We start from the raw sequence: 112242 nt of genomic DNA, 5'->3' as shown, positions 1-112242 counted from the left end.
CCGAAAGAAGCTGGGAGATCCCGATGCGACGGAGCATCCTTATCGCGTCCGCCCTGGTCACCACTCTCGCCCTGTCGGCCTGCGGGTCGGCCGACGACGCCGGTGACGCCGCCGAGGACACCACCGACGAGAGCACGGCCGAGGCCACCGACGCCGGCGAGGACATGGCGACCGGCTCGCTGACCGTGTGGGTCGACGAGACGCGCGAGAGCGCCGTCGAGTCCGCCGCCGAGGCGTTCGAGACCGAGACCGGGGCCGAGGTCGAGATCGTCCTGAAGAACTTCGAGGACATCCGCTCCGACTTCATCGCCCAGGTCCCCACCGGCGAGGGCCCCGACGTCACCGTCGGCGCGCACGACTGGCTGGGCGAGCTCATCACCAACGGCGTCGTCGCCCCGGTCGAGCTCGGTGCCACCGCCGAGGAGTTCGAGGACGTCGCGGTCGAGGCCTTCACCGCCGACGGCGCCGTCTACGGCCTGCCGTACGCGATCGAGAACATCGCCCTGATCCGGAACACCGAGCTGGCCGACACCGCGCCCGCCACGTGGGACGACGCGATCTCGATGGGCGAGGACGCCGACACCAAGTACCCGTTCCTCATCCAGACCGGGACCGAGGGCGACCCGTACACGTACTACCCGTTCCAGACGTCGTTCGGCGCCCCGGTGTTCGAGCAGAACGAGGACGGCTCGTACTCCCCGGAGCTCGCCATGGGCGGCGAGGCCGGTGACGCCTACGCCCAGTGGCTCGCCGAGCAGGGCGAGGCCGGCACGCTGACCACCGACATCACCTACGACATCGCCGTCGAGGCGTTCGCCAAGGGCCAGTCGCCGTTCATCGTGGGCGGTCCGTGGATGCTCGAGCAGTTCGCCGACCTGGACCTCGCGATCGACCCGATCCCCGCCGCCGGTGACCAGGCCGCCCAGCCGTTCGTGGGCGTCCAGGGCTTCTACGTCAGCGCCCAGAGCGAGAACGCCCTGCTGGCCAACGACTTCCTCGTGAACTTCCTGTCCACGCAGGACGCCCAGACCGCGCTGTTCGAGGCCGGCGGCCGCCCGCCGGCGCTCACCGCCGCCGCCGACGCCGCGTCGTCGGACCCGATCGTGGCGGGCTTCCGCGAGGTCGGCGCCGAGGCCGTGCCGATGCCGTCCATCCCCGAGATGGGTTCGGTGTGGGCCTTCTGGGGCGTCACCGAGGCCAACATCATCTCCGGCTCGGCCGACCCGGCCGAGGCCTGGAGCAAGATGATCTCGGACATCGAGGGCGCGCTCGACTCCTGACGTCCTGACCTCTCGCGACGGGCCGTGGTGCGACCACGGCCCGTCGCGCGATCCCGGAAGGCTCCTCGATGACAGACCTGCAGCAGACCCGCACCGCCTCGGGCCAGGCGCCGGGTGACGCTCCCGCCCCGCCCGACTCCACCCGTCGACGACGCCTCGGGCGCCGCGACGAGTCACCCGCGAGCCGGTACGGCGCGGGGTTCCTCGCCAAGCTCGCCCTCATGGCCGTCGCGAACGCGTTCGGCATCTACGTCGTCTGGTCGGCGTGGCTGGCCGAGTCGTGGATCATCCTCGGCGCCATGGTCGCCATGCTCGCCGTGGCGAACTGGGTGTACTTCTCGCGCCGCACGGTGCCGCTGAAGTACGTGCTGCCCGGTCTGATCTTCCTGTTCACGTTCCAGATCTTCACCATCGGCTACACCGGCTGGGTGGCGTTCACGAACTACGGCGACGGCCACAACTCCACCAAGGACGACGCCGTCGCCGCCCTGCTCATCCAGAACGAGCGGCGCGTCGAGGGGTCGCCCGCGCTGCCCCTGACCGTCGTCGCGGACGGCGAGGAGCTCGGGTTCGCCGTCGTGCAGCCCGACGGCACGGCCACCGTCGGCGACGCCGAGGCGCCGCTGTCCGCCGTCGACGCCACCGTCGCCGAGGGCCGGATCACCGCCGTCGACGGCTGGGAGGTCCTCGACCGGGCCGAGGTGCTCGCCCGTCAGGGCGAGGTCACCGACCTGCGGGTCCCGGTCTCGGACGACCCGGGTGCCGGGTCGGTGCGCACCCAGGACGCCCGTACCGGCTACGTCTACGAGTCCACGCTCGTGTACGACGAGGCCGCGGACACGATGACGGACACCACCACCGGCACCGTCTACACGCCCAACGACGAGGGACAGTTCGAGGCCGCGGACGGCTCCACGCTCAACGTCGGCTGGCGCGTGTTCGTCGGGTTCGACAACTTCACCACCGCGTTCTCCGACTCGCGCTACTCCGGGCCGTTCCTCCAGGTCGTGGTGTGGACGTTCGTCTTCGCCTTCGCCTCGGTGGCCACGACGTTCCTGCTCGGGATGTTCCTGGCCACGGTCTTCAACACTCCGATGCGCGGGCGCAAGATCTACCGCACGCTGCTGATCCTGCCGTACGCCATCCCCGGGTTCGTCGCCCCGCTGCTGTGGTCCGGCCTGCTCAACCGCAGCTTCGGGTTCGTCAACCAGGTGCTGCTCGGAGGCGCCGCCGTCCCGTGGCTGACCGACCCGTGGCTGGCCAAGCTGTCGATCATCGGGGTCAACCTGTGGCTCGGGTTCCCCTACATGTTCCTCATCTGCACCGGTGCGCTGCAGTCGCTGCCCACCGACGTGCTCGAGGCCGCGAAGATCGACGGCGCCGGCCGGCTGCGCACCTGGCGCTCGGTCGTCATGCCGCTGCTGCTGGTCTCCACGACCCCGCTGCTCATCTCGAGCTTCGCGTTCAACTTCAACAACTTCGCCCTGATCTACATGCTCACCGGCGGCGGACCACGGTTCGAGGACGCCTCGGTGCCGCTGGGGCACACCGACATCATGATCACGATGGTCTACTCCGTGGCCGGCCTGGACGGGAACGCCCCGAAGGACTTCGGCCTGGCCAGTGCGCTGTCCATCGTCATCTTCGTGATCATCGCGACGATCTCGGCCATCGCCTTCAAGCGGACCCGCTCGCTCGAGGAGATCAACTGACATGACTGCCACCTCGACCGCCCCCGCGGTCCGCACCCCGTCGACGCCGACCCGTCGCAGGACGGCGGGCCGCTGGTTCTCCGAGCTCGGCTGGCGGCACGTCGTCGGCGTCCTGTTCGTCGTCTACGCCGCCTTCCCGATCGTGTACGTCCTGTCGGCCTCCGTGGCCGAGAGCGGCACCCTGACCGGGTCCAACCAGCTCTTCGACTCGTTCAGCACGGAGAACTACGCCCGGCTGGCCGACACGGTGTACTGGTCGTGGTTCGCCAACTCGGTGCTGATCGCCGTCGCCACCTCGATCGGCACCGTGCTCATGGGCGCCGCCGCGGCGTACGCCTTCAGCCGCTTCCGCTTCACGGGGCGTCGCGTGGGCCTGACGACGCTGCTGATCCTCCAGATGTTCCCGCAGATGCTCGCGTTCGTGGCGATCTTCCTGCTGCTCATCAGCCTCGGCGAGGTGGTTCCGGCGCTCGGCCTGAACTCCCGGGTCGCGCTCATCTGCGTGTACCTCGGCGGCGCGCTGGGCGTGAACACGTTCCTCATGTACGGGTTCTTCAACACGATCCCGCGCGAGCTGGACGAGGCGGCCAAGATCGACGGCGCCACGCACGCCCAGACGTACTGGACGATCATCCTGCGACTGGTGACCCCGATCCTCGCGGTCGTGGCGCTGCTGTCGATCATCGCCACCTTCGGCGAGTTCGTCATCGCCCGCGTGCTCCTGCAGTCGGAGGCCAACTGGACGCTCGCCGTGGGTCTCTACTCGTGGGTCTCCAGCCTGCTCGAGGCCAACTGGGGACTGTTCGCCGCCGGCGCGGTGATCTCCACGATCCCGATCCTCGTGCTGTTCCTGTTCCTGCAGAAGTACATCGTCGGCGGACTGACGGCCGGCTCCGTGAAGGGATGATGAACAGGCCCGTCGCCTGTGGCGGGCCTCACACCTGCGCCCTAGCCTGGTCGGCATGACCGAGACGCGCAGCTACAGCCCGGACCTGGGGCGGCTCACCGCCGCCGCCGACGACTCGTTCACCGTGCGCCGCGCGTACGGCGAACCGTACGAGCACGACGGCCAGCTCATCATCCCGGTGGCCCGGGTGTGGGGCGGCATCGGCACCGGCTCGGGCGGGGGAGCGGGCGCCACCTCGGGCAACGGGTCCGGGGAGGGGACCGGCTCGGGCAAGGGGTCCGGCCACCTGGCCGGATGGTCGAAGTCCTTCCACCGCGGCGCCGAGGCCACCGAGGCTGCCGACGGCGAGGGCGACGGTGACGGGTCCGACGCCGGGGACGCGTCCGGGGAGACCCGGGGCGAGGCCCACGGCGAGCTGCACGGCGAGGGCTCGGGCGAGGGCGGTGGCGGCGGTGGCGGCTACGGCCTCCACGTCAAGCCGCTCGGCGTCTACGTCGTCGGCTCCGCGGGCACACGCTGGCAGCCCGTGCTCGACCTGAACAAGGCGATCCTCGGCGGACAGGTCGTCGGGATCGCGATCGCGCTCGCCGCCGGGTGGGCGATCGGTCGCCGCCGCTGAACGAGCCGTGCGCCGGCTCCTCGGCGGCGGGCGGCCGCCGACCGAGAGGACCGCATGACGCACGCACCGCACCTGCTCGACCTGCCCCACCACGACGGCTCGGCCGTGCACGTGCCCCCGGGCACGCCGGCGCTCGGCGACGCCGTGCCCGTGCGCGTCCGCGTGCCCCGGGCCGCCGGCGTCGAGCGGGTCTGGGTGCGGTCCGTGCGCGACGGCGAGCCGCGTCTCGCCGAGGCCGTGCCCGACGGCGGCACGGACGCCGAGCAGTGGTTCACCGGCGAGGTCGTGGTCCACAACCCCGTCACCCCGTACCGGTTCCTGCTCGACGGACCCGGCGGCTACCGGTGGCTCGACGGCCGCGGCGTGCACGACCGGGACGTGTCCGACGACGGCGACTTCCGGCTGACCACGCACGCCCCGGCCCCGTCGTGGCTGGGCGACGGGCTCGTGTACCAGATCTTCCCCGACCGGTTCGCCCGGTCCGGCGCCGCGGACGGACGGCCGACGCCCGACTGGGCCGTGCCCGCCGCCTGGGACGACGAGCCGGCCGGGACCGGCGTGCTCGCCGGCACCCAGTACTACGGCGGCGACCTGGACGGCGTCGTCGAGCACCTCGACCACCTCGCCGCGCTCGGCGTCGGCACCGTCTACCTCACGCCCGTGTTCCCGGGCCGCTCCAACCACCGCTACGACGCCTCGACGTTCGCCGCGGTGGACCCGCTGCTCGGTGGCGACGACGCCTACGCCCGGCTCTCCGAGGCCGTGCACGCCCGCGGGATGCGGCTGATGGGCGACATCACCACCAACCACACCGGCGAGGGGCACGAGTGGTTCGCCGCCGCGCTCGCCGACCCCGGCTCGCCCGAGCACGGCATGTACGTGTGGGCCGACCCGGCGTCGGACAACACCGACGTGGCCACCACCGCCTCCGGGGAGGGGTACGCGAGCTGGCTCGGGTTCGGCTCCCTGCCCAAGCTCGACTGGGCCGCCCCCGAGACCTGGCACCGGATGGTGACCGGCCCCGACGCCCCGATCGGCCGGTACCTGCGCCCGCCGTTCGCGCTCGACGGGTGGCGGGTCGACGTCGCCAACATGACCGGCCGGTGGGGGAGCGAGGACCGCACGCACGCCGTCTCGCGCGAGCTGCGGGCCGCCGTCGAGCGCGAGCGCCCCGACGGCGCGTTGATCGCCGAGCACTTCCACGACGCCGGGGCCGACCTGCGCGCCGGGGGCTGGCACGCCAACATGAACTACACCGGGTTCACCCGGCCCGCCTGGTCCTGGCTGGCGACCGAGGGGTCCCCGGCCGCGGCGCACGGTCTGCCCGTGGCGGGCACCCGTCGGCCCGGCGGCGCCATGGTGGACGCGATGCGCGAGTTCGACGCCGCGGTGCCGTGGTCTGTCACGGCGGCGCAGTGGAACATGCTCGGCTCCCACGACACGCCGCGGCTGCGCACGGCCGTCGGCTCGGACGAGCTCGCCGAGGTCGCCGCCACGCTGCTGTTCACCTACCCGGGCACGCCCGTGGTCTTCGCCGGGGACGAGGTCGGCGCCACCGGCGACAACGGTGAGCACGCCCGGACCACCATGGCCTGGGACGAGGGTGCTCGCGGCGGTGGTCCCCGCTGGGACGCCGGGACGCTGGAGCGGTACCGCCGCCTGTCGGCGGTGCGGCGCGGGTCGGACGCCCTGCGCGACGGCGGCCTGCGCTGGGCGGTCGTGGCGGACGACGCGGTGGTGTTCCTGCGCGAGTCGCCGTCGGAACGCGTGCTGGTCGTGCTGGCGAGGGCGCCGTGGGCGGGTGCGGTGCTGCCGGGGCACCTGCTGGACCCGGGGACTCAGCCGGAGCGGCTGTACGGCGAGGTGGGTCTCGACGTCAGGCCGGACGGTCTGACGATCTCCGGCGACGGCCCGGCCGTCGGCGTCTTCCGCCTGCTCTGAGCCCCGTGACGGCGCCGTCGGTCAGGCATCGGGTGGCCGATGCCTGACCGGGAGGTCCGTCACGGGCCCGGTCGCGCCGGGCGGCGGTCCGGGGCACGGTGGGCAGCGGGACCACCGACCCCGACCGACGGAGGAACGATGCACGGCGTCGCGGTGCTGCAGGACCTGTACTCCCGGATCGCGCCCACGGTGCACCGCGCGGTCGACGGGCTCGGCGACGCCGCGCTCGTCGAGCGGCTCGACCCGGCGGCGAACACGATCGCGTGGCTCACGTGGCACATCGGGCGCGACCAGGACGTCCAGGTCGCCGACGTCGTCGGCCGCGACCAGGTGTACTCGCGTGGCTGGGCGGACCGGTTCGACCTGCCGTTCGGCCTGCACGACACCGGCTACGGTCACACCTCCGACGACGTCGCGAGGGTTCGCGCGCCGGGCGAGCTGCTGCTCGGTTACGTGGACGCGGTCGCCGCGGAGTCGCTCGACGTGCTCGCCGGGCTGACCGACGACGACCTGGACGAGGTGGTCGACGAGGCCTGGGACCCGCCGGTCACCCGCGGGGCGCGGCTCGTGAGCGTCGCGAACGACTCCCTGGAGCACGCGGCGCAGATCGCGTACGTCCGCGGCGTCCTCGAGCGCACCGGGCGCGCGTAGCATCGACGCGTGGCCACCGAGCAGATCGCGATCCTGTCCGACGTCCACGGCAACCTCACCGCCCTGGAGGCGGTCCTGGCGGACGTCGAGCGCCGCGGGATCACCCGGATCCTGAACCTGGGCGACGACGTGGGCAAGGGGCCGCGCGGGCGCGCCGTCGTGGACCGCACGGAGCAGGTCTGCGAGGTCAACGTCCGCGGCAACTGGGACGACTTCCTGCCGGAGATCGCCGACGACGGGCCCGACGAGATGGTCTGGTGGCGCGACGAGCTGCGCGCCGACCAGCGCGAGCTGATCCGCCGCCGGCCGCTGTGCCACGACCTGCAGCTCTCCGGGCGGCAGATCCGCCTCTTCCACGCCTCGGCGACGAGCGTGCACACGCGGGTCCACGTCGACCACACCCGCGAGGAGTTCGCCGGGATGTTCGCCACCACGGACCTCACGGGTCCGGGGCCGGAGCCCGACCTGGTCGGCTACGGCGACGTCCACGCCGCCTACCAGCGCACCCGGCGCGGGCGCACCCTCTTCAACGCCGGCAGCGTCGGCAACGCGCTCGACGAACCCTCGGCGGCCTACGTGGTCCTCGAGGGCACCCCCGGGCCGGACCGCGCCCCCTTCGGCCTGCAGGTCGTCCGCCTGTCCTACGACGTGGAGGCCGAGCTCGCCGTCGCCCGTGAGGTGGACATGCCGCAGTACGCCGCCTGGGCGCAGGAGCTGCGGACCGCCCGCTACCGAGGTCTGTCCCCAGCGGTCACGACATAGTTGTGGCTGCAACCAAGTCGTGTGTAGGGTCATCAGTTGTCGCAACAACTACCGTGCCTCGCACGACTCGAGAGGAAGCCATGACCCTCCCCACCTCCGTCCGTGACGCCCTCGTCCTCGTCGCCCGCGTGGCGTTCGGCGCCGTGTTCGTCGCCCACGGCTGGCAGAAGCTGTTCACCTACGGCATCGACGGCACCGCCGCCTCGTTCGAGCAGATGGGCGTGCCCGCCGCGGGCGCCGCCGCCTGGTTCGCCGCGCTCGTCGAGCTCCTCGGGGGTGCGGCGCTCGTCCTCGGCGCGGCCGTCCCGGTCGCCGGCGTGCTGCTGATCCTCGACATGCTCGGGGCGTTCGTCCTCGTCCACGCCGGCGCGGGGATCTTCGTGGACCAGGGCGGTTACGAGCTCGTGCTGGCGCTCGCCGCGGGCACCCTGCTGTTCGTCGCCACGGGCGCCGGGCGCCTCAGCGTCGACCACGCCCTCGCCGGCCGCCGCGCGCGGGTGGGTCAGACCGTCTGACTACGCTAGGGCCGTGCAGACGTTCTCGCAGGAGGCCTTCGACCCGGACGTGGTCGGCACCGGACCCCGTCCTGCCCCCGGCGAGGAAGGGCCGGCGTCGTACACCGACGCCGACACCGAGCGGTGGGCCGCCGAACCGCCCAAGTCCAAGGACCGCACCCCGTTCGAGCGCGACCGCGCGCGGGTGGTGCACTCCTCGGGTCTGCGGCGCCTCGGTGCCAAGACCCAGGTGCTCACCCCGGGCAGCGACGACTTCGTGCGGACCCGGCTGACGCACTCGCTCGAGGTGGCCCAGGTCGGGCGGGAGATGGGCCGGGCGCTGGGCTGCGACCCGGACCTGGTCGACACCGCCTGCCTCACGCACGACCTGGGCCACCCGCCGTTCGGGCACAACGGCGAGCGGGTGCTGGCCGAGCTCGCGGCGGAGATCGGCGGGTTCGAGGGCAACGCCCAGACCCTGCGCCTGCTGACCCGGCTCGAGCCCAAGATCCTCGACGCCGACGGCGCCCCGCGCGGCCTGAACCTCACGCGGGCCTCGCTGGACGCCTCGGTGAAGTACCCGTGGCGGCTCCACGAGGGCCCGCCCCGGCCGGACGGGTCCCGTACCGGCAAGTTCGGCGTCTACCCCGACGACGCCCCCGTCTTCGCGTGGCTGCGCCGCGGCGCACCGCAGTCCATGGTGCGCTGCATGGAGGCGCAGGTCATGGATCTCGCCGACGACATCAGCTACTCCGTGCACGACGTCGAGGACGCCGTGGTGGGCAGCCGCCTGGACCTGCAGGTGCTCGACGACGAGGCCGAGCGGGCCCGCATCGTCGAGCACGTGCGGTCCTGGTACGGCGCCTGGCACGACGCGGACGCCCTCGACGCGGCCCTGTGCCGGCTGCGCGACACCGGCTACCTCGTGACCGACTTCGACGGGTCGCGCGGTGCCCTGGCCGGGCTCAAGGACGCCACCAGCCAGCTCATCGGCCGGTTCAGCGGCGCGGCCCAGCGGGCCACCCGCGAGGTGTACGGCGAGGGGCCGCTGACCCGGTACTCGGCGCAGCTCGTCGTCCCGCCCGAGACGGCCGACGAGATCCTGGCGCTCAAGGGCGTCGCCGTCACCTACGTCATGGCGCCGCGGGAGTCCGAGCCGCTGTACGCGGCCCAGCGCGAGATCGTCGCCGACCTGGTCAAGGTGCTCGCGGACCGCGCCCCGGTGGCGCTCGAGCCCCAGTTCGCCGCGGACTGGCGGGCGGCGTCCGACGACGCCGCCCGGCTGCGCGTCGTCGTCGACCAGGTGGCCTCGCTGACCGACGTCTCGGCGATGCAGCTGCACGGCCGGCTGGTGCGCGGCGACGGCTAGCACCACACGGGCGGCCGGTGCCTCCGGCCCGCGTCGAGGCTCTACACTGCGACCGTGGCAGGCCTGATCAAGCGCGACGACGTGGACGCCGTCCGCGACCGCGCGCGCATCGACGAGATCGTCGGCCAGCACGTCACCCTCAAGTCCGCCGGCGTCGGCTCGATGAAGGGGCTGTGCCCGTTCCACGACGAGCGCACCCCCTCCTTCCACGTCCGGCCGGGCGTGGGCCGCTGGCACTGCTTCGGCTGCGGCGAGGGCGGCGACGTCATCTCGTTCGTGCAGAAGATCGACGGGATGGGGTTCACCGACGCCGTCGAGTACCTCGCCGACAAGGTCGGCGTCGAGCTGCACTACGAGGACTCCCGCACCGGCGCCGCCGCCCAGCGGGGGCCGCGCGAGGAGCCCGGGCGTCGCCAGCGCCTGCTCGAGGCCCACCGCGTCGCCGCCGCGTTCTACGCCGAGCAGCTCTTCGCCCCCGGTGCGCAGGCGGCCCGGGCGTTCCTCGCTGAGCGCAGCTTCGAGCGGGCCGACGCCGAGACGTTCGGTCTCGGGTACGCCCCGACCGGGTGGGACGCGCTGCTGCGGCACCTGCAGAGCCGCGGGTTCACCCAGCCCGAGCTCGTCGCCTCGGGGCTGGTCAGCCAGGGTCAGCGCGGGATCTACGACCGGTTCCGCGGACGGCTCGTGTGGCCGATCCGGGACGTGACCGGCGCGGTCATCGGGTTCGGGGCGCGCAAGCTCTTCGACGACGACCCCGGCCCCAAGTACCTCAACACCCCCGAGACGACGCTGTACAAGAAGGCGCAGGTCCTCTACGGGATCGACCTGGCCAAGCGCGCGATCGCCCAGAACAAGCGGGTCGTCATCGTCGAGGGGTACACCGACGTCATGGCCGCGCACCTGTCCGGCGTGGACACGGCGGTGGCGACCTGCGGCACCGCGTTCGGCCCCGAGCACGCCAAGGTCGTGCGCCGCCTGCTCGGCGACACCACCGCGGGCGGCGGTCTGCAGCTGGCCTCCGGAGCGTCGCTCGGCGGAGAGATCATCTTCACCTTCGACGGCGACGCGGCCGGCCAGAAGGCCGCCATGCGGGCCTTCGGCGAGGACCAGCGCTTCCACGCCCAGACGTTCGTCGCCGTCGAGCCCAGCGGCATGGACCCGTGCGACCTGCGCATGGAGCGCGGCCCCGACGCGGTGCGCACGCTGGTGGACACCCGCGTGCCGCTGTTCGAGTTCGTCATCCGCACCACCCTCGACGGCTTCGACCTCGACACGGTCGAGGGCCGCGTCAACGCGCTGCGGGCGGCGGCACCGATGGTCGCCGGCATCCGCGACCGCTCCATGCAGCTCGGCTACGCCCGCCTGCTGGCCCGCTGGATCGGGATCGACACCGACGAGGTCCGCCGCGAGGTGGGACGGGCGCACAGCACCCCCGGGCCGGCCCGACGCCGGGACGAGCGCACCGCACGGCCGGAGCGCGCTGTCGAGTCGCCGTCGGACGGGCCCGTGGCCGGTCCCGTCCTCAGCGCCCCCGACCCGGCCGACCCCGTGGCGCGCATCGAGCGGCTCGCCCTGGTCGTCGTGCTGCAGTACCCGCAGCACGTGCCGGTCACGTTCGACGACCTCGGTCCGGACGCGTTCGCCACGCCGGCCTGGCGGGCCGTGCACGCGGCGATCCGGGCGGCCGGGGGAGTGCGCACCGGGGCCGGCCTGGGCGGCAACCGCTGGGTGGAGACCGTCGTCGAGGAGGCCGGCGACGCCGTCTCGCCGCTGGTGACCGAACTGGCCGTGGCGCCGGTGCCCGAGGACCGCGAGAGCGCGATCGCGGCGTTCGTGGCCGACGTCGTGCGCAAGGTCGCCGACCTGGGCCTGACCCGTCGCATCGCCGACGCCAAGAGCCGCGTGCAGCGCCTCGACGCCCAGGTCGACCCGGACGCCTACCGGGCGGCGTTCGAGGAGCTCGTCGCGATCGAGAAGGAACGGCGCGAGCTGCGCGAGAGCGCCTGATTCACCCGCGGGCCCCGTATCGGGTCGTCCGCGCGCCGGCTCCCTCCTGTCAGGGGTGCCGGAGCGGTGTCGCGGCCCGCCCGGACCGGCGTTCCGGTCTCCCCGTGGGGGAGGAACCATGCACGACGACGAGCTGTTCGACGTCGAGGCCGACGTACCGGAGGCGTTCTCCGCCGTCGCCCCGACGCGCGACGCGGCCGAGGACGACCTGCTGGCCACCGAGAACGTGGTGGGGGTCGGCCTCGGCTACAAGATCACCGGCGGGGTGCAGACGGACAAGCCCAGCGTCATGGTGCTGGTCGAGCAGAAGCTGCCGCCCGAGCTGCTGTCCGGCAAGCCGGTGCCCAAGACCATCGGCGGCAAGCCGACCGACCTGATGGAGGTCGGCGTCCTGCAGGCAGGTGGGGACGCCGAGCCCGCCGCCGAGGTGGGCGTCCAGAAGCTGGGCACGCGGGTGCGCCCGGCACGGCCCGGCTACAGCGTCGGGCACCTGAAGGTCACGGCCGGCACGCTCGGTGCCGGGGCCTACGACCTGCGCAGCACGGTGCCCGGCAAGCCGCCGCGCTACTACGCGCTGAGCAACAACCACGTGCTGGCGAACTCGAACGACGCCACGATCGGCGACCCCATCATCCAGCCCGGGGCGTTCGACGGCGGCACCTTCCCGGCGGACGTGATCGGGCGCCTCACCCGGTACGTGCCGATCAGGTTCGACGGGACGACGAACCTGGTCGACGCGGCGATCGCCGAGATACCCTTCGACACCATCGACCGGGACATCTACTGGACCGGCTACCCGCAGTCGCTGGTCACGGCGGCGCAGGTCGGGATGGTGCTGAAGAAGACCGGCCGGACCACGCACTTCACCACGGGACGGGTGACCGCGCTCAACGCCACGGTGAACGTCAACTACGGCGGGGGCAAGGTGGCCAAGTTCGGTCGCCAGATCGTCACCACGGACATGTCCGCGGGCGGCGACTCCGGGTCGCTCGTGCTGGACCTGCAGAACAACCCGGTGGGGCTGCTGTTCGCGGGGTCGAGCGCGGCGACGATCCTCAACCCGATCGCCTACGTGCAGCGGCTGCTCGGGGTGCGCGTCTGGCCGTGACCGTCGTGCGCGGCGTCGAGGCCGCCGGCTCGCGCGGGGCTACTCCGCGGCGAACGGGCCGGCGGCCTCGACGCGCACCGGGACGTCGCCGACGGCGGGCGGCAGCTCGCGCACGGCCGGCGACTCCGGGTCGGGCGCGTACACGACCAGGCAGGGGTCGCCCTGGGCGGTCTCGCCGACGGCGACCCCCTGGATCTCCGGCCCGATCCAGCCCTCGGCCGTGGTCAGCGCGTCACGGACCGCCGGGTCGACCTGCGGGACACCGGCGTCCAGGTCTTCCTCGCTCATGGGATCACCGTACGCCGGACGCTCTCGGGTCGCGGTCGGTGGGGCTGGGCGTGAGCATGGAAGGACGACCGACTCAAGGAGATCCGATGGCTGACGGCACGCACCAACCCACCTACACGGTCCCGTCGATGACCGCCGAGGACGGCGCCCGGGTCGCCGAGATCCTGCAGGACCGCCTCAACTCGCTGACCGACCTCCACCTGACGCTCAAGCACGTCCACTGGAACGTCGTCGGGCCGCACTTCATCGCCGTCCACGAGATGCTCGACCCGCAGGTCGACGCCGTGCGGCTCATGGCCGACGACGTCGCCGAACGCATCGCCACGCTCGGCGGGGTGCCGCAGGGCACGCCCGGTGCGCTCGTCGCCCACCGCACCTGGGAGGACTACCACCTGGGCCGGGCCACGACCATCGAGCACCTCGGGGCGCTGGACGAGGTGTACCAGGGCGTCATCGCCGCGCACCGCCAGGCGGCCGAGACAACGGCCGAGCTCGACGACGTGACCAACGACCTGCTGATCGGCAACCTGCGCGACCTGGAGCAGTTCCACTGGTTCGTCCGGGCCCACCTGGAGACCGCCGGGGGAGAGCTGTCGACCGCCGGGGCGACCTCGGAGATCGCCGCCGCCCGGCAGGCGCGGGAGGCCGAGCGCGACGCCGGCTGACCCCCACCGTCCACCGACACGAGAAAGGCCCCTGACCGCGAGGTCAGGGGCCTTTCTCGGTGGGCTCCCGCGACTGGACTTGAACCAGTGACCGTCCGATTAACAGTCGGATGCTCTGCCAGCTGAGCTACGCGGGATCGTGTCCGTCTGCTCCGTGGAGCGGCGAACCGGTGAAAACCATACCAGGTTCAACCGGGTAGTCCGCACGCCGCCCGCACCCTCGACTCCGTGGCGTCCACCACGTTCGCGACGTCCGCCCGTGACAGGTCGACCCCGTCGCCCGCGACGGCCTGGGAGAAGAGGGTGCCGTCCAGCCGGCGCCGCACCGCGACCCGGACCGTCCCGCCGGGGACGTCGACCGTCTCGGCCAGGACGACGGACCACAGCACGCGCTCGCGCACGACCGCCGGCAGGTTGGTACCGGCCGCGTCGGAGAGCATCGGTCGCAGGTCCGGTGCCGCGTCCACCCACTCGACGGTGAGGATCGACCGCTCGGGGTCGAAGGCCGCGCGGTCGACGTCGCACCAGGGACGCCGCGTCGCGACCCGGGGGTCGTCGTCGGTCCCGGAGACCAGGACGAGGTCGGCGGTGGTGGCGACGACCCAGCCGCCGTCGGCCGTCTCGGCGCCGGCGAGCAACCGCTCGGGGCCGACCAGCGGCACCACCTCACGGACGGACGGGGGCTGCTGGCGACGCCTGCGCGTGAACATGCGCCCACCGTACTGGCCGGGGCCCGGGATGCGGTCCGCGCCGTCGGCTCGTAGCGTCGAGATCCCGACGAAGGAGGTTTCCATGAGCATCGGAGACAAGGCCAAGCACGCCGCCGAGGAAGCCCTGGGCAAGGCCAAGGAGGGTCTGGGCAAGGCGTCGGAGGACGAGGAGATGCAGGCCGAGGGCGAGGCCGAGCAGTCGCAGGCCAACCTCAAGCAGGCCGGTGACGACGTCAAGGACGCCTTCAAGAAGTAGCTCACGGCTCCGGCCCTTCCGCCGTGCCCCGTGCCGGACTTGAACCGGCGACCGATCGATTATGAGTCGACTGCTCTGACCGACTGAGCTAACGGGGCGCGGCGGTGAGCCTACCGGAAGCGCGGTGTGGAGCGGTTGTGACGTCTGCCCGCAGGTGCGGCGCCGAGGCGCTGGTCAGGGCGGCGTCGTGGAAGAATGCCAGCCATGGCGATGCGAGAGATCCGGGTGGTGCCCGACCCCGTGCTGCGCACGGCGTGCGACGAGATCACGACGATCGACGACCGTGTGCGCGGCCTCGTCGCGGACCTGCTCGAGACCGTCGACGCGGAGGGTCGTGCCGGGCTGGCCGCGAACCAGATCGGCGTGAACCTGCGGGCGTTCTCCTGGAACGTCGACGACGAGATCGGCTACGTGCTCAACCCGCGGCTGGTCGACGTCTCGGAGGAGCAGCAGGACGGCGACGAGGGCTGCCTGTCGGTGCCCGGGCTGTTCTACCCGACGACCCGCGCCTGGTACGCCCGCGTGGAGGGGACCGACCTGGACGGCAACGAGGTCGTCGTCGAGGGCACGGACCTCATGGCGCGTGCGCTGCAGCACGAGTGCGACCACCTGGACGGCAAGCTCTACCTGGACCGTCTGGAGCGCAGCGTGCGCAAGAAGGCGATGCGGGAGCTGCGCGAGCGCCTCTGAGGCGCCTCAAATGTCCGGATCACTCTCGCGCGTGCCGCGGGGGTGCGGCAAGATGTGACCCAGTACGCAAGAGGACACGCCGCAACAGATGGCCTGACCAGGAACTTCGTGGCTACCGAGGACGTAGGGGAAGACGGGTCTCGGAACCAGGGAGGACAACATGGCTGGCGTCATCACCCGCGGTGTACTTTTCGTGCACTCCGCGCCGCGCGCGTTGTGCCCCCACCTCGAGTGGGCGGCGGGCAACGTGCTGAGCGCTGACGTGTCGTTGGACTGGACGCCCCAGCCCGCGGCACGAGGTCTGTACCGCGCCGAGTACGCGTGGCAGGGCGCCCAGGGCACGGGTGCGCGCCTGGCCTCTGCGCTGCGCGGCTGGGACCACCTGCGCTACGAGGTCACGGAGGACGCCAGCCACGGCAGCGACGCCGCGCGGTGGTCGCACACTCCCGACCTCGGCATCTTCCACGCCATGACCGACATCCACGGCAACGTCGTCGTGCCCGAGGACCGCGTGCGCACCGCCATGGAGAGCTCGCACGACCCGCGTGCCCTGCGCGAGGCGATGGACCTCGCCCTCGGCAGCGCCTGGGACGACGAGCTCGAACCCTTCCGGTACGCGGGAGCCGGCGCCCCCGTGCGCTGGCTGCACCGCGTCGGGTAGCGCACCCCCGCCCGCGACCGGGCGGTCCCGAGGTTCCGCAGACGACGGCGCCCCGCCGGTTCGACCGAACCGGCAGGGCGCCGTCGTGCGTGCGGGGGGCTCAGGCGTTGGTGACGGTGAGCGCCACGTTGTGGCCGCCGAAGCCGAAGGAGTTGTTGACCGCGGCGATGTCGCCGTCGGGCAGCGTCGCCGGCTCGTCGCGGACCAGCGGCACCTGCAGCTCCGGGTCGGGCGTGACGACGTTGATCGTCGGCGGGGCGAGGCGCTCGTGCACCGCCTTGATCGTGAACAGGGCCTCCAGCGCGCCCGCGCCACCGAGCAGGTGGCCCGTCATCGACTTCGTCGCGGACAGGCGCACGTGGTCGGTGTCCTCGCCCAGCACGGTGCGGATCGAGCGGGTCTCGGTGAGGTCGCCCACCTTGGTGGAGGTCGCGTGGGCGTTGACGTGCACGACGTCGGCGCCCGTGACCCCGGCGTCGGCCAGGGAGCGGCGCATCGCCGCGACCTGCCCCTTGCCCTCCGGGTCGGGGGAGGTGATGTGGTAGGCGTCGGCGGACAGCCCCACACCCGCGATCTTCGCGTAGACGCGCGCGCCGCGGGCGGCGGCGTGCTCGGCGCTCTCCAGCACGACGACGGCCGCGCCCTCGCCGATGACGAAGCCGTCGCGGTCGACGTCGTAGGGACGCGAGGCGCCCTGCGGGTCGTCGTTGCGCAACGAGAGCGTGCGCGAGGCGGCGAACGCCGCGATCGGCATCGGGTGGATCGTGGCCTCGGTCCCGCCGCAGACGACGACGTCGGCGCGGCCGGCGCGGATCATGTCCAGGCCGTAGCCGATCGCCTCGGCGCCGGAGGCGCAGGCCGAGACCAGCGCGTGCGCGCCGGCCTGGGCGCCGAGCTCGAGGGAGACGTAGGCCGCCGGCGAGTTCGGCATGAGCATGGGGACGGTCATCGGCAGCACGCGGCGGGCGCCCCGCTCGCGGAGCGTGTCCCAGCCGTCCAGCGTGGTCCAGATGCCGCCGATGCCGGACGAGACCACCGCACCGAGCCGCTCGCCGTCGACCTCGGGGGCGCCGGCGTCCTGCCAGGCCTCCCGTGCGGCGATCATCGCGTACTGGGTCGAGGGGTCCATCCGCTTGGTCTCGGGGCGCGACAGCTTCTCGGAGGGGTCCTCCTTGATCGTCGCGGCGAAGGTGACGGGGATGCCGTACTTCTCCGACCAGTCGTTGTCCATCGTGCGCGCACCGGACTCACCGGCGAGCGCGGCCGCCCACGTCGAGGGGGCGTCCCCGCCGAGCGGGGTGGTGGCACCGAGGCCGGTGACGACGACGTCGCGCGTGGCTGGGGCGGTCATGACGGGGCTCCTGAGAACGAGGGACGACGGTGGACGGGCGACGCGGGCAGACCGGCCGGGCCGGTCTGCCCGCGTGGGCGGACGAGCCCGATCAGCTCTGGGCGCCCTCGATGTACTTCACCGCGTCGCCGACGGTGGTGAGGTTCTTCACCTCGTCGTCCGGGATGCGGACGCCGAACTTGTCCTCGGCGTGGGTCACGATCGTCATCATCGACAGCGAGTCGATGTCGAGGTCGTCCGTGAACGACTTCTCGGGCACGACGGCGTCGGTCGGCAGACCGGTCTCCTCGGCGACGATCTCGGCGAGGCCCTCGAGGATCTCGGAAGAAGTGTGAGCCATGGGGTGCTTCTCTCCTTGAACGGGGTACCGGTCCTCCGGCACCGGGTCGTGATGGGGCGGTGCGATTCTTCCGCACCACCAGGGTCGGACTCTACGGGTCTGGTGTTACGGGAGCACGACCACCTGGGCCGCGTAGACCAGGCCGGCACCGAAGCCGATCTGGAGGGCCAGGTCGCCGGGGCGGGCCCGTCCCTCGGTCAGCAGCCGGTCGACGGCCAGGGGGATCGAGGCCGCCGAGGTGTTGCCGGTGTCGGCGATGTCCCGGGCGACCACGACGGACTCGGGCAGCCCGAGCTGCTTGACCATCTGGTCGATGATGCGCATGTTCGCCTGGTGCGGCACGAAGACCTGGATGTCCTCGGGCTGCACCCCGGCCTCGGCCATCGCCTTGGCGGCGACCGGGGCCATCTGGAAGCTCGCCCACTTGAAGACGGTCTGGCCGTCCTGGCGCAGCGTGGGCCAGCCGAGGTCGGTGTCCCGGCGCAGCTCCGACCAGGAGTGGGTCTGGCGGATGGCCTGCGACTTCGCGCCGTCGGACCCCCACACCGTCGGGCCGATGCCCGGGGTGTCCGAGGGGCCGACGACGGCGGCCCCGGCGCCGTCGCCCAGCAGGAACGAGATCGACCGGTCGGTGGGGTCGATGATGTCGCTGAGCTTCTCCGCGCCGATGACGAGCACGTGGCGCGCCGTCCCGGCGCGGACCATCGCGTCGGCCTGCCCGATGCCGTACGCGTACCCGGCGCAGGCGGCCGAGATGTCGTAGGCGGCGGCCGGCGTGGCGCCGAGCCGGTCGGCCAGCACGGCGGCGGCCGACGGCGTCTGGTGGAAGTACGTGATGGTCGACAGCACGATCGCGTCGATCTCCGCGCCCGTCACCCCGGCGGCGTCCATCGCCCGGCGGGCGGCGGCCTCGGCGAGGTCCAGCACGTCGACGTCGTCGGTCGCGCGCCGCCGGGTCACGATGCCGGTGCGCTGGCGGATCCACTCGTCCGAGGAGTCGATCGGGCCGGCGATCTCGTCGTTCGTGACCGACCGGCTGCCGCGCTCGCCGCCGATGCCCAGGATGCGCGAGTGGCGCACCGGTTCGGCCTGGCGCAGCACGGCGCGCGCGGTCATGCCGCGCCGCCGACGGCGGAGTGCCGGGTGATGAGGTCGCGCGCCGCCTCGACGTCGTCGGGCGACTTCACGGCGACGGACTCGACGCCCTTGAGCGAGCGCTTGGCCAGGCCGGCCAGGACGCCGCCGGGGGCGAGCTCGAGGAGCCCGGTGACGCCGCGCTCGGCCAGCGACGCCTGGCACAGGTCCCAGCGCACCGGCGCGGTGATCTGGGCGGTCAGGCGGGACAGGACGTCGGCGGAGGTGCCGTGGCCGCGCGAGCCCTCGGCCAGCGAGCCGTAGTCGGCGCCGTCGGCGTTGCTCAGCAGCGGCAGCCGCGGGTCGGTGGCCAGCCACGTGGTGGCCACCTGCTCGAAGCGGCTGCGCGCGGGCTCCATGTACGGGGTGTGGAAGGCACCGGCCACGGGCAGCGGGACGACGCGGGTGCGCGCCGGGGGCTGCTCGGCCAGGGCATCGAGGGCCTCGCGGGACCCGGCGGCCACGATCTGGCCGCCGCCGTTGACGTTGGCGGGGTACAGGCCGGCAGCCTCGATGGCGGCCATGACCTCGTCGGTGTCGCCGCCGACGACGGCGCTCATGCCCGACGGCGCGGCGGCCGCGGCGTCGGCCATCGCCCGTCCGCGGTGGGAGACGAGACCGACGGCGCCGGCGTCGTCGAGCGCTCCGGCGACGGCGGCGGCGGACAGCTCGCCCACCGAGTGCCCGGCGGTGACGTCGACGACCTCGGTGGCCTCACGCCCGTCGAGGATCGTGCGCAGCGCGACCAGGGAGGCCGAGACGATCAGCGGCTGGGCCACGGCGGTGTCCCGGATCGTCTCCGCGTCCGACGTGGTCCCGTGCTGGGTCAGGTCGGTCCCGGCAGCGGCCGAGAAGGAGTCGAGCAGGTCGGCGGTGCCGGGCAGCTCCAGCCAGGGGCTGAGCATCCCGGGGTTCTGAGAGCCCTGTCCAGGGCAGACGACGGCGAGCACGACACCACGGTGCCACCTGGGCGGATACCCCGAGCGTCGCGACGTGCACCAACCTGGACACCCCCGGTTGTGGGAATCCGCAATTCGTGACGCGGCGCTCAGGCGTCGTCGAGCTGCCCCAGCGCGAGGGCGATCTGCAGCACGAACGACTCGCGGGCGTCCAGCGGGTCCCAGCCGGTGATCTCGGAGACCTTGCGCAGCCGGTAGCGCACGGTGTTGGGGTGGACGTACAGCCGTCGGGCCGCCGCCTCCAGGGAGCGCCCGGTGCCGAGGTAGGCCGACAGCGTCTCCAGGACGGCACCGGTGGCCTGCTGCAGCGGCAGGTAGGCCTGCGCGACGAGCGTGCGGCGTGCCGCGCGGTCGCCGGTGAGCACCCGTTCGGGCAGCAGGTCGTCGGCCAGGACCGGGCGCGGCGCCTGCGGCCACGCCGACGCGGCGGCCAGCCCGGCCAGGGCGGAGCGCGCCGACGACGTCGCCTCGGCGATCGTGGGCACGACCGGCCCGAACACGACCGGCCCCGGCCCGAACCGGCCGATCAGGCTCGTGGCGGCCGCGACCAGGTCGGTCTCGCCGCCCAGGACCAGCACGAGGCGGTCGCCGTGGATGCCCACGAGGGTGTCCCCGGCCGCGCGGCGGGCGGCGCGCCGCAGCTCGGCGGTGCCGACGTCGTCCAGCCCGTCCAGGGCCTCGCCGACGACGACCAGCACCTGTCCGCGCCCGCTCCAGCCCAGGGCGGAGATGCGCGAGCGCAGCGCGTCGTCGGTGTCGCCGCGCACCAGGGCGTCCACCGCCAGCGCCTCGAGGCGGGCGTCCCACGCGCCACGGACCTCGGCCGCCCGGGCGTAGACCTCGGCGGCGGAGAACGCGACCTCGCGGGAGTACCGCAGCACGGCCTCGCGCAGCTCGCGCTCGTAGCCCGGGGCGGCGATCTGGTCGGAGTAGGACTCGACGACGTCGACCATGAGCCGCACCAGCTGCAGCGTGTGCTGCAGGGAGATCGACCGGGTCAGCTCCGGGGGAGCGGCGGCGAACATCTCGCCCACGCCGTGCGGGTTCTGGGTCGGGTCGGCGAACCAGGTCGCGAAGGAGTTGATGCCGCTCTGGGCGACCAGGGCGACGTAGGAGCGGTCCTCGGCAGGCAGCTGGCGGTACCAGGAGACCTCTTCGTCGAGGCGGCGCATGGCGGCGTTGGTGAGGAGCCCGAGCCCTTCACGGACGCGCTGGACGTTCTCGTCGCGCGAGACGGTCGTGGTCGACATGCTCCTGAGGATAGGGCCATCATTGTGGGGAGTGCACAAATGTATCTGTTCGCGGGCGCGTGGCATGTTCGTCCGACCCCGACGAACACCAGGCGATAGGGTCGGGTCATGGCCATGATGTCTCGGCTCCGCCAGCTCATCCGCCGGCCACGGTCCACCTCGATGGTGGGTGTCCGGCGCCCGTCCGAGACCCGACGGCGAGGTGACACCGTGCACGAAGACGCGTTGCGGGCGATGCTCCACGACGACCCGAACGACGAGCGCGCCTTCAGCGCGCTCGCCGAGCTGGTGCGTCGTCACGCGACCGAGCCCGACAACCCCGAGGACCCGCTGACGGCGGAGCCGGAGGAGGAGCCGGTCGGTGCCGCCGACCTCGCGCTCTGGTCGCTCGCCGAGGAGCTCGCCGGCCACCCCAAGGCCTGGCGCCCCCTGGTCGAGCTCGGCCGCCTGTCGGTCGGTGACGACCCCGAGGGTGCGGTGCGCCGCTTCACCACGGCCGCCGAGCGCGACCCGTCCGGGGTGGCGCTGGCCACGAGCCTGGAGATCCTGCGCGAGGCCGACATGCCCGTCGAGGCCCTCGGCCTGGGCGTCGGCCACTGGCGCACGCGGGAGCAGGTGCCCGAGGTGGGCCGCCAGCTCGTGCTGGCCGCCGTGGAGGCGGACCGCCTGTTCGAGGCGCGGCAGCACCTGGAGGCCCTGGACACCCACCCCGAGTCCGGGCAGGTCGAGGCGATGCGGCGCGACCTCGTGGTCGCGATCGAGGCCGCCGAGGCCCGGCAGTCCTCCACCTGACCCGTCGGCACCACCCGAGCACGGCCCGGCGGTCCGTCGACCGCTGCCGACACGCCGAAGGCCCCGTCACCGCGAGGGTGACGGGGCCTTCGGCGTGCGGGCAGGCGCCTCGCGGGTCAGGCGTCCCCGCCCGCGACACCGGAGGTGCCGGCGTTGACGTCGGTGAGGCGGTACTTCTCGACGGCCTTGGCCACGACGTCCTGCGGGACCTCGCCACGGCGGGCGAGCTGCTGCAGCGTCTTGACCACCATCGACGGGCCGTCGATGAGGAAGAACCGGCGTGCGGCGGCGCGGGTGTCGGAGAACCCGAAGCCGTCGGCACCCAGCACGGCGTAGTCGCCCGGCACCCACGCGCGGATCTGGTCGGGGACCAGGTGGTCGTAGTCGCTGGTGGCGACGAACGGCCCCGCGGCGTCGGACAGCTTCTGGGTCAGGTACGGCACGCGGGGCTCCGCGGCCGGGTCGACCAGCGCCGCCTGCTCGGCGGCGAGCGCGTCGCGACGCAGCTCGTTCCAGCTCGTCACCGACCACACGTCGGCCGACACGCCCCAGTCCTCGCGCAGCAGCTCCTGGGCCTCCAGGGCCCACGGCACGCCCACGCCGGAGGCGAGCAGCTGGGCCTTGGGGCCCTCGCCGTCGTCGGTGGCGATGCGGTGGATGCCGTGCAGGATGCCGTCGACGTCCACGTCCTCCGGCTCGGCCGGCTGGACCATCGGCTCGTTGTAGACCGTCAGGTAGTACATGACGTTCTGGTCGCGACCGTCGGAGCCGTCGCCGTACATGCGCTCGATGCCGTCGCGCACGATGTGGCGGATCTCGTAGCCGAAGGCCGGGTCGTACTGCACCATCGCGGTGTTGGTGCCCGCGATGAGCGGGGAGTGGCCGTCGGCGTGCTGCAGACCCTCACCGGTCAGCGTGGTGCGGCCGGCCGTGGCGCCGATGATGAACCCGCGGGTCATCTGGTCACCGGCGGCCCAGAACTGGTCGCCGGTGCGCTGGAACCCGAACATCGAGTAGAAGATGTAGACGGGCACCATGTGCTCGCCGTGGGTGGCGTACGCCGTGCCGACCGACTGGAACGCGGCGGCGGAACCGGCCTCGTTGATGCCGGTGTGCATGATCTGCCCGGCCTCGGACTCCTTGTAGCTCAGCATGAGCTCGCGGTCCACGGCCAGGTAGTTCTGCCCGACGGTGTTGAAGATCTTGGCGCTCGGGAAGATCGAGTCCAGACCGAAGGTGCGCGCCTCGTCGGGGATGATCGGCACGATGCGCTTGCCGAACTCCTTGTCCTTGATGAGGTCCTTGAGCAGCCGCACGAAGGCCATCGTCGAGGCGACCTGCTGGCTGCCCGAGCCCTTCTTGAGGATCTCGTAGGACTTGTCCTTCGGCAGGGACAGCGCCTTGGGCGACGACCGGCGCTCCGGCACGAACCCGCCGAGGTGACGGCGACGGTCCAGCATGTACTGGATCGACTCGTCCTCCATGCCCGGGTGGTAGTACGGGGGCAGGCCCGGCTCGGCGTCGATCTGCTCGTCGGTCAGCGGGATGCGCAGGTTGTCGCGCAGCGCCTTGAGGTCCTCGTTCTTGACCTTCTTCATCTGGTGCGTGGCGTTGCGGCCGGCGAAGCTCGACCCGAGCGCGTAGCCCTTGACCGTCTGGGCCAGGATCACCGTGGGCTGTCCGGTGTGCGCCCGCGCGGCCGAGTAGGCGGCGAAGATCTTGCGGTAGTCGTGGCCGCCGCGGCGCAGGTTCCAGATGTCCTCGTCGGTCATGTTCTCCACGAGCGCCTTCGTGCGCGGGTCGCGCCCGAAGAAGTGCTCGCGGATGAACGCGCCCGACTCGGCGCGGTAGGTCTGGTAGTCGCCGTCCGGCGTGGCGTTCATGAGGTTGACCAGGGCGCGGTCCTTGTCCGCGTTGAGCAGGGCGTCCCACTCGCGGCCCCAGACGACCTTGATGACGTTCCAGCCGGCGCCGCGGAACTGGGCCTCCAGCTCCTGCATGATCTTGCCGTTGCCGCGGACCGGACCGTCCAGGCGCTGCAGGTTGCAGTTGACCACGAAGGTCAGGTTGTCCAGCCCCTGGTGGGCGGCGTGCTGGAGCATGCCGCGCGACTCGGGCTCGTCCATCTCGCCGTCGCCGAGGAAGGCCCACACGTCCTGCTGGCTGGTGTCCTTGATCCCGCGGTTGTGCAGGTACTTGTTGGTCCAGGCCTGGTAGATCGCCGAGGCCGGGCCGAGGCCCATCGAGACCGTCGGGTACTCCCAGAACTCCGGCATGAGGCGCGGGTGCGGGTAGGACGGCAGGCCGCCGCCCTCGTGGGACTTCTCCTGGCGGAACCCGTCGAGCCGGTCCGCGGACAGGCGACCCTCGAGGTAGGCGCGGGCGTACTGGCCGGGGGAGGAGTGCCCCTGGAAGTAGACCTGATCGCCGCCGCCCGGGTGGTCCTTGCCGCGGAAGAAGTGGTTGAGGCCGACCTCGGTCAGCGTCGCCACGGAGGCGTAGGAGGAGATGTGGCCACCCACCGAGATCTCCGGGCGCTGGGCGCGGGTCACCATCACCGCGGCGTTCCAGCGGATCCAGGAGCGGTAGCGCCGCTCCATCGTCTCGTCGCCGGGGAAGTACGGCTCCTCGTGCACACCGATGGTGTTGACGTACGGCGTGGCCACCGACGTCGGGATCTGCACGTTGCGCTCGCGGGCACGCCGCAGCAGGTTGAGCATGACGTAGCGGGCGCGCGGACCGCCCTTGTCGTCGATCAGCCCGTCGAGGGACTCCACCCACTCCGAGGTCTCGGACGGGTCGATGTCCGGCACAGCGCTGAGCAGACCGTCGATCAGCGGTCCGGTCTCGTCGTACGAAGCCACCAGCAACCTCTCTCTTCTGCGGGCCGTCGCCGGGGTCCGGCGAGCGCCCGTGTCAGGCGTCCCGTGCGCGTCGCCCACGTCGTCGGGATCGCGACGGCGCGGTGCACCCACAGGGGGTCACTACACATTGTGTCCCGAGTTCCTCCGCACGGACACCAGGAAGCGGTCAAGAATCCGTGATCTACGTCATGTCACCCCGTGCGCAAGTGGTCAGGAGGCCCGATGTCGTGGACTGGGCGGGCATCCGGGGGCCGAGTGCATTACCTTGACGCACAGCAGAATGCAGACAGGGCGCCGGTGACGGCGTCGCAGGTATGACGGAAGGAACCAAGGTCCTCGTGGGACAGCAGGCGGACACCCTGGCGGCGCGCTTCGGGTTCACCACCGGTCAGGTCGTGCAGGAGTTCGGGTGGGACGACGACGTCGACGAGCCCCTGCGCGGGGCGATCGAGGCGGTGGTCGGCGACGAGCTCGTGGACGAGGACTTCGACGACGTGGTCGACGGCGTCATCATCTGGTGGCGCGAGGAGGACGGGGACCTGACGGACATGCTGGTCGACGTCCAGACGGCGCTCGACGACGGCGGGCAGATCTGGCTGCTCACCCGCAAGCCCGGCCGGGACGGCCACGTGGGCCACAGCGAGATCCAGGAGGCGTCGACCACCGCCGGCCTGCACGCGACGAGCACGTTCTCCGCGGGCGACGACTGGTCGGCCACGCGCCTCGCCTCGCGCGGTCGGTAGACCCGTGGCCGACGGCGTCGTGCCGGCTGCCGACGCACCGGCACCCGACTTCACGCTGCCCGACACGCACGGCACCCCCACGCACCTGGCCGACCTGCGCGGCGAGCCGGTGCTCGTGGTGTTCTTCCCGTTCGCCTTCTCGGGGACCTGCACCGCGGAGCTCGGCGAGCTGCGCGACCACGCCGGCGAGTTCGAGTCCGCGGGCGTCCGGGTGCTGGCCGTGTCCACGGACCCGGTCTTCACGCTGAAGGCCTGGCAGGAGATCGAGGGCTTCGGCTTCGACCTGCTCAGCGACTTCTGGCCGCACGGCCGGGCCGCGCAGGCGTTCGGCGTCTTCGACGACTCCACCGGGCACGCGCTGCGAGGGTCGTTCCTCGTCGACGCCGACGGCATCGTGCGCTGGTCCGTGGTGCAGCCGCGCGGCGGCCGGCGCGACCTCGACGACTATCTCGCGGCGCTCGCGGAGGTCTGAGCCGCGCGGCCGTGTCCGCGGGCGGGGCGCGGGCGGGTATCCTGTCCTGCGCTGCCGGGGCCTGTAGCTCAGTTGGTCAGAGCGCCACGTTTACACCGTGGATGTCGGGGGTTCGAGTCCCTCCGGGCCCACCGAGACCTCCGTCGAGGTCGCCGCGTACGCCGCCGGGCGACCTCGACCCGGGCGGGCCCCGCGGGCCGTCCAGCGCCCGTCGACCTGCACCGGTAGCGTCGGGGCGATGTTCAGCATGCCGTGGGACCTCGTGCCCAGCCTCGTCGCGCTGGCGGCCATGTCCGGGGTGATCGTCCTCGCGGGCGTGCGGCTGACCCGGGTCGCCGACACGCTGTCCGAGCGGACCGGCCTGGGCGACGCGGTCGGCGGTGCGCTGCTCCTCGGGGCGGTCACCTCCCTGCCCGGCCTGGTCACGGTGCTCACGGGGTCCCTCGGCGGCGACGCCGGCTTCGCGCTCGCCAACCCGGTCGGCGGGGTGGCGGTGCAGACCGTCTGGCTCGCGATCGCCGACCTGGTCTACCGTCGGGTCAACCTCGAGCACGCGGCGGCCTCCCTGCAGAACGTCCTGCAGTCGTTGATCCTCGTCGCCCTGCTGGCCGTCCCCGTGGTCGCCGCCGCCACGCCGGACCTGACGATCGGCTGGGTGCACTGGCTCACGCTGCTCATCCCCGTGCTCTACGGCTACGGGCTCGTGCTGCTGCGCCAGATGCACAAGGCGCCGATGTGGCAGCCCATCCGGACCGCGCAGACGGCGGACGACGACGAGGGCGACGGGGACGACGGCGAGGAGGACTCCCGCTCGACCCGGCGGCTGTGGGGGCTGCTGGCCGGGCTCGGGCTCGTCGTCGGCGTCGCGGGCTGGATCGTCGGCCGGGCAGGACTGTCCGTGGTCGAGGCGACCGGGCTCGACGGCGGGGTCGTCGGCTTCACCCTCACCACGGGGATCAGCTCCCTGCCCGAGCTCGTGGTGCTGGTGACCGCGGTCAAGATGGGCCAGCTCACCCTCGGTATCGGCAACGTCATCGGCGGCAACGTCTACGACATGCTCATGGTCTCCGTCGCCGACGCGGCGTACCTGCCCGGGTCCGTCTACACCGACGCGGGGTCGACCGGCCTGGTGCTGGTCGGCGGGACCCTGCTGATGACCGCCACGCTGGCCGCCGGGCTCATCGTGCGCGACCGGCGGGGGATCGGCTTCGAGGGCATCGCGATCCCGGCGATCTACGTCGGGACCGTGGCGCTCGCGGTCTGGGGCTGATCACCGGCGCCGGCGGAGGTCGGCGGCGACGATCACCACCGCGGCCACCATGACAACGGTGGAGCTGACGGCGGCGACGGTGCCCGCGGTGCCCGGGGTGCCGGACGTCAGGTTGAACGCGACGTGCCACACCGCCACCAGCAGGATGCTCGCCGACGCCCCGCGGTACAGCCACGTGAGCACGACGGACCCCGCGGTCAGACCGATCACCCACCCGACGGTCTCGACCGGGGTGAAGCCCGCGAACGAGCCCATGAGGACGAACAGGGGTGCGTGCCACGGCGCCCACGCCGCCGCGACCAGCAGCGCGGTCGCGGTCAGGCCGTGCCGACGCAGCAGACGGTCCGCGAGGAAGCCGCGCCACCCGGTCTCCTCCCCGAGCCCGTTGACCACGAGGGCCAGGGCGACGGTCCCCACCGGGCCCGCCGCGGCGTCGATCCCGCTGTACCGGGTCAGGTCCCCGGCATCGGTCGTGCCGCCGACGACGGCGAGCCCGACCGCACCGACCCCCAGGACGGCGACCACGGACAGCCACCACCGGCCCACCCGCCAGCGGACCAGCCGGCGGCCCAGGTCCGCGAGCCCTGCCCGCCCCCCGACGACCGCCGTGACGACCACGGCGGCCAGCGCGGGGCCCAGCAGACCCGGCAGCTGGCTCGGTCGACCCACCCCGGCCTCGACGGTCTGCTCGCCGAGCGCGAGCGGGACCCAGTACGCCCACGAGAGGGCGTACGCGAGGACGACGTAGGCGGCCAGCGGGTGCGCGGCCACCCGCCCCCGCACGTCCGGACCGTGCCGGACGGCGGGCCGCTCGGCGTCCGCGGTGCCCATGGCCTGCTCCTCGGGTGGCTCCTCCCATCGTCCGTCCGGCCGCGGCGGCTCGCCGCTCGACGACGTCCGACGCCGGGACCTCCGGCCGACCGTCTCGGGACCATCGGCCCTGCTGACCGAGCCGCGAGGGGCGGACGATGGGGAGGGTGGGGACAGCATCGGTCGCGCTGACGTTCCTCGGTGGCGCCGGGACCGTGACGGGGAGCCGTTTCCTGCTCGAGTCCGACGAGCGGCGGCTCCTGGTCGACTGCGGTCTCTACCAGGGCGAGCGGCGGTGGAGGCGGAGGAACTGGGACGCCTTCCCGGTCCCGCCGGAGACGATCGGCGACGTGGTCCTGACGCACTGCCACCTGGACCACTGCGGATTCCTCCCCGTCCTCGTGCGCGACGGCTACGCGGGGTCGATCCGGATGACCGAGGGGACGGCCGCGCTCACCGCGATCGTCCTGCGCGACAGCGCGAACCTGCAGGAGCGGGACGCGGACCTCGCGCGACGCGGCGGGTGGTCACGTCACGACCCGCCGCTGCCGCTCTACACGGTCGAGGACGCCGAGCGCGCGATCGAGAGGTTCGAGACCGTGCCCTTCGACGTCGACGTCGACCTCGGGGGCGAGTCGAGCCTGCGACTCGTCCGGGCCGGTCACGTCCTGGGCTCGGCCAGCGTGCTGGCTCGGGTCGGGTCCGCCCGGGTCCTCGTCTCCGGCGACCTCGGCCGCACCGAGCACCCGGTGCTGCGACCACGCGCCGACCCGCCCGCGGCGCGCACGGTGGTGATCGAGTCCACCTACGGCGACCGCGAGCACCGCGAGCCGCCCCGGGCGCACGCGGCGTTTGCGGACGCCGTACGCCGCACGATCCGTCGGGGCGGCGTGGTCCTCGTGCCGGCGTTCGCCGTCGACCGCACGGAGCTGGTCCTGCACGCCCTGTCCACGATGGTCCGCGAGGGCCAGATCCCTCCGGTCCCGGTCTTCGTCGACAGCCCGATGGCGCTGGCCGCCCTCGACGTCTACCGCCGCGCCGGGGTCGCCGGAGAGCTGCGTCCGGGCATGTCGGACCTCGTCGACCTCCCGTCGCTGCACGCGGCGCGGACCCCGGAGGAGTCGATGAGGCTCAACTCGCCGCGGCAGCCGTGCATCGTCGTCTCCGCCTCGGGGATGGCGTCCGGTGGCCGCGTGGTCCACCACCTGCGCCATCTGCTCCCGGACCGGCGCAACTGCGTGGTCCTGACCGGCTACCAGGCGATCGGCACCCGGGGCAGCATGCTCCGCGACGGCGCCCGCGAGGTGAAGATGATGGGCCGGTACGTCCCGGTGAACGCCGAGATCGTCGAGGACCAGGAGTTCTCCGTCCACGCCGACGCGAGCGAGCTGGTCGACTGGCTGCGTCAGATGCCCGAGCCTCCGGAGGCCGTCTACGTCGTCCACGGCGAGGAACGCGCGTCGACCGCTCTGGCCGGCCGCATCCGTGACGAGGTCGGCTGTCCCGCCGTCGTCCCGCGCGCCGGCGAGAAGGTGCTCGTGGACTGACGGCTCCCGGCCCCGGGGTCCGGGACCTCCGGCGGGTCGACTCGGGACCTAGGGCCCTGTCCGGACGCCGGGCGCCCGGTCGATCGTGGGAACCAGCGGTCGACGCTGACGCGCCGCAGTCCGGCAGGGAGGTCGAGCAGCGATGGACGAGACGCACGAGATCCGACTGATCGAGTCCGTGGAGCAGCCCACCTTCGGGCTGCGGCAGATGGTGAGCCAGGAGGACGTGCCCGCGCTGTTCGCCCGGGTCCTGCCCCGGGTGGTCGCCGCCCTGGAGAACGGCGGCGTGCAGCCCGCCGGTCCGCCCTACGCCCGCTACCGCGGGCCCATGGCCGGGGGCTTCGACATCGAGATCGGGTTCCCGCTGGCCGAACCGGCCGACCTCACCGTGGCCGACCCCGGCCCCGGGAGGCCGGTCTCCGGCGTCCTGCCCGAGGCGCGCGTCGTGGAGACCCTCCACGACGGGGCCTACGACGGGCTGGCGGCGACCTACGCACGGCTGGAGACCTGGATGACCGAGCACGACGTGCATCCCCTGGACCAGTCGTGGGAGTTCTACGAGGCCGGACCCGAGTCGGACCCCGACCCGGCGACCTGGCGCACCCGGATCGTCATGCCGGTCAGCGGTCCGGCCGTCGAGGCCGGCTGAGGGCGCTCGGGCGCCGAGGAGTTGATCGTCATGTCCGCACTCGTGATCTACGAGACCAGCTTCGGCAACACCGCCCTGGTGGCGCGTGCCGTCGGGGACGGGATCGCCACCCGCATGCCGGTGCGCGTCCGCTCCGTCAGCAGCCTGGGCGACGACGAGGCCGACGGGGAGGACCTCGTCGTCGTCGGTGGCCCGACCCACGCCTTCGGCATGAGCCGGCCCCAGACACGGCACGAGGCGCAGGAACGGCTGGGCGACCGCCCCTCCGACTACCCGGGCATCCGGGAGTGGATCGACCGTCTCTCACCGGACCGCGACCTGCGGCTGTACGCCACGTTCGACACGCGCGTCGAGAAGGTCCGCCACCTGCCCGGGTCGGCCGCGCACGCCGCGGCACGCGCGCTGCGGCACGACGGGCACCGCGTGGTGGACCGGGGGGCGTCGTTCTACGTCGCCGACACCGAGGGGCCGCTCCTGCCGCACGAGCGCGACCGGGCCCGCGAGTGGGGCGAACGGCTGGCCGTCCGCTCCCTGGAGATGCTGCAGCGCGCCTGAGGTTCACGCCGGCGCGAGCACCAGGGAGCCGGAGGCACGTCCTGCTCGCAGGTCGTCCAGGGCCGCGTCGGCGGCGGTGAACGGGTACCGCGTGACGGCCGGCGTCAGACGCATCGTGGTGGCCAGCCGCAGCAGCGCGGCACCGTCTGCCCGCGTGTTGGCGGTCACCGTGCGCAGGTCGCGCTCGTCGAACAGGTCGCGGGTGTAGTCCATCGCGGGGATCCCGCTCATGTGGATGCCGGCCAGCGCGACCGTGCCGCCACGCTCGGTGGCCTGCAGCGCGAGGGGGACCAGCTCGCCTGCCGGGGCGAACACGATCGCGGCGTCGACCCGCACCGGGGGCACGTCGGTGGCGCCACCGACGAAGGCCGCCCCGGCGCGTCGCGCCAGCTCGCGGTTCTGCTCGCCGCGGGTCATGACGAACAGCTCGGCCCCGCGGGCGGTCGCCACCTGGGCGGTGAGGTGCGCGCTCGAGCCGAACCCGTAGATGCCGAGACGCCCGCCGGGGGGCAGGTTCGCCCGGCTCAGGGCGCGGTAGCCGATGATGCCGGCGCACAGCAGCGGTGCCGTCGTGACGGGGTCGTGGTCGGCGGTCAGCGGGTAGGCGAAGGCCTCGGGCACGGTGGTGTGCTCCGCGAAGCCGCCGTCGGCGTCCCACCCGGTGTAGGCCGAGTCGGGACAGAGGTTCTCGCGGCCCTCGCGGCACCAGCGGCAGGCCCCGCAGGTGCGGCGCAGCCAGGCGACGCCGACGCGCTCGCCCGGGCGCAGCCGACGGACGGCGGACCCGGTGGCCTCGACCGTCCCCACGACCTGGTGGCCGGGGACGACGTGCGGCCGGTGCACGGCGAGCTCGCGGTCGACCACGTGCAGGTCGGTGCGGCATACCCCGCAGGCCTCGACCCGCACGAGCACCTCGTCCGCCGCCGGCTCCGGGACGGGCAGCTCGGACAGGGTGAGGCTCCCGGCCCGGTCACCGGTCGTCCAGGCCCGCACGAGGGTCCTCAGTCCTCGTGGGGGTGCGGCCGGTCGGTGTGCACCACGGTGACGACGCAGGGGGCCTCGCCCAGCAGCGCGTCCGGGACCGAACCGAGCAGCCGCCCGAGGAAGCGCCGGTGCCGGTGCCCACCGAGGACGAGCAGGTCCGACGCCGTCACCTCGTCCAGGAGCGCCTCCGCGGCGTCCCCGGGCCGCGTCCGCAGGAGGCACTCGACCTCGGGGTAGGTGGTCGTCCAGCGGCTGGCCAGCCCGCGCAGCGCGGCCTCGACGTCCTCGTCCTGCACGGGTCCCGCCTCGTGCGCGACCTGCGTCGCCGGCTGCACGGCGTGCACAAGCACGACGGGGCAGCCGCTGCGGTCCGCCTCGGAGAACGCGAGGTCGAGCGCCGCCGTGGGGTCGTCGTCGAACCCGATGCCGACCACGACCCGCTCCGGGGTGGGCCCCTGGGCGCCGGTGGGGACGATCGCGACCGGACCCCGGGCGTGCGCGGCGGTCGCCGCGGACACCGACCCCAGGGCGTGCCGCGAGCCGGCCGCGCCGCGGCGCCCGACGACGACCAGGTCGACGTCGCGCGAGTACGCGGTCAGCACGGAGTCGGGCGCACCGATGCTGGCCGCGGACCGCACCTCCGGCATGTCCTGCGGGTCGTGCCGGATCCTGCCGAGCGCGTCGGCCACGACCTGCTGGGCCTCGGCACGCAGCTGCTCGGGGTCGTAGGCCGGCACGGGGCTGACGGGCCCGGCCGGCACCGTCCGGGCGTGCGTCACGGTCAGCGTCGCGTGGTGGCGCGCCGCGGCGGCCAGGGCCCAGTCGAACGCGTGGTAGCTCTCGGGGGACCCGTCCACGCCGACGACGACGCCGCGCGACCAGATCTCGCTCTTCTCGATCACCGCGATCAGCTCCTCAGGGTGCGATGTTCTGGTGCAGCCGGAAGAGGTTCTGCGGGTCCATGCGCTGCTTGAGCGCACGCAGCCGGGCGTAGTTCGCCTCGCCGTGGGCCGCCCGCAGGGTCTCCTGGCCGCCCTCCTGGAAACCGGGGAAGTTGAGGTACTCGCGTCCCGTGGACAGCGCGTCGAGGTCGGCGGCGCAGCCCCGGGCCCAGCGCATGTTCGCCTCGTCGTCGTCCGGCTCGGTCCAGTTCGCCTCGATGCCCACGAGATAGGGCGCGCTGCGGTCGCCGAACGCGGTGTCCTCGGCACCGACCCGCGACATCGCGCCACCCAGGTGCCACAGGTCGATGGTGGACAGCGCCGAGGGACGGCGGTGCATCTGGTCCACGCTGCGCAGCAGCGCCTCCTCGGAGAGCTCGGGCAGGTGCACCGAGCGCCAGTAGTACCGCATCCCCTCGGGGTAGTCGGCGTCGAAGAGCTGCTGCAGCTCGACGTACGGCACCGGGCCGCTGAGGTCCGCGGCCGGGTCGGGCAGGTCGCGGATCGGCGCCAGCAGCTCCTCCCCGTGGTCGGGGTCGGCCACGCAGGCCAGCACGATCACGCACGGCTGCCCCGTCAGCTCGGCGGGGACGGCCTCGTCCTCGGGGGCGGCCCCGAGGACGGCCATGGACGAGACCTCGTCGGGCAGGTCGGCGGACCAGTCCCGGTAGGCGTGCAGGACCTCCAGGGCCCGGTCGGCGCGGTGGAGGACGAACCCGGCGTAGACCTCCGGTCCGACCGGGTGCAGCCGCACGACGAGCTCGGTGACGACCCCCAGGTTGCCGCCCCCGCCGCGCAGGCCCCACAGCAGCTCGGGGTCGTTCTCCTCGTCGACCTCGTGGACGGTCCCGTCCGCGGCGACCACCGTCGCCCCGACGATGTTGTCGCACGTCAGCCCGAGCAGGCGCCGCAGCCACCCGATGCCGCCGGTCAGCCCCAGCCCGCCGATCCCCGTGTCGGAGAAGACCCCGGCCGGGGCCGCGAGGGCGTGCTCCTGGGTGGCGGCGTCCAGGTCGCCGAGCCGCGCCCCGCCGGCGACCCGGGCGAGCCGGGTCCCGGGGTCGACCGACACGTCGCGCATCTGCCCGAGGTCGATGACGAGCCCGTCGTCGACGCCCGCGGTGCCGGCGACGTTGTGCCCGCCGGCGCGCACCGCGACGAGCAGGCGGTGCTCGGCGGCCAGCAGCACGGCTCGTCGCACGTCCTCGGTGGTGGCGCACCGCACGATCGCGGCCGGGTGCCGGTCGGTCACGGCGTTCCACAGCGCGCGGGACGTGTCGTAGTCGGGGTCCCCGGCCCGGACCAGGGTGCCGGTCAGGTCGGCGGCCAGCGCGTCCAGCTCGGCGTCGAGCCGCGTGGTGCCGCCGTCGATCGTGGTGAGCTCGGTCATCACCCGCTCCTTCGATGGTGTGTGGACGACCTCGTCGCGCCGGGGCGCGCCGCGCGACGCCTCCTGGGATCGAGCCTAGTGAGGGCGCGGTGACTCGCTCGCCGGACCGCGCAGAGAACCGGGGCCCACCGGGCGAGCGCGTGCGGATGCCGTACGGTCGACGCAGGAGGCCGGGGCGACGGCGCCCGGCGCTGACACGGCGGAGGTGCCGGGATGCGGGTGACAGAGACGTTGCGGCACAAGGGTGACGAGGTCGTCACCGTCACGCCGGGGGCGAGCGTGCGGGACCTGCTGGCGCTGCTGGCCGAGCACCGCATCGGTGCGGTCGTCGTGTCCGGCGACGGCACCCACGTCGACGGCATCGTCAGCGAGCGCGACGTGGTCCGTCGGCTGCACCACGACGGCGACGGGGTGCTCGACGCCTCCGTGGCGCAGCTCATGACGGTCGACGTGCACACCTGCAGGCCCGAGACGCCGTTGGACGACCTGATGGCCGTGATGACCGAGCGCCGGGTCCGCCACGTGCCGGTCCTGGACGACGGCCGGCTGGTCGGGATCGTCAGCATCGGCGACGTCGTCAAGCGCCGCATGGCCGAGGTGCAGGCCGAGCGCGACCAGCTCACCGACTACATCACCGGCGGCCGGGCGCACTGACCGGCGTCGGTCGGGTCACGGCGCGGGGGTGCTCCCGCCCGGCGCCGGTGACGCCTCGGCGTCCGACGGCGCCGTGGGCGCGTCGTCGGTCGGCTCGGGCGCCGGCGCCGGCGCCGTGGTGGTGTCGTCCGTGGGGTCCGGGTCGGGCGTCGGCGGCGGTGCCGTCGTGGTGTCGTCCGTGGGGTCCGGCTCCGGTGCCGTGGGCGACGCTGTCGTCGGCTCCGGCGACGGCTCGTCCGACGGCGTGGGGCTCGGCGACGGACTGGGCGACGGCTCCTGAGTGGGTTCGGGCTCGGGCGCCGGTGCGGCGGGCGGTGCCGTCGTCGGGTCGTCCGGGCGAGGTGGCGTCGTGCGGTCCGTGGTCGGGGAGGGGCTGACCGTGACGACGGGCACGGGGTCTCCTCGGTCCGCGTCGCCCAGGGGCCAGGACACGACGGCGCCGGCGGCGACGGCCAGCACGAGGGCCACCAGCGCGACCGGGACCCACCGGCGGGCGGACGACGGCGGGGCGTCCGGCGCCGCGGCACCCGGGTCGGCGGGCGTCGCCCCGGTGACCGCCGCGGCCGCTCCGGCAGCGCCGGTCGCCTCGCCGGCGTCGCCGGGGGCACCGGCGCCGACCGCGCCGAGCTGCCGGGTCCGCTGCAGCTCGGCGTCGCTCGCGGCCGCCGCTGCTGCCGCGGCGAGCGCCGCCGTCGTGCCGGCGGCTCCCAGCGCGGCGGTCCGGTCCGGGTCCTGCGCGTCGACCTCGGCGAGGCTCATCGTCTGGTCGGGGTCCGCCCCCGCGCCCGCGGCGGCGCTCGCGGCGAGGCCCAGGACGGACGCGGCGGCGGCCGCCATGGTGCCGGCGGCGGTGAACCGGCGGTCGGGGTCCTTGGCCATCGCCTGCGCGACGAACCGGTCGACGGAGGTCGGCACGCCGGCCCGGCGGGCCGACGGCGCGGGCACGGGCGCCCCGACGTGGGCGCGCAGCACGTCGGCGGGCTCGGCGCGCTCGTACGGAGCGTGCCCGGTGAGGGCGAAGTAGGTCAGCGCCCCGACGGAGTACAGGTCGCTGCGTGCGTCGAGCGGCCTGCCCTGGGCCTGCTCGGGCGACATGAACGCCGCCGAGCCCACGACGGTCCCGCCGTCGCCGCCCCGGCCGCCGGGGGCGGTGAGACCCAGGTCGATCAGCCCGACCTGGACGGTGCCGTCCGGGTGCCGCTCGACGACCACGTTGCGTGGGCTCACGTCGCGGTGCACCAGCCCGGCGGCGTGCACGGCCGCGAGCGCCGCGAGCAGCCCGCCGGCGACCCCGAGCGCCTCGGGCCACGGCAGGCCCGTCGAGGGCGTCTGCTCGGCGAGGGTGGTCCCGGGCAGCCGCCGGGTCAGCAGCCAGGGGACGGTCGCGCCCGCGATCTCGTCCTCACCGGTGTCGAGGACCTTGGCGACGCCCGGGTGGTCGACCTGGTCGGAGGCGGCGATCTCGCGGGCCAGGGCCGCACGGGTGGGTTCGTCGTCGACCAGGTGCGGGTGCAGGACCTTGATGACCAGCGGCTCGGTGTCCTCCGCGGTCCCGTCCGTGCCGGTCCCGTCCGTGCCGGTCGCCCCGACCCGGGAGGCCTCGTAGACCGTGTAGGTGCCACCGGTGCCGAGGATGTCGCCCAGCACGTACGCCCCGCCGAGCACGACGTGGCCGCCGGACGACTCCTCGGCCGGTCCCGGGGGCGTCACGCCGCGCACCGTCGTCGAGGTGCGGATCCGCGCGGGGCGTCCACGTTCCTCGGCACCGGCGGGGCGCTGGTCTCGATCGTCTCAGTCATGGGCCATCACAGAGTAAGTGGTGGGTGCCGCCGCTGCACGGCCGTGGACGGCCGGACGGCCCGTCTGTCGCGCACCTCACGGTGCCGGTCGGGACCCGCTGTCGGGGGCGTGCGGGAGGATCGCCCGGTGCACGTCCTCCTCACGCGACTCCCCGCCGGCCGGGTCCGGGTCCATCCGTCCGACGACGGCGTACCGGCCGACGCCGGTGCCGCGGCCCCGCAGGACGCCGACGCCGACGCCGTCCCCGCCGTCGTGCACCGGCTCGAGGAGACCGGCCACCCGCGGTGGACCTGGGACGACACCAACCGGTGGTACCCGGCGCTGCTGACCGCCGGCGTCCGGCTCGACCGCGCCCACGACCTGCGGCTCGCCCACCGCGTGCTGCGCACCTCGGAGCTCTCGCGCACCTCGGAGCTGGCCGGGGCCACGCCCGGCCCGTGGGACGCCCTCGAGCCGACCGCGGCCGGGGGAGAGGACAGCACCTCCGTCCTGCGCGCACGGCAGCACGAGTCCCTGTTCGACCTCGACGACGTCGCGCCGGCCGCCCCGCCCGCGGACGGGGCGGACCCGCAGCGCGAGCTCGAGGTCCAGCGGGCCGCGGTCGCCGGCTCCTCCGACCCCGGCCGGCTGCGGCTGCTGCTGGCCGCCGAGTCCGCCGGGGCGCTCGCGGCCGCCGAGATGCACCACGCAGGCCTGCCGTGGCGCGCCGACGTCCACGACGCGATCCTCAGCGAGGCCCTCGGACCCCGGCCGGCCCCCGGGCAGCGTCCGGCCCGCCTGGAGGCGCTCGTGGCCGACGTCCGTGCCGCGCTGGACGCCCCGCCGACGCTCAACCCCGACTCCCACCCGGACCTGCTGCGGGCCCTGGAGTACGCGGGCGTCGGTGCCCGCAGCCTGCGCAAGGGGGAGCTCGAACGGATCGACCACCCGGTGGTCGCGCCGCTGCTGGAGTACAAGAGCCTGTACCGGCTGTGGACGGCCAACGGCTGGCAGTGGCTCGACCAGTGGGTCCGCGGCGACCGGTTCCGCACCGACTACGTCGTGGCGGGCGTGGTCACCGGGCGCTGGTCCTCCACCGGCGGCGGCGCCCTGCAGCTGCCGAAGGGCGTGCGCGGGGCCGTGCGGGCCGACCCCGGCTGGGTGCTCGTCGTGGCCGACGCCGCCCAGCTCGAGCCACGGGTGCTGGCCGCGATGGCGCACGACGAGGCGATGGCGGCTGCCGGGCGGGACGGCGACCTGTACGCGGGCATCGTGGCCTCCGGTGCCGTCGCCACCCGCGAGCACGCCAAGGTGGGCATGCTCGGCGCGCTGTACGGCGGGACCACCGGCGTCAGCGGGCAGGTGCTGCCGCGGCTGCGGCGCGCCTTCCCGCACGCGATGGGGCTGGTGGAGGACGCCGCGGCCACCGGTGAGGGCGGGGGCGTGGTGACCACCTGGCTGGGACGGTCCTCCCCACCGCCCGGCCAGGCCTGGGACGAGGCGCAGTCCGGGGCGCTCGGGGAGGGCGCCGCGGAGGACGCGGCGACCCTCGCGCGGTCCTCGGCCCGTGCGTGGGGCCGGTTCACGCGCAACTTCGTGGTCCAGGGCACCGCCGCGGAGTGGGCGGAGTGCTGGCTCGCCTCGATCCGGCGCCGGCTGTGGGCGCTCGGTACCGCCGGGCCCGCCGGTCGGGCGCCCGCGCCGTTCGCCGACCGTCCGCACCTGGTGTTCTTCGTCCACGACGAGGTCGTGGTGCACGCCCCGGCGGGGCTCGCCGACGCGGTGGCGCACGAGGTGCGCGAGGCCGCGGCCGAGGCCGGCCGGCTGCTGTTCGGCGACTTCCCGGTCGCCTTCCCGCTGACGGTCGCCGCCGTGGCGGCGTACGACGAGGCGAAGTAGCGACGTCGCGCCGTCAGCGGGCGGTGACGGCCGCAGGGGCCTAACCTGGCCGCACCTGGCGACGGCGGCGGGAGGGCGACGATGTCCGGCACGACTCAGACCCATGAACAGGGTTTCCACGCAGCACGCGTGATCCAGCTCGCGGTCACCGCGGCGCTGGGCGGTTTCCTCTTCGGATTCGACACGGCGGTCATCAACGGTGCCGTCACCCCCATGCAGGAGGACTTCGGCATGGGTGCCGGGGTGACCGGTTTCGTCGTCTCCTCCGCCCTGCTCGGCTGCATGGTCGGGGCCTACTTCGCCGGTCGGCTGTCCGACAAGATCGGCCGCGTGCGCGTGATGGTGATCGCCTCGGCGCTGTTCACCCTCTCCGCGGTCGGTTCGACGTTCGCGTTCGGGCCCGTGGACATGATCGTCTGGCGGGTCATCGGCGGTCTCGGCGTCGGCGCGGCGTCGGTGATCGCGCCGGCGTACATCGCCGAGATCTCGCCCGCTCACATCCGCGGCCGGCTCGGCTCGCTGCAGCAGATGGCGATCGTCACGGGCATCTTCGTGGCGCTGCTCAGCGACTACGCGATCGCGGCCGCCGCTGGCGGCGCCGAGAACGAGCTGTGGTTCGGCCTGGCGGCGTGGCGGTGGATGTTCTTCACCGAGGTGGTCCCCGCCGTCGTCTACGGTGCCCTCGCGCTGAGCATCCCCGAGTCGCCACGCTTCCTCGTCCACCAGGGACGAGACAAGGAGGCGCGCGAGGTCCTCTCCAGCGTGCTGACCGAGGGTGTCGACGAGCGCATCAGCGAGATCCGTCGCACGATCATCCGCGACCGGGCGACCTCGCTGCGCGACCTGGTCAAGCCCACCGGCGGCCTGCTGCCGATCGTGTGGATCGGCATCGCCCTGAGCGTGTTCCAGCAGTTCGTCGGGATCAACGTCATCTTCTACTACTCCTCGACGCTGTGGCAGGCGGTCGGGTTCACCGAGGACGACGCGCTGCAGCAGACCGTCATCACGTCGGTGACCAACATCGTGGTGACCGTCGTGGCGATCCTGCTCATCGACCGGATCGGTCGACGGCGGCTGCTCACCATCGGGTCGGCCGGGATGTTCGTCGCGCTCGGGACGATGACGATCGTGTTCAGCCAGGCGCCCCTGGTCGCGAACGACGCCGGCGAGCTGGAGCCGGTGCTCAGCGACACCGGCGGGATCGTCGCCCTCGTCGCCGCCAACCTGTTCGTCGTCTTCTTCGGGATGTCGTGGGGGCCGGCGGTGTGGGTGCTGCTGGGCGAGATGTTCAACAACAAGATCCGCGGCACGGCGCTCGGCATCGCGGCCGCGGCGCAGTGGCTGGCGAACTTCGCCATCTCCAGCTCGTTCCCGTCCATGGCGGAGATCGGCCTGTGGTTCGCGTACGGCTTCTACACGATCGCGGCGCTCGCCTCGTTGTTCTTCGTCCTGCGCTTCGTGCCCGAGACGCGCGACAAGGAGCTCGAGGACATGGAGTGAGACCGGCGCCGCAGGTCCTAGGCTCGAGGGCATGAACGCTGCACCGCCCACGCTGGCCGACGTCGTCTCCGTCCTGGAGGACCTGTACCCGCCGTCCACGGCCGAGGGGTGGGACGCGGTCGGGCTGGTCGCGGGCGACCCGTCCCGGCCCGTGCGCAAGGTGCTGTTCGCCGTGGACCCGGTGGCCGACGTCGTCGCCGAGGCCGTCGACTGGGGAGCGGACCTCGTGGTCACCCACCACCCGCTGTTCCTGCGGGGCGTGCACTCGGTGGCGGCCACCACGTTCAAGGGTGCCGTGGTGCACCGGCTCCTCACCGCCGGGTGCGGGCTCTACGTGGCGCACACCAACGCCGACTCCGCCCCGCGCGGGGTCGCGGACGCCCTGGCCGACCTGGTCGGGCTGACCGACCGGCGTCCGCTCGTGGCGCACGTCGAGGACGTCGACCGCGGCCTGGGCCGGGTCGGCCGGCTGGACCACCCGACGACGTTGCGCGAGTTCGCCGAGCGGGTCGCCCAGGTGCTGCCCGCCACCGCCCAGGGCGTGCGCGTGGCCGGGGACCTGGACGCGCCGGTGTCGACGGCGGCCGTCGTCGGTGGGTCCGGGGACTCCCTGTTCGACGCCGTGCGGGCCACGGCCGCCGACGTGTACGTCACCGCCGACCTGCGCCACCACCCGGCCTCCGAGCTGCGCGAGCGCGCCGCCTTCGAGTCGCCCGACCCCGAGCGGCCGCAGGCGGGCACCCCCTCCCTGGTCGACGTGGCCCACTTCGCCTCGGAGTGGCCCTGGCTGGCCTACGCCGCCGCGGATCTCGCGACCGGACTGGGAGACGGTACGGTGACCACCAAGGTGAGCACTCTGGTCACCGACCCGTGGACGCACCGTCTCGGGAGCCCGGAGCGCTGACCGGCACCTGAAGAGCAGACCGAGAGGACCCCGTCCATGGCTACCGCACCCGTCGAGGACCAGCGTCGTCTGCTCCAGGTCCAGGCGCTGGACACCAAGCTCCAGCAGCTCGCGCACCAGCGCCGCAAGCACCCCTCGCTGACCACCCTCGCCGAGCTCGACGACCGGCTCGCGGACCTGCACTCCTCGCTCGTCGACTCGCGGACCGCCGTGGCGGACCTCGAGCGCGAGGTCACCAAGGCCGAGGTCGACGTCGAGCAGGTGCGCACGCGTGCCACCAGGGACCAGCAGCGGCTCGACTCGGGTGCGCTCGGTGCCAAGGACGCCCAGGCCGTGGTCAGCGAGCTCGAGTCGCTCGCCCGCCGCCAGAACGTCCTGGAGGAGGCCGAGCTGGAGATCATGGAGCGGCTCGAGGCCCACCAGGAGTCGCTGGCCCAGGTGGAGGCCGCCCACGGCGAGCTGGTCGCGGCCCAGGAGAAGGCGGCCGGGGAGCGCGACGCCGCGTTCGCCGAGATCGACGCCGAGGCGCGCGAGGTCAAGGCCGAGCGGGCCCGTCTCGCGGACGGCCTCGACGCCGGTCTGGTGACCCTGTACGACCGCCTGCGCAGCCAGCTCGGCGGGCTGGGCGCGGCCGCCCTGCGGGGCAACCGCTGCGAGGGCTGCCGCCTCGAGCTCAACCCCGGCGACCTGGCCGCGGCACGCGGCGCGGCCCCCGAGCAGGTGGTGCGCTGCGAGGAGTGCGGCCGGATCCTCGTGCGCGAACCCGACGGCGCCTGATGCGCAGACCCGCCTCCGGAGCCCTGGCCCGCTACGACGGCGCGGTGCCGGCGACCCTGGTCCTGGTCCGGCACGGCGTGACGCCGTTGACCGAGGTCGGCGCGCTGTCCGGCGGTGACGTGCCCGGTCCGTCCCTGACCACGGTCGGACGGCGTCAGGCGGCCCAGGCGGCGGACGCCGTCTTCCGGCTGGGCACCGAGCGGTGGGCCGACCTCGCACGCCCCGAGCTGCTGGTGGCCTCGCCGATGGTGCGCACCCAGGAGACGGCCGCGGCCATCGGCCGCCGGCTGGGCGTGCACGTGGCGACGGACGACCGCTTCGCCGAGGTGCGGTTCGGAGCCTGGGAGTCGTTGACCCCGCAGCAGGTCGAGCAGTCCTGGCCGGGCGACCTGGCCAAGTGGGTCACGAGCGGATCCTTCGCCCCGCCGGACGGGGAGTCGTACGCGGACCTGGGCGAGCGGGTCGGTCCGGCCGTCGACGAGCTGGCCGCCGGGACGGTCGGTCGCACCACGGTCGTCGTCGCGCACGCCGCGGTGATCCGCTCCGTGGTCGGACGGGCGCTGGACGCGCCGCCGGCCGGGTGGGGACGGCTCCGGGTGCCCCCGTGCTCGCTGTCGATCGTGCGCCTCTGGGCCGACGGCGACCGCGAGGTCACCGCCGTCGGGCACCCTGCCGCGGACTGACCGGCGCGAGCAGGCTCACTTCGGCGGCAGTGCGGCGGCGTGGTCGGCGCCCCGGGCGACCCAGGCGTCCAGCGTCGCGGGGTCGGCGACCTGGTCGGCGCCCACCGTCACGAAGCCGCCCATCGTCCGCTCGCCCATCGTCATCGGGGCGGCCCCGTCGGCCAGCGCCGCGTCGTACCCGTCGGGGCCCACACGCACCATCAGCTCGTCCCGCAGGACCCCGGCCGCCATGTTCCCCGACAGCATGAAGGCGATGCCGCCGAACATCTTCCGCTCGGTCAGGCCGTCCCGGGGCGACAGGGACTCCCGGACCCGGTCGGCCAGCTCCTCGTCGTACGCCATGGCGCCAGTCTGCGTCGATCGGGGGCGTCCCGCTCGGGCGGGGGGCGGGCGCTCAGGAGATGACGAGCTCCAGCGTGTGCGGGCGGCGCGGGCCGGTGGCCTCGTGCAGCTCGGCCGCCAGCATGCGGTAGCTCAGGCCGGTGCCGGCCTCGGTGCCGATCACCGTGCCGTCGAGCTCGCGGGCGGCCGCCAGCAGCTCGGCCGCCGACGTCGGGGGCGGCCCCGGGCGGCGCAGCAGGTGGCCGGTCAGCACCCCGCGCGTGTGCTTGGCGTGGTGCGAGACGACCGTGCGCACGCCGTCGGTCTCGCGCACCACGCGGATCGTGACCCAGTCCGCCGCGCCGTGGCCGGTGGTGGCGGGCTTCCAGGCGGAGACGTAGGCCGCCGAGCGGCAGTCGACGACGACGTCCCCGGCGGCCCGCTCGGCCAGGGCAGCCTCCAGGTGGGGCCGCCACGCGGCGGCCAGCCCGCCGACGCCGGGCAGGGAGACGCCCATGGAGAGCCGGTAGGCGGGGATCCGGTCGGTCGGGGCGACGACGCCCCACAGCCCGGAGAAGACCAGGACATCGGCGGCCGCCCGGGCCGCCGCCTCTCCCGACAGGTCCCCGAGACCGGCCGCGGCGTACAGGACGCCGGTGTAGACCTCGGTCGCCGGGGCCGCGGGGGCGGAGCGCAGCCGGGTGTTCCGGGCGACCTCGTCGGCCAGGCTCGCGCCGACCTTGAGCACGGCGGTGGCGTCCTCGCGGGCGCTGGCGTCGACGAGGGCGTCCAGGACGGTCTCGCGCTGCGCGGTGAGGCCCGGGGCCGTGAGCGCGGCCAGGTCGACGGGGGCGCCGCCGTCGGGCGCGGAGGTCTTGCCCTCGGAGGGCGGCAGGCAGATCAGCACTCGGACACCCTAGGTCGTCGTCCGGCGATCGTTCGTGCACGCTTCCGGCCGACCGCCTGCTGACGGACCGTCGCCGGGGCGGTACGGTCCCGTCATGGCGCAGGTGAAGATCTACGGGAACCGGACCGTCTGGGGCGATCGCCGCGGGGAGGTGTCCGACGCCGTGCACCAGGCGCTGGTGGGGGCCTGGCGGATCCCCGAGGACAAGAGGTTCCACCGGTTCCTGCTGCTCGAGGACGGCGACCTGGTCGCGCCGCGGTCGGCGGCGTACCTCGTGATCGAGGTCGTGTGCTTCTCCGGGCGGTCCACCACCGCCAAGAGGGCGCTGGTGCGGGCGATGTACGACGACGTCGCCCCGGCCCTGGGGATCGCGGACGACGACCTGGAGGTCGTCATCCTCGAGAGCCGGCCGGAGAACTGGGGGATCCGGGGGCGGTCGGCCGACGAGCTGGTCCTGACGTACCCGGTGGAGGTCTGAGTCCGGGTATCCTGGCCACGCGGACGAGTCGGTCGGACGGTCGCGTCACCGCTGCGGCGGTGCCGAGGAACGTCCGGGCTCCGCAGGGCATGGTGGTGGCTAACGGCCACCCGGGGTGACCCGCGGGACAGTGCCACAGAAAACAGACCGCCCGTGCGCCTCGGCGCGCGGGTGAGGGTGAAACGGTGGTGTAAGAGACCACCAGCGTGCCCGGTGACGGGCACGGCTCGGTAAACCCCACCAGGAGCAAGGTCGGACAGACTGTGTTCGAGGGCGGCCCGCCCGATCCTCTCCGGAGGAGCGCAGTCGGGTAGACCGCTGGAGGCCTGCGGCGACGCAGGTCCTAGATGGATGACCGTCGCCCGCGCAGGGGTGACCCGGCGCGGGAACAGAACCCGGCGTACAGACCGGCTCGTCCGCCTCCGACGCCCGCCGCCCCGGCGGCGAGCGTCGGACCCTTCTCGTAGCCTCGGTGCGTGGCGATGCTGACCGCACGACCGGCCAACGAGGTCCCGTTCGAGGACCTGCAGACGGTGCTGGGCACCTCGCAGGCCGGGCGGTGCCAGTGCCAGCGCCAGGTGCTCGGCGACCGGGACTGGTGGTTCATGCCCGTCGAGGAGCGTCGGCTCCGGCTGGCCGAGCTGACCTGCGCGGGCGACCCGGACTCGCCGACGACCAGCGGCGTCGTGCTGTACGTCGACGACGACCCGGCCGGCTGGGTCGCCGTCGGTCCACGACCCACCTACCGCCGCTACTACGGGCGCAGCCCGGTGGCCTGGCGCGGTCGCCACGAGGACCGCGACGACGACGGCGTGTGGCTCGCGGCCTGCTTCGTCGTCCGCGCGGGGTTCCGGGGCCAGGGACTGATGTACGAGCTGGCGCGCTGCGCCGTCGACATGGCGCGGGCCCGGGGCGCCCGGGCGCTGGAGGGGTATCCGATCGTCGCCGCGGACGGTGGCGAGGTGATCTGGGACGAGGCGAGCGTCGGTGTGCCGCAGGTGTTCGCGGCGGCGGGGCTGAGCGAGGTCGCGGCGCCGACGTCGCGCCGCCGGGTGATGCGGATCGAGCTCTGAGCCGGGACGGCCCGCACCCCGCCCTCCGGCCGGACATGATGGAATCGTGAATGGTCGGTCAAGGAATGCCCTGGTTTCGACTTCACCCGACGGAGGTTGTGGTGTAGGTTGGCGGCATCGCGACGACGAGGTCGCGAGTCTCGAACGCCGGTGTCGCGCCGCGGCACGCAGGGGGCGAGGACACCAGGGACGAAGGTGGCACAGTGACCCTCACGCATGAGGTTCGGGCCGGTGGGATCGTCTTGAACGAGGCTCCCGAGGCCAGTGTGGTGACCCTGTGGGGCGAGATCGACATCGCCCTGCGCGACGAAGCCTCGGCCGCGCTGGCCGGGGCGTTCCAGCGAGACCTGCCCGTGGTCGTGGACGCCTCCGAGGTGACCTTCCTCGACTCCGCGGGTATCGCCTTCCTCGTCCAGCTCTGCCGCATCGGGCAGGACGAGGGGCTCTCGGTCACGTTGCACGACCCGCCGTCCGTCGTCAGCAGGGCGCTGGGCACGCTGCACCTGCACGTGCCCGTCGCCGGCTGATCCCCGACCCCGACCCCGACCCCGACGCCGCGTCGCCCTGCCCCGGGCGGCGCGGCGTCGTCGTGCACCGGGTCAGTGCGGGCGAGCCGCGAGGGAGGCCGCGCCGACGATCCCGGCCCGGTTGCGCAGGGTGGCCGGGACGATCTCGGCGCGCAGGTCGAGCAGCGGCAAGAACTTCTTGTGGTGCTTGCTCACGCCGCCGCCGACCACGATGAGGTCGGGGGACAGGAGCATCTCGACCGTGGAGAAGTAGCGCTGCAGCCGCTTCGCCCACTTCTCCCACGACAGGTCCTCGCGGTCGCGGGCCGCCTCGGACGCCTTCGTCTCGGCGTCGTGGCCGTCGATCTCCAGGTGGCCGAGCTCCGTGTTCGGCACGAGGACACCGTCCACGAGGAGCGCCGAGCCGATCCCGGTGCCCAGCGTCGCCATCAGGACCACGCCGTCCTTGCCCGCCGCCGCGCCGTAACGGTCCTCGCCGACGCCGGCGGCGTCGGCGTCGTTGACGGCCACGACCTCGTGCCCGGTCGCCTCGCGCACCAGCGCGGGCAGGTCGACGCCCTTCCAGGACTTGTGCAGGTTCGCGATGAACCGCACGACCCCGTGGTCCAGCGGCGCCGGGAACGCGACGCCGATCGGTGCGTCGTCGGGCAGGTCGAAGCTGCCGACGAGCTCGGCGAGCACCTCGACGACCGCCTCCGGGGTGGACTTGTCGGGGGTGGGGATCCGCAGCCGGTCGGCAGCGAACTCACCCGTGGTCAGGTCCACGGGAGCGCCCTTGATGCCCGAACCGCCGATGTCGATGCCGAAGGCCACCTGATGGTCGTTCTGCTCAGCCATGGACCCCATCTTGCGGCAGGATCGTGTCATGAGCGAGTACAGCACCGGTCGCACGCAGTATTGGTACAACACCGAGACCGGGCAGGTGGAGACCTCGAAGGAGAAGTCGAGCTGGACCCACCTGCTGGGGCCCTACCCGACCCGCGAGGCCGCCGAGCACGCCCTGGAGAACGCCGAGCGCCGCAACGAGGCGTGGGACGCCGAGGACGAGGACTGGCGGCGCTGACACCGGCAGCGCCGCCGGCCGCTCGTCACTGGTCGAAGGTGTGCTCGTCCGCGGGGAAGGCGCCGTCGCGGACCTCGGCGGCGAAGTCGGCCGCCGCCTGCTGCAGCGCCCGGCCGAGCTCGGCGTAGCGGCGGGCGAAGCGCGGGGACCAGTCGGTCATCCCCGCCATGTCCGTCCACACGAGCACCTGGCCGTCGACCTCCGGACCGGCGCCGATGCCGATCGTGGGGATGACGAGGAACTCGGTGATGCGGGCCGCGACCTCGCGCGGCACCATCTCCAGGACGACCGCCACGGCGCCGGCCTCCTGGACGGCGAGGGCGTCCTGGCTCAGCTCCTCGGCCGAGTCGTCCCCGCGGCCCTGCACGCGGGGACCGCCGAGGACGTTCTCCGACTGCGGGGTGTAGCCGAGGTGACCGACCACGGGGATCCCGGCGTCGGTGATCGCGCGGATCTGCGCCGCCGAACGCCGTCCGCCCTCGAGCTTCACCGCCGAGGCGCCGGTCTCCTTCATCACCCGCACCGCCGAGGCCAGGGCCTGCTCCGGACCGGCCTCGTAGCTGCCGAAGGGCAGGTCGACGACGACCCACGCGTGCCGCGTCGCCGCGGCCACCGCCCGGCCGGCCCGGACCATGTCGTCCAGGGTCACGGGCAGGGTGGTGGCGTGCCCGAGCATCGTGTTGCCGATCGAGTCGCCCACGAGCAGGGTGTCGACGCCGGCGGCGTCGAGGATCGCGGCCGTCGTGGCGTCGTAGGCGGTGAGCATCGTGATGCGCTCGCCGCGCTCCTTCGCGCGCTGCAGGTGGTGGACGCGGACGCGGCGGGCGCCGCCAGCGATACCGGCCGGGGCGTCGTCGCCGGTGACCGACCTCACAGCGGAGTTGTCAGCGGTGGTGGCCGAGGGGTTGTGGCCTGCTGGTTCCATGGTCGATAGCGTAGGCGACGGCCGGCCGAGGCCCTGGTCCTCGGCCGATGCGACGGACTGTGCGCAGTCCGTCACCCATGGTTAACAGGTATCGGGCAGGATGAGGTCATGGACAGGCAGCAGGAGTTCGTGCTTCGCACGGTCGAGGAGCGCGACATCCGCTTCATCCGACTCTGGTTCACCGACGTGCTGGGGGTGCTCAAGTCCGTGGCGGTGGCGCCGGCGGAGCTCGAGCAGGCCTTCGTCGAGGGCATCGGCTTCGACGGCAGCGCGATCGAGGGTCTGACCCGGGTCTACGAGGCGGACATGATCGCCAAGCCCGACCCCACGACGTTCCAGGTGCTGCCGTGGCGCGGCGAGCGCCACGGCACCGGTCGCATGTTCTGCGACCTGCTCACCCCCGAGGGCGAGCCGTCGCGCGCCGACTCGCGCAACGTGCTCAAGCGCACGCTGGCCAAGGCCGGCGACAAGGGGTTCACCTTCTACACCCACCCCGAGGTCGAGTTCTACCTCTTCAACCAGATGGCCTCCGCGGACGGCCCCCTGGTGCCGGTCGACGAGGGCGGCTACTTCGACCACCTCGCCCGCGGCAGCACGCACGACTTCCGCCGTGCGGCGATCTCGATGCTCGAGTCGATGGGCATCTCGGTGGAGTTCTCCCACCACGAGGCCGGACCGGGGCAGAACGAGATCGACCTGCGCTACGCCGACGCGCTGACCACCGCGGACAACCTCATGACCTTCCGCACCGTGGTCAAGGAGGTCGCGCTCGAGCAGGGCGTCTTCGCCTCCTTCATGCCGAAGCCGTTCGCCGACCAGCCGGGTTCGGGCATGCACACCCACATGTCGCTGTTCGAGGAGGACCACAACGCCTTCCACGAGCCGGGTGCGCAGTTCGAGCTGTCCAAGACCGGCCGGCAGTTCATCGCGGGCCTGCTCGTGCACGCCGGCGAGATCACCGCGGTGACGAACCAGCACGTGAACTCCTACAAGCGGCTGTGGGGCGGCGCCGAGGCGCCCAGCTACATCTGCTGGGGGCACAACAACCGCTCGGCCCTGGTGCGCGTCCCGATGTACAAGCCGGGCAAGGGCAACTCCTCGCGGATCGAGTACCGGGCGCTGGACTCGGCGACGAACCCCTACCTCGCGTTCGCGGTGCTGCTGGCCGCCGGGATGAAGGGCATCGAGGAGGGGTACGAGCTGCCCGAGGCCACCGAGGACGACGTCTGGGAGCTCACCGGGGCGGAGCGCCGCGCGCTCGGCATCGCGCCGCTGCCGGAGTCGCTCGACGAGGCCGTCGAGCTCATGGAGTCCTCCGAGCTCGTGGCCGAGACCCTCGGCGAGCACGTGTTCGACTACGTGCTGAAGAACAAGCGCAACGAGTGGGACGCCTACCGCTCCCAGGTCACCCCCTACGAGCTCAAGGCCTCGCTGCAGTTCCTCTGAGCCGCTGCGTCCGAGATTCCTCCGCGGGATCCCCTCCGACGGCCGGACGGGGATCCCGCGGCGCGGCGTCGGCGGCTAGGGTCGACCTGTGAGCTCGACGACCTCCGGAACCGGTAGACCGCAGACCCCGACCCGGAGGCTGCTCCGGGCCGGGTTCGCCGACCTGACCCGCTCGGCGACGCTCTGGGACGACGCGGAGCTGCAGCGTCGCCTCCCCGCCGACGACGGCGGGGGAGACGCGGTGCTGCAGGCGCTCGGCGTGACGGCCGACCCCGACATGGCGCTGCTGCAGCTCGTGCGGCTGGCCGCCGTGCCCGCCGCCGAGCGGACCGTCGAGCGGCTGCTCGCCGCGGACACCCGGTCGGCCGACGGTGTCGCGCGCGGACGGCTGCTGGCGGTGCTCGGGGCGTCCTCGGCGCTCGGCGACGAGATCGTGCGGCGTCCGGCGCTGCTGGACGTGCTCGGCGACGGCGACGGCGGCCTCGGGGTCGACCCGGCCGACGTCCGGGCCGAGCTGCTGCGCGCCGTCGGGGCGGACCCCGACGCTGCCGCCCCGGTGGCCGCCGAGCAGGCGGCCGGTGACGGGGAGCCGGGCTGGCCCGACGCCGACGCCCCCACCGCGACCGACGCCCTGCGGCGCGCCTACCGCGAGCGGCTGCTGCGCATCGCGGCCACCGACCTGACCGCCCCCGACCCGTCGGCCACCCTGCCCGACGTCGCCGCGGCGCTGGCCGACCTGGCCTCCGGGGCGCTGGAGGCCGCGCTGGCCGTCGCGCGCTCCCAGCTGCCCGACCACGGCGCCGGTGCCCGGCTGTCGGTGATCGGGATGGGTAAGACCGGCGGGCGCGAGCTGAACTACGTCTCCGACGTCGACGTCGTCTACGTGTGCGAGCCCGCCACCGGCGACGACGGCGAGCCCTTGGTGGACGAGCCGACGGCCATGCGGACCGGGACCCAGCTCGCCACCCGGCTGCAGAAGGTCTGCGGCGGGACCTCGCTGGAGCCGGCGCTGTGGGAGGTCGACGCCGCCCTGCGTCCCGAGGGCAAGCAGGGTCCGCTGGTGCGGTCCCTGGAGAGCCACGTCGCCTACTACGAGCGCTGGGCCGAGACCTGGGAGTTCCAGGCCCTGCTCAAGGCCCGCCCGGTCGCCGGCGACGCCGCGCTCGGCACCGCGTACCGCGAGGCCCTCGACCCGTTCGTGTGGGCCGCCGCCAACCGGGACCACTTCGTCGAGGACGCCCAGGCGATGCGGCGCCGGGTGGAGGCGCACGTGCCCAACGCCGAGGCGGACCGGCAGATCAAGCTCGGCAAGGGCGGGCTGCGGGACGTGGAGTTCACCGTCCAGCTCCTGCAGCTCGTCCACGGGCGTACGGACGACACGATCCACGCCGGCAACACCTTCGCGGCGCTCGCCGCGCTGGCCGCCGGGGGCTACGTGGGCCGCGAGCACGCCACGAAGATGAGCGCGTGCTACCGGTTCTCGCGGTCCCTGGAGCACCGGGTCCAGCTCTTCCGGCTCAAGCGCACCCACCTGCTGCCCACGGACGACGACGACCTGCGGCGCCTGGCCCGGTCGCTGGGGATGCGCGGCCAGGGTGCCGACGACCTGCGCAAGCGGTGGCGGGACACCCGCCGCGAGGTGCGCGCCCTGCACGAGGCCGTCTTCTACCGCCCGCTGCTGCCGGCCTGGGCGCAGCTCTCGGAGGACGAGCTCTCGCTCGCCCCCGAGGCCGCGCGGGCCCGGTTCGCCGCGATCGGCTACCGCGACCCCGACGGCGCGATGCGGCACGTCGTCGCCCTGACCGAGGGCACCTCGCGCCGCGCCAAGCTGCAGCGCCAGCTCCTGCCGGTCATGCTCGGCTGGTTCGCCGAGGGCGCCGACCCGGACGCCGGACTGCTGGCCTTCCGCAAGCTGTCCGAGAACCTGGGGTCGACCCCCTGGTACCTGCGCCTGCTGCGCGACTCCGGCAACGCGGCCTACCACCTCGCCCAGCTGCTGTCGTCGTCGCGCTACCTCGCCGAGGCGCTGTCCCGGTCGCCCGAGTCGGTGCAGTGGCTGGCCGACACCTCGCGGCTCGAGCCGCGCGGCCCGGAGCGGCTCGCCGCCGAGGCGGACGCCGTCCTGACCCGGTCGGACGACCCCGGGCCGGCGGCCACGAAGCTGCGGGCCCTGCGCCGTCGCGAGCTCGCCCGCACCGGCGCGGGCGAGGTGCTCGGCGTGCTCGACCCCGTCCAGGCGCAGGCCGCCATCTCCGACGCCGCGGACATGGTGCTCGTCGGCGGGCTGCGCGTGGCCGAGTACGCGGCACGCGCCGAGATGGGCCTCGGCCCCGACCCGGCGGCCAACCCGACGCGCATGCTCGTGGTCGCCATGGGGCGCCTCGGCGGCCGGGAGATGGGCTACGGCTCCGACGCGGACGTGATGTTCGTCCACGACCCGCTGCCCGGCGTCGAGGAGAAGCACGCCCAGGACTTCGCCCTGCGTACCGCGCGGACCCTGCAGAAGATGCTCTCCGCCGTCGGGCCGGAGCCGCCGCTGCCGGTGGACGCCGACCTGCGTCCCGAGGGCCGCCAGGGCGCCCTGGTGCGCACGATGGCCTCCTACGCCGAGTACTACGAGCGCTGGTCCAGCGTGTGGGAGCAGCAGGCGCTGCTGCGGGCCCGGCCGGTGGCGGGGGCCGAGGGCTCCGCACGCGACCTCGCCGAGCGGTTCGCCGCGATCGTCGACCCGCTGCGCTACCCGTCCGGCGGGTTCTCCGAGCCCAAGCTGCGCGAGGTGCGGCGGATCAAGGCACGCGTCGAGTCCGAGCGGCTGCCACGCGGCACCGACCCCAGCCGGCACCTGAAGCTGGGCCGCGGCGGAGTGGCCGACGTCGAGTGGACGGTGCAGCTGCTGCAGCTCCAGCACGCCCACGAGGTGCCCGGGCTGCGCACCACGGAGACGGTCTCCGCGCTGGCCGCGGCGCAGGAGGCCGGCCTGGTCGAGGCCGAGGACGCGGACTGCCTGCTCGAGGCGTGGCTGCTCGCCTCCCGGCTGCGGTCGGCGCTGGTGCTGTGGTCCGGCAAGGTCGGCGGCCCGCGGGCGGACGTCCTGCCGGCGGACGCCTGGGCGCTCAGCGGGCTGGCGCGGCTGCTCGGCGACGTCGACACCGGCCAGGAGCTGGAGGAGCTGTACCTGCGGCACGCCCGGCGGGCCCGCACCGTGATGGAGCGCCTCGTCTACGGCGAGGACTGAGGAGCACACGATGAGCGCAGGTCTGCTGGGTCTCCTGGACGACATCGCGGCGATCGCCAAGCTGGCGGCGGCCTCCCTGGACGACGTCGGCGCGGCGGCCGGGCGTGCGACGGCCAAGGCGGCCGGCGTGGTGGTCGACGACACGGCCGTCACCCCGCAGTACGTGCACGGGGTCGCGGCCGACCGCGAGCTGCCGATCGTCAAGAAGATCGCCTGGGGGTCGATCCGCAACAAGGTCCTCGTCATCCTGCCGATCGCGCTGGTGCTCAGCGAGTGGCTGCCGTGGCTGCTGACCCCGATCCTCATGCTCGGCGGCACCTACCTCGCCTTCGAGGGGGCCGAGAAGATCTGGCGACGCGTGCGCGGCCACACCGACCACGAGAAACCGGCCGCCGCCGTCGGCCCGGAGGCCGAGAAGACGCTGGTGGCCGGGGCGATCCGCACCGACCTCATTCTGTCCGCCGAGATCATGGTCATCGCCCTGGACGAGGTGGCCGACGAGGGGTTCTGGGCGCGGCTGGCGATCCTGCTCGTGGTCGCCGTGGTGATCACGGTGATCGTCTACGGCGTGGTGGCGCTCATCGTGAAGATGGACGACGTCGGGCTCTCCCTCGCCCAGCGGGAGTCCGAGGTGGCGCGGCGCGTCGGGCGTGCGCTGGTGACCGGCATGCCGAAGGTGCTGGCCGCGATCTCCGTCGTGGGCACGGTCGCGATGCTGTGGGTCGGCGGGCACATCCTGCTGGTCGGCGTCGACGAGCTCGGCTGGCACGGCCTGTACGACCTGGTCCACCACGGCGAGGAGGCGATCGCCGCCGCGGTGCCGGGGATCGGCGGGTTCCTCGCCTGGTGCTTCAACACGCTGTGCTCGGCGCTGGTCGGGCTTGTCGTCGGGGCCGTGGCCGTGGCCGTGATGCACCTGCTGCCGTTCGGCCACGACGACGACCCGCGCGACGAGCCGGTCGGGCACGCCGCGGGCACGGGCGCGGGTGGGACGGCGGCCCCCGGTGGGGACCGGCCCGATGAGCACTGAGCCCGGCACCGCCGCGCCGGTCCGCCCCGAGCTGGTCGTCCTCGACGTCAACGAGACCCTGTCCGACCTCGCGCCCCTGGTGCAGGCCTTCGACGACGTGGGCCTGTCCGCGCACGACACGGAGGCGTGGTTCGCCGGTGTGCTCCGGGACGCCTTCGCCCTCACCGTGCTCGGTGACAACCCGCGGTTCGCGGAGGTCGCGGACTCGGCCCTGCGGGCCCGCCTGGCGGCCGCCGGGAGCCCCGACCCCGCCGGCGGCGCCGCGCACGTCATGGCGCGCTTCGCCGCGCTCGGCACCCATCCCGACGTCGTGCCCGGACTCCTCGCCCTGGCGCGGCGGGGCTGCCGGCTGGTGGCCCTCAGCAACGGGTCCGCGGACGTGGCCCGCGCGCTGCTCCGCGACACCCCGGCGGAGCGTGTCGTCGAGGACTGCCTCGCGGTCACCGACACGGAGGCATGGAAGCCCGACGCGCGCGCGTACGCCCATGCGCTGTCGACCACGGGCGTCGCCGCCGAGCACGCGATGCTCGTCGCCGTCCATCCCTGGGACGTCGAGGGGGCTCGGCGGGCCGGTCTGCGGACCGCGTGGATCAACCGCACCGGAGCCGCCTACCCCGCTCACTTCGCCCCGGCCGACGTCGAGGCGGCCTCGCTCCTCGACCTGGCGGACGCGCTGGTCGTGCCGTCGCGGTGAGAGCCGCGTCAGACCGACGCGTCGAGCGGCAGCACGATCCACCCCTCGCGCGACGCCGTGTCCCGCAGCTCCTCCGGCACCCGCTCGCACCGGCCGCGATGGGCGAGACCCGCGATCACGGCGCACAGCACGGCGTCGAGGGCGTCGTCGGAGTCACGGCAGTCCTGCGCGAACCCCGCGAGGTCGAGCCAGGGGAACGTGGTCGCCACCGCGTCGACGAGCTGCTCGCGCACCTGGCGGGCCGCCGGGTCGCGACCCTTGTACCCGCGGTGCGGCAGCTCCCAGATCGCCAGGGACGCCGCCGGGTACACCTCGAGGACGGGACCACCGCCCGCGCGGTCGACGACGGTCCCGGACCGGGCGAGCGTCGCCAGCAGGGCCGCGCAGCGCATCGCGGCAGAGCCGATCCGCTCGGCCGAGACGGCGAGCGGTCGCACGCCCGTCCGTCGCCACACGTGCAGGTCGGTCGCCCGGTAGGTCAGCGGCCTGCGGGTCTCGGGAATCTCCAGGTCGTGCCCGCCGGCACGGTGCGCGACCACGTAGTCCACGAACGCGTCGGGCCACCCGATCGGGCAGTCGACGCCCGTGGTCCCGGCTGCGCGGACGACCTCGCACAGCGCGGCGTCGTCGTGCCGGCCCACGACGACCTCGACGACGGTGGCGTCGTCGCCGTGCCAGGCGATCGTCGCCACGCCGGTCTTGCGCGGGTCGGCCGAGAGGTCGATCCCGGCGGCCAGGAGGTCGGGCGTCGTCGTGATGGTCGAGCAGCTCCTCGGTGCGGGACGCGGGCCGGACCCGCGTCCCTCCATCGTGCACCCCCGCGGCTAGGACACCACCGCGACGGGGTGGTCGTTCCGCCGCAGCGAGATCTTGTTCAGCTTCCCGGCGGCGTTGCGCGGCAGCTCGTCCAGGAACAGGACGTCCGCCGGCTGCTTGTAGCGGGCGAGCCGGTCGCCCAGCCAGTCCTTCAGCTCGGCGAGCTCCAGGGACTCGCCCTCCCGCAGCACGACGGCGGCCACGGGCACCTCGCCCCAGCGTTCGTCGGCCCGGCCGTAGACGGCGACCTCGACGATCTTCGGGTGCGAGTAGAGCGCGTTCTCGACCTCCGCGCAGTACACGTTCTCCCCGCCGGAGATGATCATGTCCTTGAGGCGGTCGACCACCCACACGAAGCCGTCCTCGTCCTGGCGCACCAGGTCCCCGGAGTGGAACCAGCCGCCCTCGAAGGCGGCGGCGGTCTCGGCCGGCTTGCGCCAGTAGCCCTTCATGAGGTTCGGGCCGCGGTAGACGATCTCGCCGACCGTGCCGGGCGCGACGTCCTGCAGCTCGGCGTCCACGATGCGGGTCTCGATCGTGGGGATCGGGCGGCCCACCGACCCGAGCTTGCGCAGCGCGTCCTCGCCGCGCAGCGCGCAGGTGATGGGGGAGAGCTCGGTCTGGCCGAACACCGCGACGTTGAGTGCGTCGGGGAACGTCTCCGACATGGTGCGCAGCAGGCTGTCCGACGCCGGTGCCGCGCCCCAGCTGATCACGCGCAGGGGCAGGTCGCGCTCCCGGATGCCCGGGACCGCGCAGATCGCCTGCCACTGCTGCGGCACGTTGAAGACGATCGTGGCCCGCTCGCGCTCCCAGGCGTCGATGAGGGCCACGGGATCGAACGCGCCCAGGGGGTGCATGACGGTCGGGATGCCGACGATGAAGTTGGGGGCGATGGAGCCCAGGCCCGCGATGTGGAACATCGGAGCGGTCAGGAAGGCGACGTCGTCCTCCGTGACGATCTCGTTGACCCGCAGACAGGTCAGCGCCTGGGCCGCCATGTTGACGTGGTCGAGCATCGCGCCCTTGGGCTTGCCCGTCGTGCCCGAGGTGTACATGATCAGGCAGGTCGTGTCCTCGGGGACGTCCGGGGCCTCGAAGTCGCCGGGCGCCTCGGCCAGCAGGTCGGCCAGGCCCTCCTGGCCCTCGCCGGCCTCGCCGACGACGACCACCCGCTGCAGGCGGTCGGTGAACTGGCCGACCGCGGCGACGAGCGGCGCCAGGGGCTGGTCGACGACGATCACGTCGGCGTCGGCGTCGTCGACGATGTAGGCGATCTCGGCCGGGGAGAGCCGGACGTTGACCGGCACCGCGATGGCGCCGAGCCGGTTGACCGCGAAGACGGTCTCGACCACCTGGGGGTGGTTGAGGGTCAGCAGCAGCACGCGGTCGCCGAAGGACACGCCCCGGCGCTGGAGGGCCGCGGCGAGCGTGTCCATGTGGCGCGCGGTGTCGGCCCAGGTGGTCACCTCGCCCAGGTACTTGAAGGCCGTCGCGTCCGGCTTCATCCCGGCATGGATCAGGACCTGGTTCATCCAGTGGTTGCGGCGGACCGCCGCAGGAATGACGCTGGTGGCTTCGCTCATGACCTGCACCTCGTTGTACGTCGAGCCCTCGACGGAGGGGCTTCGTTGCCCCGCCCCGTCCCTTCGAGCAACATGTTACTCATGATTCACATCGGATGGCTACCGTGTGTGCCGGGTGAAGCCGGCGGGTTAGTGTGAGCAGCGTGAGCGAGACGCGTGCGACGACGCCGGTCCGGCGGCGACCCCGTGACCGCCGTCAGGTCATCGAGGCGGCGGCCGCGGTCGCGTTCGCCGAACGGGGGTACCACCGCGTGGCCATGCAGGACGTGGCCGACGAGGTGGGGATCACGGCGGCAGCCCTGTACCGGCACTTCGACAACAAGTACGAGCTGTTCCGCGAGGTCGCGCTCGACCACGTGCACCGGATCTCCGCCGCGGCCGCCGCCGTCGACGCGGGGCAGGACCGGTCGCCTGCGGCCGCCGAGGAGGAGCTCGAGGTCCTGCTGGACGCCGTCGTGGGCGCGACGCTCGCGATGCGGTCGACCGGGAGTATCTACCGGTGGGAGAGCCGCTGCCTGCGGCCCGAGGACCGTCGGGTGCTCGCGGGCGAGTTCGCCGCGCTGCGCCGCCGGCTGGCCGGCCCGGCGGCCGTGCTCCGGCCGGACCTGGATCCCCGCACGCTCGACCTCGCGGCGCTCGCGGCGCTGAGCGCCGTCGCCAGCGTGACGACGCACCGCACCGCGATGCCGGCCGCTCGCCTCGGGGTGCTCCTGCGTGAGGCGGCGGTGCGGGTGCTGGCCCGGACGGCGGGCCCGGCGCCCGCCGACGGCCCCGAGGCCGCCGAGGCGACGGCGCCGCCGCGCCGACGCCGCGACCAGCTCGCCCGGGCCGGCATCACGATGTTCGCGCGGCGCGGGTACCACGACGTGACCATCGAGGAGATCGCGGCGGCCGTCGGGCTCACTCCGTCCGGCGTCTACCGCCACTTCAGCGGCAAGTCGGAGATCCTGCGAGCGGCCTGCGAGCGCGCGGCCGTGGCGCTCGACGAGGCCGCGGAGGACGCGCTGCGGTACACCGAGCCCCGCCAGGCGCTCCGACTGCTCGCCACGGCCTATATCGGGTTCGCCGTGGACGACCGCGGCCTGATGGAGGTGTACACGGCGGACGTCGGAGCGCTCGACGCCGAGGACCAGCGGCGGCTGCGGCGTCTGCAGCGCGCCCACGTCGACGACTGGGTCGAGCTGCTGGGCCGTGTCCGCCCGGAGCTCGACGCCCGCGAGCGGCGGTTCCTCGTGCACGCCGGGTTCAACGTGGTCGCCGACCTGAGCGTGGCGCTGCGGCACGCGCCCGCGGCGGACGCCAAGGGCTGGATCGAACCCGTCCTCGAGGCGACCCTGGGGGTCTGACGCGCGGGGTCCTCAGTTGCGCGGCGGCTTCGCCCTGCCGTGCAGCATCGGGATCATCCGGGCGACCGTGTGCATGTCCTTGTCCGTGCGCTCCATGGTCAGCAGGTTCAGCGCCGCCCGACGGGTCTGCCGCGCGACGGACTTGACCGCGCAGAACTCGCGCAGCCCGTCGGCCCCGTGGATGCGCCCGAAGCCGCTCTGCTTGACGCCCCCGAAGGGCAGCGCCGCCACACCGGCGAACCCGAGCACCGAGTTGATCGTGACGACTCCCGCCCGCAGCGCGTCCGCGGCCCGGGTCGCGGCGCCCTTGTCCTTCGTGAACACGGCGGCGCCGAGGCCGTACACCGTGGCGTTCGCGCGCTCGACGGCCTCGTCGAGGGACGCGACCGTGTTGATGACGACGAGCGGGCCGAACGTCTCGTGCTGCACGGCGGCGGAGTCCTCGGCCACGTCGGTGACGACGACGGGTCCGACGACCCGGCCGGCGACGCTGTCGCGTCCGCCGAACGCGGCCGACCCCGTGCGCAGGGCGTCGTCGACGTGGTCGCGCACGACGTCGACCTGCGACGGCATCGTCATCGGACCGTAGTGCGGGTCGGGTCCGTCGATGCGCAGCCGCTCGACCCGTTCGACGACGCGCGCCACCAGGTCGTCGCGGACCGTGTCGACGACGTACACGCGCTCGACCCCGACGCAGGTCTGCCCGGCGTTGCCCATGGCTCCGAAGACCACGAAGTCGGCCGCGGAGTCCAGGTCGGCGTCGGCGGCGACGAGCATGGCGTCCTTGCCGCCGCACTCGGCCACGATCGGGGTGAGCTGCTCGGCCGCCACGGACATGACCTTCTTCGCCGTGGCGGTCGACCCGGTGAAGGCGATCTTGTCGACCGAGCGGACCAGCTGTGCGCCGGTCGCGCCGTCGCCGGTCAGGGCGACGAGCACGTCGTGGCCGACCGCCTCCGCCCAGCGTTCGGCGAGCCACACGGCGGGGCCGGGGGTGAGCTCGCTGGGCTTGAAGACCACGGCGTTGCCCGCGGCGAGAGCGTAGGAGATCGACCCCATGGGGGTGTACAGCGGGTAGTTCCACGGACCGATCACGCCCACGACGCCGTAGGGCTCGTAGCCCACGGTGGCGTGCTGGTTGTAGTTGATCAGCCCGGCGGACACCTTGCGCCGGCGCAGCACCCGCCGCGCGTTCTTCGCGGCCCAGTCGAGGTGGCCCAGCGTCAGCATGATCTCGAGCAGGGCGTCGCCGTGCGGCTTGCCGGTCTCCGCGGAGATGAGGGTCGCGAGCTCCTCGGCCCCGGCCGCGATGCGGGACTTCCAGTGGAGCAGGTGGGCGCGCCGGGCGGCGAAGCCCTGGTCCTCCCACCACGTGGCCCCGGCGCGTGCACGGCGGACGGCGTCCTCGACGTCCGCGCCCTGCGCGAGGGGGTAGTGGCCGACGGGTTCGCCGTCGACCGGGTTGTGCGTCGTCACCTGCTGGGCCGCCGGTGCCTGGTCCGCGAGTGTCATGGCCTGGTCTCCTACTCGTCGTCGAGCAGCGAAGTAAATGGCGAGTCACACGCTAGCGTCTGCCGGCGCGCCCTGCAAGAGATTCTCTAATCTGGCTTAGAATCGTGCCATGGACGTGACCGAGCCCGCCCCGCCACCGACCCGCGCGGCGTCGAAGTCCGCGCAGACGCGGCAGCGCATCCTCGACGCGGCTGCCGAGGTGCTGTCGAGGAAGGGCTACGCCGGGACCCGGCTCTCCGACGTGGCCGCTGCGGCGGGCGTGCAGGCCCCGGCGATCTACTACTACTTCGCCTCACGCGACGAGCTCGTCGAGGAGGTGATGTGGGTCGGTGCCCACCGTGTCCGGCTCCACGTGGAGGAGCGGCTGGCGGCGGTGCCCGAGGACGCCTCGCCGATGGACCGGCTCCTGGTCGCCGTCGACGCGCACCTGCGCTACGAGCTGCAGCTCTCGGACTACGCCACCGCCTCGGTGCGCAACGCCGGTCACGTCCCGGAGCAGCTCCGCGTCCGTCCCGCCGCGGAGGAGGCCCTGTACAGCCGGTTGTGGCGCGACCTGTTCGTGGCCGCCCAGCAGGCGGGCCAGGTGCGTGCCGACCTCGACATCAACATCTTCCGGCTGCTGCTTCTCGGAGCGATGAACTGGGTCGTCGAGTGGTGGAACCCCCGCACGCGGTCGCTCGACGAGCTGGTCGCGACCGCCCAGGGGATGGTCCGGCACGGCGCCGGGGTCGCCTGACCACGGCGGACGGTGCGCCGGGGCGACGCCTCAGGCCTTCGGCCGGCCCGGCACCCGGCGGACCAGGGGACCGAGCGCAGCACGCGCGAGCCCGGCGAGTCCGTGGGGCACGAAGAACGCGAACAGGATGAGGACGACGCCGTAGGTCGCCCCGGTCGCCGCCGGACTGATGCTCGAGGTCAGCGTCGGGACGTACTGGACGAAGATCGCGCCGAGCACGGCACCGGGGACCGTCGCGAGCCCCCCGACCACGATGAGGGTCACGAACGAGATCGACAGCGTGAGGTTGAAGTTCTCGGGCCCGACGAACTCCAGGAGCAGTGCGTACAGACCCCCGGCGACGCCCGCGTACGCGGCGGACGTCGCGAAGAGCCGGGTCTTGGTCTGCCACGTGTTCACGCCGAGCGTCTCGGCGACCAGCTCGGCGTCCCGCACCGCGACGAAGGACCGGCCCAGACGACCGCGCGCGAGCCGACGGGTGACGACGTAGCCGAGCGACGCCGCGGCGAGCGCGAGGTAGTAGACCCACTGGTCGTGGTCGAGCGGTACCCACGCCGGTGGGGTGCCGTCGATCCCGATCCCTCGGCTGCCGTGCGTCAGCGGCTCGAACGCGCGGATGGCGGCCGGGGTGGCCATCGCCAGCGCGAGCGTCACGAGGCCGAGCTGGAGGCCGTGCAGACGCAGCGCCGGCAACCCGATCGCGTAGCCGACGACGAACGGCACGACCCCGGCGACGAGCAGTGCGGCGGGCTGCGCCCACCCGGCCTCCCCGGCCACCGCGACGGCGTACGCACCGATCGCGAAGAACGCCGAGTGTCCGAGCGAGACCTGGCCCCCGAAGCCGACGAGCAGGTTGAGCCCGAGGCCGACGATCGTCCAGACCATGACCAGCGTGACCGTGAGGTTGACGTAGCTGGGGTTGACCAGCGGCACGACGAGGAGCGCCGCGGCCGCTCCCACGGTGCTCAGCACCGCCAGCCAGCGCGGTGGTGCCAGGGGCGGCCGCGGTCGTCGCAGCCACTCCGCCACCGTGCCGCCGCCGCGACGTGTGGTTCCGCCGCCGGACGTCCGGGCAGGACGGGTCGCCGTCGTGCTCATACGCGCACCACCTCTCGTCGTCCGAGGAGTCCTTGAGGTCGCACCAGCAGCACGACCACGATGATCGCCAGCGCGACCACCTGCTTGAAGTCGGAGCCGTGCGGCAGGTAGCTGCCGGCGAGGTTCTCGACGACCCCGACGACGATGCCGCCGACGAGCGCTCCGGGCGGCGAGTCGAGGCCGCCGAGCGTCGCCGCCGCGAAGGCGTAGATGAGGACCGGCGTCATCATTCCGGGGTGCAGGAACAGCTCGGGGGCGATCAGCGTGCCGGCCACCGCACCCACCGCGCCGGCGATCGCCCAGCCGGCGGTCATGGTGCGACCGGTCGAGATGCCCGACAGCTCGGCGGACTCGGGGGCGGAGATCGCGGCCCGCATGCGCAGCCCCACCGGTGTGAGCTCGAAGAGCACGCCGAGGGCCACGGCGACGACCAGGACGGTCAGGACGATGCCGACGTCCTGGCGCGAGACCGCAACGCCGCCGATCTCGACCGCTCCCGAGCCGAAGAGCGCCGGGACCTCCTTGGTCTGGTAGGTCCACACCCAGCCGATGATCGCGTTGAGCGCGATCATCAGCCCGAGCGTGACGATGATGAGCGGGAGCGCCTGGTGGCGGCGCACCAGGGGGCGGACGAGCACCCGTTCGACCCCCGCGGAGAGCGCGGCGAGCGCGGCGGTCGCGACGAGCAGGGCGGCCCAGATCGGCAGGCCCCAGGCCGTCAGCTGCCACGACACGTACGCCCCGAGCAGGGCGAGCTCGCCCTGGGCGAAGTTGAGCGTCCGCGACGCGCGGTAGACCAGCACGATCGCGAGCGCGAGGGCACCGTAGACCGCTCCGGTCGCGACCCCGTCGGCGAGCTGTTGCAGCAGCATCCGTCGTCCTCTCAGACGCCCAGGTAGGCGCGGCGCACGTCGTCGTTGTCCCGGAGCTCGTCCGCCCGACCTCGCACGGTGATCCGGCCGCTGGAGATGACGACCGCGTCCTCGGCGATGCCGAGGGCCACCTCGGCGTTCTGCTCGACGAGCAGCATGGCCGTGCCCGTCTCGCGGCCCAGCTCGTCGAGGGTGGCGAAGAGGTCCGTGGTGATCTTGGGCGCGAGGCCCAGGGAGGGCTCGTCCAGCAGCAGCATCCGCGGCGCCGACATGAACGCGCGGGCGATGGCCAGCAGCTGCTGCTCGCCGCCGCTGAGCCCGGACGCCGGACGGCCGCTGCGTTCACCCAGCCGCGGGAAGCGCTCCATCCAGCGGTCCGCGGCCGCGACCGCCTCTCTCCGGGGTCGCGTCGCCCCGCCCACGAGCAGGTTCTCGCGCACCGTGAGGTCCCCGAAGGTGCCGCGGCCCTGCGGCACGTGGGCGATGCCCGCCCCCGCGACACGGTAGGGCGGGAGGCCGAGGAGCTCGGTCTCCCCGAGCCGGACGGACCCCACGGCGTCGCAGAGGCCGGAGATGGTCCGCAGCACGGTGGTCTTGCCGGCCCCGTTGGCCCCGAGGACCACCAGCCGCCCGCCGTCGGGCACCTCGAAACGCACGTCGCGGAGGACCGTCGCGGGACCGTAGCCCGCGGCCTCGATCTCGACCGTCAGCGCGCTCATGCGGCGGTCCCGAGGTAGGCGGCCACGACCTGCGGGTCGCGGGCGACCTCGCGGGGGTCGCCCTCGGCGATGAGGCGGCCGAAGTCCAGCACGACGACGCGGTCGCAGACGGACGTCACGAGACCCATGTGGTGCTCCACGAGGAGGATCGCCGCCCCGCGGTCCGTGGCCAGCCGTCGGAGCGTCGCGCCGAGCTCGGCCACCTCGCTGTGGACCAGTCCGTTGGCCGGCTCGTCCACGAGCAGCAGACGCGGCTCGCCGACGAGCGCACGGGCCAGCTCGATGCGCTTGAGCGTGCCGAACGGGAGCGTGCCGACGGGACGGCCCGCGACGTCGGCGAGGTCGAGCTCGGTGAGGAGCTCCAGGGCGCGGGCGCGGAGCCGGTCCTCGGTGCGACGGACGTCGGGCAGGTCGAGCACGGTGGCCCACCAGCCGCCGCGCGTGGCGTGGTACGCGCCGGCCAGCACGTTCTCCAGCACGGTCTGGCTCGCCAGCAGACCGAGGTTCTGGAAGGTCCGCCCGACGCCGAGACCGGCGATGCGGTGGCGCGGCAGGCCCGCGACCTCCCGTCCGAGGACCCGGACGCTGCCCGACTGCGGTCGGTACAAGCCGTTGATGCAGTTGAAGAGACTGGTCTTGCCCGCGCCGTTGGGGCCGATGAGGCCCACGACCTCGCCGTCGGCGACCGTCAGGCTCGGTCCGTCGAGCGCCTGCAGCCCGCCGAACGAGAGGTGCACGTCGTGCACCTCGAGCAACGCGTCCATCGCATCCTCCTGGGCCGTGTCCGGTGGGTCACCACCGGGGCCGGCCGTCGTGGCCGGCCCCGGGTGCTCGGTCAGTCGACGGTGTAGTCCCCCTCGGCGAGGTCCCAGTTCTCGCCGTTGAAGACCTGGACCTTGATCTCCCGGAAGACGTACGGGTAGTCCGGCGTCGTGGTGACGGCGACCGGCGCGAGGTCGAGCTCGAGGCCCTCGAAGGTCGTCGCCGCCTCGAGCAGCGCCTCGCGGGTGCAGCCCTGCATCTGCTGCAGCGCGGCCTCCAGCAGCTGCGCGGTCTGGTAGCCCGCCGCCGCGGGGGCGGAGAGGGGGTCGACCTCGTCGTGCGCCGTGGCGAAATCGGTCCAGGCGTCGAAGCCGGCGTCGCCGGCGGACGACGGGTCGGTGATGTCCTTGGTGTAGGCGACGGAGACGACGCCGTCGGCGGCTCCCTCGCCGGCGGGCTTGAGGAAGAACGTCGCGTCGGCCGCCGGGGCGCTGACGACGGTCGTCGCGTCCCACCCGAGCTCCATCTTCTTCTTGAGCGACTGCGTCGCGAACGACCCGACGGCCCAGTCCAGGAAGATGTCCGCCTCGGACGCCGCGAGGGTCGTGACCTGGCTGTCGACGGAGGCGCTGGCCAGCTCGTACGGCTCGGCGGCGACGATCTCGAGGTCGGTGCCCTCGAACGCCTCCTCGAAGCCCGCGCGGACGCTCTCGCCGAAGTCGTCGTTCTGGTACAGGATCGCGGCGGTCGCGCCGGGGTGGTGCGCGACGAGGTACTCGGCGAGCGCCTGCACCTCGAAGCCGTACTGGGGCATGAAGCCGGTCGTCCAGGGGTCCTCGGCGTGCAGGGACTGGAGGGCGTCCGTGCCGGTGCCCACGAACAGGTTCGGTACGCCGGCCTCCTCCACGTACGGTGCGACGCTGATCGCGGCGCCCGTCCCGAGCACGCCCGCCAGGGCGAACACCTCCTCCTGCTCGACGAGCGAGCGGACGTTCGCGGCGGTCTTCGCGGGGTCGTAGCCGTCGTCGACGACGCTGACCGAGACGTCGCGCTGCGTGCCGTCGGCCAGCTCGAGCCCCCCGGCGGCGTTGACGTCGTCGAAGTAGGCCTGGAGCGTCTGACCTATCGCGCCGTAGGCGGCGGCCGGTCCCGAGAGCGGGATGCTGTTGCCGATCCGCACCTCGGTCTCGGTGAAGCCGGGGCTGCAGTCCTCGGCGGCGGCCGCGGTCGTGGTGTCGTCGCCGGCGTCCTCCCCGGACGCGGCGGGGGCGTCGTCGGCCGCGTCGCGCCCGGAGCACCCCGCCAGGGTGAGCGCGACGACGGCGATCCCCGCCGCGAGCGTGGTCAGGGGTCGTGCGCGTCCTGCGGTGCGGACGATGGACATGGTTCCTCCTCGGGGGCGGGCCTGCTGGGCGTGGCGGGAACGGCGCGGTGCGCACCGTGGGTGCCCGCCGGTGGAGTCCCGGTCCGCCGGGACGCGCGGCACGGCGTCGGGCGAGTGCCGGACGGGACCGTCGTCGGTCGGTTGTCCGTGGTCGATCATCGCCGGTCTCCTACTCTCCGTTGAGCAGCAAGTTAATGGCGCTTCACATGCTAGGGCCTCGGCGTGGCCCCGGCAAGGGTTTGTCGAATCACGGTTCGAATCCGTGACCGTCCCGTGACAGCAGCACTGGCGCGACCCTCCGGGGGGAGAGGGTCGCGCCAGTGGTCGGGTACCGGTCGCTCGGACGGTGCCGACGTGTGATCAGCCGTTCACACCGCGGCAGGGCTCGCGAACATCGCCAGCCGGTCGCGCAGGATCTGCTCGGCGTCGGCGACGGTGCGCCGCACGACCTCGCCCGCGGCCGGCACGTCGTGGATGAGGCCCTGCACGAGCCCCACCGTCCAGATACCCGCGTCGAGGTCACCGTCCTCGAACACCTTCCGCCCGTGGCGGCCCGCGACGAGCTCGCGGACGTCGGCGAAGTCACCGCCGCGCGCCAGCACCTCGACGACCTCGTCGCTCACGGCGTTCTTCGCCACGCGGGCCGTGTTGCGCAGCTGCCGGAAGATGAGGTTCGTGTCGCGCTCGGTGCCCGCCACGATCCGTTCCTTGACGGTCGGTGCGACGGGCGACTCCTGGGTGCACATGAACCGCGAGCCCATCGTGATGCCGTCGGCGCCGAGCGCGAGCGCCGCGGCGAGCCCGCGCCCGTCGGCGAACCCGCCGCAGGCGGTGAAGGGGATCGTCAGCCGGTCCGCCGCCGCGGGCACGAGCACCAGGCCCGGGACGTCGTCCTCCCCGGGGTGCCCGGCGCACTCGAAGCCGTCGATCGACACGGCGGTCACCCCGACGCTCTGCGCCTTGAGCGCGTGCCGCACGCTGGTGCACTTGTGGATCACCCGCACGCCGTGCGCGGTGAACATGTCCATGTGCGGCTCCGGGTTGGCGCCCGCCGTCTCGACGATCGTGACGCCGGCGTCGATGATCGCGCGGCGGTACTCGTCGTACGGCGGGGGGTCGATCGCGGGCAGGATGGTCAGGTTGACGCCCACGGGCTTGTCCGTGAGCGCACGAGCCTTCTCGATCTCGGCGACCAGGTCGTCCGGCGTCGGCTGGGTGAGGGCCGTGATCATGCCCAGGCCGCCCGCCTCCGAGACGGCCGCGGCGAGCTCCGCACGGCCGACCCACATCATCCCGCCCTGGATCACGGGGTGCTCGATCCCGAGCGCCTCGGTCAGACGTGTCGTCACCATGGCTCGCCTCCTACGCGTAGGTCTCGTCGGCGGCGGCCCGGGCGACGAGCGAGGCCGGGGGGCGGAACCGCTCGCCGTAGGTGTCCGCCAGCTCGTGGGCGCGCCCGACGAACCCCTCGAGCCCGCCCGCGTACTGGTTGACGTACTGCAGCACGCCCCCCGTCCACGCGGGGAAGCCGATGCCGTAGATCGAGCCGATGTTGGCATCGGCGACGGTGGTGAGCACTCCGTCGTCGAGGCAGGCGATCGCGTCGAGGGCCTCGGCGAAGAGCATCCGCTCCTGGAGGTCCACGAGCGGGACGTCGGCGCTGCCGGAGTCGTACTTCTCGCGCAGTCCCGGCCAGAGCCGGACGCGCCGCCCGGACTGGTCGTACTCGTAGAAGCCCCGGCGGGCCTTGCGTCCCGGCCGGTCCTGGGAGTCGACCATCCAGTCGACCACGGCCTCGGCGGGGTGCGGGACCCAGGTGCGTCCTTCGGCCTCCTCGGCGGCGCGGGTCTCGGTGCGGATCTTCTGCGTGAGCGACAGCGTGAGCTCGTCGAGCAGCTGCAGGGCGCCTGCGGGGTACCCGGCCTGGAGCGCCGCCTGCTCGATGCTCGCCGGTTCGACGCCCTCGCCGACGGCGGCGACCGCCTCGTCGATGAACTTGCCGATCACGCGCGAGGTGAAGAACCCGCGGGCGTCGTTGACGACGATCGGCGTCTTGCGGATCTGCAGGACGAAGTCGAACACCTTCGCCAGCACGGCGTCGCTCGTGCGTTCGCCCCGCACGATCTCGACCAGGGGCATCTTGTCGACGGGGGAGAAGAAGTGGATGCCGATGAAGTCCTCGACCCGGTCGACGCCCTCGGCCAGCAGCGTGATCGGCAGGGTGGAGGTGTTGGACCCGAGCACGGCGTCGGGCTCCACGACGTCCTGGATCTCCTGGAAGACCCCCTGCTTGAGAGGGACGGACTCGAAGACGGCCTCGACGACGAAGTCCACGCCCGCGAAGTCGGCGGCCTCGCCGGTCGCGGTGATCCGGTCGAGGAGCTCGGCGCTGCGTTCCGGGGTGGTCTTCCCCCGCCGCAGGGCCTTCTCCTCGAGCTTGCGTGCGTAGTCCTTGCCCTGCTCGGCTGCCTCGGCGGACACGTCCTTGAGGACGACGTCGATGCCGCTGCGCGCGGCCACGTAGGCGATCGCCGCGCCCATCATCCCGGCCCCGACGACGCCCAGACGGGTCGCCCGGTACGTGGGGTAGCCCTCGGGCCGGCTGGCTCCTGCGGTGATGCTCTGCAGGTCGAAGAAGAACGCCTGGATCATGTTCTTGGCGACCTGGGTGTGGGTCAGCTGGACGAGGTAGCGGGTCTCGACCCTCGACGCGGTGTCGAAGTCCACGGACGCGCCCTCGACGGCGGCGGCCATGGCGGCGCGGGGTGCCGGCACGGGCGCTCCCTTGACCTGCTGGCGCAGCATGGCCGGCATCGCGGCCAGGGCCTGGGCCATCGACGGCGACGACGGCGAGCCCCCGGGCAGGCGGAAGCCGTCGGCGTCCCAGGGCTGGACGGGCTCCGGGTGGGCGGCGATCCACGCCTTGGCCCGGTCGTGGACCTCGGCCGCGGGCACGACCTCGTCGACGAGCCCCGCGTCCAGCGCACCCTCCGCGGTGAAGCGCGTGGCCGGCAGGATCACGTCGGCGAGGGCCTTCTGCAGGCCGAGCATCCGGACGGTGCGGGTCACCCCGCCGCCGCCGGGCAGCAGCCCGAGAGAGACCTCGGGGAGCCCGAACCGTGCCCCCGCGGCGTCGCCGGCGGCGATCCGGTGGTGGGTGGCCAGCGCGACCTCGAGACCGCCGCCGAGCGCGGTGCCGGTGAGCGCGGCGACCACGGGCCGACCGAGCCGCTCGAGGCGGCGCAGGAGCGACTTGACGTGGTCGATGTGCGCGGTCTCCTCGGCCGACCTCTCGGGGTCGGCGGCGCGCAGCAGGTTGAGGTCCCCGCCGGCGAACCAGCTCTTCTTGGCCGAGGCGAGGACGACGCCGGCGATCCGGTCGCGTTCGGCCTCCAGCCGCTCGACGGTCGCCTCGATCGCGCTCACGAAGTGGGCGTTCATGGTGTTGGCCGCGCTGTCCGGGTCGTCCATCGTGATGGTGACGACGCCGTCGGCGTCCTCGGCCCAGTCGTACCCGAGCCGGACGTCGGTCTTGTCCTCGATGACGCTCATGCCGTGCTCCTTCCTCAGACCCGCTCGATGATGGTGGCGATCCCCATGCCGGCACCGACGCAGAGCGTGGCCAGCCCGCGCTGCAGGTCGCGCCGCTCCAGCTCGTCGAGCAGCGTGCCGAGGATCATGGCCCCGGTGGCTCCGAGCGGGTGCCCCATGGCGATCGCGCCGCCGTTGACGTTGACCTTGTCGTGGGGGACGCCCATCTCCCGCTCCCACCGCATGACGACCGAGGCGAACGCCTCGTTGAGCTCGAACAGGTCGATGTCGTCGACCGTGAGGCCGGCCTGCGCGAGCGCCTTGCGGGTCGCCGGGGCGGGGCCGGTGAGCATGATCGTCGGTTCCGACCCCGTGACGGCGGCGGCCACGATGCGCGCCCGGGGCGTGAGGCCGAGCCGGTCGCCGATCTCCCGGCTGCCGACGGGGACGAGCGCGGCGCCGTCGACGATGCCCGACGAGTTGGCCGCCGTGTGCACGTGGTCGATCGCCTCGACGTGGTGGTACTTCTGCAGAGCCACCGCGTCGTACCCGGCCTGGGCGCCGGGGATGGCGAAAGCGGGCTTCAGGTGTCCGAGCGACTCGACGGTCGACCCGGGGCGCCGGTGCTCGTCGTGGTCGAGCAGGGTGACCCCGTTGACGTCGCGCACCGGGACCACGGAGCGGGCGAAGCGCCCCTCGCGCCAGGCCTCCTCGGCCCGGCGCTGGGACTCGACCGCGTAGGCGTCGACGTCCTGCCGGGTGAAGCCCTCGAGGGTGGCGATGAGGTCGGCTCCGATCCCTTGGGGGACGAAGTGCAGGTCGTAGTTGGTGGTGGGGTCCTGCACGTAGGCCCCGCCGTCGGACCCGATCGGGACGCGGGACATGGACTCGACCCCTCCGGCGAGCACCAGGTCCTCGAAGCCGCTCATGACCTTCTGCGCGGCGGTGTTCACCGCCTCCAGGCCCGAGGCGCAGAACCGGTTGAGCTGGACGCCCGCGACGCTCTCGGGGAGCCCGGCGACCAGCGCGGCGGTGCGGGCGATGTCACCGCCCTGCTCGCCGACGGGGGAGACGACGCCGAGCACGACGTCGTCGATCAGCTCGGGTTCCATCGAGGGGTGGCGCTCGGTGAGCGCGTCGATCAGCCCCACGACCAGGTCCACGGGCTTGACGCCGTGCAGGGATCCGTCGCGGTTCTTGCCTCGCGGTGTGCGCACCGCGTCGTAGATGAGTGCCTCGGTCATGGGTGTCCTCACAGTCCGAGACCTCGACCGACGATCTCCTTCATGATCTCGGTCGTGCCTCCGTAGATGGTGGTGATGCGGGCGTCCTCGTAGTCGCGCGCGATGCGGTACTCCCGCATGTAGCCGTACCCGCCGTGCAGCTGCAGGCAGCGGCCCACGACGTCGACGTACTGCTCGGTGGTCCAGAACTTCGCGGCGGCGGCGTCCTCCGGGGTCAGCCGGCCGGCGTTGTGCTCGACGAGGCACGCGTCCACGTACGCGCGGCTGGCCCGCACGGCGGTCACCATCTCGGCCAGCTCGAAGCGGGTGTTCTGGAACGCGCCGATCGGCCGGCCGAACGCCTGGCGCTGCTTGACGTACTCGAGCGTGCGCTCGAGCACCCCCTCGCTGGAGGCGACGGCGGCGGCCCCGATGGAGATCCGTTCCTGCGGCAGGTTCGCCATCAGGCCCGCGAACCCCGCCCCCTCGGGGCCGAGCAGGTTCGCGACCGGGACGCGGACGCCCTCGAAGGCGAGCTCGCTGGTGTCCTGGGCGTGCAGGCCGATCTTCTCCAGGCGACGCCCGCGGGAGAACCCGGGGGAGTCGGCGGGGATCACGAGCAGGCTCAGTCCCTTGTGCGGGTCCGGGCCGGTGCGCACCGCGGTAACCACGAGGTCGGCGTTCTGCCCGTTGGAGATGAACGTCTTCGACCCGTCGACCACGTAGTCGTCCCCGTCCCGGGTGGCCGTCGTGCGGATCCCCGCGAGGTCGCTGCCCGTGCCGGGCTCCGACATCGCCACGGCGACGACGGTCTCGCCCGCCGCGATGCCGGGGAGCCACCGCCGCTTCTGCTCGTCGTTCGTCAGGTCCGTGAAGTAGGGGATGACGATGTCGTTCGACAGGGCGATGCAGGCCATGCCGTCCGACACCGGGTGGCGCGCGAGCTCCTCGCCCATGACGGCGTTGAAGCGGAAGTCGTCCGACCCGCCGCCCCCGTACTCCTCGGGGATGCCGAAGCCGAGGATCCCGGCCTCGGCGGCCTGGACGAAGAGCTTCCGGTCGACGCGTCCCTCGCGCTCCCACCGCTCGGCGTGCGGGCGGGCGTACTGCTCGACGAAGGCGCGCACCATCTCGCGCAGCTGTTCGTGCTCCTCCTCGTACAGGGAGCGCGGTCCGATGATCTGGCTCATGTTGTCTCCGATCGTCCTTGATCTCGACCTCAACTTTTTATACCATATTAGAAACCGCGCTGGCGAGGCCCTGGTGCAGGCATCTCCTCGGGCCGCGACGGCGAGGGATTGAACCGGCGTTAAGCAATCGCGCAAGGGAGCGTGGCATGACGGAGGGTTTCGCAGCGGGGGCGGGCGGCTGCTCGCGGCTGCAGGGCCGGGTGGCGCTGGTGACGGGTGCGAGCCGCGGCATCGGCCTCGCGGTCGCGCGACGACTCGTCGCGGAGGGCGCGTCCGTCGTGCTCACCGCGCGACGGGCCGAGGGGCTGCAGGCGGCGGTCGAGTCGCTGCCGCCGGATCGGGTCCGCGTCGTCGCGGGCCGGGCCCAGGACCCGGAGCACCGGCGGGCGGCGGTCGAGACCGCGGTGGCGGAGTTCGGCGCGCTCGACGTGCTCGTGAACAACGCCGGCATCAATCCCGTCTACGGCCCCCTCGTCGGGCTCGAGCCGGAGGCGGCGCGCAAGGTTCTCGAGGTCAACGTGCTCGGCACGCTCGGCTGGGTCCAGGAGGCCTGTGCGGCGGGACTCGGCGACCGCGTCGGGGCGGCCGTGCTCAACCTGTCCTCCGTGACGGGGCAGGTGCCGTCCCCGGGGATCGGGTGGTACGGCGTCACCAAGGCCGCGGTCGCCCACCTGACCGTGACGCTGGCGGCCGAGCTCGCGCCCGCGGTCCGCGTCAACGCGCTCGCGCCGGCCGTGGTGCGGACCCGGTTCGCCCGCGCGCTGTACGAGGACCGCGAGGACGAGGTCACCGCACGGTACCCGCTCGGGCGGCTCGGCGAGCCGGCCGACGTCGCCGCCGCCGCGGCGTACCTGTGCTCCGACGAGGCGGGCTGGGTCACGGGACAGGTGCTGACCCTCGACGGCGGGCTGCTCGCGGCAGGAGGAACGGCATGACGACGACGGACCTGGTGGAGCGCACACGGCGGTTCGTGCGGGACGTCGTCGTCCCGGCGGAACCACCGGCCGGCACCCCCCTGGAACCCGCGGCCCGCCGGTCCCTGCAGCGACGGGCCCGGGAGGCCGGCGTGTTCGCGCCCCACGTGCCGACCCGGTTCGGCGGGCAGGGGCTGCGGCTCGGCGAGTGGTCCGCCGTGTTCCAGGAAGCCGGCTACTCGCCGATCGGCCCGGCGGTCCTCAACTGCATGGCGCCCGACGAGGGGAACATGCTGCTCCTGGAGCGGATCGCCACCGTCGAGCAGCAGGAGCGCTACCTCGTCCCGCTCGCCGCGGGCGCGACGCGGTCGTGCTTCGCCATGACCGAGCCGCACCCGGGCGCCGGGTCGGACCCGGCCGCGCTGACGACCACGGCGCGCCGGGTCGACGGGGGATGGGCGATCGACGGGGAGAAGCGGTTCATCTCGGGTGCCGAGGAGGCCGACGTCGCGATCGTGATGGCCCGGACGCCGGACGTCGGCCCCGAGGCCGCCACGATGTTCCTCGTGGAGATGGGGGCCGACGGCGTCTCGATCGGGCACGGCATCCGCACGCTGGAGACGGCGATCACCGGCGGGCACCCGCACGTGCACTTCCGGGACTGCGTCGTCCCCGACGACGCCGTCCTCGGCACGCCGGGGGAAGGCTTCCGGCACGCCCAGGTCCGGCTCGGCCCCGCCCGGCTGACGCACTGCATGCGATGGCTGGGGCTGGCACGTCGGGCCCACGACACCGCGCTGGACCGGGTGCGCCACCGCGAGCTGTTCGGTTCCCCCCTCGCCGAGCTGGGCATCGCGCAGGCGCTCGTCGCCGACTCCGAGATCGACCTCGCCACGGCCGCCGCGCTCGTCGACCGGGCGGCCCGCACGCTCGAGGACGACGCACGGGCCGGCGCCCAGGCGTCGTCCATCGCGAAGGTGCACTGCTCCGAGGCGGTCGGACGGGTCGTCGACCGGGCCGTCCAGCTCTGCGGCGGCGACGGCGTGACCCTCGAGCTGCCCCTGCTGGCGTTCCAGAACGAGGTCCGCCCCTTCCGCGTGTACGACGGGTCGAGCGAGACGCACCGGTGGGCCATCGCGCGTCGTGCCGTCGCACGCCGCGAGCGGGAGGTCGACGCCGGCGAACGCGTCCTGGACCGAGCGGAGGCCGACCGGTGAGCGCGCTCGTGACCGGACCCGACCGGGCCGACGTCGTGCAGGACGCGGCCGAGGCAGCGGCGGCCCCGCGCCCGCCGCTGCTCGTGCTCGACCCGCTGCAGCGGTACCTCGACGGCCTCGGGATCCCGGCGGGCACGCTCGCCTGGCGGCGCATCGGCGACGGCCAGGCCAACGTCACCTACGAGGTGCGGCGCGGCGGCGAGCGGATGGTGCTGCGCCGCGGACCGCGCCCCCCGTTCCCGCCGTCGGCCCACGACATGGTCCGCGAGGCCCGCGTCGTCGCCGCGCTGGGCGCCGTGGGCGTGCGCGTGCCGCGGGTCCGCGCGGTGTGCGACGACCTCGCCGTGCTGGGGGTGCCCTTCTACCTCATGGACTACGTCGAGGGCGAGGTCGTCACGACGTCGTTGCCGCCCGGGTTCGACGGCCCGGGCGCCGCGACCGCCCTGGTCCACGCCGCCGTCGACACCCTCGCCGACCTGCACCAGGTACCGCTCGAGGGCGAGGTGGCCGGCCTCGGCAGGCCCGCCGGCTACCTGGACCGGCAGGTCCGGCGTTTCGCCCAGCTCTGGCCGGTGAACACGCGGCGCTCCGTCCCGGTCGTCGACCGCCTGGCCGAGCGGCTCGCCGCCACCGTGCCGCGGTCCGCCCGCGCGACGGTCGTGCACGGCGACTACCGCCTCGGCAACCTGCTGTTCGCCGCGCCCGACCGGCTCGCCGCCGTCCTGGACTGGGAGATGGCGACGCTCGGGGACCCGCTCGCGGACCTGGGCTACCTCGTCGCCACCTACTCCGCGGCGGGCGAGGTCCGCACGCCGATGGATCTCACCCCGGTGACCGCCGGCCCGGGGTTCCCGTCCCGGGCGGGGCTCGTCGAGCGATACGCTGCCCGCACCGGTGCGGACCTGGAGAACCTGGCCTGGTACGAGGCGCTCGCCCTGTGGAAGTCGACGATCTTCTGCGAGGCGATCTACACACGATGGCTCGACGGGCAGCGACCGGACGACACCTTCGCCCCCGGCCTGGCCGAGGGCGTCCCGCTGATGGCCGACGTCGCCGCCCAGGCGCTGTCCCGTGCCGAGGAAGGAAGACGATGAAGATCGTCGTGCTGATGAAGGTGGTCCCGGACACCTACGTGGACCGCACGCTGTCGCTCGAGACGGGGCTGGCCGACCGTGCCACCGCCGACCTCGTCCTGGACGAGATCGACGAGCGTGCGCTCGAGGTGGCCCTGGCCCACGCCGACGAGGACCCCGAGACCGAGATCGTCGCCGTCGCCATGACCCCGGAACCCGGGGTCACCAGTCTGCGCAAGGCGCTCGCCCTCGGGGCGACCTCGGCGCTGCAGGTGGTCGACGACCGTCTCCTCGGGGCCGACGTCGTGCTCACCGCCGAGATCCTCGCCGCGGCCGTGCAGCACGTCGGCTTCGACCTCGTCCTGGCCGGCGACGCGTCCACCGACGGGTCCGGCGGGGCCGTCCCGGCCGCCGTCGCCGAGCTCCTCGCCCTGCCGTGCGCCACCGCGCTGGCCGAGGTGGAGCTGACCGCGACCGAGGTCACCGGGGTGCGCGCCTCCGACGGCGCCACCGTGCGCCTCACCGCGCCCCTGCCGGCCGTGGTGTCCGTCACCGAGGCGCTGCCCGAGGCCCGCATGGCCGGCTTCAAGGGGATCATCGCCGCCAAGAAGAAGACCATCGAGACCGTCTCCGCCACCGACCTCGGCGTCGACCCCGAGCCGGCCGACGCCGCCCGGTCGATCATGCTCGCCGTCGCCGAGCGGCCGGCGCGGACGGCGGGCACCAAGATCGTCGACAGCGGGGACGCCGGTGAGCAGCTGGCGGCGTTCCTCCTCGAGAACCGGCTGGCATGAGGGAGGACACCACGATGACCGACGTCCACGACGCACCGATCCTGGTGCTCCTCGACCGCACGCCCGACGGTGCACCGGCGGCGTCGTCCGCCGAGCTGCTCGGGGCGGCCGCCACGATCGGCACGCCCGTCGCGCTGCTCGTGGGACCCGGTGCCGAGACCGAGGCCGCCGCGGCCGGCGCGCTGGGGGCGCAGCGGGTGCTGACCGTCTCCACGCCGGCCAAGACGCTGGGTGTCCCCCAGGTGGACGCCCTCGCGGCGGCGGCGCGGCACGTCCGCCCGGCGGCGGTGCTCGCCGCGCACTCCGTGGAGGGGCGCGAGGTGGCCGCCCGCTACGCGGTCCGGACCCGGTCGGCGCTCGCGGTCGACGCCGTGCGGGTCTCCCGCGACGACGAGGGGATCGTCTCCCACCACTCGGTCTACGGCGGGACCTACCTGGTCGACGCCGCACCGACGTTCGGCGCGCCGGTCATCACGGTCCGGCCCGGCGAGATCGACGACCGGGCACCGGCCGTCGACGACGCCGCCGTCGAGGAGATCGAGGTCGAGGACTCGGGCCTGCCCGGTGCCGAGATCGTGGCGGTCGAGCCGGTCGAGGTCACCTCGGAACGACCCGAGCTGCGCGGGGCCGAGAAGGTCGTGTCCGGCGGTCGGGGACTGGGCTCGGCGGAGGGTTTCGTGCTGGTCGAGCGCCTTGCCGACGCGCTCGGTGCCGCCGTCGGCGCCTCGCGCGTCGCGGTGGACAACGGGTACGCCCCGGCGTCGGCCCAGGTGGGGCAGACGGGCGTGTCCGTGTCACCGCGCCTCTACGTCGCCCTGGGCATCTCGGGCGCGATCCAGCACCGTGCCGGGATGCAGACCGCCCAGACCATCGTCGTCGTCAACAACGACGCCGACGCGCCCCTGTTCGAGATCGCGGACTTCGGGGTGGTCGGTGACGTGTTCGAGGTCGTGCCGCAGCTCGTGGCCGCGCTCGAGGAGCGGAGGGGCGCATGACCGCGCTGCGGCGAGGGCTGCCGCGTCGTCCGGGCGGGCCGCCGTGGCCGCCGGCCGGCGAGGCGCCCGGGACGGCGGGCGTCGTGGCCGCGCCGGAGGCGTCCGTGGCCGCGCCGGAGGCGTCCGTGGCCACCGGGACGATCGAGCGCCCGGAGGAGGGCGTCGCTGAGCCGGAGGCCTCGGCCGCGGGCACGGGCGGCGCGACGTCCGCCCGGCCGGCAGCCGCGTCCGGTGGGCCTGCCCAGGGTCCTGCGCAGCCGGTCGCCGACGGTGTCCCGCTGCGCCGCGGCCTGCCGCGCGTGGCCGGGGGAGAGCCGTGGCCGCCGGCGGGGACGGCGCCGGCCTGGGCGTACCGACCGCCCGAGCCAGAGCCCGAGCCCGAGCCGGAGCCCGAGCCGGGGCCCGAGCCCGAGGCGGGGCCGGAACCGGTGCCGACTCCGGTCGGGGCGGGGGACGACGTCCCCGTCGCACGGCAGCAGCCGGGCACGGTCGGCGGTGACGAGCCCTCCGCCAGGACCGGCCCGCGACTGCCGCGCCGCGCGGCCCGTGCTCTGGCTCTGGTCGCCGTGGCGGTCGTGCTGGTCGGTGTCGCCGTCCTGGTGGCGCGGTGGCTGGTCGACCTCGAGCCGGTGCAGCGCTTCCTGGCGACGTACCCCGGCGACTACCCCCTGCCCGAGGGGGCACCGGTGGGGATCCCCGCCTGGCTCTCGTGGCAGCACTTCTTCAACGTGTTCCTGCTGGTGATGATCGTGCGCACCGGCTGGATGGTGCGACGCCAGCAGCGCCCCGAGGCGTACTGGGCCCCACGGTCCGCGCCGACCTCCCGCGTCAGCATCATGTCCTGGGCCCACCAGGCGCTGGACGTCTTCTGGATCGCCAACGGCGCGCTCTACCTGGTCCTGCTCTTCGCGACCGGGCAGTGGGTGCGCATCGTGCCGACCGACTGGAGCGTGGTCCCGAACGCGCTCTCCGCGGGACTCCAGTACCTCTCGCTGAGCTGGCCCACCGACAACGGCTGGGTCCACTACAACAGCCTGCAGCAGCTGGCCTACTTCACCACCGTGTTCGTCGCGGCGCCGCTGGCCATCGCCAGCGGGGTGCGGATGAGCTCCGCGTGGCGCGAGGGCAGCCGGTGGGACCGGGTGCTCCCCGTCGCGACGGCCCGGCGTCTCCACTTCCCGGTGATGCTCTACTTCGTCGCGTTCACGGTCGTCCACGTGGCCCTGGTGCTCTCGACCGGTGCGCTGCGCAACCTCAACCACATGTACGGCGGACGCGACGAGGTGAGCTGGTTCGGCTTCTGGATGTTCGTGGCCTCGCTCGTCGTGATCGTGGCGGCCGCGTCCGCGCTGCGCCCCGTCCTCCTCGCGCCCGTCGCCCGCCGGTTCGGCACCGTCAGCCGGCGCTGAGCCCCGTCCGACCACCCACAGTCACGAAGGAGTGATCATGAGCGAGACCGTCGAGATCAGGAAGGGTCTGGCCGGTGTCACGGTCGACCGCACCGCCGTCTCCCACGTCAACGTCGAGAGCAACTCGCTGCTCTACCGGGGGTACCCGGTGCAGGAGCTCGCGGCGACCACCTCGTTCGAGGAGGTCGTGCACCTGCTCTGGTACGGCGACCTGCCCACCGCCGAGGAGCTCGACCGCTTCCGGGCGGCCGAGCGGAAGCACCGAGCGCTGGACGCGCACCTGATGGACGTCATCGACGGGCTGTCGCGGACCGCCCACCCGATGGACGTGGTGCGCACCGCCGTCAGCGTCATCGGTGCGGACGACCCCGACGTCGCCGACCAGGACCCCGAGACGGTGCTGCGCAAGGCGCTCGTGCTCTACGCGAAGCTCCCCGCCGTCGTGGCCCACGTCCAGCGACGGCGTCGGGGGCTGGCACCGGTCCCGCCCCGGGACGACCTGGGCTACGCCGCGAACTTCCTGTGGATGACGTTCGGCGACGAACCCGACGAGGTCGTGCGCCAGGCCTTCGACGTGTCGATGACGCTCTACGCGGAGCACTCGTTCAACGCCTCGACCTTCACCGCCCGGGTGGTCGCCTCGACGCTGTCCGACTACCACAGCGCGATCGTGGCGGCCGTGGGCGCCCTCAAGGGGTCGCTGCACGGCGGGGCGAACGAGGCCGTGATGCACACCTTCGACGAGATCGGCACCGCGGCGAACGTCGTGCCGTGGCTCGACACCGCGCTCGCGGACAAGCGCAAGATCATGGGCTTCGGGCACCGCGTGTACAAGCGCGGCGACTCCCGGGTGCCCACGATGCAGGCGGCGCTCGACTCGCTGGTCGCGCACGAGGACCGGCCCGACGTCGCCGAGCTCGCCACGACCCTCGAGACGGAGTTCGTCGAGCGCAAGGGGATCTACCCGAACCTCGACTATCCCTCCGGCCCCGCCTACCACCTCATCGGCTTCGACACCGAGCTCTTCACGCCGATCTTCGTGGCCTCGCGCATCGCCGGCTGGACCGCGCACGTCCAGGAGCAGTACGCCGACAACGCCCTGATCCGTCCGCTCAGCGCCTACGACGGCGTGGGCGAGCGGCACGTGGCCGGCTACGTCCCCGACGCCGCAGCGGTGGCCGCGGCGACCCGGCGCGAGGAGCAGGCCGGGTAGGTCGCCGGCACCGGCCCGGGGGCCACCGCGCCCGGCGACGTCAGCGCCGGGCCGGGCCCCCGGGCGGTGCGACCGCGCTCCGGCGCCCGGTCACGGGCTGCGGTGCTGTCGCCTCGCGGCCCGCCGGTCGGCCAGCGCGTACGCGGCGATCTTGACCCGGTCGTTGATCAGGAACCACACCAGGGCGTAGGCCCAGACGAGCCCGGCCCCGGCCCACCCGATCGGAGCCATGAGAACCCCGGTCGCGGCGATGATCGTGGCGACCAGCTGGGTACCCACGACGGCGACGACCAGGACGCCGGCGGGTGCGGGTCGGGACCAGAACGGTCCTCGGGTGCGCGTCACGAAGATCGTCAGGTGTCCGGCCACGGAGAGCTTGAGGTAGATCAGCGTCTGGACGACCTCCCGGTCGACGTCCAGGACGAGGTCCGCCACGAGGAAGAGCAGGAACGACGCCACCACGCCTGCGAAGCCGAGGGCGGTGGCGACCGTGAGCACGGTGCCCATCTGCCAGCGCGCCGGACGGACCGACCCCTGCACGCGGTCGTAGGCGATGGTTAGGATCGCGGCGTCGTTGAGCACAGCGAGCAGGACGATCATGACGGCCGTGACCGGGAAGACGTTCAGGACGACGATGGCCAGCGTGATGAGCAGCAGGACGCGCACGGTCTCGGCGATCCGGTACGTCGCGTAGCTGGTCATCCGGGCGAAGGTCTCGCGAGCCATCCGGACGGCCTGGACGATCACCGACAGCCCGGGAGCCAGGAGCACGACTTCGGCGGCGGAGCGGGCGGCGTCGGTGGCGTTCGCGACCGCGATCCCGGCGTCCGCCTGCTTGAGCGCGGGAGCGTCGTTGACGCCGTCACCGGTCATCGCGACGATCCGGCCCTCGTGCTGGAGGAGCTCCACGATGCGGTACTTGTGCTCGGGGAACACCTGGGCGAAACCGTCCGCCTCGGCGACCCGGCGGGCCCGGACGTCGGGGGCCGTGTCGTCGTCGCCCAGCTCCGACGCGGGCAGGATCCGGTCGCCGAGCCCGACCTGACGGGCGATCTCGGCGCCGATCGCGACCTGGTCCCCGGTCACCATCTTGACCTCGATCCCGAGATCGCGGGCGGCCGCGATCGTCGCGCGGGAGTCGTCCCGGGGCGGGTCGGCGAGGGGCAGCACCCCGAGCAGGTGCCAGTGGCCCGCCGCGTCGGTGCGGGCCACGGCCAGCGACCGGAACCCGCGACGGGCGAAATCGTCCACCTGTCCGGCGGCCGCCGTCACGGACGCGTCGCCGGCGCACAGGCCGGCGATCACCTGCGGAGCGCCCTTGCTCACCCGGACGGTGCCGCCGTCGGCGGTCCTGACCACGGCCTCCGTGCGCTTGCCGACCGGGTCGAAGGGGGTGAACCGCAGCACCTGGCCCGACGGCGGCCTGCCGTCCGTCGCGGCGAGGACCGCGAGGTCGATCGGGTCCTGGTCCTCGGCCCGGGAGGCGAGGGCTGCCGCGTCGATCAGCTCGTCGGCGATCACCCCGGCAGCGCACCAGGGGTCGCCGACGGCAAGCCGGTTCTGGGTCAGCGTCCCGGTCTTGTCCGAGCACAGCACGTCGATACCGCCCAGCTCCTCGACCGCCGGCAGGTGGCTGACGACCGCCTGGCGACGGGCGAGGGAGCGGGCCCCGACGGCCATCGTCACCGACAGCACGGCCGGGAGAGCGACCGGGACCGACGCGATGGTGACCACCAGCGCGAACTCCAGCGTCTCCACCAGGTCGTTGCCGCGCAGCAACGAGACGACCGAGGTGAGCGTGACGAGCGCGATCGCGACGACGATCAGGTAGTGGCCAATCCGCAGCACCGCACGCTGGAAGTGGCTCACGGCCCCCGCGGTCTCGACCAGCGAGGCGGTCCGGCCGAAGTAGCTGTCCGCGCCCGTGGCGTAGACGACGCCGTCCGCCTCGCCCCGGCTGATCACCGAGCCGGACCATGCGGCGTCACCGTGCCCCCGGGTCACCGGGAGCGACTCACCGGTCAGCGCCGACTGGTCCACCTGCAGCTCGGCCTCGTCGAGGATCCGGACGTCGGCCGGCACGATGTCGCCCAGCCGGAGTCGGACGACGTCGCCAGGAACGACCTCGCGGACCGGGACCGTGGTCCAGGCACCGTCGCGGCGCACCCGGGCCGACGTCGCGAGCCGTTCCTTCAGCGCGGCGATCGCGCGCGTCGCCTGGTGCTCCTCGCTGAAGGCGACCGCTCCGTTCATGGCCAGCAGGACCCCGATGATCGCGGCGTCCGACCAGTTCCGCACGAGCAGCGACAGCACCAGCGCGGCCTCGATCATCCAGGGGATGGGCCCCCAGAAGTATCCCGCGAGCACGACCAGCGGGTTTCTTCGCCGCTCGGTGATCTCGTTCGGCCCGAGCCGCTCCAGACGGTCGGACGCCTCCGCGGACGGGAGTCCGGACGCCGTCGTCCCCAGCCTGTCGAGCAGGTCGTCCAGGGAGATCTGGGAGAGGTCCGCCGTGCTCACCGCGCCTCCTGGTCTCGTACCCGTACTCGGATACTGGGCGCGTCCGACGGGACTCGCACCTCCGTAGGGGGGCGGTCCCGGAGCCGACGTCGCGACCTGTCGTTCGACCCGGTGCCGACGCAGAAGGCCCCGGAACCCTCACGGGTTCCGGGGCCTTCGACGAGCTCACTGCGGAGCGCTACGGATCAGATGTCGTGCTGGTCGACGACATCTTGCGGGACTCGGCTGCGGTACACCTCGCTGGCGCTCGGCGTCCCTGCGCCTCGTTCCTCAGATGTCGTAGTAGAGCTCGAACTCGTGCGGGTGCGGGCGCAGACGGATCGGGTCGATCTCGTTGGTGCGCTTGTAGTCGACCCAGGTGGCGATGAGGTCCTCGGAGAAGACGTCGCCCTGGGTGAGGAACTCGTGGTCCGCCTCGAGGTTGTTGATCGCGCCCTCGAGCGAGCTCGGGACCTGGGCGATCTCCGCGTGCTCCTCCGGCGGGAGCTCGTAGAGGTCCTTGTCGACCGGGGCCGGCGGCTCGATGCGGTTCTTGATGCCGTCGATGCCGGCGAGCAGCATCGCGGAGAACGCGAGGTACGGGTTCGACGACGGGTCCGGCACGCGGAACTCGACGCGCTTGGCCTTCGGCGAGGAGCCGGTGACCGGGATGCGGATGCAGGCCGAGCGGTTACGGGCCGAGTAGACCAGGTTGACCGGGGCCTCGAAGCCGGGGACCAGGCGGTGGAACGAGTTCACCGACGGGTTGGTGAAGGCCAGCAGCGACGGGGCGTGCTTGAGCAGACCGCCGATGTACCAGCGGGCCATGTCGGACAGGCCGCCGTAGCCCTTCTCGTCGTAGAACAGCGGCTCGCCGTTCAGCCACAGCGACTGGTGGGAGTGCATGCCCGAGCCGTTGTCACCGAAGATCGGCTTCGGCATGAACGTCACCGACTTGCCGGCGTTGAAGCCGACGTTCTTGATGACGTACTTGAACTTCATCAGGTCGTCGGCGGCGTGCAGCAGGGTGTTGAACTTGTAGTTGACCTCCTGCTGGCCGGCCGTGCCCACCTCGTGGTGCGCACGCTCGACGTCCAGGCCCACCTGGCCCAGGGTCGCGACCATGTCGTCGCGCAGGTCCGCGAAGCGGTCGCTGGGGGAGGTGGGGAAGTAGCCACCCTTGTAGCGGGTCTTGTAGCTGAGGTTCCCGCCCTCTTCGTCGCGGCCCGTGTTCCAGGCGGCCTCGACGGAGTCGATCTCGTAGAAGCTCCGCTGCGAGTTGGTCTCGAAGCGAGCGGAGTCGAAGATGTAGAACTCGGCCTCGGGCGCGAAGAACGCGGTGTCCGCGAGACCGGTGGAGGCGAGGTAGGCCTCGGCCTTGGCCGCGATGTTGCGCGGGTCACGGGCGTAGGGCTCGTCCGTGAACGGGTCGACGATCGAGAAGTTCATCACGAGCGTCTTGCGCTTGCGGAACGGGTCGATGAAGGCGGTCTTCACGTCCGGGACGAGCTTCATGTCCGACTCGTGGATCGCCTGGAACCCGCGGATCGAGGAGCCGTCGAACATGAGGCCGTCGGTGAACGAGTCCTCGTCGAACTGCGCCACGGGGATGTTGAAGTGCTGCATGACGCCCGGCAGGTCGATGAACCGGACGTCGATGAACTCCACCCCCTCGTTGCGGGTGAAGGCGATTGCCTCCTCGGCATTGGTGAACATGCATGCGCTCCTTGATGGGACGGTGCCAGGTGGCTCGGCGCCATTGACGCTAGAGCCGTGGGATTACCCTTGCATAGCGCGAGTGTTTCGTCCGCGTTACGTACACGACCTGGTGGCCGACGTAGGGTGATTTCATGCCGTCACGCGATGATTTCGGGTCCTGGCTCTCCGGACAGAACGTTCCACCAGATGAGACACCGGGCACCGACCGGCTCGGTCTGCCGAGCTCGGGGCCGGGGTCGCCGGCGCCGCTCGGACGTCGTGTCGTCGCCCTCGTCGTGGACTGGGCGGCCGTGAGCGGCATGAGCTACGCGTTCTTCTCCTACGACGCCGGGGCCACGCTCGGGCTGTTCTTCGCGATGAACCTGATCCTGGTCAGCACCGTCGGGACCACTCTCGGCCACCGACTGCTCGGCCTGCGGGTGCGCCGGCTGCACACCACGGGCCCGCACCTGGTCGGCTTCGGTGCCGGCGCGATCCGTGCCGTGCTGCTCTGCCTGGTGATCCCCGCCGTGGTGTGGGACGCCGACGGCCGCGGCCTGCACGACAAGGCGGCCGGGACCGTCATCGTGCGTCGATGACGGTCCCGGCCGCCTGCGGGTGGTTCGGTCCGGGGCTCAGCGCCCGCGCATCCCCTTGCGGTCGGGCCGGGCGTTCATGGGGTCGACGCCCTTGGGCACCGGCAGGCGGACCCCGCCGAGCGCCTTGAGGCGCTTGCCGACCTCGCCGGCCTCGGCCCGCGTGAGCTGCTTCTTCATGCGCTGGACCTTGCGGGCGACCTTGGGCAGCGGCACCTGGCCCTCCTCGTCGCCGACCTGGATCGTGGCGACCGGGACGTTGGGCAGGATGCGCGTGGTGCGCTTGCGCTCGTCGGCCAGCATCCGCTGCACGCGGTGCGCGGGGCCCTCGGAGACCAGCACGACGCCGGGGCGTCCCACGCCGCGGAAGACGAGGTCCTGGTGGCGGTTGACCGCCACCGGCTCGTCGTCGAAGTTCCAGCCGCCGCGGACGGTGCCCAGCGCGGCGCGCACGGCGCCCGGCTGGCCGGCGATCTGGGTGTACGCCGCCCGCTCGGCCTTGCGCGTCAGGACGAACATCGCGGCGAGCAGGGCGAACGGCAGACCGATGATCGAGGCGTAGATCACGTTGCCGGTCAGGGCGCCGATGAGCAGCGCGACGGCGAGGACGCCGAGGAAGACCGCCAGCATGATCCAGGTGACCATGGGGTCCTGTCGCCTGGTCATCTGGTACGCGGACCACACCTGGTGGTACCAGCGCTGCTTCTTGGGCTTCTTCTGCTTCTTCGTGGACGCGTCGGCGGGCTCGCCGGCGTCGGACTTCGTGCGGGCCATGGTGGTCCAGTCTACTGGGCGCGGGGAGCGACGAGGCTCGCCGCCTCCTGGCGTGCGGTCGTGGGTTCGGTCAGGTGCGCGAGCGCCTCCGGGACGGCCTGGCCGCGCTTGGTCATGGCCTGGCCCCACAGGCGTCCGGCGCGGTACGAGGACCGCACCAGCGGGCCGGCCATGACGCCGAGGAACCCGATCTCCTCGGCGTACTCGCTCAGCTCGACGAACTCCTCGGGGCGCACCCAGCGCTCCACGGGGTGGTGGCGCACGGACGGGCGCAGGTACTGGGTGATCGTGATGAGGTCGCACCCGGCCGACTGCAGGTCGTCCAGCGCGGACTTGACCTCCTCGATGGTCTCGCCCATGCCGAGGATGAGGTTCGACTTGGTCACCAGGCCGGCCTCGCGCGCACGGGTCAGCACCGACAGCGACCGCTCGTAGCGGAACGCGGGCCGGATCTTCTTGAAGATCCGCGGCACGGTCTCGACGTTGTGCGCCATCACCTCGGGTCGCGAGGCGTTGACCTCGTCGAGCAGCTCGGGGATCGCGTTGAAGTCCGGGATGAGCAGCTCGACGCCGGTACCCGGGTTGAGCGCGTGGATCTGCCGGACGGTCTCGGCGTACAGCCAGGCGCCGCCGTCGGCCAGGTCGTCGCGGGCGACGCCCGTGACCGTGGAGTACTTCAGACCCATCTGCTGGACCGACTCGGCCACGCGGCGCGGCTCGTCGGCGTCGAAGTCGGCCGGCTTGCCGGTGTCGATCTGGCAGAAGTCGCACCGGCGGGTGCACTGGTCACCGCCGATGAGGAAGGTCGCCTCGCGGTCCTCCCAGCACTCGAAGATGTTGGGACAGCCCGCCTCCTCGCAAACGGTGTGCAGCCCACCACCCTTCACCAGGCCCTTGAGCTCTTTGTACTCCGGGCCCATGACCGCTCGGGTCTTGATCCACTCGGGCTTCTTCTCGATGGGGGTCTCGGCGTTGCGGGCCTCGACGCGCAGCAGGCGGCGGCCCTCGGGTGCGATGGTCACGGCGTCGTTCCCTTCGTCGACGTCTGTCAGCCTACGACGGCGTCGCGCGGCCCCGGCGCGACGTCTTGCTGCGTGGGCGTGAGGTGGGTCACCAGGGGTGCCAGGTGCCCGACCAGGGCCTCGGTCAGGGCATCCCGGACGTCGTCGACCGTGACGCGCCGTCCGGTCTCGGCCGACAGCGAGGTGACGTCGGCGTCGTCGATGCCGCAGGGCACGATGGCGTCGAACGCGGTCAGGTCCGGGTCGCAGTTCAGGGCCAGGCCGTGCATCGTCACGCCGCGAGCCACACGGGCGCCGATCGCGCAGACCTTGCGGGCCCGGCGCGGGGCACCGCCGTCGGGCCCCTCGGTGCCCCCGTCGGCTGCGAACCACACGCCGGACCGGCCCTCGACGCGGACCGGCTCGAGCCCCAGCCCGCGGCAGACGTCCATGACGGCGGCCTCGAGCGTGCGGACGTAGGCGACGACGTCGACGGGGGAGCGCAGGGGGACGATCGGGTAGGCGACGAGCTGGCCCGGCCCGTGCCAGGTGATCTTGCCACCGCGGTCGACGTCCACGACCGCGGTGCCGTCGGTGGGGTACTCGGCCCGGCGGGTCCGTCGTCCGGCGGTGTACACCGAGGCGTGCTCGAGCAGGAAGAGGCGTCCGGCGTCCTGGCCCCCGTGCACGGCGGCGTGCGTGCGGCGCTGCAGGTCCCAGGCCTCGTGGTAGTCGACCGGGCCCGGCAGGGAGACGACGTCCATGTCCGGCAGCCTACTGCTCGGCGGGGGTGCGGGGTTCCGCGCGCTGGGCGCGCACCATCGCCACGAGGAGCTCGCGCAGCGCCTCGACCTGGTCCTCGTCGAGGCCGCGCGAGGTGAGGTCCTCGGCGGGCTGGAACTGCGCCGCCTCCATCGCGACGCGCCGGCCGAGGTCGGTGATGGTGACCGCGCGACGACGGCGGTCGCGCGGGTCGTCGTCCCGCGTCACGTAGCCGGAGCGCTCGAGGCGAGCCACGATGCGGCTCATGGTCTGCTCGGTGACCCCGTTGCGGGCGGCGATCTCGCGCTGGGTGAGCGGTCCGCCCATCAGGTGCAGGAGCGCGGGGTGCCCGGCGTGGTTGAGGTCCCAGGTCGCCAGGTGCGCGTTCCAGTCCTGCTCGATCCGGCGCGCGACCGAGAAGAGGAGGCGCCCCGTGGGCCACTGGCGCGGGTCCTCGCTCATCGGGTCCGGTTCCGTGCCGGATCGGCTCTGCGGTGTCATCACTTGCGTTCCGTCCTCGGGTTCTCCATCATACTAAGCATGCTGAGTAAAAGGTGGGCGGGTATCGCCCGTGGTCTGGTCATTCTGGCAGCGATCGGCGTCTGGCTCGCCATCGGGGCGTTCGGTGGGCAGGCCCAGGGCAACCTGAGCAGCGTCCAGGAGAACGACTCCGCCGCGTTCCTGCCCGAGAGCGCCGAGTCGACCCGGGCGGCCGAGCTCGCCGCGGAGTTCACCGACGACACGACCCTGCCCGCCCTGCTCGTGGCCGAGGCCGGTGACGGCGCCACCCTGACCCCCGAGCAGCTCGCGGACGTGCAGGCGTACGCCGAGGCGGTGCCGGACGCGCCGCTCGAGGGGGCCACCGGCGACGAGCCCGCCACGGTGGGCGCGGCCAGCGTCGCCGACCCGGTGGTCATCCCGTCCGAGGACGGCGAGGCGGCGCTGGTGCTGGTCTCCCTCGACGCCTCGCTCGCCGACGAGGTCGTCGGCGAGGAGGAGTCCAGCGTGACCGAGGCCGCCGTCACGGCGCTGCGCGACCTCGCCGAGCAGGGTCCCGGCGACGGTGGTCTGGCCGACACCGGGCTCGAGGCGTGGGTCACCGGACCGGCCGGCTTCGTCGCCGACCTCACCAACGCGTTCGGCGCCATCGACACCGTGCTGCTCCTCGTCGCCCTCGGCGCCGTCCTCGTCATCCTCGCCCTGGTCTACCGCTCGCCGTTCCTGCCGTTCGTGGTCATCTTCACCTCCGTGCTCGCGCTGTCCCTCGCCGGGCTCGCCGTCTACCAGCTGGCGGCGAACGACGTGCTGACCCTCAACGGCCAGTCGCAGGGCATCCTGTCGATCCTCGTGGTCGGCGCGTCCGTGGACTACTCCCTGCTCGTCGTGGCCAGGTACCGCGAGGAGCTGGGGCGGCTGGCGTCGCCCTACACCGCTCTGCGCCGCGCCGTCCGGGCGTCGTTCGAACCCATCACGGCCAGCGCGGTCACCGTCATCGCCGGCCTGCTCTGCCTGCTGCTGTCCGACCTGTCGTCCAACCGCAGCCTGGGGCCCGTCGCCGCCATCGGCATCGTCGCGGCGTTCCTGTCCGCGCTGACCCTGCTGCCGGCACTGCTGCTCGTCGGCGGCAAGCGTGCCCGCTGGGTGTTCTGGCCCCGGATCCCCCGGGTGCCGGCCGCCGCCGAGGGCGCGACGGCGTCCGACGCCGGCACGTCCGCCGCGCACGACGTCGAGGAAGACGCCGAGCAGGACGCCACGCACGGCGCTGCGCCCCGACACGACCGCCACAGCGCCGCGGGCGCGACGGACGACGCACCGGCCGTGGCCGGGCACGGCCTGTGGTCCCGCGTGGCCGGCTTCGTCGGTCGCCACGACCGGCCCGTCTGGATCGTCACCGCGATCGTGCTCCTCGCCGGTGCCGCCTTCGTGCCCACGCTGAACGCCGGCGGGACGGGCGACTCCGACGTGTTCCTCACCCAGGTCGACTCCGTCGACGGCGAGGAGGTCCTCACCGCGCACTTCGAGGGCGTGTCCACCCAGCCGGCCACCGTCATCGTCCCCGAGGGCGACCTGGACGCCGTCGTGGAGGCAGCGGAAGGCACCGAGGGGGTCTCCGAGGCCGCCCCGGTGACCGACCAGCCGGCCCCGGCGCCCGGGGCGCCGGCCGGAGGCGACCCGCTCGTGGTGGACGGCCTGGTCCGCGTGGACGTCGTCACCGACGCGCCCTCCGACAGCCAGGAGGCCACCGAGGCCGTCTCGGCCCTGCGGGACTCGCTGCAGGACGTCGCGCCCGACGCCCTCGTCGGCGGCGCCGCCGCCGAACGCCTGGACACCCAGCTCGCCGGTCAGCGCGACCTGCAGGTCATCGTGCCCGTCGTGCTCGTCGTCATCCTGCTGATCCTCATGCTGCTGCTGCGCTCCGTGCTGGCCGCCGCGCTCCTCATGGGGGCGAACGTGCTGTCGTTCGGCTTCGCCCTCGGCGTCTCGGCGATCCTGTTCAACACCGTCTTCGACTTCCCGGCGACCGACCCCAGCGTGCCGCTGTACGCGTTCGCGTTCCTCGTCGCGCTCGGCGTCGACTACTCGATCTTCCTCATGACCCGCGTGCGGGAGGAGAGCCTGAAGATCGGGACGCGGCCGGGGGTGCTGCGCGGGCTCGCGGTCACGGGGTCGGTCATCACCTCGGCCGGTGTCGTGCTCGCGGCGACGTTCGCGGCCCTCGGCGTCATCCCGCTGGCGTTCCTCGCCCAGCTCGCCTTCATCGTCTCCTTCGGCGTGCTGATCGACACCCTCGTGGTCCGCAGCCTGCTGGTGCCGGCGCTGGTCCACGACATCGGTGACCGCACGTGGTGGCCGTCCCGCCTGGCGCGTCGCCCGGTGGCGGTCGAGCAGGGGTCGGGCACCATGGGCACATGATCACGCCACGCGTCGCCATCATCGGGTACGGGGGAGCCGGCCGGGGGATCCACGCCGCCCTCGCACGGGAGGCCGGCCTCCCCGTCACCGGTGTCGTCACCCGCGACCAGGGTCGCCGCAACCAGGCCGCGGGCGACTGGCCGGGCGCCCGGCTGTACGACGACCTGGACGCCCTGCTGGCCGCGCGCTCGACCTACGACGTCGTCGTGGTCGCCAGCCCCACCCAGCTCCACGCCGCCCAGGCCGCGGCGCTGGCCCGGGCGGGCGTCCCGTTCGTCCTGGACAAGCCGATCGGCGTCGACGCCCACGAGGCGCGCGCCGTCGTCGCCGAGGCGGACGCGACCGGCACCCCCTTCACGGTGTTCCAGAACCGGCGCTGGGACCCCGAGCAGCTCACGCTCTCCGCGCTCCTGGGGCGCGGGGAGCTGGGCGACGTGCACACCTTCGAACGGCACTGGGAGCGCTGGCGGCCCGTGCCGCGCAAGCGGTGGAAGGAGAACGACCCCGACGGCGGCGGTCTCCTGCTCGACCTCGGACCGCACCTCGTGGACTCCGCCACCCGGCTGTTCGGCCGGGTGACCGGTGTGTGGGCCCAGCTGCGGGCCCTGACCACGCCGACCGAGGACGACGTCTTCCTCGTCCTGACGCACGAGGCCGGCGGTGGGCTGGCGGCCAGCCCGCACGCCGTCACCTCGCGGCTGTGGGCCGGGTCCGTCGTCGCGGCGCCCGGGCCGCGCACCCGTGTGCTCGGCTCCGACGGCGCCTACCTCGTGACCACCTTCGAGCAGGACGCCTCGCCGCTCGAGCGGTTCGACGACGACGCCCCGGCCGGCACCCACGGGTGGTTCACCCGCGGGCGCGAGCGGCGGCCCGTCCCCGCCGCGGCCGGCGGCCACGCCGACTTCTACCGGGCCCTCGGCCCCTGGCTGGACGGTGAGGAGACCGCGCCCGTCGACCCGGCCGACGCCGTGCGTACCGCCGAGGTCCTCGACGCGGCGCGCGTGGCCGCCCGCCAGGGACGCCGCGTCGAGCTCTGAGGACGGCACCGTCCGCCCGGCACGCTCCGGCCGGGCCTGTGGACGACGCCTGCAGGACCCCGGTCCTGCGGTGTTGCATGGTCCGGTGCAGACCGACACCGTGCTCACCGTCCCCTCCGACGCGACCGCCCGCGACGCCCTCCTGGACCGCCTGCGTCGGCTGGCCACGATCGACGCCGCCCGGGTGGAGCCCGTCGGGGCCGCCGTGGCACGCCCGGACGGAGCGCTCGTCGTGCCGCGCGGCTCGACGTCCGCGACGGACCTCGCCACCGTGCTCGCCGTGCGCGGGCGCTGCGACGGTTCCGAGGCGGCGGGACTCGCCGCCGACCTCGCCCAGGGGCTCGCCACGCTGCACAGCGCGGGCGTCGTGCACGGCGGGCTCGACGTCACCGACGTCCTCGTCGACCTCACCGGCCGGGTGCTGCTGCGGCCGCGCCTGACGCCGCCGACGGACCCCGTGCACGCCACGGAGAGCGCGGACGTGCACGCCCTGGCCCGTCTCGTGGAGACCCTGCGCGGCCACGACCCCTCGGACACCGCGACCGCGCTGCGCGCCGTGCTGGCCCCGGCGCTCGCGGACGACCCGCGGGTGCGTCCCGAGGCGGGCACCCTCGCCGCTCGCGTCCACGAGGCCGCGAGCCCGGAACCGGTCCGGCTGCCCGAGCCCGCGGCGCTCGCCGCCGCGGCGCTGGGTGCGCACCGGCAACGGCCCGGCGGCGAGGACGACGGGGCGGGCCCGGAGCCACGGCACCGGCGCGCCCGACGGGCGGACGGTGCCGCCGGTGGCCGTCCCGTCGCGTCACGGGCCGAGCGGCGGGCCCGGCGGACGACGGCCCGGCCTCCGGTCTCGCCGTGGCGTCCGGTGCTGGCGGGAGTCGGCGTCCTGGTCTCCCTGGGCGTGCTGGTGGCCGGGGGGCTGGCGCTGACGGCCGGGCAGGGGTCCACGGGGCACCCGTCGCCCCTGGTGGCGGCGTCCTCGCCGGCCACGGCGTCCACGGCAGGTCCGGGCTCCGCGGCAGGTCCGGGGTCCGTGGACGGTGCGACGACGACCGACCGCGACGACCCGGCCGGTGCGGCGGCCGAGCTGACCCGGCGCCGTGCCGGCCTGCTGACGGGCGAGCACGCCGTGGCGGAGGTGGCGCTGCCCGGCTCGGACGCCCACGGCGCGGACACGGCGCTGGTCGAGCGTGCGGCGGCGTCGGGGACCCGGCTCGTCGGGGCCGAGGTGACGGTGCTGTCGGCGCGGCTGGCCGCCGAGCCGTCGACCGGCACCGCCGAGGTCGTGGTGCGCTACGTCGTCGAGGAGCACACCCAGGTCGACGGTGACGGCGCGGCCACCACCGTGCCGGCCGGCGCACCACGCACCGACACGGTCCGGCTCGCCTGGACCGCCGACGGGTGGCGGGTCACCGACGTCGTGTGAGGCCGGGCCGCCGCGGCAGCACCGCCCGGGACGACGACAGGGGCGAGAACCTCACGGTTCTCGCCCCTGTCGTGGGTGCGGTCAGCGGGTCAGAGACCGACCTCGGACTCGAACGCGCCCTCCTCGATGCGGTTCTTCACCGCGGTGAGGAAGCGGGCGGCGTCGGCGCCGTCGACCAGGCGGTGGTCGTAGGACAGGAACAGCATCGCCATCTGACGGATCGCGATGGTCTCCTCGCCGTCCGGGGTGGTGACGACCACGGGCTTCTTCGTGATGGTGCCCGTGCCCAGGATCGCGACCTGGCCCACCGGGACGATCGGGGTGTCCCACACGGCACCGCCGGAGCCGGTGTTCGTGATCGTGAACGTGGCGCCGCTGAGGTCGTCCGGCCCGATCTTGTTGTCGCGGGTGCGGGTCGCGAGGTCACCGATCTGACGGGCGATGCCGGCCAGGTTCAGGTCACCGGCGTTCTTGATCACCGGCACGACGAGGCCACGCTCGGTGTCCACGGCGATGCCGACGTTCTCCGAGGAGTGGTAGGTGATCTCGCCCTTGTCGGTGTCGATCGACGCGTTGACCTTCGGGAAGGCCTTGAGCGCCTCGACGGCGGCCTGGGTGTAGAAGGGCAGGAACGTGAGGTTCGCGCCCTCGCGCGCCTTGAAGTCGGCCTTCGCCCGCTGGCGCAGCTTCGAGACCTTGGTGACGTCGACCTCGACCGCGGTGGTGAGCTGGGCCTGCGTGTGCAGCGCCTCGTGCATGCGCTCGGCCACGACCTTGCGCAGGCGCGACATCTTCTCCGTGGTGCCGCGCAGCGGCGAGACCTCGGGGACGGTCGGCTTCTTCGGGGCCGACGACGGTGCGGACGCGGGTGCGGGCTCGGCGGCCGGAGCGGCGGCCTTCTCGGCCGCGGCCAGGACGTCCTCCTTGCGGACGCGTCCGCCGACACCGGTGCCCTCGACGGTCGAGACGTCGACGCCCTTCTCCGCGGCGAGCTTGCGCACCAGCGGCGTCAGGTACGAGCTGCGGCCGCCCGCGGGCTTCTCCGCCGCGGGAGCCGGCTCCGGGGACTTCGCCGGGGCGGGCGACTCGGCCGGCGCCGGCGACTCGGCGGGCTTCTCGGCCTTCGGCTCGGGGGCCGGCTCGGACTTCTCGGCGGGCTTCTCGGCCGGGGGAGCGGGCGCGGGCTCGCTCTTCTCGGCGGCGGGGGCGGCGCCCGAACCGACGATCGCGAGCACGGCGCCGACCTCGACGGTCTCGTCCTCGGCGACCTTGATCTCCTGCACCGTGCCTGCCACGGGGGAGGGGACCTCGGTGTCGACCTTGTCGGTGGAGACCTCGAGCAGGGGCTCGTCGACCTCGATGCTGTCGCCGACCTCCTTGAGCCACCGCGTCACGGTGCCCTCGGTGACCGACTCGCCCAGCGCGGGCAGGGTCACCTCGGTGCCGTCACCGCCGCCGGCGGACGGCTGCGGCGCCGACTCCTCGGCGGCCGGGGCGGACTCGGCCGCGGACTCCTGGGCCGGCGCGGACTCCGCGGGAGACTCCTCGGCGGGGGCGGACTCGGCGGCGGACTCCTCGGCGGGCGCCTCCTGCGAGCCGCCGTCGGAGGAGCCGGAGCCGGAACCGTCGCCGATGACGGCGAGCACGGCGCCGACCTCGACGGTCTCGTCCTCCTCGGCCAGGATCTGCTCGACGACGCCGGCGACGGGGGAGGGGACCTCGGTGTCGACCTTGTCGGTGGAGACCTCGAGCAAGGGCTCGTCGACCTCGACGGTGTCACCGACGGACTTCAGCCACCGCGTGACGGTACCTTCGGTGACGGACTCGCCGAGTGCCGGCAGCTGCACGTTCTCAGACATGACCTGTGGAGTCTCCTTCGATCAGTGGGTCGAGCGAGGCGCCGGAGCCGGTCGGCCGGAGGCTCGACCGCCTCCTGTCCGGTAGCCGCGTTCCTGGGTCACTGCGTGCCATCTTGTCACTACCTGGGTCCGCCCCCCAATCGGGGGGTGCCGCAGAACTGTGACACTGGGTACATCGTCGGCACACGGAGACGTTTTGCTGGCGTCGGCAGCACGGACGTCGTGAAAAGAGCGCGTGCCGCGCTCCCGTCGGGCACCCGTGCGGTCCGAGCGCGTTCCGCCACGGTGCGGCGTCGGCAGGTAGTCTCGCCACCATGTCGTTGAGGTCTGCGCTGGACCGTCTCCTCGGACGGTCCGCACCGTCGTCGCCCGCCGCCGCGCCCGCCGGGGGTGGTCGAGCCGCCGCCGTCGGCCACCTCGAGGAGTTCGCCCGCACGCGCGTCGGCGTCGAGGCCTACGTCGAGCCGCCGAACGCGCAGACGCCGACCACCGTGCTGCTCGTGGCGACCACGGGGGAGTGGACACGGCGGCGCGTGCCCGACGAGCGCACCGGTTTCGAGGTCGCCCGCTCGCTCGGTGTGCCGGTCTACAACGTCCGCTTCACGGGATACCCGCAGCGGATGCGCGACTGGAACTCCGCCCAGCGCCAGGCGCGCAAGCGCCGCTGAGCCTCGGACACCACGCACCGAACACACCGGAGGGCGGCCGGGAGATCTCGCGCACGGTCGCGCTCACGGGCGCTGCGCGCCCTCCGCTTCCGGTCCGACGACCGTCCGCGAGATCCCCCGGCCGCCCTGTCCGTGGCGGTACCGGAACAGTCCGGTCAGTCGGTGGTGCCGCGGCCCTCGAGGAAGCCGACCAGCGTGCGCAGGCCGACGCCGGTGCCGCCGACCGGGGTGTAGCCGAACGCGCCGGCGTCGTTGAACGACGGGCCGGCGATGTCCAGGTGGGCCCACGGGGTGTCGCCGACGAAGGACTGCAGGAAGATCCCCGCCGAGAGCATGCCGCCCCAGCGCTCGCCGACGTTGGCGATGTCGGCGGTCTTCGACTTCAGGCCGTCGGCCAGCTCCTCGGGCAGCGGCATCGGCCAGAACAGCTCGCCCACGGTGTCCGCGGCGACCTTGACCTCGTCGCGCACGTCGTCGGTGCCCATGACGCCGCCGACACGCTTGCCGAGCGCGACCATCTGCGCGCCGGTCAGCGTGGCGATGTCGAGCACGACGTCGTGGCCGTCCTCGACCGCCGAGACGAGGCCGTCGGCCATGACCAGGCGGCCCTCGGCGTCGGTGTTGAGCACCTCGACCGTCTTGCCGCCGCGGATGGTCAGGACGTCACCGGGACGGGTGGCGTTGCTGCCGGGCATGTTCTCCGCCAGGCACAGGTAGCCGGTCACGGCCACCGGCAGACCCAGGCGGGCCGCGGCGAGCACGGCGTGCAGCACCGTGGCGGCGCCGGCCATGTCGGACTTCATCGCACCCATGTTGGCCGCCGGCTTGATGGAGATGCCGCCGGTGTCGAAGGTGATGCCCTTGCCCACCAGCGCGACCTTGTCGGTCGGCTTGGGCGGGGAGTAGGAGAGCTTGACCATGCGCGGGCCGCGGGCCGAGCCCTGGCCGACGCCGGTCAGGCCGCCGTACCCGCCGGCGGCGAGCTGCTTGTCGTCGAGGACCGACACCTTGACGCCCTTGACGCCGAGCTCCTTGACGGCGGACTTCACCGCGTCGACGAAGGAGGCGGGGTAGAGGTCGTTGGCGGGGGTGTTCACCAGGTCGCGCGTGCCGTGCACGGCCGCGGCGAGCACCTCGGCGCGGGTCACGGCCGCCTTGGCGCGGGCCGAGCGGGCGAACGGGGTGGCGACCTGCAGGGTCTCCACCGGGGCGAGCTTCGTCGCGGCCTTCTCCTCGCGGTAGGCCGTGTAGGCGTACGCGCCGAGCAGGGCGCCCTCGACGACGGCGCCGAGCTCCTCCTCGTCGACCGCGGGCAGGGCCACGACCGCCGACCGCGAACCGGCCAGCGAGCGGACGGCCGCACCGGCGGCGCCGCGGAGCGTCTCGCGGTCGAAGGTGCCGTCCGCGTCCCGCTCGCCCAGCCCGGTCAGGACCAGCACGTCGGCCGAGACGTCCTTGCCGGCCGGCACCGTGCGCACCTCCTGCCGGGCGCCGGTCACACCGAGTCGCGGTGCGAGCGTCTCGAGCTGCTCGACCAGCGCGGCGGGGAGCTGGTCGGCCACGACGGCCACGCCGTCGGAGGTCGAGCAGGTGCCCACCACGAGGGCGTCAGCGGTCAGGGAGGTCGGGTTCTTACCGGTCAGAGTGAGGTCAGCCACGCGCACCAGGCTAACCGGTCGCCCCGACCACCGCGTCCGACCGCGAGCGGTAGTCTGCCGACGTGGTCCTTCCGCTCCTGTACCTCGCCCTGCTGCTGTGCGTCCTGCTCGCGGGCTGGGCGGCGTGGTTCGTCCTGCGGGACCGCGCGGTGATCCTGCGCCAGCTCTTCGGCGCGGCGGCGGTGGAGGCCGTCCTGGTCGTCCAGGCCGTCGTCGCCGGCGTCCTGCAGGTCCAGGGGCACGCCGTGGACGGTCCGCTGTTCTGGGGGTACCTGCTCACCGCGGCGCTGCTGCTGCCCCTGGCCGCCGTGTGGGCCTTCGCCGAGCGCACCAAGTGGTCGTCGGTGGTGCTGTGCGTCGCCGCGCTGACGGTCGCGTTCCTCGAGTGGCGCCTGTGGATCATCTGGGAGGCCGGACTGTGAGCGACGAGCACGCCCCGACGACCGGCCGCGGCTTCGGTCGGCTGCTGGTCACCGTCTACGGCATCCTGGCGTTCGCCGCGCTGGGCCGGTCGAGCTACCAGGTGCTGACCAAGCTCGCCGACGCGCCCGCGGCCTACCTGCTGTCGCTGCTGGCCGCCGTCGTCTACGTGGTGGCCACGGTCGCCCTCGCCCTCGGCGCGCGCCCGGGCTGGCGGCGGGCCGCCTGGGCCGCCGTCGTCGTCGAGGCGGTCGGCGTGCTGACGGTGGGCACCCTCTCGCTGACGCACCCCGAGTACTTCGCCGAGCCGACCGTCTGGTCCGGCTTCGGCCAGGGGTACGGGTACGTCCCGCTCGTCCTGCCGTTCGTGGGGTTGTGGTGGCTCTGGCACACTCGCCCCGGACGCACCGCCCCGACGTCCGCGCCGGCCCGACCGACGGAGGCCTGATGACGCCCTACACCCTGCTGTTCCAGACCGTCTTCCGGCGGATGGATCCCGAGCGCGCGCACGAGCTCGCCTTCCGCGCCATCGAGACCGCCGGCCGCGTGCCGGTGCTGCGCGACGTCGTCCAGGGTGCCCTCGCCCCCTACCTCGGCCGCGGCGCCGGCGGCCCCGGCAGCGTCGAGGTGCTCGGTCGGACGGTCCCGGCACCCTTCGGGCTCGCCGGCGGCTTCGACAAGAACGCCCGCGCGGTGCGTGGGCTGACCATGCTCGGCTTCGGGTTCGTCGAGGTCGGCACGGTCACGCCGCGCCCGCAGCCCGGCAACGACGCACCCCGGATGTGGCGCGAGCTCGACCTGCACGGTGTGCGCAACCGGATGGGCTTCAACAACGACGGCGCCGTCGAGATGGCCGAGCGGCTGCGGCGGCTGCGGTCCACGCCCGCCGGTCGTGCCGCCGTCGTCGGCGTCAACATCGGCAAGAACAAGACCACGTCGGCCGAGCACGCCGCCGACGACTACGCCCGCTGCGCCCGGCTGCTGGCGGTGGAGGCCGACTACCTCGTGGTCAACGTCTCCTCGCCCAACACCCCCGGCCTGCGGGACCTGCAGACCACCGCCGAGCTGCGGCCGATCCTCGTCGCGGCCCGCGCCGCGGCCGACGAGGCCACCCGGGCTGCCGGGGTGCGGCGCACGCCGCTGCTGGTCAAGATCGCCCCGGACCTGGCCGACGAGGACGTCGACGCGGCCGCGGACCTCGTGACCGAGCTGGGGCTCGACGGCGTCGTGGCCGTCAACACCACGATCGCCCACGACCGCGGACCCGGCGGACTGTCCGGGCCGCTGCTGCTGCCCCGGGGGCTGGAGGTGGTGCGGCGCCTGCGCGACCGCCTCGGACCCGACCCGGTGGTGATCGGCGTCGGCGGCGTCACGGGCGCGGACGACGTGCGTGCGTACCTGCGGGCCGGGGCCGACCTGGTCCAGGGCTACACGTCCTTCGTCTACCGCGGCCCGTTCTGGCCGTCCGCGATCAACCGCGCCCTGACCAGGTCCCAGGGCTCGTCGAGCGCCGGGAGGGTCGCATGATCCGGCCGCGCTGGGAGTGGGCCCTCGACGACGACGCCGGCACGCCGCTGGCGGCGGCCCTGAGCCCCGCCTTCACCACGCAGTTCGACGCCGAGGAGTGGCTCGGCGAGCACTGGCGCGCCCTGGCCTCCGCCGGTGCCGCCCAGGCGCGCCTGCTGCACGACGGCACCCAGGCCACCCCCACGGTGGAGCTGCGCAAGCCGTGACACCGCGCGGGCGCCGCGCCCCGGCGGCCCCGTCGCGTCGTCGGGCTCAGCGCCCGCCGACCCGCTCCCACGCTCGCCGGAGCCGGTCGACGACCGGCTCGTACTGCCCGGCCGGCCGGGTGTAGGTCAGACGCACCCGGTCCTGGCCCGAGCCGTCCGGGGTGAACAGCGGACCCGGGGAGACTCGCAGCCCCTCGGTGACGGCCGCGGCGGCCAGCGCCCGCCCGACCGGTCGGCCCACGCCGACCCACAGGCACAGCCCGCCGTCCGGCCGGGGCACGTCCCAGGCCGGGAGCCGCTCGTGCAGCAGGTCGACCAGGTCGTCCCGCTGGGCCCGCAGGGCCGCGAGGCGGTCCGGGAGGATCGCGGCGCGGTGCTCGAGCAGGTCCGTCACCGCGAGCTGTTCGAGCACCGGGGTGGCGACGTCCAGGACCTGGCGGGTGTGCGCGAGCCGACGGACGAGCTGCGGGTCGGCGCGCACCCAGCCGACGCGCAGCCCGCCCCAGAACGACTTCGACGCGGAGCCGACCGCGACGAGCCGCGGGTCGGTCCCGTCGCCGACCACGGGTGCGGGCACCCCGGCGCCGACGAGGTCGACGTCGGTCAGCGTCTCGTCGCCCACGACGGTCACGTCGTGGCGGGCGACGAGGTCGGCCAGGGCACGGCGCTCGTCGGCGGACAGGGAGCGTCCGGTCGGGTTGTGGAAGTCCGGCACGAGGTAGACGAACCGCGCGCCGGTGCGCCGGACCACCGACTCGATCGCCTCGACGTCGCCGACGGGCACGCCGACGACGCGGGCGCCGGTGCGGCGCATCGCCTCGAGGGCGTGCACGTAGGTGGGCGACTCGACCACGACGTGCTCCGTGCGCGCCACCAGCGTGGTCGCCAGCAGCGCGATCGCCTGCTGCGCGCCCGTGGTCACGAGGATCTGGTCGGGGTCGGTCGGCACCCCGCGGGCGGTGTACCGCGCGGCCACGGCGGCGCGCAGCGGCTCGACCCCGAGGTGGGCGTACCCGCCGCCGTCCAGGTAGGCGGGCAGCGCTTCGAGCGCGCGGGTGTAGGCGCCGTGCAGGGCCCGGGACGCGGACGGGGTCGCCTGGGACATGTCGATGGTGTCGTCCGCGGCGGGGGTGGTCGGGTCCGCCGACGGCGTGTCGCTCGCCGGAGCGTCGCCGGCCGGGGGCGGGGCGGCGACCTCGTGCCGGGAGGCGTCCCGCGGCAGCGCGGCGACCGTCCCGGAGCCCACGCGGCTGGTGGCGAAGCCGAGGTCCCGCAGCCGGGCGTAGGCGGCCGACGTCGTGGCCCGCGAGACGCCCAGCGCCCGGGCGAGCTCGCGTTCGCTCGGCAGCCGGGTCAGCACGGGCAGGGAGCCGGCGAGGACGGCGGAGCGCAGCGCGTCGGCCAGCGCCGCGTAGGCCGGCCCGGTCGTGTGCCACGCGCCGAGCAGACGCACCGTGGCCCGCGGGGAGACGGACCGGACAGCGGCGGGTGGACCGGATGTGGTGGTGGTCACCGGTCCACTCTCCCTCGATTGGCTATGGAAGTCCAGGCCAATCATCGTCAGGGTGGCGGGTATGACCGCAGACGTGCACCACCCGACCCGCCTCGACGTCCGAACCGGCATGCGCCCGGTGCGCCGCGCGGCCCAGCTCCTGCTGGGTCTGACGGCCTACACCGTCTCGATGGCCATGATGCTGCAGGCCGGCCAGGGCGGGATGCCCTGGGACGTGCTGCACCAGGGCCTGGTGCGCACCACCGGGTGGTCCTTCGGCGTCGCCGTCGCGCTGACGTCGCTGGCCGTGCTGGCGCTGTGGGTCCCGCTGCGGCAGCGTCCCGGGGTCGGGACGGTCGCGAACGTCGTCGTGATCTCGGTGCTGATCGGCCCCTGCCTGGCGATGGTCGAGCGGCTCGTGCCCGCTCCCGGAGTTCTCGCGCAGGTGCTGCTGGGCCTCGGCGGCATCGTGCTCAACGGCCTCGCCACCGCCGCCTACGTCGGCGTGCGGCTCGGGCCGGGGCCCCGGGACGGGCTCATGACCGGCCTCGTCGCGCGGACGGGCTGGTCCGTGCGCGGGGTCAAGACCGGCATCGAGATCAGCGTCGTGGCCGTCGGCTGGGTGCTCGGGGGCACCTTCGGCTGGATGACCGTCGCCTACGCGCTCGGGGTGGGGCCCGTCGTGCAGGCGGGCGCGCGGTGGCGGTGGCTCGTGCCCGACGGGCTGGCGGCTCCCGCGCGGCCGACGCCGGCCCGGCGGGTGCCGGGCCCGGTGCCGGTGACCGGGGACGGCGAGGACGGCGCCGGGGACGGCGAGACCGAGCGCCGGCACGCCGAGCGGCGCCGTCGTGCCCGGCAGATCGCCCGGGCCCTGGAGACGTTCGGCGACCAGGACCGCACGCTCTGACTCCGGACGGACCTCGGGCCGTGCGCGGCACCTGCCGCGCACGGCCCGAGGACCGGGGGAGACCGTCAGACGACGCGCGTCTGCGGTGCCCCCTCGAGGGTCTTGGCGGGGTCACGCTCGACGACGTCGCCGAGGGCCTCGTCGATCTGCGACATGAGCGCCGCGGGGATCTCGACGCCGGAGGCCTTGACGTTCTCGGCCACCTGCTCCGGACGCGACGCGCCCACGATGGCGGCCGCGACGTTGTCGTTCTGCAGCACCCACGCCACGGCGAGCTGGGCCATCGTCAGGCCGAGCTCGTCCGCGACCGGCTTGAGCTGCTGCACGCGGCCCAGGACGTCGTCGTTCATGAACCGCTGGATCATCTTCGCCCCACCCTTGTCGTCCGTGGCGCGGGACCCCGACGGCAGCGGCTGGCCGGGCACGTACTTGCCGGTCAGCACGCCCTGGGCGACGGGGGACCAGACGATCTGGGACAGACCGTTCTCGCGCGAGGCCGGGACGACCTCGTCCTCGATGACCCGCCACAGCATCGAGTACTGGGGCTGGGAGCTGATGAGCTGGAAGCCGAGGTCCTTCGCCAGCGCGGCGCCCGCGCGGATCTGGTCGGCCGACCACTCCGAGACGCCGATGTAGAGCGCCTTGCCCTGGCGCACGATGTCGGCGAAGGCCTGCATCGTCTCCTCGAGCGGCGTCTCGGTGTCGTACCGGTGCGCCTGGTACAGGTCGACGTAGTCGGTGCCGAGGCGACGCAGCGAGCCGTTGATCGACTCCATGACGTGCTTGCGCGACAGGCCGGTGTCGTTGGGGCCGCCCGGGCCTGTGGGCCAGTAGACCTTGGTGAAGATCTCCAGCGACTCGCGGCGCTCGCCCTGCAGCGCGTCGCCGAGGACCTGCTCCGCCTTGGTGTTCGCGTAGACGTCCGCGGTGTCGAAGGACGTGATGCCCGCGTCGAGGGCGGCGCGCACGCACTGCGTGGCGACGTCGTTCTCGACCTGGGAGCCGTGGGTGAGCCAGTTGCCGTAGGTGATCTCGGAGATCTTGAGACCACTGTTGCCGAGGTACCGGTAGTTGACCATCCGGTCACCCTACGCGGATCACTCGGGCCAGTGACCGTGCTTCTTGTGCATCGGCTTCGGCAGCCGGGACCGACGGATCTGCAGCGCTCGCATCGCCGCGTACATCATCGTGCCGCGCGGGACGTAGTACTCCTTCTTCCCGTCCGTGCCGAGCGTGCCGAACTTGTCGCGCAGCCGGCGCTTGAGGCGCTGCCACATGACGACGACGTCGATCAGCGTGATGAACACCACCGCGTACAGCGCGAGCAGCACCAGCGTCGCCATCGTCGGGTTCTGCAGGAAGATCAGGTTCATGAAGATGAAGACGAACGCCACCGGCAGGAAGAACTCCCCGACGTTCCAGCGGGCGTCGACGTAGTCGCGCACGTAGCGGCGGACGGGGCCCTTGTCGCGCGCCGGCATGAACCGCTCGTCACCGGTCTGCATCGCCTGGTACTCGCGGTTGCGCTCCGCGCGCACCTTCTCCTTGGACGCCTTGCGGGCGGCCTTGCGGTCGTTCGGGACCAGCGGGCGCTTGTTCTTCGCCTGGGACTCGCTGCGCTTCGGCGTCGGGCGGCCCTTCGACGGCGCCCCGGACGAGGGCGTGTCGGTGGAGTCGGCGGCGGAGGACGTCGCCGCGACGTCGGCGGACGAGGCGGACTGCCCCGCTGCGGGGGACGTCGCGGGAGAATCGGCGAGATCACGCTTGCGGGAGAACACCCCTCCAGGGTAGTGGAGTCACGGGGTGCCTCGGGACACCCCGGTACCGTGGGCGCCGTGACTCACACCGATGCGGACGTCGCCGCCCTGCGCGCGCACGTCGACCAGCTGTTCCCCGCCGTCCAGGCCGACCTCGAGTCCCTGGTCCGCATCCCGAGCGTCTCGGCGAGCGCCTTCGACGCGTCGCACGTCGTGGCCAGCGCCGAGGCCGTGGCCGCGCTGCTGCGCGACGTCGGGCTGCCCGAGGTCCAGATCCTGCGCTCCGAGCGGCCCGACGGGACCCCCGGCGCGCCCGCCGTCGTCGCCCGGCGACCCGCCCCGGCCGGTGCGCCGACCGTGCTGCTCTACGCCCACCACGACGTCCAGCCGCCCGGGGACGCCGCCGCCTGGGACACCGAGCCCTTCGAGCCCGTCCAGCGTGGCGAGCGGCTCTTCGGACGCGGCGCGGCCGACGACAAGGCCGGGGTCATGGCGCACGTCGGTGCGCTGCGGGCCCTGGCCGCGCTGGGCGAGGAGCCCGGTGTCGGCGTGACCGTGTTCGTCGAGGGCGAGGAGGAGGCCGGCTCGCCGAGCTTCTCGCGCTTCCTCGCCGACCACCACGCGCTGCTCTCCGCCGACGTCATCGTGGTGGCCGACTCCACCAACTGGAAGGTCGGCGTCCCGGCGCTCACGACGTCGCTGCGCGGCCTCGTCGACGGCGTGGTCGGCGTCGAGGTGCTCGACCACGCCGTGCACTCCGGCATGTTCGGCGGGCCCGTGCTGGACGCCAACCTGCTGCTGGCGCGACTGCTCACCACGCTCCACGACGACGCGGGCACCGTGGCCGTCGACGGCCTGACCAGCGCCGGCGAGCCGGAGGTGGACTACGCGGAGGCCGACTTCCGCGCCGACTCCTCGGTGCTCGACGGCGTGCGGCTGGCCGGGGAGGGCACGATCGCGGGCCGGCTGTGGACCAAGCCCGCGATCTCGGTGATCGGCGTGGACGCCACCGACGTCGCCCACGCGTCCAACACGCTGGCGCCGCGGGCGGCGGCCAAGCTGTCGGTGCGGATCCCGCCGGGCCTGGACCCCCAGGCCGCCGAGGACGCGCTGCGCGCGCACCTGACGGCGCACGCCCCGTTCGGGGCCCGCGTGACGTGGACGCCGGGGGAGCAGGGCAAGGCCTTCGGGGCGCCGGACGACTCCGCGGCCATGCGGGCCGCGCGCTCGGCGTTCGCCGCGGCGTGGGGCACGGACCCGGTCGACATCGGCGTCGGCGGCTCGATCCCGTTCATCGCCGACCTGCTCGAGGCCTTCCCGGAGGCGGCCGTGCTCGTCACCGGCGTGGAGGACCCGGACTCGCGCGCCCACGGCGCGAACGAGTCGGTGCACCTCGGTGAGCTGCGCAAGGTCCTGGTGGCCGAGGCGCTGCTCCTGCGGGGACTCGGCGGACGCTGAGGCTGAGGCTGAGGCTGAGGCTCAGGCTCAGGCTCAGGCTCGGTCGACGTCGCGGTGCGCGACGTCGACCGAGCGGGCCCAGGCCGCCAGGTCGGCCGGCAGCTCGGGGCTCTCGAGCTCGGCGTCGGCGAGCAGGGCCACGACCTCCTGCGGAGCTACGCGGATCCCGTCGCGGCCGAGGAACCGGCCCGCGACCCAGCCGCGCGCGCAGAACTCGCCGTCGCGCCGCGTGAAGACCTGCTCGAGGTAGACGACCCGCTGGTCCCAGCCGACGACCCGCGTCGCGATCGTCACCCGGTCGAAGAGCTGCAGCGACCGCTTGTACGTCATCGTGGAGGCCGCCACGACGGGGTACCAGCCGTGCGCCTTGAGCCGGGCGAGGCCGCCGAGGTCGGCGAGGAGGTTGGACCGGGCCACGTCCATCATCTGCAGGTACGAGCCGTTGTTGACGTGGAGGTACAGGTCCAGGTCGCCCGGGTGGACGCGCAGCACCGTGGTCGAGGTGTCCAGGGGTGCCATGCCGGGGCGGGCCCGATGGGGCAGGAGGGAGGCCTGGGCGAGCTGGAGCATCCGGGTCATGCGGGCGACGCTATACCAGCAACGAGCGGTATCAGGTATCCCCGTACTGCAGGGCGTCGCGCACCGCGTCGGCGACCTCGGCCGACTCCAGGCGCTCGACCAGGTGCAGCGCCATGTCGATCCCCGCCGTCACGCCGGCGGAGGTGACGACGTCGCCGTCGTCGACGAACCGCGCCTCGGTGTCGATGACCGTCGAGGGGTCGATCTGCGCCAGCTCGTCGTAGTGGTGGCGGTGGGTGGTCGACGGACGTCCCGCCAGCAGCCCCGCGGCGGCGAGCACGAGCGCCCCGGTGCACACGCTCGCCACGACCGCGGTCTGGGCGTGGACCTGGCGCAGCCACTCGAGGTGCCCGTGGTCGCCGACGAGGGCCCGGGTGCCCCACCCGCCGGGGTGCACCAGCACGTGCAGGGGGCCGACGTCGTCCGCCGACCGGGCCGGCACCAGCCGCATCCCCTTGGCGAGGCGCACGCCGTCGCCGTCGCGCGAGAAGGTGCTCACGTGCGGCTTGAGCGCGGAGTGCTCCTCCCACGCCGCCAGGACCTCGAAGGGACCCACGACGTCGAGCTCCTCGGCGTCGTCGAACAGGAAGATCCCGATGTGCAGCCCGCCGTCGGTACTCACACGTTGTCGCCTCCCAGCGCCCCGGTCAGATCCCCGGCAGCGCCAACATCTGGTCGAGGGCCACGCGGGCCCAGTGGGCGTCGTCGGCGTCGACGACGATCCGGTTGACCACGCGCCCCTCGGCGAGCGACTCCATCGCCCACACCAGGTGCGGCAGGTCGATCCGGTTCATCGTGGAGCAGAAGCACACCGTCGAGTCCAGGTAGTGCACCTGCTTGTCGGGGTGGGCCTTGGCCAGCCGGCGCACGAGGTTCAGCTCGGTGCCGATCGCCCAGGTCGAGCCGGGCTCGGCGGCGTCGAGGGCCTTGATGATGTACTCCGTCGAGCCGACCCGGTCGGCCGCGGCGACGACCTCGTGGCGGCACTCGGGGTGGACCATGACGTTGACGTCCGGCGCCGTGGCGCGGATCGCCTCGACGTTCTGGACGGAGAACCGGCCGTGCACCGAGCAGTGGCCGCGCCACAGGATCATCCGGGCGTCGCGCAGCTCGGCGTCGGTCAGGCCGCCGTTCGGCTTGCGCGGGTCGAACACGACGCAGTCGTCGAGGGACAGGCCGAGCTGGTTCACCGCGGTGTTGCGGCCCAGGTGCTGGTCCGGCATGAACAGCACCTTGCCCGTGCCGTCGACGCCGCCGACCTGGTCGAAGGCCCAGCGCAGGGCCACCTGGGCGTTCGACGACGTGCACACGGTCCCGCCGTGGCGGCCCGTGAACGCCTTGATCGCCGCCGAGGAGTTCATGTAGGTCACCGGCACGGTGTCACCCGCGACCCCGGCGTCGGCCAGCACGTCCCAGGCCTCCTCGACCTGGGAGATCTCGGCCATGTCCGCCATCGAGCAGCCGGCCGCCATGTCCGGCAGCACGACCTGCTGGGAGTCCGCGGTGAGGATGTCGGCCGACTCGGCCATGAAGTGCACGCCGCAGAAGAGCACGAACTCGGCCTCGGGGCGGGCCGCCGCCCGCTGGGCGAGCTTGAAGGAGTCACCGGTGACGTCGGCGAAGTCGATCACCTCGTCACGCTGGTAGTGGTGGCCCAGCACGAAGGCGCGCTCACCCAGCGCCGCGCGGGCGGCGCGGGCGCGGTCCACCAGGTCGGGGTCCGACGGCGCCGGCAGCGCGCCGGTGCACTCCACCCCGCGCTCGGAGGCGAGGTCGCGGCCCTGACCGAGCAGCAGCAGCGCCGAGGGCGCCGGCTCGACGAAGTTCGACGTCTCGTTCAGCACAGTCACGCCCTCATCCTCCCACGCCCGCGTCGTGTGCCACGATCGGTCTCGTGCACGTACTGCTGCTGGCCACCGCCGACGGTGGACCGGACGACCCCGACCGCACCGCCGCGACGGCGCTGGCCGCCGCCTGGACCGCCGCCGCTCCCCGCTGCGTCGTCGAACCCATGGTGCTGCCGCCCGGCCCCGCGGCGTCGACCGGCCCGCCCGACGGGTCGCCGTCGCCCGGCGTGTTCGTCCCCACGACCGAGCTCGGGCTGTCCAGCGTCGCCCCGCCCGCCCCGCGGCCGGAGGTGCGGCTGCTGCACGAGCGCGTCGCGGAGGCCGACCTCGTCGTCGTGCACACGCCCGTCCTGGACGGCGCCGCGCTGCACGCCGGACCGGTGCACTCCGCCGCGCAGGCCGCCGCGCCCCACGCCGTGCCCGTCGTCGTGCTGGCCGGACGCAGCGAGGCCACCCGCCGCGAGCTCGCCGGAGCAGGGGTCGCCGGGGCGCACGAGGTCGGTCCCGTGCCCGGCGAGGACGCCGTCGCCCGCGTCGCGCGGACCTGGGCGCCCGCGTGGGCCGCCGACGACGAGTGATGTGAGCCACGTCATCGACGCCGGAGAATTCGGGCGTAGGATCGGGAACAGCCGTACCGGCCCACCTGTTGGAGGAAGCATGACCGACACCACCGAGATCGCCACGCACGGCGTCGAGCTCTCCGAGGTCGCCGCGAACAAGGTCCGCAGCCTCCTCGAGCAGGAGGGGCGCGACGACCTGCGCCTGCGCGTCGCCGTCCAGCCCGGCGGCTGCTCCGGCCTCATCTACCAGCTGTACTTCGACGAGCGTCTGCTCGACGGGGACGCGCTGCGCGACTACGACGGCGTCGAGGTCGTCGTGGACCGCATGAGCGTGCCCTACCTCGACGGCGCGAAGATCGACTTCGCCGACACGATCGAGAAGCAGGGCTTCACGATCGACAACCCCAACGCCGGCGAGTCCTGCGCCTGCGGCGGCTCCTTCGGCTGATCGACCCCGCCGGCTCGTCGAGCCGGCCGCTAGTCCTCGAGGCGGACGGTCAGGGCCCACCAGGGCCCGCCGTCCGCTTCGTCGTTCCCGGGGTGGTGCTCCTCGGCCACCATCACGTGGCCCCGCAGCCGGGCCCAGGCCGGCACGTCGTACCGCGCGGCCGGGTCGGTCGCCAGCACCGTGACCTCGCTGCCGGCGGCCAGCTCCTTCGCGCGGGCGGCCAGCCGCACCACGGGCAGCGGGCAGCGCAGCCCGCGCGCGTCGACGACCTCCGGCTCGGTGCTCACAGCCCGGACACTCCCAGCGCGTCGCGCACGCGCGCGACCGCGCCCGGCAGCACGGCGAGGAACCGGTCGACGTCCTCGGCCGTGGTCGACCGGTCCAGGGCGAGGCGCACGTTGCCGTGCGTGAGGACGCCCATCGCCGCCAGGACGTGCGACGGCTCCAGGGTGCTCGCCGTGCAGGCGGACCCGGAGCCGACGGCGAACCCGGCTCGGTCCAGCTCGGTCACCATCGCCTCGCCGTCGACGTAGAGGAACGAGAACGTCACGACGTGGGGGAGCCGGTCGACGGGGTCGCCCACCACCTCGACGTCCGGGATCTGTACGACGGCGGACCGGATCCGGTCGACCAGGGCGCGGCGGCGGACGTCCTCGGCGGCGACGTCCCGGGCGACCGCCTGCAGGGAGACGGCCGCGGCGAACGCCGCGGGCACGCTGACGCCGCCGGGGGCCCAGGGATCCGGGTCCTCGGGCCCGTCGGGGACCGTCCGGGTGCGGTGCCGCACCGCCAGGACGCCCACGCCCCGCGGCCCGCCCCAGTCCGCCGGGTCCGCCGCCAGCAGGTCCCACGCCGTCGGCAGCTCCGTGTGCCCGACCGACGCGCCCGCGTCCACGAGCAGGGGCACGCCCGAGCCCTCCAGCGCGGCGTGCACCGCCGTGACGGGCTGGCGCGTGCCGACCTCGCCGTTGGCGTGCTGCAGCGCCGCCAGGGCGACGCCGTCGGTGCGGGCGGCCCGGGAGAGCTCGTCGGCGTCCACGCGTCCCTGCCGGTCGACGCCGGTCGTGGTGCGTCCGCCGGGGCCCGCGACGTGGTCGGCCGCGTGCAGGATCGCCGCGCGCTCGGCCGCACCGACGACGACGCCGCGCCCGTGCCGCCGTCGGGCCCGGACCACCTGCGCCACCGCGGAGTGCAGCGAGGCCGTGTGCGACGGGGTGAACCGGACCTCCTCGGTGCGCACGCCCAGCACGCCGGCCACGGCCTCCCGCGCGCCGTCGAGCAGCGCGGCCGCGCGCCGCCCCTCGGCGTGCAGGCGCCGGGGGTCCGCCCAGCCCTCGTCGAGGGCCTGGACCAGCGCCTGTCGGGCCAGGGGGTGCAGGGGTGCCGAGCCGCCGTTGTCCAGGTGGGTCCGGGTCGGCGTCGACGAGGTGGGATGTGTCACAAGGGCCTCTCGATGGGCGTCGCAGCGTGGTCACCATCATGCCGCCGACGTCCTCGGTGTCGCGAAACCCCGATGCGATCTGACACCGCCCAGCCAGGCGTCGCGAACAGGGCGGATGGCGACGTCGGGACCCTGTCCCGTCACGTAGGAAGGGGGGTCTTCTGGCGTCGAAACCGTGAAGGTCGCGCTAGGCTGCTCCCATCGAGGACGAAGGTCCCACCCGTGCGCCCTGCCTCAGGACGCGGCGGTCGGACGAGACGTGAAAGGCCTCCCTTGCACTCGAAGAGCACCACCCGCACCCGGCGGAAGATGGCGCTGCGTGCGACGGCGCTCGCCGTCGCGGTCGCGGCGTTCGCCACCGGCTGCGCCAGCGACGCCGTCCAGCGCGGATACCTCCCCGGATACACCGACGGGGAGGTGACGAACCAGACCGAGCGGATCACCAACCTGTGGAACGGCTCGTGGGTCGCCGCGCTCGCCGTCGGCGTCATCACCTGGGGCCTCATGCTCTGGTGCGTCGCCGCCTACCGCAAGCGCCGCGGTGACGAGCGTCTGCCGGTCCAGACGCGGTACCACATGCCGCTCGAGATCATGTACACGATCGTGCCGACGCTCATGATCCTCGTGCTGTTCTTCTACACGAACCGCGACATGACGGCGATCCTCGACACCTCCGAGGAGCCCGACGTCAACATCCAGGTCATCGGCAAGCAGTGGAGCTGGGACTTCAACTATCTCGACGACGACGTCTACGAGACCGGCCAGCACCTGCTGGAGCCGGGTTCCGTGACGCAGGACGAGACGGTCAACGACGCTCCCGGGACCTCCGAGGACCTGCCGACGCTGTACCTGCCCGTCGGTGAGCGCGTCGAGTTCACCGTCGACTCCCGTGACGTCATCCACTCCTTCTGGATCCCGGCGTTCCTGTTCAAGATGGACATGATCCCGGGCAAGACGAACACGTTCCAGGTCGTCCCCGAGCGTGAAGGCACCTACGCCGGCAAGTGCGCCGAGCTCTGCGGCGAGTTCCACTCCGGCATGCTCTTCAACGTCGAGGTCGTCGACCGCGCCGAGTACGACGCACAGATGGAGGAGCTGCGCGCTCAGGGTCAGACCGGCGAGCTCGGTCTGGACCTGAACCGCCAGCAGCACTCCGAGTTCTCCACTGACGAGACGATCCCGGAGGTCGAGGGCTGATGGCCACCACCGAGACCGCCTACGGCGCCGAGGTCGTCCCCGGCCTGCAGCCGAGGCGCCAGACGCTGGGTCGCACCGTGGTCAAGTGGATCACCTCCACCGACCACAAGACGATCGGGTACATGTACCTCATCACGTCGTTCCTCTGGTTCGCCGTGGGAGGCATCCTCGCGCTGCTCATCCGCGCCGAGCTCTTCGAGCCGGGCATCCAGCTCGTGCAGAGCAAGGAGCAGTACAACCAGCTCTTCACGATGCACGGCACGATCATGCTGCTGCTGTTCGCGACGCCGCTGTTCGCGGGCTTCGCCAACGTCATCATGCCGCTGCAGATCGGTGCGCCGGACGTCGCGTTCCCGCGCCTGAACATGTTCGCGTACTGGCTGTTCCTGTTCGGCGGCCTCATCGCCGCCGGCGGCTTCTTCACCCCGCAGGGCGCGGCCTCCTTCGGCTGGTTCGCCTACGCGCCGCTGTCGAACACGACGTTCAGTCCAGGGCTCGGGGGAGACCTGTGGGTCTTCGGCCTCGCCCTGGGTGGTTTCGGCACCATCCTCGGTGCCGTCAACTTCATCACCACGATCATCTGCATGCGTGCGCCCGGCATGACGATGTTCCGGATGCCGATCTTCACCTGGAACACCCTGGTCACCAGCCTGCTGGTCCTCATGGCGTTCCCGCCGCTGGCCTCGGCGCTGTTCGCCCTCGGTGCGGACCGCCGGTTCGACGCCCAGGTGTTCAACCCGGACAACGGGGGAGCGGTGCTGTGGCAGCACCTGTTCTGGTTCTTCGGCCACCCCGAGGTGTACATCATCGCGCTGCCGTTCTTCGGCATCGTGTCCGAGATCTTCCCGGTCTTCAGCCGGAAGCCGATCTTCGGCTACAAGGGCCTGGTCTACGCGACGATCGCGATCGCCGCCCTGTCGGTGACGGTGTGGGCCCACCACATGTACGTCACCGGTGCGGTGCTGCTGCCGTTCTTCGCCTTCATGACGATGCTCATCGCGATCCCGACCGGCGTGAAGTTCTTCAACTGGATCGGCACGCTGTGGCGAGGGAAGATCACCTTCGAGACACCGATGCTCTGGTCGATCGGCTTCCTGGTGACCTTCCTCTTCGGTGGTCTGACCGGCATCATCCTGTCCAGCCCGGCGCTCGACTTCCACCTGTCCGACTCGTACTTCGTCGTGGCGCACTTCCACTACGTCGTCTTCGGCACCGTGGTGTTCGCGATGTTCGCCGGCTTCTACTTCTGGTGGCCGAAGTTCACCGGGCGCATGCTCAACGAGCGCCTCGGCAAGATCCACTTCTGGATCCTGTTCGTCGGCTTCCACATGACGTTCCTCGTCCAGCACTGGCTGGGCGTCGAGGGCATGGCCCGCCGGTATGCGGACTACCTGCCCGAGGAGGGCTTCACCTGGGAGAACCAGCTCTCGACGGTCGGTGCGTTCATCCTCGCCGCCTCGACGCTGCCGTTCCTGTGGAACGTGTACACCACGTGGCGGAACGCCCCCAAGGTGCAGGTCGACGACCCGTGGGGCTACGGCCGCTCGCTCGAGTGGGCGACGTCCTGCCCGCCGCCGCGGCACAACTTCACCGCGCTGCCGCGGATCCGCTCGGAGTCGCCGGCGTTCGACCTCCACCACCCGGAGGTCGCCGCGATGGAGGACCCTCACCTGAACGAGGGCGCCCTGGAGCGCGTCTACGGCGGAGCGGACCGCACCGGCCAGCACGAGATGGTCGAGGAGCTCAGCTGGAAGGACTACCCCGAGAAGCACCAGTCGAGCACGACCGTCCTCGACGCTGACCGCCCGGCCGAGGGCGAGGAGGACTCCAAGTGAAGATCGAGATCCGGCTCTTCGTCTGGACCGCGCCGTTCTTCGTGGTCGTCGGCGTGCTGTATGGGCTGTTCACCGGCTTCACCGAGCCGGTCGGCTACCTGGGCATCCCGCTCGTCGGAGCCCTCATGGCCATGATCGGCGCCTACCTGGTCGTCCAGGCGAAGCACACCGACCCGCGTCCGGAGGACGACGAGAACGGCGAGATCGAGCAGGGCGCCGGCGACCAGGGTGTCTACGCCCCGTGGTCCTGGTGGCCGCTCGTCATCGGTGCCGCCGCGGCCGCTGCCTTCCTGGGTCTCGCCGTCGGCTGGTGGGTGTTCTACATCGCCACGATCGTCGGCGTCATCGGGCTCGTCGGCTGGGTCTTCGAGTTCAGCCGGGGCCAGCACGCCCACTGATCCACAGCGTTCCTCGAGAGGGGCCCTGCACCGCATGGTGCAGGGCCCCTCTCGTCGTCCCGCGAGGTAGGCAACCTCCCGGCGAGGTAGGCAACCTTCCCGCGAGGTAGGCAACGTTCCCGCGAGGTAGGCAACGTCCGGCCGAAGTAGTCAACATCCGGCCGAGGTAGGCAACATCCGGCCGAGGTAGGCAACATCCCTACGCGGTAGGCCATCATGTGGCCGCGAGGAGATCTGCGCGGTCTTGTCGCACCGGGCCATGTGGGGGTCGGCCCCGTCCGCGTACCCTGCCTCGGGCTACCCCGGAAGGCTTCCCCGCTACGAGGTCTGGCAGACCGAGCCGGACGTCGCCTGACCGGTCCCGTGCGTCGGCCTCTCCGGACCTCACGGACACGGCGCACTGCGTCGCCGGAAGGTCGTCCGTCTCGCGGGATGGAGCCCCATTCCCGGCCGGATGTTGCCTACCTCGCGGGAAGGTTGCCTACCTCGCGGGAAGGTTGCCTACCTCGGCCCAGGACTGCCTACCTCGGCTGGAGGTTTGCCTACCTCGGCCGGAACTTGCCTACCTCGGCTGGAGATTGCCTCCCTGGCGGGACGAGGAGAGCCCCGGACAGCGCAGCTGTCCGGGGCTCTCGCGGTTCGCTAAGGCCCTGTGTGGGCCTTAGCGGCCTCTCAGGCGGTCAGGAGGCCGTTCGTGGCGGTGCGGGCGCGCTCGAGGCGGGCGGCGACGTCCTGCCAGTTGGCGAGGTTCCAGAACGCCTTGACGTACTCGGCCTTGACGTTGAGGTAGTCCAGGTAGAAGGCGTGCTCCCACATGTCGAGCATG

The 112242-nt window shown here is 73.3% G+C and carries 107 protein-coding genes, 3 tRNA genes and 1 other RNA gene; 63 read left to right on the top strand and 48 right to left on the bottom strand.

Annotated elements, in window-relative coordinates:
• Window positions 1–23: 23 nt before the first annotated feature.
• The 11 genes from V5O49_RS15885 to V5O49_RS15835 all read left to right on the top strand — a co-directional run bounded on the left by V5O49_RS15885 (window position 24) and on the right by V5O49_RS15835 (window position 12850).
• Entirely contained in the window at window positions 24–1280 is a 1257-nt protein-coding gene (locus V5O49_RS15885; RefSeq protein WP_332903086.1) for a sugar ABC transporter substrate-binding protein, read from the top strand.
• Between the two features lie 68 nt (window positions 1281–1348).
• Entirely contained in the window at window positions 1349–2992 is a 1644-nt protein-coding gene (locus V5O49_RS15880; RefSeq protein ID WP_332903085.1) for an ABC transporter permease subunit, read from the top strand.
• Window position 2993: 1 nt separating this feature from the next.
• Window positions 2994–3899, top strand: a complete 906-nt coding sequence (locus V5O49_RS15875; RefSeq protein ID WP_278234781.1) for a sugar ABC transporter permease — start codon at window positions 2994–2996, stop codon at window positions 3897–3899.
• 55 nt (window positions 3900–3954) lie between these two features.
• Window positions 3955–4518, top strand: a complete 564-nt coding sequence (locus tag V5O49_RS15870; protein WP_332903084.1) for a hypothetical protein — start codon at window positions 3955–3957, stop codon at window positions 4516–4518.
• Window positions 4519–4572: 54 nt separating this feature from the next.
• Window positions 4573–6459: a glycoside hydrolase family 13 protein gene (locus V5O49_RS15865; RefSeq protein ID WP_332903083.1), complete on the top strand. Its 1887-nt coding sequence runs from the start codon at window positions 4573–4575 to the stop codon at window positions 6457–6459.
• A 138-nt stretch (window positions 6460–6597) separates the two neighbouring features.
• Window positions 6598–7110 carry a mycothiol transferase gene (locus V5O49_RS15860; protein WP_332903082.1) on the top strand — a complete coding sequence of 171 codons (513 nt, stop codon included), beginning with the start codon at window positions 6598–6600 and terminating at the stop codon, window positions 7108–7110.
• Between the two features lie 9 nt (window positions 7111–7119).
• The gene (locus V5O49_RS15855; RefSeq protein ID WP_332903081.1) at window positions 7120–7872 is read left to right on the top strand and encodes a metallophosphoesterase family protein; all 753 of its coding nucleotides are present in this window, start codon (window positions 7120–7122) and stop codon (window positions 7870–7872) included.
• Between the two features lie 80 nt (window positions 7873–7952).
• Window positions 7953–8387, top strand: coding sequence for a DoxX family protein (locus tag V5O49_RS15850; protein WP_332903080.1), 435 nt, complete (start codon window positions 7953–7955; stop codon window positions 8385–8387).
• Window positions 8388–8400: 13 nt separating this feature from the next.
• A complete protein-coding gene (locus V5O49_RS15845) occupies window positions 8401–9735 on the top strand; it encodes a deoxyguanosinetriphosphate triphosphohydrolase (protein ID WP_405001198.1) in 1335 nt (444 codons plus the stop codon).
• Between the two features lie 54 nt (window positions 9736–9789).
• Window positions 9790–11742, top strand: a complete 1953-nt coding sequence (dnaG, locus tag V5O49_RS15840) for a DNA primase (protein WP_332903079.1) — start codon at window positions 9790–9792, stop codon at window positions 11740–11742.
• A gap of 118 nt (window positions 11743–11860) precedes the next feature.
• On the top strand, window positions 11861–12850 hold the full coding sequence (locus V5O49_RS15835) for a trypsin-like peptidase domain-containing protein (protein WP_332903078.1): 990 nt from the start codon (window positions 11861–11863) through the stop codon (window positions 12848–12850).
• A 39-nt stretch (window positions 12851–12889) separates the two neighbouring features.
• On the opposite strand, the gene V5O49_RS15830 is transcribed toward V5O49_RS15835, so the two are convergent.
• Window positions 12890–13138 (bottom strand): hypothetical protein, encoded by a 249-nt coding sequence (locus V5O49_RS15830; RefSeq protein ID WP_332903077.1) that lies wholly within the window; start codon window positions 13136–13138, stop codon window positions 12890–12892.
• 86 nt (window positions 13139–13224) lie between these two features.
• On the opposite strand from V5O49_RS15830, the gene V5O49_RS15825 reads away from it, so the two are divergent.
• Window positions 13225–13803, top strand: coding sequence for a Dps family protein (locus V5O49_RS15825; protein WP_278234773.1), 579 nt, complete (start codon window positions 13225–13227; stop codon window positions 13801–13803).
• A 64-nt stretch (window positions 13804–13867) separates the two neighbouring features.
• Here the strand turns inward: V5O49_RS15825 and V5O49_RS15820 are convergent.
• A tRNA-Asn gene (locus V5O49_RS15820) sits at window positions 13868–13940 on the bottom strand.
• A gap of 51 nt (window positions 13941–13991) precedes the next feature.
• Window positions 13992–14513, bottom strand: a complete 522-nt coding sequence (locus V5O49_RS15815; RefSeq protein WP_332903076.1) for a hypothetical protein — start codon at window positions 14511–14513, stop codon at window positions 13992–13994.
• Between the two features lie 82 nt (window positions 14514–14595).
• Between V5O49_RS15815 and V5O49_RS15810 the strand changes: the two genes are divergently transcribed.
• Window positions 14596–14769, top strand: a complete 174-nt coding sequence (locus tag V5O49_RS15810) for a CsbD family protein (protein WP_332903075.1) — start codon at window positions 14596–14598, stop codon at window positions 14767–14769.
• A gap of 24 nt (window positions 14770–14793) precedes the next feature.
• Here V5O49_RS15810 and V5O49_RS15805 read toward each other — a convergent pair.
• A tRNA-Ile gene (locus V5O49_RS15805) sits at window positions 14794–14867 on the bottom strand.
• Between the two features lie 106 nt (window positions 14868–14973).
• On the opposite strand from V5O49_RS15805, the gene def reads away from it, so the two are divergent.
• Both def and V5O49_RS15795 read left to right on the top strand, forming a co-directional pair.
• Window positions 14974–15459, top strand: coding sequence for a peptide deformylase (def, locus tag V5O49_RS15800; protein ID WP_332903074.1), 486 nt, complete (start codon window positions 14974–14976; stop codon window positions 15457–15459).
• A gap of 160 nt (window positions 15460–15619) precedes the next feature.
• Window positions 15620–16120: a DUF3145 domain-containing protein gene (locus V5O49_RS15795; protein WP_278234753.1), complete on the top strand. Its 501-nt coding sequence runs from the start codon at window positions 15620–15622 to the stop codon at window positions 16118–16120.
• A 100-nt stretch (window positions 16121–16220) separates the two neighbouring features.
• On the opposite strand, the gene V5O49_RS15790 is transcribed toward V5O49_RS15795, so the two are convergent.
• The 5 genes from V5O49_RS15790 to V5O49_RS15770 form a co-directional block, all read right to left on the bottom strand.
• Complete coding sequence (locus V5O49_RS15790) at window positions 16221–17471, bottom strand: beta-ketoacyl-[acyl-carrier-protein] synthase family protein (protein WP_278234752.1); 1251 nt, start codon at window positions 17469–17471, stop codon at window positions 16221–16223.
• Between the two features lie 91 nt (window positions 17472–17562).
• Window positions 17563–17811 (bottom strand): acyl carrier protein, encoded by a 249-nt coding sequence (locus tag V5O49_RS15785; RefSeq protein ID WP_278234751.1) that lies wholly within the window; start codon window positions 17809–17811, stop codon window positions 17563–17565.
• Between the two features lie 105 nt (window positions 17812–17916).
• Window positions 17917–18927: a beta-ketoacyl-ACP synthase III gene (locus V5O49_RS15780; protein ID WP_332903073.1), complete on the bottom strand. Its 1011-nt coding sequence runs from the start codon at window positions 18925–18927 to the stop codon at window positions 17917–17919.
• Window positions 18924–19895: an ACP S-malonyltransferase gene (locus V5O49_RS15775; protein WP_332903072.1), complete on the bottom strand. Its 972-nt coding sequence runs from the start codon at window positions 19893–19895 to the stop codon at window positions 18924–18926. The genes V5O49_RS15780 and V5O49_RS15775 overlap by 4 nt, the downstream gene beginning before the upstream one ends.
• A gap of 98 nt (window positions 19896–19993) precedes the next feature.
• Window positions 19994–21154: a PucR family transcriptional regulator gene (locus tag V5O49_RS15770; protein ID WP_278234748.1), complete on the bottom strand. Its 1161-nt coding sequence runs from the start codon at window positions 21152–21154 to the stop codon at window positions 19994–19996.
• A 210-nt stretch (window positions 21155–21364) separates the two neighbouring features.
• Here V5O49_RS15770 and V5O49_RS15765 point away from each other — a divergent pair, with 210 nt between their 5' ends.
• Window positions 21365–21946: a hypothetical protein gene (locus V5O49_RS15765; protein WP_332903071.1), complete on the top strand. Its 582-nt coding sequence runs from the start codon at window positions 21365–21367 to the stop codon at window positions 21944–21946.
• A 116-nt stretch (window positions 21947–22062) separates the two neighbouring features.
• Here V5O49_RS15765 and aceE read toward each other — a convergent pair whose 3' ends face one another.
• Entirely contained in the window at window positions 22063–24810 is a 2748-nt protein-coding gene (gene aceE, locus V5O49_RS15760) for a pyruvate dehydrogenase (acetyl-transferring), homodimeric type (RefSeq protein WP_332903070.1), read from the bottom strand.
• A gap of 314 nt (window positions 24811–25124) precedes the next feature.
• On the opposite strand from aceE, the gene V5O49_RS15755 reads away from it, so the two are divergent.
• The 4 genes from V5O49_RS15755 to V5O49_RS15740 all read left to right on the top strand — a co-directional run bounded on the left by V5O49_RS15755 (window position 25125) and on the right by V5O49_RS15740 (window position 27295).
• Complete coding sequence (locus V5O49_RS15755) at window positions 25125–25553, top strand: DUF3052 domain-containing protein (RefSeq protein WP_278234745.1); 429 nt, start codon at window positions 25125–25127, stop codon at window positions 25551–25553.
• Between the two features lie 4 nt (window positions 25554–25557).
• The gene (locus tag V5O49_RS15750) at window positions 25558–26025 is read left to right on the top strand and encodes a peroxiredoxin (protein ID WP_332903069.1); all 468 of its coding nucleotides are present in this window, start codon (window positions 25558–25560) and stop codon (window positions 26023–26025) included.
• Between the two features lie 57 nt (window positions 26026–26082).
• Window positions 26083–26156: transfer RNA gene (locus V5O49_RS15745), tRNA-Val, on the top strand.
• Window positions 26157–26263: 107 nt separating this feature from the next.
• Entirely contained in the window at window positions 26264–27295 is a 1032-nt protein-coding gene (locus tag V5O49_RS15740; protein WP_332903068.1) for a sodium:calcium antiporter, read from the top strand.
• On the opposite strand, the gene V5O49_RS15735 is transcribed toward V5O49_RS15740, so the two are convergent.
• Entirely contained in the window at window positions 27296–28126 is an 831-nt protein-coding gene (locus V5O49_RS15735) for a CPBP family intramembrane glutamic endopeptidase (protein ID WP_332903067.1), read from the bottom strand.
• A 146-nt stretch (window positions 28127–28272) separates the two neighbouring features.
• Here V5O49_RS15735 and V5O49_RS15730 point away from each other — a divergent pair, with 146 nt between their 5' ends.
• From V5O49_RS15730 to V5O49_RS15720, 3 genes are all read left to right on the top strand, one after another.
• Window positions 28273–29652 carry an MBL fold metallo-hydrolase gene (locus V5O49_RS15730; RefSeq protein ID WP_332903066.1) on the top strand — a complete coding sequence of 460 codons (1380 nt, stop codon included), beginning with the start codon at window positions 28273–28275 and terminating at the stop codon, window positions 29650–29652.
• Window positions 29653–29794: 142 nt separating this feature from the next.
• Window positions 29795–30301, top strand: coding sequence for a GyrI-like domain-containing protein (locus V5O49_RS15725; RefSeq protein ID WP_332903065.1), 507 nt, complete (start codon window positions 29795–29797; stop codon window positions 30299–30301).
• 30 nt (window positions 30302–30331) lie between these two features.
• Window positions 30332–30856: a flavodoxin family protein gene (locus tag V5O49_RS15720; RefSeq protein ID WP_332903064.1), complete on the top strand. Its 525-nt coding sequence runs from the start codon at window positions 30332–30334 to the stop codon at window positions 30854–30856.
• A gap of 3 nt (window positions 30857–30859) precedes the next feature.
• Here V5O49_RS15720 and V5O49_RS15715 read toward each other — a convergent pair whose 3' ends face one another.
• The 3 genes from V5O49_RS15715 to V5O49_RS15705 are packed head-to-tail and all read right to left on the bottom strand — an operon-like array spanning window position 30860 to window position 34171.
• Window positions 30860–31849: a zinc-dependent alcohol dehydrogenase family protein gene (locus tag V5O49_RS15715; protein ID WP_332903063.1), complete on the bottom strand. Its 990-nt coding sequence runs from the start codon at window positions 31847–31849 to the stop codon at window positions 30860–30862.
• Between the two features lie 8 nt (window positions 31850–31857).
• Window positions 31858–32742, bottom strand: coding sequence for a universal stress protein (locus V5O49_RS15710; RefSeq protein WP_332903062.1), 885 nt, complete (start codon window positions 32740–32742; stop codon window positions 31858–31860).
• Between the two features lie 13 nt (window positions 32743–32755).
• Entirely contained in the window at window positions 32756–34171 is a 1416-nt protein-coding gene (locus tag V5O49_RS15705) for an FAD-binding oxidoreductase (protein ID WP_332903061.1), read from the bottom strand.
• Between the two features lie 213 nt (window positions 34172–34384).
• On the opposite strand from V5O49_RS15705, the gene V5O49_RS15700 reads away from it, so the two are divergent.
• Window positions 34385–34825, top strand: coding sequence for a CBS domain-containing protein (locus tag V5O49_RS15700; protein ID WP_332903060.1), 441 nt, complete (start codon window positions 34385–34387; stop codon window positions 34823–34825).
• A 15-nt stretch (window positions 34826–34840) separates the two neighbouring features.
• Here V5O49_RS15700 and V5O49_RS15695 read toward each other — a convergent pair whose 3' ends face one another.
• Window positions 34841–36535, bottom strand: a complete 1695-nt coding sequence (locus V5O49_RS15695) for a serine/threonine-protein kinase (protein ID WP_332903059.1) — start codon at window positions 36533–36535, stop codon at window positions 34841–34843.
• Between the two features lie 216 nt (window positions 36536–36751).
• Between V5O49_RS15695 and V5O49_RS15690 the strand changes: the two genes are divergently transcribed.
• The 5 genes from V5O49_RS15690 to V5O49_RS15670 all read left to right on the top strand — a co-directional run bounded on the left by V5O49_RS15690 (window position 36752) and on the right by V5O49_RS15670 (window position 42367).
• Window positions 36752–38503, top strand: a complete 1752-nt coding sequence (locus V5O49_RS15690; RefSeq protein ID WP_332903058.1) for a bifunctional 3'-5' exonuclease/DNA polymerase — start codon at window positions 36752–36754, stop codon at window positions 38501–38503.
• A gap of 81 nt (window positions 38504–38584) precedes the next feature.
• Window positions 38585–40003, top strand: coding sequence for a sugar porter family MFS transporter (locus V5O49_RS15685; protein WP_332903057.1), 1419 nt, complete (start codon window positions 38585–38587; stop codon window positions 40001–40003).
• Between the two features lie 31 nt (window positions 40004–40034).
• The gene (locus V5O49_RS15680) at window positions 40035–40907 is read left to right on the top strand and encodes a Nif3-like dinuclear metal center hexameric protein (protein WP_332903056.1); all 873 of its coding nucleotides are present in this window, start codon (window positions 40035–40037) and stop codon (window positions 40905–40907) included.
• Window positions 40908–40943: 36 nt separating this feature from the next.
• On the top strand, window positions 40944–41684 hold the full coding sequence (locus V5O49_RS15675) for a zinc ribbon domain-containing protein (RefSeq protein ID WP_332903055.1): 741 nt from the start codon (window positions 40944–40946) through the stop codon (window positions 41682–41684).
• Window positions 41684–42367 carry a histidine phosphatase family protein gene (locus V5O49_RS15670; RefSeq protein WP_332903054.1) on the top strand — a complete coding sequence of 228 codons (684 nt, stop codon included), beginning with the start codon at window positions 41684–41686 and terminating at the stop codon, window positions 42365–42367. Before V5O49_RS15675 ends, V5O49_RS15670 begins: the two co-directional genes overlap by 1 nt.
• Window positions 42368–42382: 15 nt before the next feature.
• Here V5O49_RS15670 and V5O49_RS15665 read toward each other — a convergent pair whose 3' ends face one another.
• Together V5O49_RS15665 and V5O49_RS15660 are read right to left on the bottom strand one after the other, a co-directional pair.
• Complete coding sequence (locus tag V5O49_RS15665) at window positions 42383–42709, bottom strand: TfoX/Sxy family protein (protein WP_278234728.1); 327 nt, start codon at window positions 42707–42709, stop codon at window positions 42383–42385.
• A gap of 52 nt (window positions 42710–42761) precedes the next feature.
• The gene (locus V5O49_RS15660) at window positions 42762–43595 is read right to left on the bottom strand and encodes a YaaA family protein (protein ID WP_332903053.1); all 834 of its coding nucleotides are present in this window, start codon (window positions 43593–43595) and stop codon (window positions 42762–42764) included.
• 94 nt (window positions 43596–43689) lie between these two features.
• Here V5O49_RS15660 and V5O49_RS15655 point away from each other — a divergent pair, with 94 nt between their 5' ends.
• The 4 genes from V5O49_RS15655 to V5O49_RS15640 all read left to right on the top strand — a co-directional run bounded on the left by V5O49_RS15655 (window position 43690) and on the right by V5O49_RS15640 (window position 45673).
• Window positions 43690–44073, top strand: a complete 384-nt coding sequence (locus V5O49_RS15655) for a tautomerase family protein (RefSeq protein ID WP_332903052.1) — start codon at window positions 43690–43692, stop codon at window positions 44071–44073.
• A 24-nt stretch (window positions 44074–44097) separates the two neighbouring features.
• Window positions 44098–44492, top strand: an RNA gene (gene rnpB / locus V5O49_RS15650) — RNase P RNA component class A.
• A gap of 63 nt (window positions 44493–44555) precedes the next feature.
• Window positions 44556–45146, top strand: coding sequence for a GNAT family N-acetyltransferase (locus V5O49_RS15645; protein WP_332903251.1), 591 nt, complete (start codon window positions 44556–44558; stop codon window positions 45144–45146).
• Between the two features lie 203 nt (window positions 45147–45349).
• Window positions 45350–45673, top strand: coding sequence for an STAS domain-containing protein (locus V5O49_RS15640; protein WP_332903051.1), 324 nt, complete (start codon window positions 45350–45352; stop codon window positions 45671–45673).
• 72 nt (window positions 45674–45745) lie between these two features.
• Here the strand turns inward: V5O49_RS15640 and ppgK are convergent, their stop codons facing one another.
• Window positions 45746–46510, bottom strand: a complete 765-nt coding sequence (gene ppgK, locus V5O49_RS15635; protein WP_332903050.1) for a polyphosphate--glucose phosphotransferase — start codon at window positions 46508–46510, stop codon at window positions 45746–45748.
• Between the two features lie 28 nt (window positions 46511–46538).
• Between ppgK and V5O49_RS15630 the strand changes: the two genes are divergently transcribed.
• Window positions 46539–46736, top strand: coding sequence for an SPOR domain-containing protein (locus V5O49_RS15630; protein ID WP_332903049.1), 198 nt, complete (start codon window positions 46539–46541; stop codon window positions 46734–46736).
• 25 nt (window positions 46737–46761) lie between these two features.
• Here the strand turns inward: V5O49_RS15630 and panB are convergent, their stop codons facing one another.
• Window positions 46762–47661: a 3-methyl-2-oxobutanoate hydroxymethyltransferase gene (gene panB, locus V5O49_RS15625; RefSeq protein WP_405001197.1), complete on the bottom strand. Its 900-nt coding sequence runs from the start codon at window positions 47659–47661 to the stop codon at window positions 46762–46764.
• Window positions 47662–47769: 108 nt separating this feature from the next.
• Here panB and V5O49_RS15620 point away from each other — a divergent pair, with 108 nt between their 5' ends.
• The 4 genes from V5O49_RS15620 (at window position 47770) to V5O49_RS15605 (ending at window position 54066) form a co-directional block, all read left to right on the top strand.
• Window positions 47770–49107, top strand: a complete 1338-nt coding sequence (locus V5O49_RS15620) for a glutamine synthetase family protein (protein ID WP_332903048.1) — start codon at window positions 47770–47772, stop codon at window positions 49105–49107.
• 88 nt (window positions 49108–49195) lie between these two features.
• Entirely contained in the window at window positions 49196–52342 is a 3147-nt protein-coding gene (locus V5O49_RS15615) for a bifunctional [glutamine synthetase] adenylyltransferase/[glutamine synthetase]-adenylyl-L-tyrosine phosphorylase (protein WP_332903047.1), read from the top strand.
• Window positions 52343–52352: 10 nt separating this feature from the next.
• The gene (locus V5O49_RS15610) at window positions 52353–53372 is read left to right on the top strand and encodes a DUF808 domain-containing protein (protein WP_332903046.1); all 1020 of its coding nucleotides are present in this window, start codon (window positions 52353–52355) and stop codon (window positions 53370–53372) included.
• Window positions 53362–54066, top strand: coding sequence for a haloacid dehalogenase type II (locus V5O49_RS15605; protein ID WP_332903045.1), 705 nt, complete (start codon window positions 53362–53364; stop codon window positions 54064–54066). The genes V5O49_RS15610 and V5O49_RS15605 overlap by 11 nt, the downstream gene beginning before the upstream one ends.
• Before the next feature lie 8 nt (window positions 54067–54074).
• Here the strand turns inward: V5O49_RS15605 and V5O49_RS15600 are convergent, their stop codons facing one another.
• Window positions 54075–54875: a DUF429 domain-containing protein gene (locus V5O49_RS15600; RefSeq protein WP_332903044.1), complete on the bottom strand. Its 801-nt coding sequence runs from the start codon at window positions 54873–54875 to the stop codon at window positions 54075–54077.
• 15 nt (window positions 54876–54890) lie between these two features.
• On the bottom strand, window positions 54891–56468 hold the full coding sequence (locus tag V5O49_RS15595; RefSeq protein WP_332903043.1) for a long-chain-fatty-acid--CoA ligase: 1578 nt from the start codon (window positions 56466–56468) through the stop codon (window positions 54891–54893).
• Between the two features lie 143 nt (window positions 56469–56611).
• Between V5O49_RS15595 and V5O49_RS15590 the strand changes: the two genes are divergently transcribed.
• Entirely contained in the window at window positions 56612–57814 is a 1203-nt protein-coding gene (locus tag V5O49_RS15590; RefSeq protein WP_332903042.1) for a TetR/AcrR family transcriptional regulator, read from the top strand.
• 12 nt (window positions 57815–57826) lie between these two features.
• Here the strand turns inward: V5O49_RS15590 and V5O49_RS15585 are convergent, their stop codons facing one another.
• Window positions 57827–59326, bottom strand: a complete 1500-nt coding sequence (locus V5O49_RS15585; protein ID WP_332903041.1) for an aldehyde dehydrogenase family protein — start codon at window positions 59324–59326, stop codon at window positions 57827–57829.
• 109 nt (window positions 59327–59435) lie between these two features.
• Here V5O49_RS15585 and V5O49_RS15580 point away from each other — a divergent pair, with 109 nt between their 5' ends.
• Window positions 59436–60062: a TetR/AcrR family transcriptional regulator gene (locus V5O49_RS15580; protein ID WP_278234713.1), complete on the top strand. Its 627-nt coding sequence runs from the start codon at window positions 59436–59438 to the stop codon at window positions 60060–60062.
• 30 nt (window positions 60063–60092) lie between these two features.
• Here the strand turns inward: V5O49_RS15580 and V5O49_RS15575 are convergent, their stop codons facing one another.
• From V5O49_RS15575 to V5O49_RS15535, 9 genes are all read right to left on the bottom strand, one after another.
• The gene (locus V5O49_RS15575) at window positions 60093–61160 is read right to left on the bottom strand and encodes a branched-chain amino acid ABC transporter permease (RefSeq protein WP_278234712.1); all 1068 of its coding nucleotides are present in this window, start codon (window positions 61158–61160) and stop codon (window positions 60093–60095) included.
• Entirely contained in the window at window positions 61157–62032 is an 876-nt protein-coding gene (locus tag V5O49_RS15570; RefSeq protein WP_332903040.1) for a branched-chain amino acid ABC transporter permease, read from the bottom strand. The genes V5O49_RS15575 and V5O49_RS15570 overlap by 4 nt, the downstream gene beginning before the upstream one ends.
• Before the next feature lie 11 nt (window positions 62033–62043).
• Complete coding sequence (locus V5O49_RS15565; RefSeq protein ID WP_332903039.1) at window positions 62044–62751, bottom strand: ABC transporter ATP-binding protein; 708 nt, start codon at window positions 62749–62751, stop codon at window positions 62044–62046.
• Window positions 62748–63515 (bottom strand): ABC transporter ATP-binding protein, encoded by a 768-nt coding sequence (locus tag V5O49_RS15560; protein ID WP_332903038.1) that lies wholly within the window; start codon window positions 63513–63515, stop codon window positions 62748–62750. Before V5O49_RS15560 ends, V5O49_RS15565 begins: the two co-directional genes overlap by 4 nt.
• Window positions 63516–63586: 71 nt before the next feature.
• The gene (locus tag V5O49_RS15555) at window positions 63587–64897 is read right to left on the bottom strand and encodes an ABC transporter substrate-binding protein (RefSeq protein ID WP_278234708.1); all 1311 of its coding nucleotides are present in this window, start codon (window positions 64895–64897) and stop codon (window positions 63587–63589) included.
• A 368-nt stretch (window positions 64898–65265) separates the two neighbouring features.
• Window positions 65266–66249: an NAD(P)H-dependent flavin oxidoreductase gene (locus V5O49_RS15550; RefSeq protein WP_332903037.1), complete on the bottom strand. Its 984-nt coding sequence runs from the start codon at window positions 66247–66249 to the stop codon at window positions 65266–65268.
• A gap of 10 nt (window positions 66250–66259) precedes the next feature.
• Window positions 66260–68449, bottom strand: a complete 2190-nt coding sequence (locus tag V5O49_RS15545; RefSeq protein ID WP_332903036.1) for a 3-hydroxyacyl-CoA dehydrogenase NAD-binding domain-containing protein — start codon at window positions 68447–68449, stop codon at window positions 66260–66262.
• Window positions 68450–68463: 14 nt separating this feature from the next.
• Window positions 68464–69672 (bottom strand): acetyl-CoA C-acetyltransferase, encoded by a 1209-nt coding sequence (locus V5O49_RS15540; protein WP_332903035.1) that lies wholly within the window; start codon window positions 69670–69672, stop codon window positions 68464–68466.
• An 8-nt stretch (window positions 69673–69680) separates the two neighbouring features.
• On the bottom strand, window positions 69681–70841 hold the full coding sequence (locus V5O49_RS15535) for an acyl-CoA dehydrogenase family protein (protein ID WP_332903034.1): 1161 nt from the start codon (window positions 70839–70841) through the stop codon (window positions 69681–69683).
• 146 nt (window positions 70842–70987) lie between these two features.
• Between V5O49_RS15535 and V5O49_RS15530 the strand changes: the two genes are divergently transcribed.
• From V5O49_RS15530 to V5O49_RS15500, 7 genes are read left to right on the top strand one after another with little or no spacing between them, the layout of a single operon-like run.
• Window positions 70988–71776 carry an SDR family oxidoreductase gene (locus V5O49_RS15530; protein ID WP_332903033.1) on the top strand — a complete coding sequence of 263 codons (789 nt, stop codon included), beginning with the start codon at window positions 70988–70990 and terminating at the stop codon, window positions 71774–71776.
• Window positions 71773–72972 (top strand): acyl-CoA dehydrogenase family protein, encoded by a 1200-nt coding sequence (locus V5O49_RS15525; protein WP_332903032.1) that lies wholly within the window; start codon window positions 71773–71775, stop codon window positions 72970–72972. The genes V5O49_RS15530 and V5O49_RS15525 overlap by 4 nt, the downstream gene beginning before the upstream one ends.
• Complete coding sequence (locus tag V5O49_RS15520; protein ID WP_332903031.1) at window positions 72969–74066, top strand: phosphotransferase family protein; 1098 nt, start codon at window positions 72969–72971, stop codon at window positions 74064–74066. Before V5O49_RS15525 ends, V5O49_RS15520 begins: the two co-directional genes overlap by 4 nt.
• Window positions 74063–74839, top strand: a complete 777-nt coding sequence (locus tag V5O49_RS15515) for an electron transfer flavoprotein subunit beta/FixA family protein (protein WP_332903030.1) — start codon at window positions 74063–74065, stop codon at window positions 74837–74839. The genes V5O49_RS15520 and V5O49_RS15515 overlap by 4 nt, the downstream gene beginning before the upstream one ends.
• 14 nt (window positions 74840–74853) lie before the next feature.
• Window positions 74854–75834, top strand: coding sequence for an electron transfer flavoprotein subunit alpha/FixB family protein (locus V5O49_RS15510; RefSeq protein WP_332903249.1), 981 nt, complete (start codon window positions 74854–74856; stop codon window positions 75832–75834).
• Window positions 75831–77243, top strand: coding sequence for a cytochrome b/b6 domain-containing protein (locus tag V5O49_RS15505; protein WP_332903029.1), 1413 nt, complete (start codon window positions 75831–75833; stop codon window positions 77241–77243). The genes V5O49_RS15510 and V5O49_RS15505 overlap by 4 nt, the downstream gene beginning before the upstream one ends.
• Window positions 77244–77280: 37 nt before the next feature.
• Window positions 77281–78456 carry a bifunctional 2-methylcitrate synthase/citrate synthase gene (locus tag V5O49_RS15500; protein ID WP_332903028.1) on the top strand — a complete coding sequence of 392 codons (1176 nt, stop codon included), beginning with the start codon at window positions 77281–77283 and terminating at the stop codon, window positions 78454–78456.
• A gap of 90 nt (window positions 78457–78546) precedes the next feature.
• On the opposite strand, the gene V5O49_RS15495 is transcribed toward V5O49_RS15500, so the two are convergent.
• Together V5O49_RS15495 and glnA are read right to left on the bottom strand one after the other, a co-directional pair.
• The gene (locus V5O49_RS15495; protein WP_332903027.1) at window positions 78547–80976 is read right to left on the bottom strand and encodes a plasma-membrane proton-efflux P-type ATPase; all 2430 of its coding nucleotides are present in this window, start codon (window positions 80974–80976) and stop codon (window positions 78547–78549) included.
• A gap of 270 nt (window positions 80977–81246) precedes the next feature.
• Window positions 81247–82671, bottom strand: a complete 1425-nt coding sequence (gene glnA, locus V5O49_RS15490) for a type I glutamate--ammonia ligase (RefSeq protein WP_278234697.1) — start codon at window positions 82669–82671, stop codon at window positions 81247–81249.
• Window positions 82672–82805: 134 nt separating this feature from the next.
• On the opposite strand from glnA, the gene V5O49_RS15485 reads away from it, so the two are divergent.
• On the top strand, window positions 82806–83252 hold the full coding sequence (locus tag V5O49_RS15485; RefSeq protein ID WP_332903026.1) for an RDD family protein: 447 nt from the start codon (window positions 82806–82808) through the stop codon (window positions 83250–83252).
• Between the two features lie 36 nt (window positions 83253–83288).
• Here V5O49_RS15485 and V5O49_RS15480 read toward each other — a convergent pair whose 3' ends face one another.
• Genes V5O49_RS15480 through V5O49_RS15465 form a run of 4 tightly spaced genes read right to left on the bottom strand, consistent with a single transcriptional unit; the run spans window position 83289 to window position 86248 of the window.
• The gene (locus V5O49_RS15480; RefSeq protein ID WP_278234695.1) at window positions 83289–84023 is read right to left on the bottom strand and encodes a DUF4191 domain-containing protein; all 735 of its coding nucleotides are present in this window, start codon (window positions 84021–84023) and stop codon (window positions 83289–83291) included.
• 11 nt (window positions 84024–84034) lie between these two features.
• Window positions 84035–85045, bottom strand: a complete 1011-nt coding sequence (gene lipA / locus V5O49_RS15475) for a lipoyl synthase (RefSeq protein ID WP_332903025.1) — start codon at window positions 85043–85045, stop codon at window positions 84035–84037.
• Between the two features lie 26 nt (window positions 85046–85071).
• The gene (gene lipB, locus V5O49_RS15470; RefSeq protein WP_332903024.1) at window positions 85072–85788 is read right to left on the bottom strand and encodes a lipoyl(octanoyl) transferase LipB; all 717 of its coding nucleotides are present in this window, start codon (window positions 85786–85788) and stop codon (window positions 85072–85074) included.
• 10 nt (window positions 85789–85798) lie between these two features.
• Window positions 85799–86248 (bottom strand): MarR family winged helix-turn-helix transcriptional regulator, encoded by a 450-nt coding sequence (locus tag V5O49_RS15465; RefSeq protein WP_332903023.1) that lies wholly within the window; start codon window positions 86246–86248, stop codon window positions 85799–85801.
• A gap of 78 nt (window positions 86249–86326) precedes the next feature.
• Between V5O49_RS15465 and V5O49_RS15460 the strand changes: the two genes are divergently transcribed.
• From V5O49_RS15460 to V5O49_RS15450, 3 genes are all read left to right on the top strand, one after another.
• On the top strand, window positions 86327–88699 hold the full coding sequence (locus V5O49_RS15460) for an MMPL family transporter (protein WP_332903022.1): 2373 nt from the start codon (window positions 86327–86329) through the stop codon (window positions 88697–88699).
• Window positions 88696–89736: a Gfo/Idh/MocA family protein gene (locus V5O49_RS15455; protein WP_332903021.1), complete on the top strand. Its 1041-nt coding sequence runs from the start codon at window positions 88696–88698 to the stop codon at window positions 89734–89736. The genes V5O49_RS15460 and V5O49_RS15455 overlap by 4 nt, the downstream gene beginning before the upstream one ends.
• A gap of 85 nt (window positions 89737–89821) precedes the next feature.
• Entirely contained in the window at window positions 89822–91159 is a 1338-nt protein-coding gene (locus V5O49_RS15450) for a serine/threonine-protein kinase (RefSeq protein WP_332903020.1), read from the top strand.
• Between the two features lie 89 nt (window positions 91160–91248).
• On the opposite strand, the gene sucB is transcribed toward V5O49_RS15450, so the two are convergent.
• The gene (gene sucB, locus V5O49_RS15445) at window positions 91249–93018 is read right to left on the bottom strand and encodes a 2-oxoglutarate dehydrogenase, E2 component, dihydrolipoamide succinyltransferase (protein WP_332903019.1); all 1770 of its coding nucleotides are present in this window, start codon (window positions 93016–93018) and stop codon (window positions 91249–91251) included.
• 314 nt (window positions 93019–93332) lie between these two features.
• Between sucB and V5O49_RS15440 the strand changes: the two genes are divergently transcribed.
• Window positions 93333–93686 (top strand): oxidoreductase, encoded by a 354-nt coding sequence (locus V5O49_RS15440; RefSeq protein ID WP_278234687.1) that lies wholly within the window; start codon window positions 93333–93335, stop codon window positions 93684–93686.
• 155 nt (window positions 93687–93841) lie between these two features.
• Here the strand turns inward: V5O49_RS15440 and V5O49_RS15435 are convergent, their stop codons facing one another.
• Window positions 93842–95344, bottom strand: coding sequence for a leucyl aminopeptidase (locus V5O49_RS15435; RefSeq protein ID WP_332903018.1), 1503 nt, complete (start codon window positions 95342–95344; stop codon window positions 93842–93844).
• A 62-nt stretch (window positions 95345–95406) separates the two neighbouring features.
• Between V5O49_RS15435 and V5O49_RS15430 the strand changes: the two genes are divergently transcribed.
• The 4 genes from V5O49_RS15430 to V5O49_RS15415 are packed head-to-tail and all read left to right on the top strand — an operon-like array spanning window position 95407 to window position 97497.
• Window positions 95407–95766 carry a hypothetical protein gene (locus V5O49_RS15430; RefSeq protein ID WP_332903017.1) on the top strand — a complete coding sequence of 120 codons (360 nt, stop codon included), beginning with the start codon at window positions 95407–95409 and terminating at the stop codon, window positions 95764–95766.
• Window positions 95763–96212, top strand: coding sequence for a hypothetical protein (locus V5O49_RS15425; protein ID WP_332903016.1), 450 nt, complete (start codon window positions 95763–95765; stop codon window positions 96210–96212). Before V5O49_RS15430 ends, V5O49_RS15425 begins: the two co-directional genes overlap by 4 nt.
• On the top strand, window positions 96212–97291 hold the full coding sequence (locus tag V5O49_RS15420; RefSeq protein WP_332903015.1) for a quinone-dependent dihydroorotate dehydrogenase: 1080 nt from the start codon (window positions 96212–96214) through the stop codon (window positions 97289–97291). Before V5O49_RS15425 ends, V5O49_RS15420 begins: the two co-directional genes overlap by 1 nt.
• Window positions 97288–97497 (top strand): hypothetical protein, encoded by a 210-nt coding sequence (locus V5O49_RS15415; protein WP_278234682.1) that lies wholly within the window; start codon window positions 97288–97290, stop codon window positions 97495–97497. Before V5O49_RS15420 ends, V5O49_RS15415 begins: the two co-directional genes overlap by 4 nt.
• A gap of 46 nt (window positions 97498–97543) precedes the next feature.
• On the opposite strand, the gene yczR is transcribed toward V5O49_RS15415, so the two are convergent.
• Window positions 97544–99010: a MocR-like transcription factor YczR gene (gene yczR, locus V5O49_RS15410; RefSeq protein ID WP_332903014.1), complete on the bottom strand. Its 1467-nt coding sequence runs from the start codon at window positions 99008–99010 to the stop codon at window positions 97544–97546.
• 61 nt (window positions 99011–99071) lie between these two features.
• Between yczR and yczE the strand changes: the two genes are divergently transcribed.
• The gene (gene yczE / locus V5O49_RS15405) at window positions 99072–99896 is read left to right on the top strand and encodes a membrane protein YczE (RefSeq protein WP_332903013.1); all 825 of its coding nucleotides are present in this window, start codon (window positions 99072–99074) and stop codon (window positions 99894–99896) included.
• A gap of 65 nt (window positions 99897–99961) precedes the next feature.
• On the opposite strand, the gene V5O49_RS15400 is transcribed toward yczE, so the two are convergent.
• The gene (locus tag V5O49_RS15400; protein ID WP_332903012.1) at window positions 99962–100975 is read right to left on the bottom strand and encodes an aldo/keto reductase family protein; all 1014 of its coding nucleotides are present in this window, start codon (window positions 100973–100975) and stop codon (window positions 99962–99964) included.
• An 18-nt stretch (window positions 100976–100993) separates the two neighbouring features.
• Window positions 100994–101674, bottom strand: coding sequence for a DUF3043 domain-containing protein (locus V5O49_RS15395; RefSeq protein WP_332903011.1), 681 nt, complete (start codon window positions 101672–101674; stop codon window positions 100994–100996).
• Between the two features lie 57 nt (window positions 101675–101731).
• On the opposite strand from V5O49_RS15395, the gene V5O49_RS15390 reads away from it, so the two are divergent.
• Window positions 101732–103111, top strand: a complete 1380-nt coding sequence (locus tag V5O49_RS15390; protein WP_332903010.1) for a dipeptidase — start codon at window positions 101732–101734, stop codon at window positions 103109–103111.
• 33 nt (window positions 103112–103144) lie between these two features.
• On the opposite strand, the gene V5O49_RS15385 is transcribed toward V5O49_RS15390, so the two are convergent.
• The 3 genes from V5O49_RS15385 to nadA are packed head-to-tail and all read right to left on the bottom strand — an operon-like array spanning window position 103145 to window position 105540.
• A complete protein-coding gene (locus tag V5O49_RS15385) occupies window positions 103145–103690 on the bottom strand; it encodes an acyl-CoA thioesterase (protein WP_332903009.1) in 546 nt (181 codons plus the stop codon).
• Window positions 103691–103721: 31 nt separating this feature from the next.
• A complete protein-coding gene (locus V5O49_RS15380; protein WP_332903008.1) occupies window positions 103722–104312 on the bottom strand; it encodes a DJ-1/PfpI family protein in 591 nt (196 codons plus the stop codon).
• Between the two features lie 25 nt (window positions 104313–104337).
• Window positions 104338–105540 carry a quinolinate synthase NadA gene (gene nadA, locus V5O49_RS15375; protein ID WP_332903007.1) on the bottom strand — a complete coding sequence of 401 codons (1203 nt, stop codon included), beginning with the start codon at window positions 105538–105540 and terminating at the stop codon, window positions 104338–104340.
• A 44-nt stretch (window positions 105541–105584) separates the two neighbouring features.
• On the opposite strand from nadA, the gene V5O49_RS15370 reads away from it, so the two are divergent.
• Entirely contained in the window at window positions 105585–106115 is a 531-nt protein-coding gene (locus V5O49_RS15370) for a hypothetical protein (protein ID WP_332903006.1), read from the top strand.
• Between the two features lie 79 nt (window positions 106116–106194).
• Window positions 106195–106545: a HesB/IscA family protein gene (locus V5O49_RS15365; RefSeq protein WP_278234671.1), complete on the top strand. Its 351-nt coding sequence runs from the start codon at window positions 106195–106197 to the stop codon at window positions 106543–106545.
• Between the two features lie 29 nt (window positions 106546–106574).
• Here V5O49_RS15365 and V5O49_RS15360 read toward each other — a convergent pair whose 3' ends face one another.
• Entirely contained in the window at window positions 106575–106832 is a 258-nt protein-coding gene (locus tag V5O49_RS15360) for a sulfurtransferase TusA family protein (RefSeq protein WP_332903005.1), read from the bottom strand.
• Window positions 106829–107986 carry a cysteine desulfurase family protein gene (locus tag V5O49_RS15355; RefSeq protein WP_332903004.1) on the bottom strand — a complete coding sequence of 386 codons (1158 nt, stop codon included), beginning with the start codon at window positions 107984–107986 and terminating at the stop codon, window positions 106829–106831. Before V5O49_RS15355 ends, V5O49_RS15360 begins: the two co-directional genes overlap by 4 nt.
• Window positions 107987–108259: 273 nt before the next feature.
• Between V5O49_RS15355 and ctaC the strand changes: the two genes are divergently transcribed.
• The 3 genes from ctaC to V5O49_RS15340 are packed head-to-tail and all read left to right on the top strand — an operon-like array spanning window position 108260 to window position 111416.
• Window positions 108260–109183, top strand: a complete 924-nt coding sequence (gene ctaC / locus V5O49_RS15350) for an aa3-type cytochrome oxidase subunit II (protein ID WP_332903003.1) — start codon at window positions 108260–108262, stop codon at window positions 109181–109183.
• Window positions 109183–111018 (top strand): aa3-type cytochrome oxidase subunit I, encoded by a 1836-nt coding sequence (gene ctaD / locus V5O49_RS15345; protein WP_332903002.1) that lies wholly within the window; start codon window positions 109183–109185, stop codon window positions 111016–111018. The genes ctaC and ctaD overlap by 1 nt, the downstream gene beginning before the upstream one ends.
• Window positions 111015–111416 carry a cytochrome c oxidase subunit 4 gene (locus tag V5O49_RS15340; protein ID WP_278234666.1) on the top strand — a complete coding sequence of 134 codons (402 nt, stop codon included), beginning with the start codon at window positions 111015–111017 and terminating at the stop codon, window positions 111414–111416. Before ctaD ends, V5O49_RS15340 begins: the two co-directional genes overlap by 4 nt.
• A 672-nt stretch (window positions 111417–112088) precedes the next feature.
• On the opposite strand, the gene V5O49_RS15335 is transcribed toward V5O49_RS15340, so the two are convergent.
• Window positions 112089–112242 (bottom strand): Fe-Mn family superoxide dismutase (locus V5O49_RS15335; RefSeq protein ID WP_332903248.1); only part of this gene is annotated, 154 nt, incomplete at its 5' end.

Source organism: Isoptericola haloaureus, assembly GCF_036689775.1.
Lineage (GTDB): Bacteria > Actinomycetota > Actinomycetes > Actinomycetales > Cellulomonadaceae > Isoptericola > Isoptericola haloaureus.
This window is presented reverse-complemented; position numbering and strand designations above follow the sequence as displayed.

Excerpts from the sequence above, each read along its gene's own strand:
- V5O49_RS15385 (WP_332903009.1), bottom strand. The coding sequence starts at position 103,690 with ATGACCCGGATGCTCCAGCTCGCCCAGGCCTCCCTCCTGCCCCATCGG.
- V5O49_RS15785 (WP_278234751.1), bottom strand. The coding sequence starts at position 17,811 with ATGGCTCACACTTCTTCCGAGATCCTCGAGGGCCTCGCCGAGATCGTC.
- V5O49_RS15485 (WP_332903026.1), top strand. The coding sequence starts at position 82,806 with ATGCCGTCACGCGATGATTTCGGGTCCTGGCTCTCCGGACAGAACGTT.
- V5O49_RS15815 (WP_332903076.1), bottom strand. The coding sequence starts at position 14,513 with ATGTTCACGCGCAGGCGTCGCCAGCAGCCCCCGTCCGTCCGTGAGGTG.
- V5O49_RS15420 (WP_332903015.1), top strand. The coding sequence starts at position 96,212 with ATGACGCCCTACACCCTGCTGTTCCAGACCGTCTTCCGGCGGATGGAT.
- V5O49_RS15525 (WP_332903032.1), top strand. The coding sequence starts at position 71,773 with ATGACGACGACGGACCTGGTGGAGCGCACACGGCGGTTCGTGCGGGAC.
- V5O49_RS15440 (WP_278234687.1), top strand. The coding sequence starts at position 93,333 with ATGTCGTTGAGGTCTGCGCTGGACCGTCTCCTCGGACGGTCCGCACCG.
- V5O49_RS15725 (WP_332903065.1), top strand. The coding sequence starts at position 29,795 with ATGGACGAGACGCACGAGATCCGACTGATCGAGTCCGTGGAGCAGCCC.
- V5O49_RS15365 (WP_278234671.1), top strand. The coding sequence starts at position 106,195 with ATGACCGACACCACCGAGATCGCCACGCACGGCGTCGAGCTCTCCGAG.
- V5O49_RS15565 (WP_332903039.1), bottom strand. The coding sequence starts at position 62,751 with ATGAGCGCGCTGACGGTCGAGATCGAGGCCGCGGGCTACGGTCCCGCG.
- glnA (WP_278234697.1), bottom strand. The coding sequence starts at position 82,671 with ATGTTCACCAATGCCGAGGAGGCAATCGCCTTCACCCGCAACGAGGGG.
- V5O49_RS15825 (WP_278234773.1), top strand. The coding sequence starts at position 13,225 with ATGGCTGACGGCACGCACCAACCCACCTACACGGTCCCGTCGATGACC.
- V5O49_RS15865 (WP_332903083.1), top strand. The coding sequence starts at position 4,573 with ATGACGCACGCACCGCACCTGCTCGACCTGCCCCACCACGACGGCTCG.
- V5O49_RS15875 (WP_278234781.1), top strand. The coding sequence starts at position 2,994 with ATGACTGCCACCTCGACCGCCCCCGCGGTCCGCACCCCGTCGACGCCG.
- V5O49_RS15515 (WP_332903030.1), top strand. The coding sequence starts at position 74,063 with ATGAAGATCGTCGTGCTGATGAAGGTGGTCCCGGACACCTACGTGGAC.
- V5O49_RS15700 (WP_332903060.1), top strand. The coding sequence starts at position 34,385 with ATGCGGGTGACAGAGACGTTGCGGCACAAGGGTGACGAGGTCGTCACC.
- V5O49_RS15550 (WP_332903037.1), bottom strand. The coding sequence starts at position 66,249 with ATGGTGACGACACGTCTGACCGAGGCGCTCGGGATCGAGCACCCCGTG.
- V5O49_RS15830 (WP_332903077.1), bottom strand. The coding sequence starts at position 13,138 with ATGAGCGAGGAAGACCTGGACGCCGGTGTCCCGCAGGTCGACCCGGCG.
- V5O49_RS15735 (WP_332903067.1), bottom strand. The coding sequence starts at position 28,126 with ATGGGCACCGCGGACGCCGAGCGGCCCGCCGTCCGGCACGGTCCGGAC.
- V5O49_RS15530 (WP_332903033.1), top strand. The coding sequence starts at position 70,988 with ATGACGGAGGGTTTCGCAGCGGGGGCGGGCGGCTGCTCGCGGCTGCAG.
- V5O49_RS15415 (WP_278234682.1), top strand. The coding sequence starts at position 97,288 with ATGATCCGGCCGCGCTGGGAGTGGGCCCTCGACGACGACGCCGGCACG.
- V5O49_RS15535 (WP_332903034.1), bottom strand. The coding sequence starts at position 70,841 with ATGAGCCAGATCATCGGACCGCGCTCCCTGTACGAGGAGGAGCACGAA.
- V5O49_RS15790 (WP_278234752.1), bottom strand. The coding sequence starts at position 17,471 with ATGACCGCCCCAGCCACGCGCGACGTCGTCGTCACCGGCCTCGGTGCC.
- ppgK (WP_332903050.1), bottom strand. The coding sequence starts at position 46,510 with ATGGCTGAGCAGAACGACCATCAGGTGGCCTTCGGCATCGACATCGGC.
- yczE (WP_332903013.1), top strand. The coding sequence starts at position 99,072 with ATGACCGCAGACGTGCACCACCCGACCCGCCTCGACGTCCGAACCGGC.
- V5O49_RS15400 (WP_332903012.1), bottom strand. The coding sequence starts at position 100,975 with ATGGTCAACTACCGGTACCTCGGCAACAGTGGTCTCAAGATCTCCGAG.
- V5O49_RS15610 (WP_332903046.1), top strand. The coding sequence starts at position 52,353 with ATGAGCGCAGGTCTGCTGGGTCTCCTGGACGACATCGCGGCGATCGCC.
- V5O49_RS15570 (WP_332903040.1), bottom strand. The coding sequence starts at position 62,032 with ATGCTGCTGCAACAGCTCGCCGACGGGGTCGCGACCGGAGCGGTCTAC.
- V5O49_RS15505 (WP_332903029.1), top strand. The coding sequence starts at position 75,831 with ATGACCGCGCTGCGGCGAGGGCTGCCGCGTCGTCCGGGCGGGCCGCCG.
- V5O49_RS15460 (WP_332903022.1), top strand. The coding sequence starts at position 86,327 with ATGCTGAGTAAAAGGTGGGCGGGTATCGCCCGTGGTCTGGTCATTCTG.
- V5O49_RS15575 (WP_278234712.1), bottom strand. The coding sequence starts at position 61,160 with ATGAGCACGACGGCGACCCGTCCTGCCCGGACGTCCGGCGGCGGAACC.
- V5O49_RS15665 (WP_278234728.1), bottom strand. The coding sequence starts at position 42,709 with ATGGCGTACGACGAGGAGCTGGCCGACCGGGTCCGGGAGTCCCTGTCG.
- V5O49_RS15630 (WP_332903049.1), top strand. The coding sequence starts at position 46,539 with ATGAGCGAGTACAGCACCGGTCGCACGCAGTATTGGTACAACACCGAG.
- V5O49_RS15595 (WP_332903043.1), bottom strand. The coding sequence starts at position 56,468 with ATGAGCGAAGCCACCAGCGTCATTCCTGCGGCGGTCCGCCGCAACCAC.
- V5O49_RS15560 (WP_332903038.1), bottom strand. The coding sequence starts at position 63,515 with ATGGACGCGTTGCTCGAGGTGCACGACGTGCACCTCTCGTTCGGCGGG.
- sucB (WP_332903019.1), bottom strand. The coding sequence starts at position 93,018 with ATGTCTGAGAACGTGCAGCTGCCGGCACTCGGCGAGTCCGTCACCGAA.
- V5O49_RS15850 (WP_332903080.1), top strand. The coding sequence starts at position 7,953 with ATGACCCTCCCCACCTCCGTCCGTGACGCCCTCGTCCTCGTCGCCCGC.
- V5O49_RS15770 (WP_278234748.1), bottom strand. The coding sequence starts at position 21,154 with ATGTCGACCACGACCGTCTCGCGCGACGAGAACGTCCAGCGCGTCCGT.
- V5O49_RS15810 (WP_332903075.1), top strand. The coding sequence starts at position 14,596 with ATGAGCATCGGAGACAAGGCCAAGCACGCCGCCGAGGAAGCCCTGGGC.
- V5O49_RS15620 (WP_332903048.1), top strand. The coding sequence starts at position 47,770 with ATGGACAGGCAGCAGGAGTTCGTGCTTCGCACGGTCGAGGAGCGCGAC.
- V5O49_RS15795 (WP_278234753.1), top strand. The coding sequence starts at position 15,620 with ATGGCTGGCGTCATCACCCGCGGTGTACTTTTCGTGCACTCCGCGCCG.
- V5O49_RS15860 (WP_332903082.1), top strand. The coding sequence starts at position 6,598 with ATGCACGGCGTCGCGGTGCTGCAGGACCTGTACTCCCGGATCGCGCCC.
- V5O49_RS15720 (WP_332903064.1), top strand. The coding sequence starts at position 30,332 with ATGTCCGCACTCGTGATCTACGAGACCAGCTTCGGCAACACCGCCCTG.
- V5O49_RS15605 (WP_332903045.1), top strand. The coding sequence starts at position 53,362 with ATGAGCACTGAGCCCGGCACCGCCGCGCCGGTCCGCCCCGAGCTGGTC.
- def (WP_332903074.1), top strand. The coding sequence starts at position 14,974 with ATGGCGATGCGAGAGATCCGGGTGGTGCCCGACCCCGTGCTGCGCACG.
- V5O49_RS15585 (WP_332903041.1), bottom strand. The coding sequence starts at position 59,326 with ATGACACTCGCGGACCAGGCACCGGCGGCCCAGCAGGTGACGACGCAC.
- V5O49_RS15740 (WP_332903068.1), top strand. The coding sequence starts at position 26,264 with ATGTTCAGCATGCCGTGGGACCTCGTGCCCAGCCTCGTCGCGCTGGCG.
- V5O49_RS15885 (WP_332903086.1), top strand. The coding sequence starts at position 24 with ATGCGACGGAGCATCCTTATCGCGTCCGCCCTGGTCACCACTCTCGCC.
- V5O49_RS15670 (WP_332903054.1), top strand. The coding sequence starts at position 41,684 with ATGCGCAGACCCGCCTCCGGAGCCCTGGCCCGCTACGACGGCGCGGTG.
- lipB (WP_332903024.1), bottom strand. The coding sequence starts at position 85,788 with ATGGACGTCGTCTCCCTGCCGGGCCCGGTCGACTACCACGAGGCCTGG.
- V5O49_RS15680 (WP_332903056.1), top strand. The coding sequence starts at position 40,035 with ATGAACGCTGCACCGCCCACGCTGGCCGACGTCGTCTCCGTCCTGGAG.
- V5O49_RS15880 (WP_332903085.1), top strand. The coding sequence starts at position 1,349 with ATGACAGACCTGCAGCAGACCCGCACCGCCTCGGGCCAGGCGCCGGGT.
- V5O49_RS15510 (WP_332903249.1), top strand. The coding sequence starts at position 74,854 with ATGACCGACGTCCACGACGCACCGATCCTGGTGCTCCTCGACCGCACG.
- V5O49_RS15675 (WP_332903055.1), top strand. The coding sequence starts at position 40,944 with ATGGCTACCGCACCCGTCGAGGACCAGCGTCGTCTGCTCCAGGTCCAG.
- V5O49_RS15580 (WP_278234713.1), top strand. The coding sequence starts at position 59,436 with ATGGACGTGACCGAGCCCGCCCCGCCACCGACCCGCGCGGCGTCGAAG.
- V5O49_RS15755 (WP_278234745.1), top strand. The coding sequence starts at position 25,125 with ATGACGGAAGGAACCAAGGTCCTCGTGGGACAGCAGGCGGACACCCTG.
- V5O49_RS15705 (WP_332903061.1), bottom strand. The coding sequence starts at position 34,171 with ATGACCGAGCTCACCACGATCGACGGCGGCACCACGCGGCTCGACGCC.
- panB (WP_405001197.1), bottom strand. The coding sequence starts at position 47,661 with ATGGAACCAGCAGGCCACAACCCCTCGGCCACCACCGCTGACAACTCC.
- V5O49_RS15655 (WP_332903052.1), top strand. The coding sequence starts at position 43,690 with ATGGCGCAGGTGAAGATCTACGGGAACCGGACCGTCTGGGGCGATCGC.
- V5O49_RS15540 (WP_332903035.1), bottom strand. The coding sequence starts at position 69,672 with ATGACCGAGGCACTCATCTACGACGCGGTGCGCACACCGCGAGGCAAG.
- V5O49_RS15870 (WP_332903084.1), top strand. The coding sequence starts at position 3,955 with ATGACCGAGACGCGCAGCTACAGCCCGGACCTGGGGCGGCTCACCGCC.
- ctaD (WP_332903002.1), top strand. The coding sequence starts at position 109,183 with ATGGCCACCACCGAGACCGCCTACGGCGCCGAGGTCGTCCCCGGCCTG.
- V5O49_RS15780 (WP_332903073.1), bottom strand. The coding sequence starts at position 18,927 with ATGACCGCGCGCGCCGTGCTGCGCCAGGCCGAACCGGTGCGCCACTCG.
- V5O49_RS15835 (WP_332903078.1), top strand. The coding sequence starts at position 11,861 with ATGCACGACGACGAGCTGTTCGACGTCGAGGCCGACGTACCGGAGGCG.
- V5O49_RS15500 (WP_332903028.1), top strand. The coding sequence starts at position 77,281 with ATGAGCGAGACCGTCGAGATCAGGAAGGGTCTGGCCGGTGTCACGGTC.
- V5O49_RS15545 (WP_332903036.1), bottom strand. The coding sequence starts at position 68,449 with ATGAGCGTCATCGAGGACAAGACCGACGTCCGGCTCGGGTACGACTGG.
- V5O49_RS15455 (WP_332903021.1), top strand. The coding sequence starts at position 88,696 with ATGATCACGCCACGCGTCGCCATCATCGGGTACGGGGGAGCCGGCCGG.
- V5O49_RS15685 (WP_332903057.1), top strand. The coding sequence starts at position 38,585 with ATGTCCGGCACGACTCAGACCCATGAACAGGGTTTCCACGCAGCACGC.
- V5O49_RS15600 (WP_332903044.1), bottom strand. The coding sequence starts at position 54,875 with ATGGAGGGACGCGGGTCCGGCCCGCGTCCCGCACCGAGGAGCTGCTCG.
- V5O49_RS15555 (WP_278234708.1), bottom strand. The coding sequence starts at position 64,897 with ATGTCCATCGTCCGCACCGCAGGACGCGCACGACCCCTGACCACGCTC.
- V5O49_RS15465 (WP_332903023.1), bottom strand. The coding sequence starts at position 86,248 with ATGAGCGAGGACCCGCGCCAGTGGCCCACGGGGCGCCTCCTCTTCTCG.
- V5O49_RS15480 (WP_278234695.1), bottom strand. The coding sequence starts at position 84,023 with ATGGCCCGCACGAAGTCCGACGCCGGCGAGCCCGCCGACGCGTCCACG.
- V5O49_RS15645 (WP_332903251.1), top strand. The coding sequence starts at position 44,556 with ATGCTGACCGCACGACCGGCCAACGAGGTCCCGTTCGAGGACCTGCAG.